Source organism: Pseudomonas sp. RtIB026 (assembly GCF_016861355.2).
Classification (GTDB): Bacteria; Pseudomonadota; Gammaproteobacteria; order Pseudomonadales; family Pseudomonadaceae; genus Aquipseudomonas; species Aquipseudomonas peradeniyensis.
In genome coordinates this window covers 2199430-2314435 of the sequence record NZ_AP023348.2, presented here as the reverse complement: position 1 = coordinate 2314435, position 115006 = coordinate 2199430, and the positions used below count along the sequence as shown (strand labels likewise).

103 protein-coding genes and 1 pseudogene (2 of these 104 running past the window's edge) are annotated in these 115006 nt (G+C 63.1%); 42 read left to right on the top strand and 62 right to left on the bottom strand.

Going from position 1 to position 115006, the window contains the following annotated elements:
* The 3 genes from PRtIB026_RS10450 to PRtIB026_RS10440 form a co-directional block, all read left to right on the top strand.
* Positions 1-506: the 3' portion of a Smr/MutS family protein gene (locus PRtIB026_RS10450; RefSeq protein ID WP_203647604.1), read on the top strand. It extends 55 nt beyond the left edge of the window; only the last 506 of its 561 coding nucleotides appear in the window; its start codon lies off the left edge, out of view; the stop codon is at positions 504-506.
* Positions 507-575: 69 nt separating this feature from the next.
* A complete protein-coding gene (gene folE, locus PRtIB026_RS10445; protein WP_110736603.1) occupies positions 576-1121 on the top strand; it encodes a GTP cyclohydrolase I FolE in 546 nt (181 codons plus the stop codon).
* Positions 1122-1178: 57 nt separating this feature from the next.
* Positions 1179-1550 carry a glutathione S-transferase N-terminal domain-containing protein gene (locus PRtIB026_RS10440; protein WP_203647605.1) on the top strand — a complete coding sequence of 124 codons (372 nt, stop codon included), beginning with the start codon at positions 1179-1181 and terminating at the stop codon, positions 1548-1550.
* 156 nt (positions 1551-1706) lie between these two features.
* Here PRtIB026_RS10440 and PRtIB026_RS10435 read toward each other — a convergent pair whose 3' ends face one another.
* Positions 1707-2309: a glutathione S-transferase family protein gene (locus PRtIB026_RS10435; RefSeq protein ID WP_110736600.1), complete on the bottom strand. Its 603-nt coding sequence runs from the start codon at positions 2307-2309 to the stop codon at positions 1707-1709.
* 144 nt (positions 2310-2453) lie between these two features.
* Between PRtIB026_RS10435 and PRtIB026_RS10430 the strand changes: the two genes are divergently transcribed.
* Positions 2454-3650 (top strand): benzoate/H(+) symporter BenE family transporter, encoded by a 1197-nt coding sequence (locus PRtIB026_RS10430; RefSeq protein ID WP_203647606.1) that lies wholly within the window; start codon positions 2454-2456, stop codon positions 3648-3650.
* A gap of 119 nt (positions 3651-3769) precedes the next feature.
* Here PRtIB026_RS10430 and PRtIB026_RS26630 read toward each other — a convergent pair whose 3' ends face one another.
* From PRtIB026_RS26630 to PRtIB026_RS10420, 3 genes and pseudogenes are all read right to left on the bottom strand, one after another.
* A complete protein-coding gene (locus PRtIB026_RS26630) occupies positions 3770-4474 on the bottom strand; it encodes a methyl-accepting chemotaxis protein (RefSeq protein WP_420713661.1) in 705 nt (234 codons plus the stop codon).
* Between the two features lie 201 nt (positions 4475-4675).
* Positions 4676-4855, bottom strand: a pseudogene (locus PRtIB026_RS26625) (hypothetical protein); the annotation flags it as partial.
* A 969-nt stretch (positions 4856-5824) separates the two neighbouring features.
* Complete coding sequence (locus tag PRtIB026_RS10420) at positions 5825-7222, bottom strand: PLP-dependent aminotransferase family protein (protein ID WP_203647608.1); 1398 nt, start codon at positions 7220-7222, stop codon at positions 5825-5827.
* A gap of 123 nt (positions 7223-7345) precedes the next feature.
* Here PRtIB026_RS10420 and PRtIB026_RS10415 point away from each other — a divergent pair, with 123 nt between their 5' ends.
* Positions 7346-8521: an MFS transporter gene (locus PRtIB026_RS10415; RefSeq protein ID WP_203647609.1), complete on the top strand. Its 1176-nt coding sequence runs from the start codon at positions 7346-7348 to the stop codon at positions 8519-8521.
* Between the two features lie 15 nt (positions 8522-8536).
* Here the strand turns inward: PRtIB026_RS10415 and PRtIB026_RS10410 are convergent, their stop codons facing one another.
* On the bottom strand, positions 8537-9298 hold the full coding sequence (locus PRtIB026_RS10410) for an SDR family oxidoreductase (protein WP_203647610.1): 762 nt from the start codon (positions 9296-9298) through the stop codon (positions 8537-8539).
* Between the two features lie 176 nt (positions 9299-9474).
* On the opposite strand from PRtIB026_RS10410, the gene PRtIB026_RS10405 reads away from it, so the two are divergent.
* Entirely contained in the window at positions 9475-10476 is a 1002-nt protein-coding gene (locus PRtIB026_RS10405) for an NADP-dependent oxidoreductase (RefSeq protein ID WP_203647611.1), read from the top strand.
* A 100-nt stretch (positions 10477-10576) separates the two neighbouring features.
* On the opposite strand, the gene pyrF is transcribed toward PRtIB026_RS10405, so the two are convergent.
* Entirely contained in the window at positions 10577-11278 is a 702-nt protein-coding gene (gene pyrF / locus PRtIB026_RS10400; RefSeq protein WP_203647612.1) for an orotidine-5'-phosphate decarboxylase, read from the bottom strand.
* Positions 11279-11460: 182 nt separating this feature from the next.
* Here pyrF and PRtIB026_RS10395 point away from each other — a divergent pair, with 182 nt between their 5' ends.
* Positions 11461-11628, top strand: coding sequence for a DUF2897 family protein (locus tag PRtIB026_RS10395; protein ID WP_082337674.1), 168 nt, complete (start codon positions 11461-11463; stop codon positions 11626-11628).
* 47 nt (positions 11629-11675) lie between these two features.
* Here the strand turns inward: PRtIB026_RS10395 and PRtIB026_RS10390 are convergent, their stop codons facing one another.
* The 24 genes from PRtIB026_RS10390 to mtnA all read right to left on the bottom strand — a co-directional run bounded on the left by PRtIB026_RS10390 (position 11676) and on the right by mtnA (position 42831).
* The gene (locus tag PRtIB026_RS10390) at positions 11676-12014 is read right to left on the bottom strand and encodes a ComEA family DNA-binding protein (protein WP_203652692.1); all 339 of its coding nucleotides are present in this window, start codon (positions 12012-12014) and stop codon (positions 11676-11678) included.
* A 426-nt stretch (positions 12015-12440) separates the two neighbouring features.
* Positions 12441-13511, bottom strand: a complete 1071-nt coding sequence (locus tag PRtIB026_RS10385) for an acyltransferase family protein (protein ID WP_203647613.1) — start codon at positions 13509-13511, stop codon at positions 12441-12443.
* A gap of 295 nt (positions 13512-13806) precedes the next feature.
* Entirely contained in the window at positions 13807-14892 is a 1086-nt protein-coding gene (locus tag PRtIB026_RS10380) for an acyltransferase family protein (protein ID WP_267813794.1), read from the bottom strand.
* A 172-nt stretch (positions 14893-15064) separates the two neighbouring features.
* A complete protein-coding gene (locus PRtIB026_RS10375) occupies positions 15065-17059 on the bottom strand; it encodes a nucleoside-diphosphate sugar epimerase/dehydratase (protein WP_203652693.1) in 1995 nt (664 codons plus the stop codon).
* Positions 17060-17156: 97 nt separating this feature from the next.
* Positions 17157-18188: an MraY family glycosyltransferase gene (locus tag PRtIB026_RS10370; protein WP_203647616.1), complete on the bottom strand. Its 1032-nt coding sequence runs from the start codon at positions 18186-18188 to the stop codon at positions 17157-17159.
* Positions 18185-19144, bottom strand: coding sequence for a UDP-glucose 4-epimerase family protein (locus tag PRtIB026_RS10365; RefSeq protein WP_203652694.1), 960 nt, complete (start codon positions 19142-19144; stop codon positions 18185-18187). The genes PRtIB026_RS10370 and PRtIB026_RS10365 overlap by 4 nt, the downstream gene beginning before the upstream one ends.
* 35 nt (positions 19145-19179) lie before the next feature.
* The gene (locus PRtIB026_RS10360; RefSeq protein ID WP_203647617.1) at positions 19180-20328 is read right to left on the bottom strand and encodes a glycosyltransferase; all 1149 of its coding nucleotides are present in this window, start codon (positions 20326-20328) and stop codon (positions 19180-19182) included.
* Positions 20329-20346: 18 nt separating this feature from the next.
* Positions 20347-21303, bottom strand: coding sequence for an NAD-dependent epimerase/dehydratase family protein (locus PRtIB026_RS10355; RefSeq protein ID WP_267813792.1), 957 nt, complete (start codon positions 21301-21303; stop codon positions 20347-20349).
* Positions 21300-22526, bottom strand: a complete 1227-nt coding sequence (locus PRtIB026_RS10350) for a hypothetical protein (protein WP_203647620.1) — start codon at positions 22524-22526, stop codon at positions 21300-21302. The genes PRtIB026_RS10355 and PRtIB026_RS10350 overlap by 4 nt, the downstream gene beginning before the upstream one ends.
* A 7-nt stretch (positions 22527-22533) precedes the next feature.
* Positions 22534-23445, bottom strand: a complete 912-nt coding sequence (locus tag PRtIB026_RS10345) for a glycosyltransferase family 2 protein (protein WP_203647621.1) — start codon at positions 23443-23445, stop codon at positions 22534-22536.
* A complete protein-coding gene (locus PRtIB026_RS10340) occupies positions 23442-24641 on the bottom strand; it encodes an O-antigen translocase (RefSeq protein ID WP_244670923.1) in 1200 nt (399 codons plus the stop codon). The genes PRtIB026_RS10345 and PRtIB026_RS10340 overlap by 4 nt, the downstream gene beginning before the upstream one ends.
* 55 nt (positions 24642-24696) lie before the next feature.
* Positions 24697-25809 (bottom strand): DegT/DnrJ/EryC1/StrS family aminotransferase, encoded by a 1113-nt coding sequence (locus PRtIB026_RS10335; protein ID WP_267813910.1) that lies wholly within the window; start codon positions 25807-25809, stop codon positions 24697-24699.
* Between the two features lie 244 nt (positions 25810-26053).
* On the bottom strand, positions 26054-27403 hold the full coding sequence (locus PRtIB026_RS10330; RefSeq protein WP_267813790.1) for a Wzz/FepE/Etk N-terminal domain-containing protein: 1350 nt from the start codon (positions 27401-27403) through the stop codon (positions 26054-26056).
* Between the two features lie 337 nt (positions 27404-27740).
* Positions 27741-28676 carry a WxcM-like domain-containing protein gene (locus PRtIB026_RS26470; RefSeq protein WP_203647624.1) on the bottom strand — a complete coding sequence of 312 codons (936 nt, stop codon included), beginning with the start codon at positions 28674-28676 and terminating at the stop codon, positions 27741-27743.
* A 234-nt stretch (positions 28677-28910) separates the two neighbouring features.
* Positions 28911-29972 carry a Wzz/FepE/Etk N-terminal domain-containing protein gene (locus tag PRtIB026_RS10315; RefSeq protein WP_267813789.1) on the bottom strand — a complete coding sequence of 354 codons (1062 nt, stop codon included), beginning with the start codon at positions 29970-29972 and terminating at the stop codon, positions 28911-28913.
* Positions 29973-30631: 659 nt separating this feature from the next.
* Complete coding sequence (locus PRtIB026_RS10310) at positions 30632-30877, bottom strand: lipopolysaccharide assembly protein LapA domain-containing protein (protein WP_203652695.1); 246 nt, start codon at positions 30875-30877, stop codon at positions 30632-30634.
* A gap of 16 nt (positions 30878-30893) precedes the next feature.
* Positions 30894-31190 carry an integration host factor subunit beta gene (gene ihfB, locus PRtIB026_RS10305; protein ID WP_203647627.1) on the bottom strand — a complete coding sequence of 99 codons (297 nt, stop codon included), beginning with the start codon at positions 31188-31190 and terminating at the stop codon, positions 30894-30896.
* 323 nt (positions 31191-31513) lie between these two features.
* Positions 31514-33190: a 30S ribosomal protein S1 gene (gene rpsA, locus PRtIB026_RS10300; RefSeq protein ID WP_046856619.1), complete on the bottom strand. Its 1677-nt coding sequence runs from the start codon at positions 33188-33190 to the stop codon at positions 31514-31516.
* A 123-nt stretch (positions 33191-33313) separates the two neighbouring features.
* Positions 33314-34000, bottom strand: coding sequence for a (d)CMP kinase (cmk, locus tag PRtIB026_RS10295; protein ID WP_203647628.1), 687 nt, complete (start codon positions 33998-34000; stop codon positions 33314-33316).
* Positions 33997-36204 (bottom strand): bifunctional prephenate dehydrogenase/3-phosphoshikimate 1-carboxyvinyltransferase, encoded by a 2208-nt coding sequence (locus PRtIB026_RS10290; RefSeq protein ID WP_232856451.1) that lies wholly within the window; start codon positions 36202-36204, stop codon positions 33997-33999. The genes cmk and PRtIB026_RS10290 overlap by 4 nt, the downstream gene beginning before the upstream one ends.
* Positions 36205-36332: 128 nt before the next feature.
* On the bottom strand, positions 36333-37427 hold the full coding sequence (gene pheA / locus PRtIB026_RS10285) for a prephenate dehydratase (RefSeq protein WP_028690825.1): 1095 nt from the start codon (positions 37425-37427) through the stop codon (positions 36333-36335).
* Positions 37427-38512 carry a 3-phosphoserine/phosphohydroxythreonine transaminase gene (serC, locus tag PRtIB026_RS10280; protein WP_203647630.1) on the bottom strand — a complete coding sequence of 362 codons (1086 nt, stop codon included), beginning with the start codon at positions 38510-38512 and terminating at the stop codon, positions 37427-37429. Before serC ends, pheA begins: the two co-directional genes overlap by 1 nt.
* 231 nt (positions 38513-38743) lie before the next feature.
* Positions 38744-41506, bottom strand: a complete 2763-nt coding sequence (gene gyrA / locus PRtIB026_RS10275) for a DNA gyrase subunit A (RefSeq protein WP_203647631.1) — start codon at positions 41504-41506, stop codon at positions 38744-38746.
* A 248-nt stretch (positions 41507-41754) separates the two neighbouring features.
* Entirely contained in the window at positions 41755-42831 is a 1077-nt protein-coding gene (mtnA, locus tag PRtIB026_RS10270; protein WP_203647632.1) for an S-methyl-5-thioribose-1-phosphate isomerase, read from the bottom strand.
* Positions 42832-42942: 111 nt separating this feature from the next.
* Between mtnA and PRtIB026_RS10265 the strand changes: the two genes are divergently transcribed.
* The 4 genes from PRtIB026_RS10265 (at position 42943) to PRtIB026_RS10250 (ending at position 46598) form a co-directional block, all read left to right on the top strand.
* Positions 42943-44268: a TRZ/ATZ family hydrolase gene (locus PRtIB026_RS10265; RefSeq protein ID WP_203647633.1), complete on the top strand. Its 1326-nt coding sequence runs from the start codon at positions 42943-42945 to the stop codon at positions 44266-44268.
* A gap of 63 nt (positions 44269-44331) precedes the next feature.
* Positions 44332-45030 (top strand): bifunctional 2-polyprenyl-6-hydroxyphenol methylase/3-demethylubiquinol 3-O-methyltransferase UbiG, encoded by a 699-nt coding sequence (ubiG, locus tag PRtIB026_RS10260; protein WP_050704607.1) that lies wholly within the window; start codon positions 44332-44334, stop codon positions 45028-45030.
* 2 nt (positions 45031-45032) lie between these two features.
* On the top strand, positions 45033-45704 hold the full coding sequence (gene mupP / locus PRtIB026_RS10255; protein ID WP_102684341.1) for an N-acetylmuramic acid 6-phosphate phosphatase MupP: 672 nt from the start codon (positions 45033-45035) through the stop codon (positions 45702-45704).
* Positions 45705-45857: 153 nt separating this feature from the next.
* On the top strand, positions 45858-46598 hold the full coding sequence (locus PRtIB026_RS10250) for a YciK family oxidoreductase (protein WP_203647634.1): 741 nt from the start codon (positions 45858-45860) through the stop codon (positions 46596-46598).
* A gap of 244 nt (positions 46599-46842) precedes the next feature.
* On the opposite strand, the gene PRtIB026_RS10245 is transcribed toward PRtIB026_RS10250, so the two are convergent.
* The 7 genes from PRtIB026_RS10245 to PRtIB026_RS10215 form a co-directional block, all read right to left on the bottom strand.
* The gene (locus PRtIB026_RS10245) at positions 46843-47628 is read right to left on the bottom strand and encodes a TenA family transcriptional regulator (RefSeq protein WP_203647635.1); all 786 of its coding nucleotides are present in this window, start codon (positions 47626-47628) and stop codon (positions 46843-46845) included.
* A gap of 38 nt (positions 47629-47666) precedes the next feature.
* Positions 47667-50123 (bottom strand): EAL domain-containing protein, encoded by a 2457-nt coding sequence (locus PRtIB026_RS10240; RefSeq protein ID WP_203647636.1) that lies wholly within the window; start codon positions 50121-50123, stop codon positions 47667-47669.
* Between the two features lie 228 nt (positions 50124-50351).
* The gene (locus PRtIB026_RS10235; RefSeq protein WP_203647637.1) at positions 50352-52184 is read right to left on the bottom strand and encodes an ABC transporter ATP-binding protein; all 1833 of its coding nucleotides are present in this window, start codon (positions 52182-52184) and stop codon (positions 50352-50354) included.
* On the bottom strand, positions 52177-52809 hold the full coding sequence (locus PRtIB026_RS10230; RefSeq protein WP_110736506.1) for a DsbA family protein: 633 nt from the start codon (positions 52807-52809) through the stop codon (positions 52177-52179). Before PRtIB026_RS10230 ends, PRtIB026_RS10235 begins: the two co-directional genes overlap by 8 nt.
* Positions 52810-52812: 3 nt before the next feature.
* The gene (locus tag PRtIB026_RS10225) at positions 52813-53745 is read right to left on the bottom strand and encodes a rhodanese-related sulfurtransferase (protein WP_110736504.1); all 933 of its coding nucleotides are present in this window, start codon (positions 53743-53745) and stop codon (positions 52813-52815) included.
* A 204-nt stretch (positions 53746-53949) separates the two neighbouring features.
* Entirely contained in the window at positions 53950-54246 is a 297-nt protein-coding gene (locus PRtIB026_RS10220; protein WP_203647638.1) for a BolA family protein, read from the bottom strand.
* 10 nt (positions 54247-54256) lie between these two features.
* Positions 54257-54781, bottom strand: a complete 525-nt coding sequence (locus PRtIB026_RS10215; protein ID WP_050704598.1) for a DUF2059 domain-containing protein — start codon at positions 54779-54781, stop codon at positions 54257-54259.
* Positions 54782-54934: 153 nt separating this feature from the next.
* Between PRtIB026_RS10215 and PRtIB026_RS10210 the strand changes: the two genes are divergently transcribed.
* On the top strand, positions 54935-56329 hold the full coding sequence (locus tag PRtIB026_RS10210) for a class II fumarate hydratase (RefSeq protein ID WP_232856440.1): 1395 nt from the start codon (positions 54935-54937) through the stop codon (positions 56327-56329).
* A gap of 139 nt (positions 56330-56468) precedes the next feature.
* Here PRtIB026_RS10210 and PRtIB026_RS10205 read toward each other — a convergent pair whose 3' ends face one another.
* On the bottom strand, positions 56469-57419 hold the full coding sequence (locus PRtIB026_RS10205) for a DMT family transporter (RefSeq protein WP_203647639.1): 951 nt from the start codon (positions 57417-57419) through the stop codon (positions 56469-56471).
* A 259-nt stretch (positions 57420-57678) separates the two neighbouring features.
* On the bottom strand, positions 57679-59166 hold the full coding sequence (pap, locus tag PRtIB026_RS10200) for a polyphosphate:AMP phosphotransferase (protein WP_203647640.1): 1488 nt from the start codon (positions 59164-59166) through the stop codon (positions 57679-57681).
* 124 nt (positions 59167-59290) lie between these two features.
* On the opposite strand from pap, the gene mnmC reads away from it, so the two are divergent.
* From mnmC to PRtIB026_RS10175, 5 genes are all read left to right on the top strand, one after another.
* Complete coding sequence (gene mnmC, locus PRtIB026_RS10195) at positions 59291-61261, top strand: bifunctional tRNA (5-methylaminomethyl-2-thiouridine)(34)-methyltransferase MnmD/FAD-dependent 5-carboxymethylaminomethyl-2-thiouridine(34) oxidoreductase MnmC (RefSeq protein WP_203647641.1); 1971 nt, start codon at positions 59291-59293, stop codon at positions 61259-61261.
* Between the two features lie 247 nt (positions 61262-61508).
* Positions 61509-63296 carry an N-acetylglutaminylglutamine amidotransferase gene (locus tag PRtIB026_RS10190; RefSeq protein ID WP_203647642.1) on the top strand — a complete coding sequence of 596 codons (1788 nt, stop codon included), beginning with the start codon at positions 61509-61511 and terminating at the stop codon, positions 63294-63296.
* 3 nt (positions 63297-63299) lie between these two features.
* Positions 63300-65045 (top strand): N-acetylglutaminylglutamine synthetase, encoded by a 1746-nt coding sequence (ngg, locus tag PRtIB026_RS10185; protein ID WP_203647643.1) that lies wholly within the window; start codon positions 63300-63302, stop codon positions 65043-65045.
* Between the two features lie 181 nt (positions 65046-65226).
* Positions 65227-66411 (top strand): osmoprotectant NAGGN system M42 family peptidase, encoded by a 1185-nt coding sequence (locus PRtIB026_RS10180; protein WP_203647644.1) that lies wholly within the window; start codon positions 65227-65229, stop codon positions 66409-66411.
* A 176-nt stretch (positions 66412-66587) separates the two neighbouring features.
* A complete protein-coding gene (locus PRtIB026_RS10175) occupies positions 66588-66815 on the top strand; it encodes a YheU family protein (protein WP_203647645.1) in 228 nt (75 codons plus the stop codon).
* Between the two features lie 7 nt (positions 66816-66822).
* Here PRtIB026_RS10175 and csrA read toward each other — a convergent pair whose 3' ends face one another.
* Both csrA and PRtIB026_RS10165 read right to left on the bottom strand, forming a co-directional pair.
* Complete coding sequence (csrA, locus tag PRtIB026_RS10170; RefSeq protein WP_203647646.1) at positions 66823-67008, bottom strand: carbon storage regulator CsrA; 186 nt, start codon at positions 67006-67008, stop codon at positions 66823-66825.
* A gap of 124 nt (positions 67009-67132) precedes the next feature.
* Positions 67133-67948 (bottom strand): SDR family oxidoreductase, encoded by an 816-nt coding sequence (locus PRtIB026_RS10165; RefSeq protein ID WP_203647647.1) that lies wholly within the window; start codon positions 67946-67948, stop codon positions 67133-67135.
* 202 nt (positions 67949-68150) lie between these two features.
* Here PRtIB026_RS10165 and PRtIB026_RS10160 point away from each other — a divergent pair, with 202 nt between their 5' ends.
* Positions 68151-68303, top strand: coding sequence for a DUF3309 family protein (locus PRtIB026_RS10160; RefSeq protein ID WP_082337667.1), 153 nt, complete (start codon positions 68151-68153; stop codon positions 68301-68303).
* A gap of 80 nt (positions 68304-68383) precedes the next feature.
* On the opposite strand, the gene PRtIB026_RS10155 is transcribed toward PRtIB026_RS10160, so the two are convergent.
* From PRtIB026_RS10155 to PRtIB026_RS10145, 3 genes are all read right to left on the bottom strand, one after another.
* Positions 68384-70048 (bottom strand): cation acetate symporter, encoded by a 1665-nt coding sequence (locus PRtIB026_RS10155; protein ID WP_203647648.1) that lies wholly within the window; start codon positions 70046-70048, stop codon positions 68384-68386.
* Positions 70045-70356 carry a DUF485 domain-containing protein gene (locus tag PRtIB026_RS10150; RefSeq protein WP_110736475.1) on the bottom strand — a complete coding sequence of 104 codons (312 nt, stop codon included), beginning with the start codon at positions 70354-70356 and terminating at the stop codon, positions 70045-70047. Before PRtIB026_RS10150 ends, PRtIB026_RS10155 begins: the two co-directional genes overlap by 4 nt.
* Positions 70357-70603: 247 nt before the next feature.
* A complete protein-coding gene (locus PRtIB026_RS10145; protein ID WP_203647649.1) occupies positions 70604-71464 on the bottom strand; it encodes a glycine betaine ABC transporter substrate-binding protein in 861 nt (286 codons plus the stop codon).
* Positions 71465-71681: 217 nt separating this feature from the next.
* Here PRtIB026_RS10145 and PRtIB026_RS10140 point away from each other — a divergent pair, with 217 nt between their 5' ends.
* Positions 71682-73235, top strand: a complete 1554-nt coding sequence (locus tag PRtIB026_RS10140; RefSeq protein WP_203647650.1) for a beta (1-6) glucans synthase — start codon at positions 71682-71684, stop codon at positions 73233-73235.
* Positions 73236-73326: 91 nt separating this feature from the next.
* Here PRtIB026_RS10140 and PRtIB026_RS10135 read toward each other — a convergent pair whose 3' ends face one another.
* A complete protein-coding gene (locus PRtIB026_RS10135; RefSeq protein ID WP_203647651.1) occupies positions 73327-73695 on the bottom strand; it encodes a hypothetical protein in 369 nt (122 codons plus the stop codon).
* A gap of 378 nt (positions 73696-74073) precedes the next feature.
* On the opposite strand from PRtIB026_RS10135, the gene PRtIB026_RS10130 reads away from it, so the two are divergent.
* Positions 74074-75372, top strand: coding sequence for a serine/threonine protein kinase (locus PRtIB026_RS10130; protein WP_203647652.1), 1299 nt, complete (start codon positions 74074-74076; stop codon positions 75370-75372).
* Entirely contained in the window at positions 75365-76180 is an 816-nt protein-coding gene (locus tag PRtIB026_RS10125) for a VacJ family lipoprotein (RefSeq protein WP_050704582.1), read from the top strand. The genes PRtIB026_RS10130 and PRtIB026_RS10125 overlap by 8 nt, the downstream gene beginning before the upstream one ends.
* 135 nt (positions 76181-76315) lie before the next feature.
* On the opposite strand, the gene PRtIB026_RS10120 is transcribed toward PRtIB026_RS10125, so the two are convergent.
* Together PRtIB026_RS10120 and PRtIB026_RS10115 are read right to left on the bottom strand one after the other, a co-directional pair.
* On the bottom strand, positions 76316-77464 hold the full coding sequence (locus PRtIB026_RS10120; RefSeq protein WP_203647653.1) for a patatin-like phospholipase family protein: 1149 nt from the start codon (positions 77462-77464) through the stop codon (positions 76316-76318).
* Positions 77465-77608: 144 nt separating this feature from the next.
* Positions 77609-78544, bottom strand: coding sequence for a lipid A biosynthesis lauroyl acyltransferase (locus PRtIB026_RS10115; protein ID WP_203647654.1), 936 nt, complete (start codon positions 78542-78544; stop codon positions 77609-77611).
* A gap of 100 nt (positions 78545-78644) precedes the next feature.
* Here PRtIB026_RS10115 and minC point away from each other — a divergent pair, with 100 nt between their 5' ends.
* From minC to PRtIB026_RS10080, 7 genes are all read left to right on the top strand, one after another.
* Positions 78645-79406: a septum site-determining protein MinC gene (gene minC / locus PRtIB026_RS10110; RefSeq protein WP_203647655.1), complete on the top strand. Its 762-nt coding sequence runs from the start codon at positions 78645-78647 to the stop codon at positions 79404-79406.
* A gap of 96 nt (positions 79407-79502) precedes the next feature.
* A complete protein-coding gene (minD, locus tag PRtIB026_RS10105) occupies positions 79503-80315 on the top strand; it encodes a septum site-determining protein MinD (RefSeq protein WP_203647656.1) in 813 nt (270 codons plus the stop codon).
* Positions 80316-80318: 3 nt separating this feature from the next.
* The gene (gene minE / locus PRtIB026_RS10100; RefSeq protein ID WP_023631120.1) at positions 80319-80573 is read left to right on the top strand and encodes a cell division topological specificity factor MinE; all 255 of its coding nucleotides are present in this window, start codon (positions 80319-80321) and stop codon (positions 80571-80573) included.
* A gap of 148 nt (positions 80574-80721) precedes the next feature.
* Positions 80722-81357 carry an RluA family pseudouridine synthase gene (locus PRtIB026_RS10095; protein ID WP_084941741.1) on the top strand — a complete coding sequence of 212 codons (636 nt, stop codon included), beginning with the start codon at positions 80722-80724 and terminating at the stop codon, positions 81355-81357.
* A gap of 162 nt (positions 81358-81519) precedes the next feature.
* Positions 81520-82809 (top strand): M18 family aminopeptidase, encoded by a 1290-nt coding sequence (locus PRtIB026_RS10090; protein ID WP_203647657.1) that lies wholly within the window; start codon positions 81520-81522, stop codon positions 82807-82809.
* A 136-nt stretch (positions 82810-82945) separates the two neighbouring features.
* Positions 82946-83116, top strand: coding sequence for a hypothetical protein (locus PRtIB026_RS10085; protein WP_167388396.1), 171 nt, complete (start codon positions 82946-82948; stop codon positions 83114-83116).
* 44 nt (positions 83117-83160) lie between these two features.
* On the top strand, positions 83161-85314 hold the full coding sequence (locus tag PRtIB026_RS10080; protein WP_110736457.1) for a mechanosensitive ion channel family protein: 2154 nt from the start codon (positions 83161-83163) through the stop codon (positions 85312-85314).
* Between the two features lie 99 nt (positions 85315-85413).
* Here PRtIB026_RS10080 and PRtIB026_RS10075 read toward each other — a convergent pair whose 3' ends face one another.
* Positions 85414-86127: a UTRA domain-containing protein gene (locus tag PRtIB026_RS10075; RefSeq protein WP_203647658.1), complete on the bottom strand. Its 714-nt coding sequence runs from the start codon at positions 86125-86127 to the stop codon at positions 85414-85416.
* Positions 86128-86454: 327 nt separating this feature from the next.
* On the opposite strand from PRtIB026_RS10075, the gene PRtIB026_RS10070 reads away from it, so the two are divergent.
* The 7 genes from PRtIB026_RS10070 to sugE all read left to right on the top strand — a co-directional run bounded on the left by PRtIB026_RS10070 (position 86455) and on the right by sugE (position 92241).
* On the top strand, positions 86455-87513 hold the full coding sequence (locus tag PRtIB026_RS10070; RefSeq protein ID WP_050704574.1) for an ABC transporter substrate-binding protein: 1059 nt from the start codon (positions 86455-86457) through the stop codon (positions 87511-87513).
* A 91-nt stretch (positions 87514-87604) separates the two neighbouring features.
* Positions 87605-88411 carry an alkaline phosphatase family protein gene (locus PRtIB026_RS10065; protein WP_203647659.1) on the top strand — a complete coding sequence of 269 codons (807 nt, stop codon included), beginning with the start codon at positions 87605-87607 and terminating at the stop codon, positions 88409-88411.
* A complete protein-coding gene (locus PRtIB026_RS10060) occupies positions 88408-89247 on the top strand; it encodes an ABC transporter permease (protein ID WP_011532723.1) in 840 nt (279 codons plus the stop codon). Before PRtIB026_RS10065 ends, PRtIB026_RS10060 begins: the two co-directional genes overlap by 4 nt.
* Positions 89237-90031 (top strand): ABC transporter permease, encoded by a 795-nt coding sequence (locus PRtIB026_RS10055; RefSeq protein WP_203647660.1) that lies wholly within the window; start codon positions 89237-89239, stop codon positions 90029-90031. The genes PRtIB026_RS10060 and PRtIB026_RS10055 overlap by 11 nt, the downstream gene beginning before the upstream one ends.
* Before the next feature lies 1 nt (position 90032).
* Positions 90033-91022, top strand: coding sequence for an ABC transporter ATP-binding protein (locus PRtIB026_RS10050; protein WP_203647661.1), 990 nt, complete (start codon positions 90033-90035; stop codon positions 91020-91022).
* A 13-nt stretch (positions 91023-91035) separates the two neighbouring features.
* Positions 91036-91689: an HAD family hydrolase gene (locus PRtIB026_RS10045; protein ID WP_203647662.1), complete on the top strand. Its 654-nt coding sequence runs from the start codon at positions 91036-91038 to the stop codon at positions 91687-91689.
* A 234-nt stretch (positions 91690-91923) separates the two neighbouring features.
* Positions 91924-92241: a quaternary ammonium compound efflux SMR transporter SugE gene (sugE, locus tag PRtIB026_RS10040; RefSeq protein ID WP_203647663.1), complete on the top strand. Its 318-nt coding sequence runs from the start codon at positions 91924-91926 to the stop codon at positions 92239-92241.
* A 16-nt stretch (positions 92242-92257) separates the two neighbouring features.
* Here sugE and PRtIB026_RS10035 read toward each other — a convergent pair whose 3' ends face one another.
* Positions 92258-94132 (bottom strand): MFS transporter, encoded by a 1875-nt coding sequence (locus PRtIB026_RS10035; protein ID WP_203647664.1) that lies wholly within the window; start codon positions 94130-94132, stop codon positions 92258-92260.
* A 235-nt stretch (positions 94133-94367) separates the two neighbouring features.
* Between PRtIB026_RS10035 and PRtIB026_RS10030 the strand changes: the two genes are divergently transcribed.
* Positions 94368-95468 carry a hypothetical protein gene (locus PRtIB026_RS10030; protein WP_203647665.1) on the top strand — a complete coding sequence of 367 codons (1101 nt, stop codon included), beginning with the start codon at positions 94368-94370 and terminating at the stop codon, positions 95466-95468.
* A gap of 2 nt (positions 95469-95470) precedes the next feature.
* Positions 95471-96040 (top strand): LemA family protein, encoded by a 570-nt coding sequence (locus PRtIB026_RS10025; protein WP_203647666.1) that lies wholly within the window; start codon positions 95471-95473, stop codon positions 96038-96040.
* 10 nt (positions 96041-96050) lie between these two features.
* Here PRtIB026_RS10025 and PRtIB026_RS10020 read toward each other — a convergent pair whose 3' ends face one another.
* Positions 96051-97190, bottom strand: coding sequence for a TDT family transporter (locus PRtIB026_RS10020; RefSeq protein ID WP_203647667.1), 1140 nt, complete (start codon positions 97188-97190; stop codon positions 96051-96053).
* A 172-nt stretch (positions 97191-97362) separates the two neighbouring features.
* Here PRtIB026_RS10020 and PRtIB026_RS10015 point away from each other — a divergent pair, with 172 nt between their 5' ends.
* Together PRtIB026_RS10015 and PRtIB026_RS10010 are read left to right on the top strand one after the other, a co-directional pair.
* On the top strand, positions 97363-98544 hold the full coding sequence (locus PRtIB026_RS10015) for an MFS transporter (protein ID WP_203647668.1): 1182 nt from the start codon (positions 97363-97365) through the stop codon (positions 98542-98544).
* Between the two features lie 214 nt (positions 98545-98758).
* A complete protein-coding gene (locus PRtIB026_RS10010; RefSeq protein ID WP_203647669.1) occupies positions 98759-102235 on the top strand; it encodes a PAS domain-containing hybrid sensor histidine kinase/response regulator in 3477 nt (1158 codons plus the stop codon).
* On the opposite strand, the gene rmuC is transcribed toward PRtIB026_RS10010, so the two are convergent.
* Both rmuC and PRtIB026_RS10000 read right to left on the bottom strand, forming a co-directional pair.
* Positions 102207-103565, bottom strand: a complete 1359-nt coding sequence (gene rmuC, locus PRtIB026_RS10005; RefSeq protein ID WP_203652696.1) for a DNA recombination protein RmuC — start codon at positions 103563-103565, stop codon at positions 102207-102209. The two genes, PRtIB026_RS10010 and rmuC, sit on opposite strands and share 29 nt — an antisense overlap.
* Positions 103566-103895: 330 nt before the next feature.
* Positions 103896-104315 carry a tetratricopeptide repeat protein gene (locus PRtIB026_RS10000; protein WP_203647670.1) on the bottom strand — a complete coding sequence of 140 codons (420 nt, stop codon included), beginning with the start codon at positions 104313-104315 and terminating at the stop codon, positions 103896-103898.
* Between the two features lie 940 nt (positions 104316-105255).
* On the opposite strand from PRtIB026_RS10000, the gene PRtIB026_RS09995 reads away from it, so the two are divergent.
* The 3 genes from PRtIB026_RS09995 (at position 105256) to PRtIB026_RS09985 (ending at position 107644) form a co-directional block, all read left to right on the top strand.
* Entirely contained in the window at positions 105256-105480 is a 225-nt protein-coding gene (locus PRtIB026_RS09995; RefSeq protein ID WP_050704563.1) for a hypothetical protein, read from the top strand.
* A gap of 258 nt (positions 105481-105738) precedes the next feature.
* Positions 105739-106221: a hypothetical protein gene (locus PRtIB026_RS09990; protein ID WP_203647671.1), complete on the top strand. Its 483-nt coding sequence runs from the start codon at positions 105739-105741 to the stop codon at positions 106219-106221.
* Positions 106222-106366: 145 nt separating this feature from the next.
* Positions 106367-107644, top strand: a complete 1278-nt coding sequence (locus tag PRtIB026_RS09985; RefSeq protein WP_203647672.1) for an OmpP1/FadL family transporter — start codon at positions 106367-106369, stop codon at positions 107642-107644.
* 127 nt (positions 107645-107771) lie between these two features.
* Here PRtIB026_RS09985 and PRtIB026_RS09980 read toward each other — a convergent pair whose 3' ends face one another.
* The 10 genes from PRtIB026_RS09980 to cobU all read right to left on the bottom strand — a co-directional run.
* The gene (locus PRtIB026_RS09980) at positions 107772-108590 is read right to left on the bottom strand and encodes an RHS repeat-associated core domain-containing protein (protein WP_203647673.1); all 819 of its coding nucleotides are present in this window, start codon (positions 108588-108590) and stop codon (positions 107772-107774) included.
* Positions 108591-108673: 83 nt separating this feature from the next.
* Positions 108674-109225 (bottom strand): glutathione peroxidase, encoded by a 552-nt coding sequence (locus PRtIB026_RS09975; protein ID WP_186712762.1) that lies wholly within the window; start codon positions 109223-109225, stop codon positions 108674-108676.
* A gap of 46 nt (positions 109226-109271) precedes the next feature.
* Positions 109272-109394, bottom strand: coding sequence for a hypothetical protein (locus tag PRtIB026_RS09970; RefSeq protein ID WP_267813785.1), 123 nt, complete (start codon positions 109392-109394; stop codon positions 109272-109274).
* A complete protein-coding gene (locus PRtIB026_RS09965) occupies positions 109391-110593 on the bottom strand; it encodes an MFS transporter (RefSeq protein WP_186712761.1) in 1203 nt (400 codons plus the stop codon). The genes PRtIB026_RS09970 and PRtIB026_RS09965 overlap by 4 nt, the downstream gene beginning before the upstream one ends.
* Positions 110594-110657: 64 nt before the next feature.
* Complete coding sequence (locus tag PRtIB026_RS09960; RefSeq protein WP_203647674.1) at positions 110658-111062, bottom strand: MarR family winged helix-turn-helix transcriptional regulator; 405 nt, start codon at positions 111060-111062, stop codon at positions 110658-110660.
* Positions 111063-111104: 42 nt separating this feature from the next.
* Positions 111105-112229, bottom strand: coding sequence for a glycoside hydrolase family 5 protein (locus PRtIB026_RS09955; RefSeq protein ID WP_420713660.1), 1125 nt, complete (start codon positions 112227-112229; stop codon positions 111105-111107).
* Between the two features lie 297 nt (positions 112230-112526).
* Complete coding sequence (locus PRtIB026_RS09950; RefSeq protein ID WP_203647675.1) at positions 112527-113261, bottom strand: adenosylcobinamide-GDP ribazoletransferase; 735 nt, start codon at positions 113259-113261, stop codon at positions 112527-112529.
* A 1-nt stretch (position 113262) separates the two neighbouring features.
* A complete protein-coding gene (gene cobC, locus PRtIB026_RS09945) occupies positions 113263-113832 on the bottom strand; it encodes an alpha-ribazole phosphatase family protein (protein ID WP_203647676.1) in 570 nt (189 codons plus the stop codon).
* Positions 113829-114884, bottom strand: coding sequence for a nicotinate-nucleotide--dimethylbenzimidazole phosphoribosyltransferase (gene cobT / locus PRtIB026_RS09940; protein ID WP_203647677.1), 1056 nt, complete (start codon positions 114882-114884; stop codon positions 113829-113831). The genes cobC and cobT overlap by 4 nt, the downstream gene beginning before the upstream one ends.
* Positions 114881-115006, bottom strand: the 3' end of a protein-coding gene (gene cobU / locus PRtIB026_RS09935) for a bifunctional adenosylcobinamide kinase/adenosylcobinamide-phosphate guanylyltransferase (RefSeq protein ID WP_203647678.1). 396 nt of this gene lie beyond the right edge of the window; the window shows 126 of its 522 coding nt (coding positions 397-522); its start codon lies off the right edge, out of view; it ends in the stop codon at positions 114881-114883. Before cobU ends, cobT begins: the two co-directional genes overlap by 4 nt.

Genomic DNA, 115006 nt, shown 5'->3' with positions numbered 1-115006 from the left:
TCAAGCACGACCGCGCCGAAGTCGGCAAACCCAAGGCCGACCGCAAGCAGCTGGCCGGCCTGCGCCAGGCGGCGACCATCCGCAGCGACCAGGCGTTGGTGATCGACGGCCTGTCCGACCAGTTCGTCATCGACGTCGGCGCCGAGGATGAACTGATGTGGCGCCGCGACGGCGTCCAGGAAACCCAGATCCGCAAGCTCAAGCTCGGCCAGATTGCCTTCGAGGGCAGCCTCGACCTGCACGGCATGAGCGTCGAGAAGGCCCGCGAGACGCTGTGGGCCTTCATCGCCGAGGCGATCAAGCTCGAAGTGCGCTGCGTGCGCGTCACCCACGGCAAGGCCGCGCGCCTGGACGGCAAGCGCCCGATGATCAAGAGCCACGTCAACACCTGGCTGCGCCAGCACCCGCAAGTGCTCGGTTTTGCCTCGTGCCAGGCCCGCCACGGCGGCACCGGCGCGGTGTACGTGATGCTCAAGCGAACCATGCTCGAAGGGCACGACGAGTGACATCGCGCTTGCAGCGCCGCCGTCGCCGCCGTACCCTTCGTCTTTGCGAAAAATCCCACAGGTAGATCCATGTCCCTGGAACAGAACTACACCGCGATTCTCAGCCAGATCGGCGAGGACGTCTCCCGCGAGGGCCTGCTCGACACGCCCAAGCGGGCCGCAAAGGCCATGAAGTACCTTTGCCGCGGTTATGAGCAAACCCTGGAAGAAGTCACCAACGGCGCGCTGTTCACCTCCGACAACAGCGAAATGGTGCTAGTCCGGGATATCGAGCTGTACTCGATGTGCGAACACCACATGCTGCCGTTCATCGGCAAGGCCCACGTGGCTTACCTGCCCAAGGGCAAGGTGCTGGGCCTGTCCAAGGTGGCGCGGATCGTCGACATGTACGCCCGTCGCCTGCAGATCCAGGAAAACCTCAGCCGCCAGATCGCCGAGGCCGTGCAGCAGGTAACTGGCGCCGCGGGCGTGGCGGTGGTCATCGAAGCCAAGCACATGTGCATGATGATGCGCGGTGTCGAAAAGCAGAACTCGACCATGCTCACCTCGGTGATGCTCGGCGAGTTCCGCGACAACGCCTCCACCCGCAGCGAGTTCCTCAGCCTGATCAAGTGATCGGCCTGTATCCCGAGCCGACCCCATGGGTCGGCTTTTTCATTTCAGGAGTTGCCCATGATCGTCAAAGCCCTGCGGGTCGGCCTCGGCCAGCTAATCGTGTTCGGCGACTGGATCAGCCGCCCGGCGAAAAAGCAGCGCGATGCCGCGGCCCAGGCCCAGGTCGAGCAGCAGGCCAAGGGTCTGGCGCTGTACCAGTTCCATGCCTGCCCGTTCTGCGTGAAGACCCGCCGCACCCTGCACCGCCTGAACGTGCCGGTGGCACTGCGCGATGCCAAGAACGACGCCCAGCACCGCCAGGCGCTGCTCGAAGGCGGCGGCCGGGTGAAAGTGCCGTGCCTGCGGATCGAGGAGGACGGCAAGGTGACCTGGATGTATGAATCCAAGGACATCATTGCCTATCTGGACAAACGCTTCACGGCGGTCTGACCCGCACGCACGCCCCACACTGTAGGAGCGGCCTTGTGCCGCGAAAGGGCCGCAAAGCGGCCCCGGCGATTGATGCGTCGACGCTGAGACCGAGGGGCTGCTGCGCAGCCCTTTCGCGGCACAAGGCCGCTCCTACAGGGGTGGGGCAGCAGCGAGTCAATCCACCATCGGCACATGCCGTGGATGGCTGGCCACCCGCGCCAGCCAGGCCTGCACGGCCGGGTAACCCGCCAGGTCGAAACCGCCCTGGTGCGCCACATGGGTATAGGCATACAACGCCACATCGGCAATCGAATATTGCTCACCGACCAGGTAGGGCGTCATTTCCAGCTGCTTGTTCATCACCTTTAGCGCCTTGTAGCCGCCCTTGTGCAGCCCCTTGTATTCCTCCAGCCGGTCCTGCGGCAGCCCCAGGTAGAACTGGATGAAACGCGCCACGGCAATGTACGGCTCGTGGCTGTACTGCTCGAAGAACTGCCATTGCAGCACCTGGGTACGCAGGCGTGGTTCGCTGGGCAGGAACTCGCTGCCATCGGCCAGGTAGTTGAGAATCGCGTTGGACTCCCACAGGCAGGTGCCGTCCTCGAGCTTGAGCACCGGCACCTTGCCGTTGGGGTTCATGGCCAGGAACTCGGGCGTTTCGGTTTCGCCCTTGAGAATATCCACCGGGTGCCACTCATACGGGCGGTCGAGCAGGCTCAGCATCAGCTTGACCTTGTAGCAGTTGCCCGACTGGTAATCCCCATACACCTTGTACATCGCCCCTCCCCTTTCACGCAGTTGCGCAGTAATACCCCATAGTTGGCGACTGTACGGCTAAATGCAATGCCTGCTGTATGGCAAGGATCACGCCATTGCACGGTAGCCTGAAAAAACTGCTTACACCTGTACAAGGAATTCCCCATGACCGATGCCACCTCCGCGCGCCTGCGGCCGCTGGCGGACAGCTCCCCGTCGGCAGTCGTCGCCGGCTTCATCGCCATGCTCACCGGCTATACCAGCTCGCTGGTGCTGATGTTCCAGGCCGGCCAGGCCGCCGGCCTGACCAGCGCGCAGATCTCGTCGTGGATCTGGGCCCTGTCGATCGGCATGGCGGTGTGCAGCATCGGCCTGTCGCTGCGCTACCGTACCCCGGTCACCGTGGCCTGGTCGACACCCGGCGCGGCGCTGCTGATCACCAGCCTCGGCGGCGTCAGTTACGGCGAGGCGATCGGTGCGTACATCACCTGCGCCGTGCTGGTACTGATATGCGGCCTGACCGGCAGCTTCGAGCGCCTGGTGCGACGCATCCCCGCCTCGCTCGCCTCGGCCCTGCTGGCCGGGATCCTGTTCAAGATCGGCAGCGAGATCTTCGTCGCCGCCCAGCACCGCACGGTGTTGGTGCTGGGGATGTTCTTCAGCTACCTGCTGGTCAAGCGCCTGTCACCGCGCTACTGCGTGCTGGCCGCGTTGCTGGTCGGCACGGCATTGTCCGGCGCCCTGGGGCTGCTGGACTTCAGCGGCTTCCAGCTGGAGATCGCCACCCCGGTGTGGACCACGCCGAGCTTCTCGCTGGCGGCGACCATCAGCATCGGCATCCCGCTGTTCGTGGTGGCCATGACTTCGCAGAACATGCCCGGCGTCGCCGTGCTGCGCGCCGACGGCTACCAGGTGCCGGCCTCGCCGCTGATCTCGGCCACAGGGTTCGCCTCGCTGCTGCTGGCGCCGTTCGGCTCCCACGGGATCAACCTGGCGGCGATCAGCGCGGCGATCTGCACCGGGCCGCATGCCCATGAAGACCCGGCCAAGCGCTACACGGCAGCGGTCTGGTGCGGGATCTTCTACGGTATCGCCGGCACCTTCGGCGCGACCCTGGCGGCGCTGTTCGGCGCCCTGCCCAAGGAGCTGGTGCTGTCGATCGCCGCTCTGGCGCTGTTCGGTTCGATCATGAACGGCCTGAGCGTGGCCATGGGCGAGGCACGCGAGCGCGAGGCGGCGCTGATCACCTTCATGGTCACGGCGTCGGGCTTCACCCTGTTCTCGATCGGCTCGGCGTTCTGGGGAATCGTGGCGGGGGTGCTGACCTTGCTGATCCTGAAGCCCAGCGCACGTCCGCTGTAGGAGCGGCCTTGTGCCGCGAAAGGGCCGTGCAACGGCCCCGGGGATTCATATTGACGCAAAGATCGCCGGGGCCGCTATGCGGCCCTTTCGCGGCACAAGGCCGCTCCTACAAGGGCCCCTCACAGCCTGAAGTGGCCAACCATGCTCTTGAGGTCGATCCCCAACTGCGCCAACTCGACGCTTGAGCGGGCATTGTCCTCCATCGCCAGCGCCGCCTGGTCGGCACTGCCACGGATCTGCGTGACGCTGCGGCTGATCTCCTCGGCGACCGAGCTTTGCTGCTCGGCTGCCGCGGCGATCTGCTGGTTCATCTGCTGGATCAACGACACCGCCGCAGCGATGCTGCCCAGGGCGCTCTCGGTCTTCAGCGTGTCGGCCACCGCCAGGCGCACCAGCTCGGTGCTGCCACGGATCTGCGTCACCGACTGCTGGGCGTTGCCGCGCAGGCTGGCGACCAGCCGTTCGATTTCCTCGGTGGACTGCCGGGTGCGCCGGGCCAAGGCGCGTACCTCGTCGGCCACCACGGCGAAGCCACGCCCCTGCTCGCCGGCGCGGGCCGCCTCGATCGCCGCGTTGAGCGCCAGCAGGTTGGTCTGTTCGGCCACGCTCTTGATCACCTCGAGCACGTCACCGATGGTATGGATCTCGGCGCTGAGGCTGTCGATACCGCTGCTGGCGGTCTCGGCTGCCAGCGCCAGCTGCTCGATGCGCTGCATGCTCTGGCGCACCACCTGCTGCCCCGACTCGACCTTGTCGTCGGCATCCTGTGCCGCCTGGGCCGCCTGCTCGGCGTTGCGCGCCACGTCATGGACGGTGGCGGTCATCTGCTGCATGGCAGTGGCCACCTGCTCGGTCTCATCCTTCTGGCTACCGACTTCGCGGTTGGTCTGCTCGGTGACCGCCGACAAGGCCTGGGCGCTGCCGGCCAGCTGATCGATGCCCTGCTGCAGGCCACTGACGATGCCGGACAGCCCCTCGGCCATCTGCTGCATGGCCTGCAGCAGCTGACCGACCTCGTCGGCACGCGGCGGCTCGGCCTCGATCCCCAGCTCGCCCGCGGCTATGCGCCGGGCACGGCTGATCACCCGCTTGAGCGGCGCGACCACGGCCCGGGTGATCAACCAGGCCGCCAGCACGCCCACCAGCAGTGCCAGGGCCGTGGCCGCGGCGATGGCCACGGTGTTGCGCGCAAGCTCCGCCTGCATGGCCTGCTCCTGGGCGAGGTAGGCCTGGTCGACCCGCGTGGTGACCTGCTCGGCCCGGGCCTGCAACTGATCCTTGATACCCCGCTCCTGGTCCAGCAGGTCGGTGTACTCGTTGAGCTTCTCGGAGAAACTGGCGATATGCCCGGCCACTTCGCCCAGCACGCTCTGGTAACCGGCATCGGTCACCGCCGACTTGAGCTGGTCCACCAGGCCGGCGGCCTCCACCGTCTGGGCGATGCGCCCCTCGGCAACAGCTTCGCCGCCCTTGCGGCTCTGCTCCAGGCGCACCCGGGCCTCGTCCATGGCCTGCAGCATCAGCCGCGACACCTGCGCCACCTGTCCGGCCTGCTCAAGGAACTCGCCGCCTTGCTGGCCCTGGGACTGCTTGAGGGTGTAGGTGCCGTCGTCGGCCAGGCCGGCCTGCAGCACATCGAGGTTGTTGGCCACGCTCGATACCGACCAGCTGGCCATGTCCAGCGCCAGCTCCTTGGCCTGCACCGCCTGGACGAACTGGTCGAAGGCCTGCCCGTAGGCACTGAGGTCGGCCTCGGCGGAAGTCAGCGCAGGCGCGGCGCGGGCCCGCTCCACCAGCCCTTGAAGGCCCATGCGTAGGGCATCGGCCTCCTTGATATCCGAACGCAGGGCGAAGGCCTGCTCATGTTGGCGCAGCTTCAACAGGTCGGTGTTGAACTGGGCCATCTGCCGCAGCCCCTCGAAGCGCTGGCCGACGTTGGCCAGGGCGTATACGCCGATGGCGGCCACCACCAGAGTGAGCAGCAACACCAGGGCAAAACCCAGGCCCAGCTTGCGCGCCATGCCCAGGTTGGCCAATACACCGTGCTTGGTCGCCGTCATCACCGCCCTCCTCGCTTTTTGGCCCTCCGCCGGCGACAAGAGTGACAATGGCGCCGACCTAGTCACAAGGGCCGCGTGCGCGAATGGTGTCATTTAGCTATGAGCGTGTCGCTTTCAGACCGCCAAAGGTCGCCCTGCATGCCGGAAGAACGCCTGGGCCCGGGAATCCTGCCCATAGGCGACATTGATCCGTAGCCAGTCACTGGCCCGCCCCTGCGGATCGAAAGCGCTGCCCGGGGTGAGCAACACCGCATGCTCCAGCGCCAATCGCTCCAGCTCGGCAAAGTCGCGTCCGGGCACCCGGGCCCAGACGAACATGCCGCCGACCGGCTCACAGAACACCTCCCAGCCACAGGCCTCCAGTTGCCCCAGCGTCCTGGCCCGGTGCTGCCCCAGGCGCAGCCGCAAGCGCTGCACGCTCTTGCGGTAGCCGCCATTGGCGAGCATCTGCCCGACCACCTGCTCGGCGAAGCGCGAAGTGCCAATGCCGGCCACCATCTTCAGTTCGGCCAGGCGGGCGATCAACGGTGGGTCGGCCACCAGATAGCCGACCCGCAACGAACTGCTGAGGGTCTTGGAGAAACTGCCCAGATAGATTACCCGCTGCTCGCTGTCGAGGGTCGCCAGGCGCGTGGCCGGGCCGTCCTGGAAGTCCGCGTACAGGTCATCCTCGACGATCCGCAGGTCATGCTCGCGGGCCAGCTCCAGCAGGCGGTAGGCGACCTTGGGCGTCAGGCAGGTACCGGTCGGGTTCTGGTACAGGCTGTTGATGAACAGGCAACGGGGCTGGTGCTCGGCCAGCAACTGCTCGAACACCACCAGGTCCGGGCCAATGGCGGTGCGCGGCACCTCGAGCATGTGTACACCGTGCACGCGCAACAAGTTGTACAGGTTGTAGTAGCCGGGGCGCTCCACCAGCACCGTGTCGCCCGGTTTCAGCAAGGTCCGCACCAGCAGGTCGAGGGCATGGCTGGCGCCCTGGGTGGTGAGGATCCGCCCCGGCTCGGCGGCAATATCCAGCCGCGCCAGCCCCTTGTGCAGTTGCAGGCGCAGGCTGGCCAGGCCCTGGGGCGGGCAGTAGTCGAACAGCGCCTCGGGCGCGCCGCGGCTGACCTGGCGGATGGCCTGGGCCAGCTCGGCTTCGGCGCGCCAGGCCACCGGTAGCCAGCCGCAGCCGAGCTTGAGCAATTGTTCATGCCCTTCGCGAAACTGCCGCCAACTGCCGTCGATTGCCTCGCCCCAGGGCTCGCCGGGGTCGGGCCGCAAGCCCGGCTTGCGCTCGGCGACGAAGAAGCCCGCGCCATGTCGCGCCTCCAGCCAGCCGTTGGCCGCCAGGCGGTCGTAGGCCTCGATCACGCACGAGGCGCTTACCGACTGCGCCTTGGCCAGCGCGCGGATCGACGGCAGGCGCGCGCCGGGGCGCAGGCGCTGCTGTTCGATCCAGGCCTGCAGGTGCTCGGTCAGCTGCTGGACCAAGGGGGTGGGAGGGTCACGATCAAGATGAAAATGCATGGCAAGTGTTCGCTGCTTTCAGGCAAACAGTTAAGCATAAATGCCCCGTGAGTGTGCCTTGGCGAGCACCTGTGCAAAGGCCGATGCTGCCAACCACAGCCACTGCCTTGCGGATCCGCCCCGATGCCCACTTGTCACGCCCCAGCCCTGCTGGCTTTCGCCCTGTGCCTGATCACCCTGGCGGTGAACCTGCAGGCCCCGCTATACATCACCTACGCCGACCTGTCCGGGCAAGGCGCAACGGCAACCGCCGTGGCCTTTTCCGGCTATGTGCTCGGCGTGCTGCCGGTGCTGCTGGCCCTTGGCGGCTTGGCCGACCGGGTGGGTCGTCGCCCGATGATCCTGGTCGCGCTGGCCCTGTCGATGGTCGCGACGCTGCTCATGCTGCTGGCGCCGAGCCTGCAGATGCTGGGCCTGGCGCGCCTGTTCCTGGGGCTGGGCACAGGCCTCGCCTCGGCCACCGCCACCGCCTACATGAGCGAGCTGATGGCCCCGGACGCCAGTGGCCGCGCCGCCACCTGGGTCACCGCAAGCACGTCGCTCGGCTTCGGCCTGGGCGCGGCGCTGACCAGCCTGTTCCTGCTGCGCGGGCCGACCCTCACCCCCGGCAGCTTCCACCTGCAACTGGCATTGGCCGCCGTCGCCCTGCTGCTGGTCTGGCGCCTGCCCGACCCTCGCCCGGCGCAGCGCCGCGCCATGCTGCGCCTGCCCTGCTACCCCGCCGGCAGCCTGGCTTATGGCCTGGCGATCCTGCTGGCCTGGGCCTGTGTCGGGCTGGTGATCGCCCTGCTGCCGGGGATCCTGCGTCAGCACGGGCTGAGCGCCTGGTCGGGGTTCTCGACCTTCTGCGTGATCAGCTGCGGCCTGCTGTTCCAGCCGCTGGCCCGGCGCCTGGCCAGTGCCCAGGCGACCTTGCTGGGGCTGCTGATCCTGCCGTGCAGCTACGCGCTGCTGGCCTGGGGGGCTGACAGCGGCAATCTGCTGGGTGTGCTGCTGGGCGCCGTGGCTGCGAGCAGCGCCTGCTATGGCTTTATCTACCTGGGCGGATTGGCGGCGGTGAACGAGCTGGCCGGGAGCGAGAAGATCCGGGCCAGTGCCGGGTTCTTCCTGCTCGCCTACCTGGGGTTCAGCCTGCCGGTGATCTTTACCGGATTGCTCAGCGATCGGCTGGGATCGCGCATGGCGCTGGAAGTGTTCGGCGGCGTCCTGCTGGTGGGCTGTGCCGCCGTGGCATTGGTTTTGAGGACGTCTTCGCGGGCCTCTTCGCGGGTGAACCCGCTCCCACAGGGGCCGAGTTGATACCTATAGGGCCGGTCAGATCGCCAGCGCGCCGCCATCGACGGTAAGGCTGTGCCCCGTCGTGAACGCCGCGCCATCGCTGCACAGGTACAGCACCGCGCTAGCGATCTCCTCGACCTTGCCGATGCGCCCGACCGGATGCATCGCCGCGGCAAACTCGGCCTTGCGCGGATCGGCCTCGTAGGCGCGGCGGAACATGTCGGTATCGATCACCGCCGGGCACACCGCGTTGACCCGAATGCCCTTCTTCGCATACTCGATGGCCGCCGACTTGGTCAGGCCGATCACCGCATGCTTGGATGCCGCATAGATGCTCATCTTCGGTGCCGCCGACAGGCCGGCCACCGAGGCCGTGTTGACGATGGCGCCGCCGCCCTGGGCCAGCAGCAAGGGCAGTTGGTACTTCATGCACAGCCACACACCCTTGACGTTGACCCCCATGATCGCATCGAACTCCGCCTCGCTGCCCTCCGCCAGCCGCCCCTTCTCGATCTCGATACCGGCGTTGTTGAAGGCGTAGTCGAGGCGGCCATAGGCCTTGATGACCTGCTCGTGCAGCTGGCGCACGTCACTGTCACGGGTGACGTCGCAGGCGACGAACAGCGCCTCGCCGCCAGCCTGGCGGATCAGCGCCACGGTGGCTTCGCCCCCGCTCGCGTCACGGTCGGCCACCACCACCTTGAGCCCCTCGGTGGCGAATGCCTGGGCCGTCGCCCGGCCGATACCCGCCGCGCCACCGGTGACCAGGGCAACCTGGCCGGAGAAAGTCATGCTCATCACTGGCTCCTGCAAAAGGATGGGAAGTCGTGGCTGAGTCTAGTCAGGGCACCGCCGGGCTGGGCAGCATCATCAAGGGCACGGTTGGACTACTATCGTTCGCGGTGATCTTGCGTGACGCGGCCCATTCAACCCGCCGATCATCAGCCCCTCACACTCGTTCAGGAGAACTCGCCATGCCCCACACCAACCGCCGCTTCCTGCTGACCCGCCGCCCGGTCGGCGCCGTGCGCCGTGACGACTTCACCTACGAGCAGGTGCCCGCCAGCGAGCCGGGGGAAGGCCAGGTGCTGGTGAAGAACCTCTACCTGTCGCTGGATCCGGCCATGCGCGGCTGGATGAACGAAGGCAAGTCGTATATCCCACCCGTGGGCCTGGGCCAGGTCATGCGCGCCCTCGGCGTCGGCGAGGTGGTCAGCTCCAATCACCCGGACTACAAGCCCGGCGACCATGTCAGCGGCGCCCTCGGCGTGCAGGACTACTTCACCGGCGAAACCCAGGGCCTGCACCGGATCGACCCGCGCCTGGCGACCCTGCCCCGCTACCTGTCCGCCCTGGGCATGACCGGCATGACCGCCTACTTCGCGCTGCTCGATGTCGGCCAGCCCAAGGCCGGTGACACCGTGGTGATCTCGGGCGCCGCCGGCGCGGTAGGCAGCATTGCCGGGCAGATCGCCAAGCTCAAGGGCTGCCGCGTGGTGGGCATCGCCGGTGGCGCGCAGAAGTGCCAGTACCTGCTGGATGAGCTGGGCTTCGACGGGGTCATCGACTACAAGGCCGAGGACGTGCTGGCCGGCCTCAAGCGTGAATGCGCCAATGGCGTGGATGTGTACTTCGACAACGTCGGCGGCGAGATCCTTGATGCCGTGCTTTCGCGCCTGAACTTCAAGGCCCGGGTGGTGATCTGTGGCGCCATCAGCCAGTACAACAACAAGGAAGCGGTCAAGGGCCCGGCCAACTACCTGTCGCTGCTGGTCAACCGTGCGCGCATGGAAGGCTTCGTGGTGATGGACTACGTCAAGGAGTACGACAAGGCCGCGCAGGAAATGGCCGGCTGGCTGGCCAGCGGCAAGGTGAAGAGCAAGGAGGATGTGGTGGAGGGCCTGGAGACCTTCCCCGAGACGCTGCTCAAGCTGTTCAGCGGGGAGAATTTCGGCAAGCTGGTGCTAAAGGTCTGAGATCAGCAGCCAGGCGCTTTGTGGGAGCGGGCTTGCCCCGCGATGGCGATTGCCTGGACTGGCGCCATCGCGGGGCAAGCCCGCTCCCACGATCCCTGATTCAACCGCGGATTTCAGCCACCACGGCAGCCAGCGCCTTGGCCGGATCTGCCGCCTGGCTGATCGGACGCCCGATCACCAGGTAATCGGAACCGGCGTCCAGTGCCTGACGCGGCGTCAGAATCCGGCGCTGGTCATCCTGGGCACTGCCCGCCGGGCGAATACCCGGGGTCACCAGTTGCAGCGTCGGGTGCGCCGCCTTCAGTGCCGGCGCTTCCAGTGCCGAGCACACCAGGCCGTCCATGCCGGCTTTTTGCGCCAGCGCCGCCAGGCGCAGCACCTGCTCCTGCGGATCGACATCCAGGCCGATGCCGGCCAGGTCCTCGCGCTCCATGCTGGTCAGCACGGTCACGCCGATCAGCAGCGGCTGCGGGCCGCTGCGCTTGTCCAGCTCCTCACGGCAGGCCGACATCATGCGCAGGCCACCGGAGCAGTGCACGTTGACCATCCACACACCCATCTCGGCCGCGGCCTTGACCGCCATGGCGGTGGTGTTGGGGATATCGTGGAACTTGAGGTCGAGGAACACTTCGAAGCCCTTGCCGCACAGGGTTTCGACTATCCCTGAGGCGCTGCTGGTAAACAGTTCCTTGCCCACCTTGACCCGGCACAGGGCGGGGTCGAGCTGGTCGGCCAGCTTCAGGGCGGCGTCACGGGTGGGGAAATCCAGGGCGACGATCAGGGGCGTCTGGCAGGCGGACATGGGCAGGGTCTCTTGGCAAGTCGTAAACGGCGCGCATTGTAAACGAAGTGGCGCGGGGTTTGGGGGCCGCGGGTCATGAGATTTGGCCCGGGCGGGGGCGGCTCCTATAATTGAACCAACGGCTGCGGCAATGGCTCGAATGCCATGTAAGCGGTGCCCTGTACGCTTTCAGGAGAATCTTGATGCCTTGGTATGCCTGGTTGATACTGCTTGTTGCTCTCGGGTCGATTGTCGGCGGGTTGATGCTGCTGCGGGATACGGCGAAGAAGTTGCCGCTGACCGAGGAGCAGTTGAAAAAGGTGCATGAGCGCAACGCCGAGGCGGATGCGAAGGATGCGGCAGACCGCTGACATGCGGTAGAAAGCCGACCGATACAGGATCGGCCGGCTAGCCGAGGTTAATCCACCCTCAGCTTTTCACGGTTGCGTTCCAGCAGCGCATTGCCGATACCCTTGATCTCCAATAGCTCGTCGACCGATTGGAAAGGGCCGTGCGCCTCGCGATAGGCCACGATAGCCTCGGCCTTTGCCTTGCCGATGCCACTCAATTGGCTCTGCAGGGTAGATGCATCGGCCTGGTTGAGGTCGACCGCCCCCGCTTGTTGCGATGACGCGACAGCTTGAAGCGCGACCTGCTCGGTGCCAGGGGGCAACGAAGCAGACGGCGCGGCCGAGAGCGAGAATGACAGAAAAGTAAAGAGCGGAAACAATAGATAATTAAGTACATTTCGCATGATGAAATACTCCTTGGTCATGGGTTTCAGAAGCAGCGTTCCGTGGCTGCCCCTGAACCCTAGACGCTCAAGTCGAAGATTCAACAGGCCAACATTCAGAAAATCATTACCAGATCATACCGAATGGAAAAACTTTAATCAAAGCGAGCAATTCAGCGAGACCATCTAAGCCCTGTAAAACAAATGACTTGTAACATGCTCGCAATAGAATCAAGCGGTGAAAAGCTAGGGTTTGTACGAAAAGTAGCCGAGCGTCGATCAGGCAAGGCGAAAACAGGCGAGGAAGCGAAGTTTACGGGTTGTAAATGAGCATTCCGAGCCTGTTTTCAACGCAGCATGATCGTCGCGCAGGCACTTTTCGTACAAAGCCTAGGGACATCCGCAATTCAAGATATCCCATGAGCTGCCCCGGTGACGATTATATTTATCTCACGCTGGCCGCAGGAAAGCCTTTGAATTTCTAATTCGCTCAATGAAAGATCGCCCCGCTGCCACCCCGTACTTTTCAACGGTTTTTGTAGCCACGTAACACAGGACGAAGAGCAATATGATCTGCTGCAGCTGATAGGGAATGGCAGTCAACCCGATCTTGACGACCAAAATCTCCAGGTAACCCCACGACCAAAGATGAAACAGATAAATGGCATAGGTCATCTCGGACAACGTCTTTATAATCGCGTTGCTAACGATCCGTCCTCTCAGAGCCCAACCCGCCAAGAAAAGCAAGGTTGCCATCACTACATAATTGCTTTCCTTAAGCGCTGGTTTCAGTAGCACAGTTTTCTCGATCGAAACCACTGCGATCAAAAAAATCAAGGCGAAACAGAGATAGGGATTTGCCAATTTCTTTTCAACAAGATAGACCATCACCCCCACAAACAAAAACGGTCCAAAAATGTTTAGGTAGCCATCAGTCCAAGCACCCGCGTGTGGGAACGCGCCACCAAAGAATAGTATCAGGGTCATGACACCAAGCACCAATGGCAGGAGCTTGGGGCGTTCAATGAGCCCAGTCGCTTTCAGAACAGCCATGAAGCCATAGAATAGAATTTCTATCCTCAGCGTCCATTCCACGCCACCCAGTGCATTGGGTGTATTGAAAAAATCCCCAACCAGTAGAAGCCTTGAAATCAACTCAGTCAAAGAAGGTAAAGGAACGCTCATAACTGTATGCGTTACTACAACCTCCGACAGAATTGCAACAATGTAAAGTGGATAAATCCTAAAAATTCGACGAATGACGAATTCGCCTGTACGCTCATGCTGCAAAACATGAGTAATGATATACCCCGATGTCATGAAGAACACAACGACGCCGGCGGCGCCTGCGAAACAGATATCATATATCAGCTGCGCGACCTGACGAACAGTGAGATGCAGGGAGGTATCCATTGCAATCTCAGCCAGATGCTTGTTGAACAGGTGACCTATGAGTACGCTGAGAAAGGCAAATACCCTCATGAAGTCGAGAAAGTCAATCCTGCTTTTATCTCTCAACATAACTACCCGCCAGTGACCGAGGAAAAATGGGGGTAGATTTTACATCAGACAGAAGCAAAAGCAAGCCTCAGGATTGCTAGGACCATCTGCATTTTTCACGCATGATACCGCTACCGCACTTGAGAATGTCAAATCCAATCAATATTCTGCAAGTCTTTAACTGCAAGTGAGCGCTGCTTCTGCCCTTATCGCCCAATTGAATCCACCCAAAAAATCAAGACTTTATTACTGCCACCTGGTCGTGATTCATTTTTCAAGTACCCTTGAAAAAAGCAAACTTGCGACAGTATCCATATCACACTGTCGCACCGCCCTCGCGCCTTCGACGCCACAAGGAAATCATCTTCATTCTAGCGGGAGTTTCATAATACTTGAAAAGAAAAATACTGAGCGCCAAGGAGATCGAAAAATAGACGACTGCAAAGCCTGCATCCGTCAAAACAGCATGATCGCTATTAAGTCTCAGCCTGACTTCCTGACCAACAATAATTACCAACTGATGCACGAGATAAAATGCGAAACTCGCCTCCCCCAACAAAACCAGTAGGCGTGAGCTTATCGCTTGCGCAAGAACCCCTTGCTGGTGCGCAAAGGAAAAAACAAGGCAAGCCATGGGCAGAAGGTAATAGATGTCGAACCTATGGGATTGTGGGATATATTGACCTAGAGAGAAGAAAGCCACCAGTACAAACAATGACAACGCCTGACAGAATGACGCCTGCCTGAACGTGTACACCGGCCCTCCCACATAAAGCCTGAACAGCAAGATTCCTACCAGGAAATCGGCAAGGCGCAGCGGAGGAAAAATGTAAAACAAAAAATGCTCCAACGCCCCGCCGACCAACAAAGCCAGAACAACCTTTAACAAAACAACAAAAACAACAACACTAACAAGTACGCGAGTGCTGAATGAAATTAAAAAAGGAAACAATAAATAGAAAAAAAACTCTACCGACAAACTCCACGAGGGGGCATTAAAAGAGAAATACACCGATGCCTTGGCGATCAAGGCTTGAAACAGACTGACATTCAACAATAGCGCCGATACGTATTTCGAAACACTGGATGACCCGCCGCCAACTGCCACCAACACAGGAATGGACAGCAGCAAAGTCAGTAGATGCAATGGATAGATCCGCGCCAGCCTGGAAAACAGATACTCGCTGTAACTAAATACTCTACCATGGTTAGCGTAAGCAAGAATAAAGCCCGAAAGCACAAAGAAAAAGGTAACACCAATGTAGCCTTCGTACAGGTAGCCGCTATAAAAATCCGACACCACCAAGGAATCGCTTTGCCTTAAAAAATTCAGGTGACTAACAAAAACCAAAAGCGCGCCAAAAAACCGCAGCGAAGTCAGAGCAGAAAGTTTTGACCCCATAAAAGCTTACCTTACCTTTGCCTGACTGAGGAGATGCAAGACTGATATCGGCCCATAGCCTGAGATTAGTAACTTTTAGAAGTTACGAGCACCGCTTACACCCGGCCTCACTCAGAACCAAACGAACGCGTGTATCACGCATAGGATTGCGTGATACACCGCGATCATTAAATCACGGATCCATTCTCCTCTGAAGATAGATCCAATCTACAATTTCGCTATCTGGAGAATAGCCGCTGACCATTTCCCGCAGCAATTGCCGAACAGAAACATAATCGTCCACCCGCACAGCATTCTGCAGTCGAACCAACTGTTCCTTGAGTGCGGACCACTCAAGGAAGTCCTCATCAGCGCTCATGATCATTGGGTGCTGAGTGGCGCCGACATTATCGCCAATCAACAACTCTTCGTAGAGTTTTTCTCCAGGCCGCAACCCGGTGAACTCAACGGCGATGTCACCATTCGGATTTCGCTCCGAGCGAACGCTGAGGCCAGAAAGGTGAATCATCTTCTCCGCCAGCTCGACGATCTTCACCGGCTTGCCCATGTCCAGCACGAACACATCCCCTCCCAGCCCCATGGACCCCGCCTGGATAACCAACTGCGCGGCCTCGGGAATGGTCATGAAATAACGGGTGATCTTCGGATGGGTTACGGTCAGCGGACCACCCGACTTGATCTGCTTGTGGAAAAGCGGAATCACCGAACCCGAGGAACCCAGTACATTGCCGAAACGGACCATGGTGAATCTTGTCCGATTGACATGGGATAGATTGCTGCTGCGACCAAACAGGACAGGAGCAGATTCACGGCTCAAGGCCTGCAGGATCATTTCCGCCAGACGCTTGGTACTGCCCATGACGTTGGTTGGACGTACCGCCTTGTCAGTGGAAATCAATACGAAGTTCGAAACGCCTGCCTGCAACGCAGCCTGTGCCGTGTTGAGCGTGCCGAATACGTTGTTCAACACACCTTCGGCGATATTGTGCTCGACCATGGGTACATGCTTGTAGGCAGCGGCATGGTAGACCGTATCGATATGCCAGGTACGCATGACATCAAGCAACTGGTCAGGATTGCGAATGGAGCCCAGGATCGGCAGTACCCTGACAGGCAGCGACTCACGAGCAACCCGTTGCTCCAGCTCGCTGAGGATGCTGTAGAGATTGAATTCGCTATGTTCGAACAACAGCAGATTCTTCGGACGAAGACTCAGTATCTGACGGCAGAGCTCGGACCCGATCGACCCACCGGCTCCGGTTACCAGAACGGACTGGCCGACAACACAGCGTTCCAGCAACTCGTCCTGGGCCGGCACCGGGTCACGTCCAAGCAGATCGGCAATGTCGACCTCCTGGATATCATCGACCTTGACCTGACCACGGGCCAGGTCCATGAAGCCAGGCACACTACGCACATGCAAAGGGAAACCTTCGAGGAAGCCAAGTATCTCACGGCGACGCGCACGGGTCGCCGAAGGAATGGCCAGCAGGATTTCCTCGGCGCCGGTCAGCTCCAGCATTCTCTGGATATGCTTGGGTTTGTAGACTTGCAGCCCGGCGATCACCCGGTCACTGATACTTACATCATCGTCAATGAAAGCCACCGGCCGCATCAACCGGCCCATGCGCAATGCCGCAACCAACTGGTTGCCGGCGGCGCCTGCCCCGTAAACCGCAACCTTCGGCAAACCGTCATCACGATTGGTGAAGGGCACATGCTTGGCCGCTGCGAACCAGTCGCCGAGGAAATATTGGCGCATCACAAGGCGCAGACCGCCCAGGAACACCAGGCTCAACCACCAGTAGTTGAAGATGATCGAACGCGGCACCACCGCTTGATGGTTGCTGTACCAGTAGACCACCAGGGCAAGGATCAACGACGAAAGGCTGACGGCCTTGGCAATGGCGATCAGCGCATCGTTACCGAAATATCGCATGACCGCACGGTACATGCCGAAGCGGATGAACAACGGAATCGCCACAATCGGGGCGGCGATAAAGAGCCACAGGTGCTCCTTGATCGGATTGGACAGCTCTTCGACCCCCAGGCGAACGAGAAATGCCAGCCACAAGCTCCCCCAGACCAGCACGACGTCAGTTGCCACCTGCAACAGCCTTTTGTATCGCCGAGGCAACCCTAGCAATGCGGACCGAAAACTATCCATAACCCCTTTCAAAATCATTCTCCTCTTACCTGAACCTGAGCCGCACTCGCAACTGTAGTGGCTGGCATGATCAATGCCGCCGGGGCCCTTTGGACACTCATGCTGGCGACTTGTCGACGATTTCCCTTTGCCCCGCCTTGAACTTGACCGCAAGCGCGAGGAGCGGTGCATAAGCCACGATCACGCCAACCAATGCATCCACATGCCCCAATGCCACGACGGCCGCCCAAGGCAGCAGCCAGAGCAGATTGATGGCCGTCACGGCCAGCGTGACGGGACGGTGCTTGCCAAATTGTCGCGAAGCATACTGGTAGGCATGGCTTCGGTGTGCTTCATAGACCTTGTCGCCACGCAACAGCCGACGAGCCAGGGTAAAGGTGGCATCGACAATGAAAACACCCATCAGGATGATCCACGACCAGAGCAGCACGGGGTCGCCGTTCGCGGCATGCAACGACAGCAGCGCCAACTGGATTCCCAGGAAACCACTGCCTGCGTCGCCCATGAAAATACGCGCCGGCGGGAAATTCCAGAACAGGAAACCAGCCACGGCCAATGCAAGCAAGGCCGGTGCCCACACCATTGATGAAGCGCCGCAAGCGAAATAGATGACGCATGCACCCAAACAGACCGTTATCGCCTGAAGGCTAGCCAAGCCATCGATACCGTCCATGAAATTATAGAGATTAAGCATCCACACAATGTAGAAAGCCGCCAGCACGTAGGTAACCAGGCTGATGTCCAGTGTCGCGCCCAGGACCACCAGCTTTGGGGCATTACCTAGCCAGAACAACACCCAGCAGGCTGCGGAAAAATGTCCCAGCAATCGCCACCGGGCCGCAATATGGCCATGGTCGTCGAGAAATCCGATTACCGCCACCAGGCCGCAGCCACCCAAAGAACCGATCAGCAGCCCCGTCGAGATGAGATCGAGGCCGTAGGCAACCGGCAATGCCGCGAGGAACGCCAGCACGATTGCCACACCACCACCGCGTGGCGTGGGAACGGAGTGAGAACTGCGGGCATTGGGAACATCGATGATGCTTCGGGCAATTGCATAACGGCGCAACGCCCCTGTCAGCAAGTAAGAAACCAGCAGAACAGCAATGGGAAGGATCCAGTAACTCATCGAATGGGGTTTTCCAGGAAATGTTTTGCAGTGACGCCGAGCGCTTCCTCCAGTGACACGGGCGGCTCCCAACCGAGCATCTGGCGTGTCTTGGAGATATCGACCTGAAGCGAGCCGCAGAGACGTTGTGACAGTGCCCGCTTACCCAGCAGATTGGCCCCGAGGGTCAGTAGCGAACTCGGAACCGGTATCAACCTGGCCGGCTTGCCCAGGGCGACCGACATCTTCTGCAGCAGCTCCGTGGTGGAAACGTCATGGCCGTCACTCACCAGAAACACTTGGTTGGCTGCCGCCGGGTGCGAGCAACACAACACGATCAGGTCGACGAGGTTGTCCAGGGCCACGAGGCTGCGCTTGTTATGTATGGCACCGAAAGGCAACGGAATCTGTTTGTCGAGCCAACGCATCATGTTGTGGAAGTTGGCCTTCACCCCAGGTCCGTAAACCAGCACAGGCCTGATGACGACGATCTCCATGCCCAGGTCACGTCCCAGCTTCATCAACTGCTCTTCCGCTTCCTGCTTGGACACCCCGTAAGGGTCCGAGGGCGAGGCATCATCATCTGCATGGTAGGGCCGCCCCAAAGGCGTTCCCTCGCCATTGACCTTGATCGAGCTGATAAAGACAAAGCGCTTTACCCCAGCCTGGGCGGCGCGCCGGGCAAAGGCGAGCGTTGCCTCGACATTGACCTTGCGAAATTCCGCCAGCGGGTCGGCGGCGACCTCGTTCATCACATGCACCCTGGAGGCACAATGAATCACTACATCAAATGGCCGCTCAGCCTGAGGCCAGGCAGATTCGCTTGCCAGGTCATCGAACAGGTGTGGCTCAACCCCGGCGGGCAATGGTGTTGATTGCCGGCGCACTGCCGCAACCACCTCTACCGGCATCGTCGCCAATCGCTTCAACACACCTTGACCAACAAATCCGGAACCGCCTGTTAACACTATGCGCATCGTACCATCGCCCCTTGTCCTTTCTACTTGCGGCGTCATTGGCGGTCCATGATCGCCTTGATGAACACCTGCATTTCCCCAACCACCAGATCCTGCGAGAAGTCCCGGCGAGCCCTCTGCAGACCAGACAGCGCGAGCCTATCACGAAGTACCGAGTCGCCATGAAGCCGGGTGAGAACCTCGCGGATCTGCGCAATGTCGCCTGCTTCATGGAACAGCCCGGTGACGTCTTCCTCGACGGCATCGGTCAATCCGTAGATTCGCGAGACCATGCTGGGCACCCCCACCGCTGCGGCCTCGATCACCGCCAGGCCAAAACCCTCCCGGTAGCTGGGCATGCAAAACACGTCGGCCATTGCCATGTAGTGCTCAGGTGTACGGGTGAAGCCCACACGGTGAAAACGGTCCTGGCAAGGTTGCAGGATGGCCGCCAGCGACTCATCGATACCCTCGTCGTCAGGTCCGACAACCAGCAGGTGGGCATCGGCATACCCTTCGCCAAGCGATGCAAAGGCTTGGGCAAGATCCAGAATCCCCTTGGCCGTATTGACCCGACCAAGAAACAGGAAAACCTTGGCGTTTTCGGCGATGTTCATCTCACTACGCATTTGCGCGGCACGCTGCGGATCCGGCTTGAAGCGCTCGATATCCACGCCACTGATGGAGCCTTTGCCAAGCACCCTGATCTTGTCTCTGGCGACGATCTTCGACTCAACCAGGAAATCTCTTTGCGAATGACTGTCCGTCAGCAGGTGCGTTGCGGCACCAGCCAGGAGACGGTCAAGGAACATCAGGAAACGACGTCCCAGCCCACGCCGGGTGAACCAGACCTGCCCGGTAAAGATGTGCACGCGGCACCGTGTCGCCGACAGCCACCCCGCCAACATGGCGACAAGCCCTGACTTGGGCATCAGGGAAAGCACGCAGTCATAACGACGCTGCATCAGGATTCGCCAAAGCCGGTACAGCGAGATCACGTCACGCTTGAGGGAGATCTTGCGTTCGATGGCATAGGGAATGAAGTCGACATGCGCCCCGAGTAGCTCTTCAACCTCGTGACGCGCACCGGGGACCACCAATGTCACGTCGTAGTTCGCAGAGAGGCGCTTGATATGCGCCCGCATGAACACATGCAAAACAACAGGGACAGTAGCCACTATGCAAATTTTTTTACGCGATTGCATACCAGTATCCAAAATGACTCACTGTTTTCTCAAAATAGAGACTAGCTGCTCGGGCATCGAGGCCGAAGGACTAAAGCCAAGTAGCGATTTCGCCAAGCTGGTATCGTAAGTTGTTCGCTTAACCAGGGCATCAATTCGCTCTTGAGTGAGCGGGGACAACCGTGGGGGCAGCAGCGCTACCATAGCCCTCAGAAACTTTTCTGGAAGGCGTAATCGTGGCGGGCGAACGCCTTGAATGGAGGCTATGGCCTCGACCAAGGCCACCTGCTCGCAATCATTGGAAATGATGAAAGTCTGATTTTTCGACTCGGACTTTTCAGCACAGAGCAGTAAAGCCCTCACCACATCATTCGCATGTATATATGTCGAAATCGCACCTGCAAGCCCGATATAGAAAAACAACCTACGATGCACTGCGCGGGCCAACTGGAAAAATGACTGGTTAGGCATTGCCGCGTGTAGCACTATCGACGGCCTCACGATTGTGTAATGCAAGCGTGGGGTTACAGACGCTACCGCCGCCAGTGCCTCATCTGCAATGGTTTTGGTGACCTCATAGTCTCCCACTGGCGCAGGGATACTCTGCTCGTTTACTACGCGCAGCGAATGAGCGGCACCACTTCCTGGTCCATATGCCCCCACACTACTCAACTGAATCCAATGAAGATCACGTTCAGAGCGCTGTATGGAGTGCACTGCGGCCCCCAACAATGCACGCGTACCATTCACATGCAAATCATGCATGAACTCGGTTCTTTTCAACTCTCCAGCGCAGTGAAATAAAACGTCCAATCCCTCGACAAATCCTGACAATGCCTGTTCGTCACTCGTCAGATCACCCAAGTGCACTTTTACACCGGGCATGTCGAAATCAGCGCGGCGGGTGAGCACCACGACTTCGTCTCCACGCGCCAACAACGCCTGGCAAAGCAGTTTTCCGATGAAACCACTAGCCCCTGTTACTCCAACCTTCACGTTTCGACCTCCTCTGATTTGCGTAAACCTGCTTGGCGGAGCGTATCGCGTTGCTGTTGCCCGGCGAACAGATACAAGGACACAGCGAAGATCGGCATGACCTGCAGTCCTTTGAAATTTATGATTACAAATATCAAAAGCAAGGCCAGCGCAAAAATCTTGATCTCACGACTCTTTTCATAACGCCCGGAAAAAAGAATCGGGAAAAGGTAAAAACTATTCAAAAGAACAAATAAAGCAATGGATCCCACACCCGAAAAATACAGAAGCCGCAGATAACCAACGTCCGTTCCCTTATAGAACCCTAATACGGATGTATCCTCAGAAAAATAGCGACCATCACCATACAAGTATGTAGACAGCTGGTCGGGCAATCGATACATAAATGACAGAGATTGAACACTATCACTGTGCAGCTCACCGGTTGTCGCAAAATTTCTGAAGATCTCGGTAGCCTGGTAGAAAGCACCCGATGTCACATAGAAACTCAGCACGACCATTCCAACCAGAGCCACGAGCATCAGAATTTTCAGGCCCAGACCACGACGACTGGCGCCGAGAATCGCGAAAGGAATTATCGCACTGCGCGCTATCGCCATCGCAATCGGAAAAATCAGAATAATCAAAAAACCCTTAAAATAACCAGGGCGAGTAATCAGCAAATAGTAGAAGGTCGTTATAACTAACGTAAGGGCGCCATCAACATGAAACAAGCCAAAACCGAGCGCGCGCAACCCGTAAATATGTTGAAACACCTCTGCCGATCGCGGTGATATAAAGCCCAACAGCGCAAGGTATACCTCGCGATCAATAACTGAAACTATGACCAAGACACTTTGCAAGGCAATCCAAGCCAGTAAAACCGAAGGCCTTTTACTCGAAACCCGATAGATAACGTAGCCAAAAAAAATATTAAGAAAAATCTTACTGGACACGACAAAATGGAAGAACAGATCGCCCGGCGCACCGGTGGTAGCGACAAGCGCACCACCGAGAAGCCAACTTCCAAACAACAACATGAAGGCAACCGCAAACCCGCCATTGGTAAAAAGCAACCGAAGAAACCCAAACAGATAAAATGGCATGAGCAACACCGCCATTGGGATTTCGGTACCGTAGATACGCGGAAAGCCAATTATTACCGTAAGTACAATGAGCGCCAACAGAAAAGAGCCTTTTTTCTCAGCCTGCTCATTACCCTGCACGCCTACAGCTATTGTCATCGGTTCTTTACCATTTGAACAGCAAGTTAAAAATTCCTTGCCACATGCGCACATCTCCTACTCGCCAACACACAGAAGGTAGCATCTTGACCGCTTGGAGTTTTGCCACCATGGCATGATCGCGAAACTTCATACAATGCAACATCGATTGATTGGCGGCATACAACGGATGAAGGCGATAGGTACTGGCAATTTTTGCCATCTCAGCCTGCATCAACGCATAGTTTTTCGATGTATTGCTGTCGTGCCTGCGGTAGAGCGAAACTACCTCACCGACAATCCTCAATCGCTCTCCAGCCTGCGTCATCCGAAGCCACAAGTCCCAGTCCTCGACCTTGACTTGCGGATTGAATCCCCCCATACGCCGGACCACTTCGGTGCGCAGCAGATTGGCAGGGGCCAGAAGCTTGACTTTAGCCAGGAAAATATCCGCAAAACAACAATCGCGAGCACCAGGGTTAACCTTTCCTACGATTGCTCCATCATCGTCCATCATCATGATGCCGCCAAAGGCTCCAGCGTACGTCGTGTCCGCCTCCAAGTGCGTCAACAGTTTCGTTGTCTTGTCCGGCAACATGGCGTCATCCGAAGCAATCACACAAAAGTATTCACCGCGACTCCATGCCAACCCTTCGTTAAGCGTGTTGGAAAGGCCCTTGTTTGGACGTCTACGGAATGCAAAGCGTTCGAATCGCGCCTCGCACTCGGAAACAAGTCGCTCAATTACTTGACTACTCGCATCAGGAGAGCCGTCATCGATTACGATCAACTCGATACGCGAATAATCTTGTTCCAAAATACTGCGTATGCACTGCTCGACGTAGCGCTGATGGTTATAAACAGGTATGCAGACACTGACCAGACCTTTCACAAGCTTCGCCGGATCGCCACCGCAAGGTAGTTCTAGCTCCAGACTCATTTGAACACCCCAAACCGCCTCAACGCCATATACATGAAAATAAAATATGCTGCATAATTCAACGCGTGCGCCATGGCCAAACCCGAAATACCTAGGGGCGGCAAGAGCAAACGAGTCAAAGCATAGAACAGAACGGCAAATAGAATTTCAGAAGCAATATAAATCCTAAACCGACCTTTCGCGATAAATACGTAAGCCAGCATCCAGCTACAAATACGCAGCACGTCGCCCACCATCTGCCAGGCAAACATTTCGCGAATAGGCAAAAAATCTTCAGTAAATAGCAGACCAATAATAAAGTCGCGCAGCACGTACATTACCAATGCACTGAGCACCGTGACAGGTACAATTATCTTGTAACCCGCAACTATTTCACGACGAATATCCGCCAGGTCTGCCAATTCCGAGAAACGCGGAAGAAAATAAACGCTGAGCGTGGTCGTTACAAGCATCAGATAAGCCGCACTAAGACGCCACATCGCCTCCCAATACCCGGCAACCTCCCATCCAGCGTGAGTACCAATGTACTCACGAATAGCTATCTGGCTGAGTGGCACACAAATGGCCGATGCCAAGGCCATGGAGGTAAACTTAAGCAGATTCAGCGCGATAGACTTGTCGAAACGACCAAAAAAATTAGCCAGCGTGAACCAAGAGGTTCTGAGAATGATGACCAACGTGACGAAAAAACTCAGAGACTGATACACCGCCAATGCAACCAAGGCACCATACAGCCCCCATCGAATAGCCAACACCGTAGTGACGACGAGAGAAAAAAGACTACCGGCAATATTCGCGACTACGTAAAGCGCGATCTCCTTTCTGCCATTGAGGATAGCAATCAACAATGCATTGAGAGTGAAAGGGAGAAGGAATGCGGCAAACCAGACAAACACACTGGCATAGGCTGAATCCTTCATAAGCAAAACAGCCAAATGATCACTGAGGGCAAAAATGAGCAGGCTCGATAGCACAGAGCCTGCTCCAGTGATAATCAAGGCCGTACGCCAGACTTCTCGCTGACGCTGCAGATCATCTCCATACTCGGCAGTATACTTGGTTACGCCAGTATTAATTGCACCACTAGCAAATGTGGTGATCATTTGAACTGCGTTTTGAAACTGCCCAAGCACGGCGTAGCCCGATGGACCGACATAGATTGCTAGAATCTTGTTCAGTCCGAGCAGGGTCAACATCCGGACGAGTACGGAAATACCATTGAGAAGACTGGTCTTTATAAGCGTCATCGACTTAGAGGACCATACCTTTGAAGGAGTTGCAGGCGGCGATAACCTTTTCGACGTCCGCTTCCATCATGGTCGGATCCATAGGCAGACTCAGCACCTCTTGATGCAGCTGCTCACTGACGGGATAGCTGTGCTCGTGCCACTCCGCATACGCTTGTTGTTGATGAGGTGGAATCGGGTAATGAATCAGGGTTTGTACCCCTTGCTCATTCAGATGCTGCTGCAATGCTTCCCTCTGAGCCGTACGCACAACGAAAAGATGCCAAACATGCTGCTCCTCTCGCTCAACGGCAGGAAGAGTGATCGCGGGATTATCAATACCAGCCATATAGCGACCCGCAATAATCCGACGTTGTCGCGTATGGACGTCAAGCACACGAAGCTTAACGGAAAGCATCGCCGCCTGAATTTCGTCCAGTCGGCTATTTACTCCCCTGTACAGATTCTCATACTTCTTGTGAGAGCCATAATTACGCAATGCTCGCAGCGTCGAGGCGAGCTCTTCATCATTGGTCGTGACAGCCCCGGCATCACCCAAAGCGCCAAGGTTCTTACCTGGATAGAAGCTGAACCCTGAAGCATCCCCCCAATTCCCACATCGCCGCCCATCAATACTGGCACCGTGTGACTGCGCGGAGTCCTCCAGAACAAGCAGCCCATGCTCCTTGGCCAATTGCATGATGGCAGGCATGTCAGCCAATTGTCCGTACAGGTGAACAGGTAATATCACCTTGGTTTTCGACGAAATGCAGCGCCTTATGCCATCCACGGAAATATTGAATGTGTCAGGATCAGGCTCAACCAAAACGGGCTGTAGCTGATTTTCCGAGATAGCGAGGATACTTGCAATATACGTATTAGCCGGGACAATTACCTCATCACCCGCATTAAGCTTACCCAACTCTTTCCAGGCACGAAGCGTCAACACCAAGGCATCTAGACCATTAGCGACACCAATACAATGTTTTGCACCACAGTACTTAGCCCAAGCATCCTCAAACTCAGAAAGTTCTTTGCCCGCAATATACCAACCTGATTCAATAACCCGCTTGCAGGCCTCCATCAGTTCATCTTGAAGCGTTTCGTTTATTTTTTTCAGATTGAGAAAGCTGACCATCATATTCCTCATGAAATCCTGGGCCCGGTTCGACTGTGCAAGCAGACCCGGGACAACCCTGTAACCACGACACATTGAAAGCCTGTGTCTTCATACGATCGCAACGCAACGCTGCAACCCTACGCAAGACATGAACGGTGCGCGGAATGCTTACTATCTCACATTAATGACACTCGCGTTACAAGGCAAAATGCCACCCCCCCCCTACGGAGTGATGACGCCGATAGCGCCAGTAAAGCAATTCTCAACGCAAGCGCCCCCCGCTGAGATCCTCACGCTGCAGGACGGCGCCCGTAGCCGCCACCCGATCAAGGGCAGCCCCCTTGAACTGCGAGCTATTACTCATGAACAGATGCCGCAGCAACACAAAACCCATCCCTAATAACAGCCCCAGTAGCATGCCGCTGATGCCTAGAAGCCATTTGTTCGGTGAGACCGGTGCCTGTGGGCTCACCGCACGCTGGTCAACACTCACAAGCTTGAGAATCGAGGCTTGCAACCTGAGCTGTTCCAACTCAAATCGCTCTGCCCTGATAGCGGCGATATCCTGTGCGTACAAATCAGTACGCTTGCGCTGTTCAAGCGCCTCAATTTCGCGATTGCGCTCGAGCATCTGCAGCTCTTTCGCGATCTGCGGGATTCGAGTGTCAACGAAATCGTCGGAGCGACGCTGGACCAATGCTGCGCGCTCAGCCTCCAGGGCATCGCTGCCAAGGAAGTAGAGAGGGTCGCGACTGACACCATCAGCCACGACTACGCTGGTGGCATTATTCGCCAGGTTATCGGCAATCGAGGCAGGTGTCGAAGGCCGCTTGATGCCCAAGCGTCGAGCGATGAGAAGCGCCTCATCCAACTGAGCAATACGATTGGCACGCAATGTTTTGAGCTCGGCACGCCGTGCACGCATCTCGTCAAGCAGCCGGGCTCGTGTTACCGAGTCTTTTTCATTCAACGAAACAATCTGGAGATCTTTGAGTGTCTCGTAGGTGAGCCGCGACTTCTCTAGCCTCAAATCCAATGTTTTCAGCTGATTATTAATAATAGCGCTTATATCACTACTAATTCTTTCACGTTCAACCATAGAAGCTTGTTCCAGCAAGCCTTCCATGATCGCGACACCCTCATCACCTGCGCGATAAGTAAGCTCAAGCACGACAGCATCACTACTTCCTTCCCCGGTTGAAGCACTGACGCGACGCACCTGCAAAGAATTGCGATTGAATAATTCGAAGCGTTGCTCAACACTTAAAGCGGGGTCATCGAATGACTTGAACTGCTCGGGATGGGCTCGAAAGTAAGCAAATCGGGTGTCGTAAGATTCCAGCGCTGCACCAACACGCTGCAACGCTTGCTCGGGCTCGAGCTTGTATACCCCTGACCGGTTCAGCGAGTCCAACTCGAATTGGGCTACTGGGCGCAGAACACTTGTTACCCTATAACTGGGTGTGGCAAGAAAGGCATAGGTCAATGCGGCCATGGTTGCCAGCGCAGTGGTTGCGAGAACCAGTCGCCTACCGCGCCACAGCGCGGCAATCGCACTGAAAAGGTTAAACTCAAGGATACCTACTGAGGGAAGCTTATTGATGCTAGTCACGACAGACCTGCCTTCGAGCCTGAAAAGTACCGCGGCAGGCCCCATCCCATGGCTTGGCTAAAGGCATATCCGTGCCACGACGTGGAATGCAGGCCGTACCTGCATGCAAGGAAAGGGTCGTATTATGGCAGCGGTAGCCATTTATACAAGCGTCAACGCTGACCTTTTGCTAGCACGCCTGACTGACAGCAGGGTGACACCCCCTTGACATTCTCGTGACCGTCGTCGAATGGGAATGGCCCGCAGCAGAAACGGCTACCCCGCCCCCGCGCAGGCATGCCAATGGCCCAAACGGCCACTCGACTCCCGCGAAGCCAGGGGAAGGGATAAAGGATCCTTACTTTACAAGCTCGACAAAATCTTCATAACTGTGGATGTAATCTTCTGCATCATAGTAATCGGAGGCGAACACCAGGAGCACGGCATCACTGGAGTATTGGTATTGAACCCCCCAAGTCAGAGGAGGCAGATAAATACCCATGTTTGGCTTATCGAGCACAAACTCATCCCGCACACGACCATCATCGACAATGACATTAACACTGCCCTTGACTACCACCAGGTATTGATGGCACTTCAAATGAGCATGCTCACCGCGAGTTTCACCAGCCGGGACACCATAGACGAGGAAATAACGCTTCGCCGTAAAAGGCACACTCCGCTCAAACTCGCCAACCGTCAGACAGCCCCGCGAATCACTTATTACTTTCTGGCAATGAAGCGTTACCCCACCAACTTGCGTGGCGGTCACACCAAGCTCACATGACGAATCAGCCACCAATGGAGAGGAACGCTCGCTGTCCACATGGCCGATAATTTTCGCAGGATTGCCTACGACGACTGCCCCAGGCGGGACCGAGCGCGTAACTACAGCCCCAGCGCCAACCATGGCCCGCTCCCCAATGGTCAAACCCGGCAATATAGTGCAGTTCGCACCGAGAGACGCACCTCGTCGGACAATCGTTCGCAGAAACTCTCCTGGATAGACTTTGCTTCGTGGGAACAGATCATTTGTAAAGGTAACATTAGGACCCACAAATACGTCATCCTCCAAAGTAATGCCATCCCAAACCTGGACACCACACTTGAGTGTTACCCGATCACCGATTACGACGTCGTTCTCGATAAAAACGTTATCACAAACATTACATTCCTTGCCCACTACAGCCCCTGGCAGGACATGAGCAAATGCCCATATCCGAGAGCCAGCACCAATCGAGAGAGATTCGCACAAAGCATGCTCATGCACAAAATAATCCAACTCAGTACCCATTTCTCGCTCCGAAATTCTTGCTTTAAAACGCTTTCAGCATGCCTTATCGCAGACACTATACATTACGCAAGCTTGAGCGCAGCCCCGCTGCCCTAGGCTATTTACGAAATGTATCTGCACTCGCCCATACTGCGTTGAAACGGGGCTCGGAATGCTCATGTACTCCAGTACACTACGCTTCCTCCCCCCGTTTCGCCTTGCCCGGCCTTCGCGCAGACACATTTCTTACAGCCCCTAGCTTGAAGACAACTCGGCAGCGCTGGAGCCTCGACGTCGTACACCTCGCCACACGAGCTGCGATAAAGCGGCGGCGACACCAAGAAGCAGGCCCGCCAGCACACCCAGCGATATGACCAGAGCACGATTCGGCTTGACCTGCTCATCAGGCTCCAGCACCTCGCCATCAGGGCGATACACCTCAAACTCCACTTCACCCACTTTCAATGCCTGATAAAAGGCGAGTTCTTCTTGATAGGCGCGCAACCCTGAGATAAAAGGATCGTTACTTTCCCGCTTGCCAAGCGCCTCTATCTCGGCCTTCAACGCCTTGGATCCGCGTAGATACATCATGTCGCGTACCCCTCCCGTTTCACCCACCGATGTATTAAGCACCTCAGTTGGCTTTTCCAGCCCGATTGTTTCTGCGATCACCAGCGCTTCCGATAACTGCACCACCTGATCTTCACGCCCTCTACGGGCATTGGCTCGAGCGACTTCAATCTTTTTTCCGAGACTGTCCGCTTTCAATGAAACTTCAACCTGCGCCCCTCGAATCAGAGCCGCCTTCGCCTCTTCACTGGCCATTTGCACATAACGCGAGAGCCAATTGGCAGCCACGGCTGGGGTCGTCTGTCGCATCACAACCGAGTAACGCTCAGGCACTGGGCTTTCCGTAATAACCAACAGCTTATTGAACCGCGCGTACAAATCGTCCTGAGAGTGTGATCGCTCCCCCTGCGAAAGATTTGGCATATAAAATTCGAGAAAAAATTTTCTGCGCAATGTTTCCGAATTCAAAGAATCCAGAAACACAGTATAAGCATCCTTGGACGAAATCAGTTTCAGACCACTATCCCCCCCCCTCCCTTGGTTGAGACGCGCGACATCATGAGCAAAGGGCGGCTGGACGTAAACCTTTGCCTCGAACAACGGTGAAGCGAAAAACGCATAGCCGATTGAAGCAAGCGTGACAACTAACGCCACACCGATCACCAGAATTTTCTCCTCCCACAACACCGCAATCAAGGTGAAAAGGTCCATATCCCCAAAATCAGCGCCACCACGTACGTTTTGCATCTATTCTAGTTTTCCTCAAGTCTTCGGATCGACTACGCCTCCAGGTGCTAGTGTCCTGTCTCGGAAATACGTTCTCTTTTGGCGAGTGGCCTGGGTGTCCGGCCAAGGCACCGCGACGAGTCATAGCAGGGCTATGGCGAGGAGTGGCAACGCCGGTCGGACGCTCAAGGTGCCGCCAAAAGTGAACAGATTATTTCCGAGACAGCACACTAGCAGAACATCCTGTCACATCCGCCAAGCATAGCTGGAATTACGCAACACCAAGCGCAGATTCACTCTCGCGCTTCAATCACATAATGAAAGCACTCCCTCGGATTAGTTCCATTGATTCGACAAATGGGGGAGAAACCAAGGTAGCCTTTCGCTGTCGCAATGTCTTTGCGCACTGCTTTTTCTTGAGTGGCCCTACAAGCAGCCGATCATTTCGTCAAGCCGCCTGGGATGCCAATGCCTCGCGTTCGGCGTGACAACACAACCAGAAATATCAGATGCCCTGCCGCGCGCACACCTCTCGAGCGGTACCTATAGACATAACTTAGCCCTGTACGAACTAGCCCGTACTGCGTTGAAACAGGGTTCCACGCGCAGGAATTGAAAGTACTAATGCAGACTATTTCCAACAGAAGCATGGTGGCACTTAGATATCGCGCATGCCATTTTTACAAGTTTCTGGATAGCATAACTTTGCGCCCCCTGCGCCACCATCCCAATACCCCCAGCAACGGCCCTATAGCCAAACCCACCACCAACGCCGCCAACACCAGCACTGCAATCGGCATGGAGGGTGCCGACCAGCCGAACAAAACCAGAGACACAGCTTGCTGATTCTCCAGCACAAAGAACAGCACCACAGCCGCCAATAGCAGCACGAACAGCACCACCAGGGCGCGCTTTAGATTACGCATCAGGCCGTTCCTCCATTCAAGGGTGCTCATGCTCATCTTCATTGACCCGATCACGCAGCTCCTTGCCGGGCTTGAAATGCGGCACATACTTGCCTTCGAGGCTGACCGACTGGCCGGTCTTCGGATTGCGCCCTACCCGCGGTGCGCGGTAGTGCAGGGAAAAACTGCCAAAGCCACGGATTTCGATACGATCCCCGGTCGCCAGGCACTGCGACATCTGCTCGAGCATGGTCTTGATGGCCAGCTCGACGTCCTTGGACGAGAGCAGCCCCTGATGGGTGACAATACGTTCGATCAGCTCCGACTTCGTCATATTTTTCCCTTCGTTATCAAGCAGCTAGATCATTGCTTAATCAGTTTGTAGCACGCCCCGGCGGATTTGAACAGGGTGGTTCTTGACTAAACAAAAAAATTCAAGATAAGCCGCAGCACAGGCGATCCCCACCCTACACGAACGCGAGCGCACTGCGGCGCGACTTTGCCGGCGAGCGGTAAAGCCTACTGCTCGTACACCGCTCACGAGCCCAGAAACATCTACAAACCCTGTAGGAACAATCTGCTTCTGCTCGACCAGGCAAATCGCAGGCACAAAAAAGGGCGACCCGAGGGTCGCCCTTTTTACCGATCAAACAGAACTCAGTTCTGCTTGGCCATTGCTTCGCGCAGCAGCGCAGCCATGGTGGTATCGGCAGCCGCTTCCGGAGCGTTTTTCAGGCTCTGGATGGCTTCGCGCTCTTCAGCGTCGTCCTTCGATTTGATGGACAGGCTGATAACGCGGGACTTGCGGTCGACGCTGATGATCTTGGCTTCGATCTCTTCGCCTTCCTTCAGCACGTTACGGGCGTCTTCAACGCGGTCACGGCTGATTTCGGAAGCTTTCAGAGTAGCTTCGATGTCGTCGGCCAGGGTCACGATAGCGCCCTTGGCGTCAACTTCCTTGACGATACCCTTGACGATAGCGCCCTTGTCGTTGACAGCAACGAAGTTGGAGAACGGATCGTCTTCCAGCTGCTTGATGCCCAGGGAGATGCGCTCGCGCTCTGGGTCAACCGACAGGATGACGGTTTCCAGCTCGTCGCCCTTCTTGAAGCGACGCACGGCTTCTTCGCCAGCTTCGTTCCAGGAGATGTCGGACAGGTGAACCAGACCGTCGATGCCGCCGTCCAGGCCGATGAAGATACCGAAGTCGGTGATCGACTTGATGGTACCGGTGATCTTGTCACCCTTGTTGAACTGGCCGGAGAAGTCTTCCCATGGGTTCGATTTGCACTGCTTGATACCCAGGGAGATACGACGACGCTCTTCGTCGATGTCCAGAACCATGACTTCCACTTCGTCGCCAACCTGAACGACTTTCGACGGGTGGATGTTCTTGTTGGTCCAGTCCATTTCGGAAACGTGCACCAGACCTTCAACGCCTTCTTCCAGCTCAGCGAAGCAGCCGTAGTCGGTCAGGTTGGTGACGCGAGCAGTCACGCGGGTGCTCTCTGGGTAACGGGCTTTGATAGCAACCCATGGGTCTTCGCCCAGTTGCTTCAGACCCAGCGAAACGCGGTTGCGCTCGCGATCGTACTTCAGGACCTTGACGTCGATCTCGTCACCAACGTTGACGATCTCCGACGGGTGCTTGATACGCTTCCAGGCCATGTCGGTGATGTGCAGCAGACCATCGACGCCGCCCAGGTCAACGAACGCACCGTAGTCGGTGAGGTTCTTGACGATACCTTTGACCTGCTGGCCTTCCTGCAGCGATTCCAGCAGAGCTTCGCGCTCGGCGCTGTTTTCGGCTTCCAGGACGCTGCGACGGGAAACGACAACGTTGTTGCGCTTCTGGTCCAGCTTGATGACCTTGAATTCCAGCTCTTTGCCTTCGAGGTGGGTGGTGTCGCGCACTGGGCGGACATCAACCAGGGAGCCCGGCAGGAACGCACGGATGCCGTTAACGTCGACAGTGAAGCCGCCTTTAACCTTACCGTTGATAACGCCCTTGACCACTTCTTCAGCAGCGAAAGCAGCTTCCAGAACAATCCAGCACTCGGCGCGCTTGGCTTTCTCACGGGACAGCTTGGTTTCGCCGAAGCCGTCTTCGACCGCGTCCAGCGCAACGTGAACTTCGTCACCGACCTTGATGGTCAGTTCGCCAGTTTCGTTGTAGAACTGCTCGAGCGGGATGACACCCTCGGACTTCAGGCCAGCGTGTACGGTAACCCAGTCGCCGTCGATGTCGACAACGATACCGGTGATGATTGCACCCGGCTGAAGATTGAGGGTTTTCAGGCTTTCTTCAAAGAGTTCTGCAAAGCTTTCGCTCATTTTAATTCCTGTAGATTCGGGCGAAAAAGACGCCCATAGCCACATTCCAGACAATGTGGGTTTCGTTAAGTTAAGAAGCGCTGACAGGACGTTGACTGGTGCCCCTGCCCGCTCTCCTCTCCATCAGGCCAGGTCGCGCAGGGCGAGCTCGCTTCTGATGCGTTGCAGCACCTGCTCGATGGACAACTCCGTGGAATCCAGCTGAATGGCATCGGCCGCCGGCTTGAGCGGGGCCACTGCGCGCTGGGTGTCACGCTCATCGCGCGCACGGATCTCATCTAGCAGACTTGACAGACTAACATCTTCACCCTTGCCCTTCAACTGCAGGTAGCGGCGACGGGCACGCTCCTCGGCACTGGCGGTGAGGAACACCTTGAGCGGCGCGTCGGGGAACACCACGGTACCCATGTCGCGACCGTCGGCGATCAACCCCGGAGCCTCGCGGAAGGCGCGCTGGCGCTGCAGCAGCGCTTCGCGCACGGCCGGCAGCGAGGCGACCATCGAGGCGCCGGCGCCGACGGTCTCGGTACGGATGACGTGGCTGACATCCTCGCCCTCGAGAATGATCTGCTGCAGCTTGCCCGGCTCGGCGGCGATGAACTGCACATCCAGATGGGCGGCCAGGGCCTTGAGCAGCTCTTCGTTGGTCAGGTCGACACCATGGTTGCTGGCGTTGAACGCCAGCAGGCGGTAAAGCGCGCCGGAGTCCAGCAGCTTCCAACCCAGCTCGCGGGCCAGCAGGCCCGCCACGGTACCCTTGCCCGAGCCGCTCGGCCCGTCGATGGTGATGACCGGTGCTTGGGAATTCACGACTTGCCCTCTTCGGCGACGCGGATGCCGACTTCCTTGCACAGCGCCAGGAAGTTGGGGAACGACGTGGCGACGTTGGCGCAGTCATGAATCACGATCGGCGCGCTGGCGCGCAGCGAGGCGATGCTGAAGGCCATGGCGATGCGGTGATCGCCGTGACCGTGCACTTCGCCGCCGCCGATCTGGCCGCCGTCGATGATGATGCCGTCCGGGGTCGGCTCGCACTTCACGCCCAGGGCGATCAGGCCGTCGGCCATCACCTGGATGCGGTCCGACTCCTTGACCCGCAGCTCTTCGGCGCCACGCAGCACGGTGCGCCCTTCGGCGCAGGCGGCGGCGACGAACAGCACCGGGAATTCGTCGATGGCCAGTGGCACCAGGTGCTCGGGAATATCAATGCCCTTGAGCTTGGCGCCGCGCACGCGCAGGTCGGCTACCGGCTCGCCGCCGACTTCACGCTGGTTCTCCAGGGTGATGTCGCCGCCCATCAGGCGCAGGATGTCGATCACGCCGGTGCGGGTCGGGTTGATGCCGACGTGCTCCAGAACCAGCTCGGAACCTTCGGCGATGGACGCCGCCACCAGGAAGAACGCTGAGGAGGAAATGTCCGCCGGCACTTCGATGCGGGTGGCGGTGAGCTTGCCGCCGGACTGCAGGGAGGCCACGGCACCGTTCGACTCGACCGCGTAGCCGAAGCCGCGCAGCATGCGCTCGGTGTGATCACGGGTCGGCGCCGGCTCGGTGACGGTGGTGGTGCCTTCGGCGTACAGGCCAGCCAGCAGCAGGCAGGACTTGACCTGGGCACTGGCCATCGGCAGAGCGTAGTTCAGCGCCTTGAGCTTGTGCCCGCCACGAATGGTCAGCGGCGGACGCCCTTCAGGGCCCGTCTCGACCACCGCGCCCATTTCGCGCAGCGGATTGGCCACGCGGTTCATCGGGCGCTTGGACAGCGAGGCGTCGCCGGTCATGGTGGTGTCGAACGACTGCGCCGCCAGCAGGCCGGACAGCAGGCGCATCGAGGTGCCGGAGTTGCCGACGTACAGCGGCCCGGGTGGCGGCTTGAGGCCGTGCAGGCCAACGCCATGGATGGTCACGCGGCCGTGGTGCGGGCCTTCGATGACCACACCCATGTCACGGAAGGCCTGCAAGGTGGCCAGGGCGTCCTCGCCCTCGAGGAAACCTTCCACCTCGGTGGTGCCTTCGGCCAGCGAGCCGAGCATGATCGAGCGGTGGGAAATCGACTTGTCGCCAGGTACGCGGATCCGTCCGGACACGCGGCCACCCGGTTGGGCCAGGAAAATCAGATCGTTGGCGTTCATAGCGTCCACATAGGCCCGGCGGGCCAGGATTTTACTGAAATGCTCGCGGGCAACCCGGGCGCGGGTGAACACGCCCAGCAATTGGTGCCCGTCCCCAGCATCGACCGCGTCGCGCAAGGCGTCGAGGTCGCTGCGAAATGTATCGAGAGTGCGCAGGACCGCCTCGCGGTTGGCGAGGAAGATGTCGTGCCACATGATCGGGTCGCTGCCGGCGATTCTCGTGAAATCGCGAAAGCCCCCCGCAGCGTACCGGAAGATCTCCAGGTTTTCATTGCGCTTGGCCAGCGAATCGACCAGGCCGAAGGCCAGCAGGTGCGGCAGGTGACTGGTGGCGGCCAGAACTTCGTCATGGCGCTCCACCGGCATGTGCTCGACATCGGCGTCCAGCGCGCGCCAGAGGCGATCGACCAGGTGCAGCGCTTGCGGATCGGTTTCCGCCAGCGGCGTGAGGATCACCTTGTGGCGACGGAACAACGCGGCATTGGAAGCCTCCACGCCACTTTGCTCGGAACCGGCGATCGGGTGTCCGGGCACGAAGCGCGGCAGGCGCTCGGCGAACGCTTCGCGAGCGGCGCGCACGACATTGCCCTTGGCACTGCCCACGTCAGTGATCACCGCGTCACCCAGGTCGAGCTGGGCGAGGCGGGCCAGGACTTTCTCCATGGCCAGGATCGGCACCGCCAGCTGGATGACGTCGGCGCCGACACAGGCGGCGGCGAGGTCTGCCTCGCAACGATCGACCACGCCCAGCACCACGGCCTGCTTGCGCGACTCGGCATCCAGATCGACGCCGACCACTTCGCGGCACAGGCCGCTTTCACGCAGCCCCTTGGCGAAGGAGCCGCCGATCAGGCCGAGACCGACCACGACCAGGCGACCGACAATCGGTGCGGATTTGTTTGTTACAGCATCAACCACGAGTGCGAACCCTGTTCAGAAATCAAGACAGCCTGTAAGCCCATCGCGGGACAAGCACGCTCCCACGAGGCCCGCGATGAACCTTGAAACATACGTCAGAGCACCGCCTTCGGATACGACCCCAGCACCTTCAGCGCCACAGCCTCCTGGCTGATCTGCTCCAGCACCGCCTTGATCAGCGGATCGCGGTGATGGCCGACGAAGTCGATGAAGAACACGTAGGTCCACTTGCCGCTGCGCGACGGACGGGTCTCGATGCGCGTCAGGTCGATGCCGTTCTCGTGGAACGGTACCAGCAGTTCATGCAGCGCGCCCGGCTTGTTGCTCATGGAAACGATGATCGAGGTCTTGTCGTCACCGGTCGGCGGCACTTCCTGGCTGCCGATCATGAGGAAGCGCGTGGAGTTGTCCGGGCGGTCCTCGATCTTCTCGGCCAGACGGGTCAGCCCGTACAGGTTGGCCGCCATGTCACCGGCGATCGCCGCCGAATTCCACTCGCCCTTGACCCGCTTGGCCGCCTCGGCGTTGCTGGAGACAGCCACGCGCTCGACGTTCGGGTAATGGGCATCCAGCCACTTGCGGCACTGGGCCAGCGACTGGGCATGGGAGTAGATGCGGGTGATGCTGTCGGTCTTGGTGTTCTCGCCCACCAGCAGGTGGTGGTGGATACGCAGCTCCACCTCGCCGCAGATGACCATGTCGTGCTCGAGGAAGCTGTCCAGCGTATGGCTGACCGCGCCCTCGGTGGAGTTTTCCACCGGCACCACGCCGAAGTTGACGGCACCGGCCGCCACTTCGCGGAACACCTCGTCGATGGCCGCCATCGGACGGCTGACCACGGCGTGACCGAAGTGCTTCATGGCCGCCGCCTGGGTGAAGGTGCCTTCCGGGCCGAGATAGGCGACTTTCAGCGGCTCTTCCAGGGCCAGGCACGAGGACATGATCTCGCGGAACAACCGCGCCATCTCTTCGTTGTCCAGCGGCCCCTTGTTGCGCTCCATGACGCGCTTGAGCACCGCGGCTTCACGCTCGGGGCGATAGAACACCGGCGCCTCGCCTTCGGCCAGCGACGCGGTCTTGACCTTGGCCACTTCCTGGGCGCAACGGGCGCGCTCGCTGATCAGCTCGAGGATCTTCTCGTCGAGGCTGTCGATGCGCACGCGCAGGGCCTTGAGTTCCTGGTCGGACATCAGCCGTGCTCCTTCTCGAATTCAGCCATGTACTGCACCAGCGCCTCGACGGCCTCCAGGCCCAGGGCGTTGTAGATCGACGCGCGCATGCCGCCGACCGAACGGTGCCCCTTGAGATTGAGCAGGCCACGGGCGTCGGCGCCGGCCAGGAAGGCCTTGTCCAGGCGCTCGTCGGCCAGGCGGAACGGCACGTTCATCCACGAACGGGCGTTGTGGCTGATCGGGTTGGTGTAGAACTCGCTGGCGTCGATGAAACCGTACAGGCGGTCCTTCTTGGCGCGGTTGCGCTGCTCCATGGCCTCGACGCCACCCTGCTCCTTGAGCCATTCGAACACCAGGCCCGAAAGGTACCAGGAATAGGTGGCCGGGGTGTTGTACATCGAACCGTTGTCGGCCGCGATCTTGTAGTCGAGCATGGTCGGGCAGCTGCTGCGGGCGTGGCCCAGCAGGTCTTCACGGACGATCACCACCACCAGGCCGCTGGGGCCGATGTTCTTCTGCGCGCCGGCGTAGATCATGCCGAACTGCGACACGTCGGTCGGACGCGAGAGGATGTCGGAGGACATGTCGACCACCAGCGGCACGTCGCCGGTCCCGGGCACCCAGTCGAACTGCAGGCCGCCGATGGTCTCGTTGGACGCATAGTGGACGTAGGCCGCGTTCTTGCTCAGCTGCCACTCGTTCTGGCCCGGGATGGCCAGGTAGTCGTAGGGCTTGGCGCTGGCGGCGACGTTGACGTTGCCGAAGCGACGCGCTTCCTCGATGGCCTTCTTCGACCAGATGCCGGTCTCGATGTAGTCGGCGGTGCCGTTCTCCGGCAGCAGGTTCAGCGGAATCTCGGCAAACTGCTGGCTGGCGCCGCCCTGCAGGAACAGCACCTTGTAGTTGGAGGGGACGGACAGCAGGTCGCGCAGGTCCTGCTCGGCCTTTTCGGCAATGGCCACGTAGTCGTCGCTGCGATGGCTCATTTCCATCACCGACAGGCCCTTGCCGTGCCAGTCCAGCATTTCGGCCTGGGCACGCTGCAGGACAGCATCGGGAAGCGCGGCGGGGCCGGCGCAGAAGTTAAAGGCTCGTTTGCTCACATCCACTCTCGCTCTGCCAAATAGAACAAATCGTAAATCTTCGATGCCAGCGGAAACCCTGTGGGAGCGGGTTTACCCGCGAACAAGGGCGAAGCCCTTGCCATGCACCGCGGTGTCTTCTTCGCGGGTAAACCCGCTCCCACAGGTTATGCGACCAACCTGCGGATCGGGCCAGGCCCTTATCAGTCAAACGGGGCGACCTTGGTCGCCCCGTTCGGGTTGTTGCTTCGGTTATTCCTGAGGCGCCTCTTCGGCACCGGCGTTGTCCTCGCCCGCCGCATCGAGCGGGGCGCCCTCCTCATCCGTCTCGACCAGATCGTCGAGCTCTTCCTCGGAAGGCTCCTGGACACGCTCCAGGCCTACCAGCGTTTCGTCGGTGGCCAGCTTGATCAGCGTCACACCCTGGGTGTTACGGCTCAGGCTGGACACTTCGCCGACCCGGGTACGCACCAGGGTGCCCTGGTCGGAAATCAGCATGATCTCCTCGCCTTCCTGCACCTGGATGGCGCCGATCAGCAAGCCGTTGCGCCCCTTGGTGCCCATGGCGATCACGCCCTGGCCGCCACGGCCGCGACGCGGGAACTTGGACAGCGGGGTGCGCTTGCCGAAGCCACGCTCGGAGGCGGTGAGGATCTGCGCGCCGGACTCGGGGATCAGCATGGAGATGATCTGCTGACCCTTGCCCAGTTTCATGCCGCGCACGCCACGGGCGGTACGGCCCATTTCGCGGACCACGCTCTCGGCGAAGCGGATCACCTTGCCGGCGTCGGAGAACATCATGACTTCCTTGGCGCCGTCGGTGATGGCCGCGGCGATCAGGGTGTCACCTTCCTTGAGCTTCAGGGCGATCAGGCCGTTGGAGCGCGGACGGGCGAACTGCACCAGCGGGGTCTTCTTCACGGTGCCGGAGGCGGTGGCCATGAAGATGTAGGCGCCGGTCGGTTCGGCGGCCCACTCAGGGGTGTCGCCGTCTTCCTCGTCGATCTCTTCGGCTTCCACCAGCTCGCCTTCGATCACGCTGTCGTCGCTGTCTTCCAGTTCCTCGTCGGGATCTGCGTGCTGCTGCAGCGCCTCCAGGTCGATCTGCAGCATGGCGGTGATGCGCTCACCTTCCTCCAGCGGCAGCAGGTTGACCAGCGGTCGACCGCGGGCGGCGCGAGAGGCCTCGGGGATTTCGTAGGTCTTCTTCCAGTACACCTTGCCCTTGCTGGAGAACAGCAGCAGGGTGGCGTGGCTGTTGGCGACCAGCAGGTGCTCGATGTAGTCCTCGTCCTTGACGCCGGTGGCCGACTTGCCCTTGCCGCCGCGGCGTTGGGCCTGGTACGCGGACAATGGCTGGGTCTTGGCGTAACCACCGTGGGAGATGGTCACCACGCGCTCTTCTTCCGGGATCATGTCGCCGTAGTTGAGGTCGTGGCTGGCGTTGAGGATCTCGGTGCGGCGGGCATCGCCGTACTCGGCACGGATCGCTTCGAGTTCTTCGCGGATCACTTCCATCAGGCGCTCGGCGCTGCTGAGGATGCGGATCAGCTCACCGATCTGCTCGAGGATCTCCTGGTACTCGGCCAGCAGCTTCTCGTGCTCCAGGCCGGTCAGGCGGTGCAGGCGCAGCTCAAGGATGGCCTGGGCCTGCTCCGGCGACAGGTAGTACTTGCCTTCACGCAGGCCGTACTGCTCCGGCAGGTCTTCCGGACGGCAGGACTCGGCACCGGCGCGCTCGACCATGACCTGCACCGCGCTGGATTCCCAGGCGGTGCTGATCAGCGCTTCCTTGGCTTCGGAAGGCGTCGGCGAGGCCTTGATCAGGGCGATGACCGGGTCGATGTTGGACAACGCGACCGCCTGACCTTCGAGGATATGGCCACGCTCGCGGGCCTTGCGCAGCTCGAACACGGTGCGGCGGGTGACCACTTCGCGACGGTGGCGAACGAACGCTTCGAGCAGGTCCTTGAGGTTCAGCAGGCGCGGGCGACCGTCGATCAGCGCGACGATGTTGATGCCGAACACGCTCTGCAGCTGGGTCTGCTGGTAGAGGTTGTTGAGCACCACCTCCGGCACCTCGCCGCGACGCAGCTCGATGACGATGCGCATGCCGTCCTTGTCGGACTCGTCGCGCAGCTCGGTGATGCCTTCGATCTTCTTCTCTTTGACCAGCTCGGCGATCTTCTCGATCAGCCGCGCCTTGTTCAGCTGGTACGGCAGCTCGGTGACGACGATCTGCTGGCGGCCACCGACCTTGTCGATGTCCTCGATCTCGGAGCGGGCGCGCATATAGATGCGGCCACGGCCGGTGCGGTAGGCCTCGATGATGCCCTGGCGACCGTTGATCTGGCCGGCGGTGGGGAAGTCCGGACCCGGGATGAACTGCATCAGCTCATCGACCGTGATGTCGGAGTTGTCGATCAGCGCCAGGCAGCCATCGATCACTTCGCCGAGGTTGTGCGGCGGGATGTTGGTGGCCATGCCCACGGCGATACCACTGGAACCGTTGACCAGCAGGTTGGGGATCCTGGTCGGCATGACCGCCGGGATCTGCTCGGTGCCGTCGTAGTTGGGCACCCAGTCGACGGTTTCCTTGTGCAGGTCGGCCAGCAGCTCGTGGGCCAGCTTGGACATGCGCACTTCGGTGTATCGCATGGCCGCGGCGTTGTCGCCGTCCACCGAACCGAAGTTGCCCTGGCCATCGACCAGCAGGTAGCGCAGCGAGAAGGGCTGGGCCATGCGCACGATGGTGTCGTACACGGCAGTGTCGCCGTGCGGGTGGTACTTACCGATCACGTCACCGACCACACGGGCGGATTTCTTGTACGGCTTGTTCCAGTCGTTGCCCAGTTCGCTCATCGCATACAGAACGCGGCGATGCACGGGCTTCAAGCCGTCACGCGCATCGGGCAGCGCTCGCCCGACAATAACGCTCATCGCGTAGTCGAGGTAAGACTGTCTCAGTTCGTCTTCGATATTGACCGGGAGGATTTCTTTGGCCAGTTCGCCCATGAGAAGCCTGATTCCTTTTTCTGGTGAAACTTCGCCTGATCCCTCGAAGGACGAACGAAGCTCGCCGCCGCAGCGCATATAGGGTGCGACGACTTACGACAAATCAATGAGTTGTGACATGGATCTGCGCAATGAAGGCCGCCGTAAAGAGCAGCCTTGGAAACTGCCGGATGGTATCACAAACACGGGACGCATGGGAGATGTGGCAGGTTGCCTTGCAGTGCCATCCAAACGGGTGAAAAAACGCCTCAATGGAGGCGCTTTCGACACATCAACTGGGCGATTTTCGCCGTATCCGGGCGCTCGACCACACCCTTCTCGGTAATGATCACGTCAATCAGGTCCGCCGGCGTGACATCGACCACCGGATTGTAGGCCTCGACATCGGCCGTCACCTGGATGCCCGCCACTTCCAGCAGCTCTTCCTCGCCACGGGTCTCCAGCGGAATGTCCTCGCCGGTGGCCAGGTTCAGGTCGATGCTGGTGCTCGGTGCCACCACCATGAAGCGCAGGCCATGGTGCATGGCGGTCACCGCCATCTGGTAGGTGCCGATCTTCGCCGCCACGTCGCCATTGGCGGCGATGCAGTCGGCACCGACCACCACCCAGGTGATGCCCTTGGTCTTCATCAGGTGGCCCATGGCCGCGTCGGCGACCACGGTCACCGGCACGCCGTCGGCGGCCAGCTCCCAGGCGGTCAGGCGCGAGCCCTGCAGCCAGGGCCGCGACTCGCAGGCGTAGACCTGTTCGACCATGCCCTCCAGGGTCGCGGCGCGGATCACCCCCAGGGCGGTGCCGAAGCCACCGGTGGCCAAGGCGCCGGCGTTGCCGTGGGTGAGCAGGGCCTGTTCGCTGCCCTGATGGCGGCGGATCTGCTCGACGCCGAACTGGGCCATGGTCAGGTTGGCCTCGCGATCGCTTTCGTGGATGGCCACCGCCTCGGCCTCCATCACCGCCAGCACGTCCTCGCCGGGACGCAGGCGCTGCAGGCGTTCGCGCATGCGATTGAGCGCCCAGAACAGGTTGGCCGGGGTCGGACGCGCCTCGCCCAGCAACATGAAGTCTTCCTCAAGGGATTCCTCCCAGCCTTCGCCCTCGGCCAGTCTCCGGCGCAACGCCAGCACCAGGCCGTAGGCGGCGCAGATGCCGATCGCCGGGGCACCGCGCACGGCCATGTCGCTGATCGCCTCGGCCACCTCGGCCGCCTCGGTGCAGGCCAGCCAGCACTGTTCCAGCGGCAGCAGGCGCTGGTCGAGCAGGTACAGCACGCCGTCGCGCCACTCGATGCCCGTCACCGTCTCCGCCGCCATCAGTTGCTCGCGCATCGCCTCTCCCCGTCGCCCTGGCATCAAAAGCCGGCGATTATAGCGACCCTCAGCCGCGGACGCTCGGGTATACTGCGCGTTTAGCCGAACCGACCCAGGTATATGCCGCGCATGCCCACCGCCACTCCCCTCCTCGACCTGCTGCTTGTGCCGGACTGGCTGGTCCCCGTGGAGCCGGCCGGCGTGGTGCTCGAAGGCCATGCGCTGGGCGTTCTGGACGGCCGGATCGCCTGGCTCGGCCCCCGCGAGCGGGCGCCCATGGCCCGGGAGGTACGCGAGCTGCCCGACTGCGTGCTGACGCCCGGACTGGTCAACGCCCACGGCCACGCCGCCATGGCCCTGTTCCGCGGCCTGGCCGACGACCTGCCGCTGATGACCTGGCTGCAGGAACACATCTGGCCGGCCGAGGGCCGCTGGGTGGATGAAGCCTTCGTGCGCGACGGCACCGACCTTGCCATTGCCGAGCAGCTCAAGGGCGGCATCACCTGCTTTGCCGACATGTACTTCTTCCCCCGCGAGGCCTGCGACCGCGTGCACCAGAGCGGCATCCGCGCGCAGATCGCCGTGCCGTTGCTGGACTTCCCGATCCCCGGCGCGCGCACCCCGGACGAGGGCCTGCACCTGGCCATCGAGCTGTTCGGCGACCTGCGGCACCACCCGCGCATCACCGTCGCCCTCGGCCCGCACGCGCCGTACACGGTCAGCGATGCGAACCTGGAGAAGATCCGGGTGATCGCCGACCAGCTCGACGCACCGCTGCACATGCATATCCACGAGACCGCCGGCGAAGTCGAGCAGGCGCTCAAGGACAACGGCGAGCGCCCGCTGGCCCGCCTCGCCCGCCTGGGCCTGCTGGGGCCAAACCTGCAGGCGGTGCACATGACCCAGGTCAGCGACGAGGATCTGGCCCTGCTGGTAGAAAGCAACACCAGCGTGGTCCACTGCCCCGAATCCAACCTCAAGCTGGCCAGCGGCTTCTGTCCGGTGGAGCGCCTGTGGCAGGCCGGAGTGAACGTGGCGGTGGGCACCGACGGCGCCGCCAGCAACAACGACCTCGACCTGCTCGGCGAAACCCGTACCGCCGCGCTGCTGGCCAAGGCCGTCGCCGGCTCGGCCACCGCCCTGGACGCCCACCGGGCGCTGCGCATGGCCACGCTCAACGGCGCCCGGGCGCTGGGTCTGGAGGCGACGACCGGCTCGCTGGAAGTGGGCAAGGCCGCCGACCTGGTGGCCTTCGACCTGTCGGGGCTGGCGCAGCAGCCGGTGCACGACCCGGTCTCGCAACTGATCTACGCCACCGGCCGCGATTGCGTGAAGGACGTCTGGGTCGCCGGCCACGCCCTGGTGCTGGACCGCCGCCTGACGCGAATGGACGAGCAAGCCCTGGCCGCCAATGCCCGCGCCTGGGGAGCCCGCATCGGCGGGCGCAACGAATAACCGGGCGCCAGCCATGGCTGGCGCCCCGTGACACTTTCATAGAAGCTTCAGAGGACTGTTCAGATGAGCAACGTCGACCACGCCGAAATCGCCAAGTTCGAAGCCCTGGCCCACCGCTGGTGGGACCGCGAGAGCGAGTTCAAGCCACTGCACGACATCAACCCGCTGCGGGTCAACTGGATCGACGAGCGCGTCGCCCTCGCCGGCAAGAAGGTGCTGGACGTCGGCTGCGGCGGCGGCATCCTCAGCGAGGCGATGGCCCAGCGCGGCGCCACCGTGACCGGCATCGACATGGGCGAGGCGCCGCTGGCGGTGGCCCAGCTGCACCAGCTGGAGTCCGGCGTGGCGGTGGAATACCGGCAGATCACCGCCGAGGCCCTGGCCGAGGAGATGCCTGAACAGTTCGACGTGGTCACCTGCCTGGAGATGCTCGAGCATGTGCCCGATCCTTCGTCGGTGATCCGCGCCTGCTACCGCATGGTCAAGCCGGGCGGCCAGGTGTTCTTCTCGACCATCAACCGCAACCCCAAGGCCTACCTGCTGGCGATCATCGGCGCCGAGTACATCCTCAAGATGCTGCCGCGCGGCACCCATGACTTCAAGAAGTTCATCCGCCCCTCCGAGCTGGGCGCCTGGAGCCGCGCCGCGGGCCTCGAGGTCAAGGACATCATCGGCCTGACCTACAACCCGCTGACCAAGCACTACAAGCTGAACAACGACGTCGACGTCAACTACATGATCCAGACCCTGCGCGAGGAATGAGCATGCGCCTGCGAGCAGTACTCTTCGACATGGACGGCACCCTGCTGGACACAGCGCCCGACTTCATCGCCATCTGCCAGGCGATGCTCGCCGACCGCGGCCTGCCGGCCATCGACGACGCGCGCATCCGCGAGGTGATCTCCGGCGGCGCCCGCGCCATGGTCGCCGCGACCTTCGCCATGGACCCCGAGGCCGACGGCTTCGAGGCCCTGCGCCTGGAATTCCTCGAGCGCTACCAGCGCGACTGCGCGGTGCACAGCAAGCTGTTCGACGGCATGCCGGAGCTGCTGGCCGACATCGAGAAAGGCAACCTGTTGTGGGGCGTGGTCACCAACAAGCCGGTGCGCTTCGCCGAGCCGATCATGCAGCGCCTGGGCCTGGCCGAGCGCTCGGCCCTGCTGATCTGCCCGGACCACGTGAAGAACAGCAAGCCCGATCCCGAGCCGCTGATCCTGGCGTGCAAGACCCTGGACCTGGACCCGGCCAGCGTGCTGTTCGTCGGCGACGACCTGCGCGACATCGAGTCCGGCCGCGACGCCGGCACCCGCACTGCGGCGGTGCGCTACGGCTATATTCATCCAGAGGACAACCCCAACAACTGGGGCGCCGACGTGGTGGTGGACCACCCGCTGGAACTGCGCAAGGTGATCGACAGCGCGCTGTGCGGCTGCTGAAACCTATCTGAACCACAGCACAGCCCTTGTGGGAGCGGGTTTACCCGCGAATGCGCCAGCCCGGACAACATCGCGGCCTGAGCGAACGAGTTCGCGGGTAAACCCGCTCCCACAGGGCCCAGTGTCGCGCCAACGAACTCGAAGGATAGAACCATGTTCGACTACACCGCCCGCCCCGACCTGCTCAAGGGCCGGATCATCCTGGTCACCGGCGCCGGCCGCGGCATCGGCGCCGCCGCCGCCAAGGCCTACGCCGGCCTGGGCGCCACCGTGCTGCTGCTGGGCAAGACCGAGGCCAACCTCAACGAGGTCTACGACCAGATCGAGGCCGCCGGCCATCCGCAACCAGTGGTGATCCCGTTCAACCTGGAAACCGCCCTGCCCCACCAGTACGACGAACTGGCGGTGATGATCGAGGAGCAGTTCGGTCGCCTCGACGGCCTGCTTAACAACGCCTCGATCATCGGCCCGCGCACGCCGCTGGAGCAGCTGTCGGGCGACAACTTCATGCGCGTGATGCACATCAACGTCGACGCCACCTTCATGCTCACCAGCACCCTGCTGCCGCTGCTCAAACTGTCGGAGGACGCCTCGGTGGTGTTCACCTCCAGCAGCGTCGGGCGCAAGGGCCGGGCCTACTGGGGTGCGTACGGGGTGTCGAAGTTCGCCACCGAGGGGCTGATGCAGACCCTGGCCGACGAACTGGAAGGCGTGGCGCCGGTGCGCTCGAACAGCATCAACCCGGGCGCCACACGCACGGCGATGCGCGCCCAGGCCTATCCGAGCGAGAATCCGCAGAACAACCCGTTGCCCGAGGACATCATGCCGGTGTACCTGTACCTGATGGGGCCGGACAGCAAGGATGTGAACGGGCAGGCGCTGAACGCGCAGTAAAACCCATCGCGGAGCAAGTCGCATCGGCGAACCGCCGCTCCCACATATGCTGCACGACAACTGTAGGAGCGGCCTTGTGCCGCGATAGGGCTGCGCAGCAGCCCCAGGATTTCAGCGTTGATGCAGTAAAGCTGGGGCTGCTGTGCAGCCCTATCGCGGCACAAGGCCGCTCCTACAGCGAACGTGCAAGTTCATTGAGTGTGCGGTTTGCCGGCGAATAGGCCTGCAAATCCAACGACTATCCTCAGCCCGCCGCCAATGCCGGGCGCAGACGCCCCTGCTGGCGCCCTTCGAGTTGCATGCAACGCTCCAGGAACAGGAACATGCAGTCGTAGCTCTTGCAGATCGCCCGACGCAGCTCGGTACGCAGCCCCAGCGTCGGGCTCTCGCCTGCCAGGGTGCAGATGATCTCCAGCGCCTCCCACGGGTGCGCGTCATCGTACTGCGCATGCATCTTCAGCCACTTCATCGCGCGCTTGCGGGTGTCCTCGGGGAAACCCTGGGCGTAGGTGTCCTCGGCGCAGACCACCGCCGACCACTCGCCGGTGGCACCTTCGATGGCGTAATTGGTGGCCGCCATGGCGATGGCCAGCGACTCCGTGGCGCACACCCGCCAGCACCAGTCGTTGAGGCCATTGAGCTCTGGCGGCACCTCCTGGGACTGCAGCTCATGCAGATGGACGCCGTGCGCCTGGCACCAGTGCACCCAGTAGTCGGCATGGTTGAGCTCGACCCGGATGTTGCGCATCAGCCAGCGACGCGCCATGTCTTCGCCGGGGTGTCGGGCGTAGCGGGTCTTGGTCAGGTTGTGGGCCATGTAGAGGGAGAACTGCTCGACCACCGGCCAGCCGCCGATCAGGTACTGGCGGATGGTCGACTGCTTGAGCTGGCCATCGCGCAGTCGCTGGTAGAACTCATGCTCCACCACCCGGCGCTTGCTTTCGCGGCAATCCTCTATCAGTTGTTGGGCCCACTGCGGATAACTGGCCGGATCCATCAATGGTCCGATCCTTACGAACGCGTCGATCACTGTCAGCTCCTTGATTCCCTGTGATTTCCGGGCGTTGTTCAGCGAAAGGTCCCCGGCGCCCGGTGCAGAAGGGGCCTCGCGGCAATCCGTTGGCGCTGCAGGCTGTCGCAGGTGAAGACCTGCGGGCGTTCGATGAGGTATCCCTGGGCGTAGTCCACGCCGATCTCCTGCAAAGCCTGCTCGATCAGCGGCGTCTCGACGAACTCGGCAATGGTCCGCTTGCCCATGACGTGACCGATGTGATTGATCACTTCGACCATCGCCCGGTTGATCGGGTCATCGAGCATGTCTTTGACGAAACTTCCGTCGATCTTCAGGAAGTCTACAGGCAAATGCTTCAAATAGGCGAATGACGACATTCCGGCGCAGAAGTCGTCGAGGGAGAATCTGCAGCCCAGTCCTTTCAATTCATTGATGAATCGGATCGCGCTGCCCAGATTGGCGATGGCGCTGGTTTCGGTAATTTCAAAACAGATCAGCCGTGGCGGGATGTCGAACTCGCTGAACAGCCGTTGCAGGTACTCGAGGAACTTGTCGTCGCCGATGCTCGAGCCCGATAAATTGATGGCGCACATCGCCAAGGGCCCCTCCCGACCTTCGTCCAGGCACTGGCGGATTACCTGGAACACGCTGCGCACCACCCAACGGTCGAGCGCGGTCATCAGGCCATAGCGCTCCGCTGCGGGGATGAAACTGTCGGGCAGGATGGTGCGCCCGCTTTCGTCGTGCAGGCGCAGGAGAATCTCGATATGCCCGGGGCTCTCGTGGGGGTGCAGGGGGGCGATCTCCTGGGCGTAGAGGCAGAAGCGGTTTTCCTCCAGCGCCACGTGCAATCGCTGGATCCAGGCCATCTCGCCAAAGCGCATGGACAATTCGCTGTCGTCGGCGTGATACACCTGGACCCGGTTGCGGCCCTTCTCCTTGGCCATGTAGCAGGCCATGTCCGCCGCACGCAACGACGCCTCCAGGGTGCTGGGCACCTGGGCGATGTGCACCAGGCCGAGGCTGACCGTGGTCACGAAGGGGCGCCCCTTCCACACGAAATGCAGGCTCTGCACGGCCTGGCGTAACTGCTCGGCAATCCGCTCGGCCTGCTCCGGCGGGCAGTTCTCCAGGAGCACGCCGAACTCGTCGCCGCCCAGGCGCGCCAGGGTGTCACCCTCGCGCAGGCCCGACTGCAGTACCGCGCAGATATGCCGCAGCAGCTCGTCGCCGGCGGCATGGCCGCAGGTATCGTTGACCAGCTTGAACTGGTCGAGGTCGAGGAACATCAGCGAATGGCGCCCGGCCTGGCGGGCCAGGCCGTTGAGCGCCTGCTCCAGGCGGTATTCGAACTCGCGGCGGTTGGCCAGCCCGGTCAGGGCGTCGTGAGTGGCCTGCCAGGACAGGTTGGCGATGTACTGGCGCTCCTGGGTCATGTCGTGCAGCACCACCACGATGCCACTGACCTGCCCCTCGGTAAGAATGGGCGAGCCCACCAGGTTGACCGACACCGTACTGCCGTCCAGGCGCTGGATCAGCCGGGCATGCTCGGCGCCGCCCTTGAGGCTGCCGCTGAGCACCTGCTCGACCAGCGTCAGGCTGTCGCCCTCGGCATTCTCGTCCAACAGACTGAACAGCGCCGCCAGCGGCAGGCCCTGGGCCTGCACCGCCTGCCAGTGGGTCAACTGCTCGGCGGCCGGGTTCATGTAGCTGATGCAACCATCGACATCGGCGGTGATCACCGCATCGCCGATCGACTCCAGGGTGATCTGCGCCCGCTCCTTCTCCTCCTGCAGCGCGCTGGCGAACGCCTGGCGCTGGGCCAGCAGCTTGCTTGAACGCCGCCAGGCCATGGCGATCAGGAACAGCGCGGTGGCCAGGTTGGTCAGCATCAGCACCTTGAGCAGCATCCGCGAGCCTTCGCCCAGGGCATCGCTGAAGGCCTTGGCGGCGGGGGTCACGCCGTCATTGATGGCGACGATGCGCGCCTTCCAGTTGGCCACCTGGTGCGGGTCGATCACGCCGCCGGCGAAGCCTTCGCGCATCTGCTGGGCCAGCACGTCGAGCTGGCGCAGGTAATCGTCACCGATGTCCCAGTAATCGATGGCGGTTTCCATATAGCTGATATGCCGGAAATTGCGATAGAACCAGATGATCCGGGCGACGTCCTCGGGATGGTTGCCACCCTGCAGCACACCCTGGCGCGCTGCCTCCAGGTCCGGTTCAGGTCGGTCCAGGGCCAGGCGCAGGTTGTGATCGCCCTGGGGTACCAGGATCGCCCGGCGGTAGCGGGCATAGGTCAGCGGATCGCGGTCGTCGGCGTAGAGGTTGAGGTAATAGATGGCGTCCTTCTGTGCCTTGGACCACAGGCTCTCGCCCGCCACGTAGGCGCGCACGGCGGACAATGCATAAAGGCTCAGACTGCCCAGCAGTACCTGGAAAACCACAACGGCGACGAAGGGCCAGATGATACCCAGCAGCCTTGGCGCTTCGAGAGTCCGATTTCCCTTCATGTAATCCCTGTCATGGCGGCAGATAAGGCACGAATCGACCTAGACAAGCACAGCGTAGGCCATTTGCCATGCCTGTGGCGTGGTTTTTGATGACGGGGAAAGGGGCGCAGCACCTGTAGGAGCGGCCTTGTGCCGCGAAAGGGCTGCGCAGCAGCCCCACAAGATCGCCGGGGGCCGCTCTGCGGCCCTTTCGCGGCACGAGGCCGCTCCTACATGGACGTAGGTGGCTCAGGTCTGCTGCAGGTGACCGTAAAGCTTGGCGTACAGGCCGCCCTCGGCGATCAGTTGCTGGTGGCCGCCGTCCTCGGCCACATGGCCGCCGTCGAACACCAGCACGCGGTCGGCCTGCTTCACCGCCGACAGGCGGTGGGCGATGATCAGCGTGGTGCGGCCGCTGAGGAAGCGCGCCAGGGCCAGGTGCAGGTTGTACTCGGTGGCGGCGTCCAGCGCCGAGGTGGCCTCGTCGAGGATGACCACCTTGGGCTCGGCCAACACCATGCGGGCGATCGCCAGGCGCTGACGCTGGCCGCCGGACAGGCGCACGCCGGAGCGCCCGACGATGCTGTCCAGGCCCTGGGGCAGCGCGGCGATGGTGGCGTCCAGCTGGGCAATGCGCAGTGCCTGCCAGCAGGCATCATCACTGCAATCGCGGCCCATGGTCAGGTTGGCGCGCACGCTGTCGTTGAACAGCGACGGGTGCTGCAGCACCACCGCGACATGCTCGCGCAGGGTCTCCAGGCCGATCTCCTGCAGGCTGGCGCCGCCGAAGCGAATGGTCCCGGCCTGGGCGCTGTACAACCCCAGCAACAGTTGCACAAGGGTGCTCTTGCCACCGCCACTGGCGCCGACGATGGCGACCTTCTCGCCCGGGGCGATGGACAGGTTCAGCTGATCCAGCACCGGCTCGTCGGCGTAGGCGAAGCGCAGGTCGCGCACCTCGATGCCGACCGTCTCGCGCCCGGCGAACGGGTCGCTGCCCGCGGGGTACTGCGGCTCGTCGGCCCGCGCCAGTAGCTCGTTCAAGCGGCTCAGCGCGCCTCCGGCGGCGTAGTAGGCATATTGCAGGTTCAGCAACTGCTCCACCGGGCCGATCATGAACCACAGGTAGCTGAACACCGCCAGCATCTGGCCGATCGACAAGTCGGAGAACAACACGGTGAGCATCGCCGCGGCACGGAAGATGTCGATGCCGAACTGGAACAACAGGCCACTGGCCCGGCCACTGGCATCGCTCTTCCACTGCGAGGCCACCGCGTAGTCGCGCACCTCGCGGGCACGCAGGCCAAGGCGACCGAGGAAATAGCCCTGGCGGTTGCCGGCACGGATTTCCTGGATCGCATCGAGGGTCTCGGTCAGCGCCTGGGTGAAGCGCGCGGTGCTGTCGTTCTCGAGTTTCTTCAGGTGCTTGACGCGCTTGCCCAACTGCACGGTGAAGAAGATCACCAGCGGGTTGAACAGCAGGATCAGCAGCGCCAGCTGCCAGTGCATCCAGATCAGGATGGCGGCGGTGCCGGTCAGCGTCAGCACCGCCACCAGGAAGCGGCTGAGGGTTTCGCCGACGAACTTGTCGAGGGTGTCCAGGTCGGTGACCAGGTGGGTGGTCACCGTACCGCTGCCCAGGCTTTCATATTCCTTGAGCGAAATGCGCTTGAGCCGCTCGATCAGGCGGATACGCAGGCGGTAGACGATGTCCTTGGCCAGGCCGGCGAACAGCTTGGCCTGGACCACGTTGAACGCCAGCGCCGCCAGGCGCAGGCCCAAGGTGGCGCAGAGCATCAGGCCGATATAGCCCGCGGCCACCTGCCAGCCAGCGGGCAGGAAGTTGTTCATCCACTTAAGCGCGGCGTCACCATGGCCCAGCAGCACTTCGTCCACCAGCAGCGGCAGCAGCAACGGGATCGGCACACTGCACAGGGCGGCGAGCACGGCTACCAGGTTGGCAGTCCACAAAGCCTTCTTGTGGTGCAGGGCCAGGCGGCGGATTTCCGCCCAGCTCAGGCGATCAGGCACAGCGGGGGACTTCCCTGGCACAGGGTCTGGCGACCCTGGCAGGTCAAGCACAGGCGGCCTGCTGCAGCCAGCGGCCGAGCAGCGGCTGCAGGCTGTCCAGCGACTGGTAGCCGTTGGTCAGCAGGGCCAGCTGACCATTGCGCTCGGCCAGCAGCGTGGGGAAACCGGCGATGCCCAGGTCCTGTACCCAGCCGAAGTCGGCGCTGGTGGCGGCGCGGGTATCGGCATTGGTGAAGCACTGCGAGAACGACTCGCGGTCGAAACCGGCCTGTTCGGCCAGCTCCACCAGCTGCGGGGCGCGGGTGACATCGAGCCCCTGCTCGTAGAACGAGCGCTGGATCAGCTTGAGCAGCGTCCAGGCCCGCTTGTCGTCCAGCTCACGCGCCGCGACCAATGCGCGGCACGCAGGCTCGGTGTCGTAAACAAAGCCGTCGGGCATCGCGCCGTCGAAGCGGAACGGCTGCCCGGTGGCGTCATGCACCGCCTGCCAGTGCTCGAGGATGTACTTGCGGGTCGAGGCATCCAGGGCGCTGCCGCCGCTGCGCAGGCCACCGGGCACCAGGCGGGTGACGACACCCGCCTCACGCGCCTGGGCGATCAGCGCCTCGGCCACCGGGGCGAAACCCCAGCACCAGGAACACATCGGGTCCATCACATAGAGCAGGCGTGCGGACATGCATCAGGCCTCGGCTTTGTAGTTGTAGCCGATCGGGTGTGGCTGGTTGCGCGCCTTGGCCAGTTCGATCTGCTTCTGGCGGTCGATGGCGCTGCGCCGGGTCTTCTCGCTCAGGCTGTCCCAGCAATGCGGGCAGCTCACGCCTGGCGAATAGTGTTCCGACTCCCGGTCCTTCACGTCGATCGGGTGGCGGCAGGCATGGCATTGGTCGTACTCGCCCTCGCTCAGGTCGTGACGCACGGTGACCCGGTTGTCGAAGACGAAGCAGTCGCCGTCCCAGAGGCTTTCTTCCTGGGCTACTTCCTCGAAGTATTTCAGGATGCCGCCCTTAAGATGATAGACGGCTTCATAGCCCTCACCGAGCATGTAGCTGGAGGCCTTCTCGCAGCGGATGCCACCGGTGCAGAACATGGCGACCTTCTTGTGCTTGCTCGGGTCGAAGTTGGCCTTGATGTAGTCGGGGAACTCGCGGAAGGTCTCGGTCTTCGGGTCGATGGCGCCCTTGAAGGTGCCGATGGCCACTTCGTAGTCGTTGCGGGTGTCGATCAGCAGCACTTCCGGGTCGCTGATCAATGCGTTCCAGTCTTTCGGATCGACGTAGGTGCCGACCGCCTTGTTCGGGTCCACGCCCGGCACGCCGAGGGTGACGATCTCTTTCTTGAGCTTGACCTTGGTGCGGTAGAACGGCTGCTCGTCGCAATACGACTCTTTGTGGTCGACATCCACCAGGCGTGGGTCGCTGCGCAGCCAGGCCAGCAGCGCGTCGATGCCTTCACGGGTGGCCGAGACCGTGCCGTTGATGCCTTCGTTAGCCAGCAGCAGGGTGCCTTTGACGCCGTTGTCGGCCATGGCCTTGAGCAGCGGCTCGCGCAGTTCGACGTAGTCTTCCAGGGTGACGAACTTGTACAGCGCCGCCACGACGATCGGTTGGGTCATGAATCTGAAACTCCTGGTGGTTGCCCTCGTAAGGGGCGGACCGGGTTTGACATAAAAAGCATGGGGGCGCTTTGCGCCCCTTTCGCGGCACAAGGCCGCTCCTACAGGGAACTGCATACTCCTGTAGGAGCGGCCTTGTGCCGCGAAAGGGCTGCAAAGCAGCCCCCGGATTTTGCGAGATTGTACCAGAACGACGGAAAGGATTCAGTGCCCGCCGCCGGCGCACACCGGCGAGGCTGGTGCCGCGCCGACTGCCGCCCATTCCTCGGGCGTGTAGGTGTGGATCGCCAGGGCGTGGATCTCGCCCATCAGCTCACCCATGGTGGCGTAGACCTTCTGGTGGCGCTTGACGCTGTTCAGCCCGGCGAACTGCTCGCTGACCAGCACCGCCTTGTAGTGCGTTTCCTGGCCACGGCTGTGCATGTGGCTTTCGTTGCGCACTTCGAGGTGGTCGGTGCCCAGCGGCGCCAGCTGCTGTTCGATGCGTTGCTGCATGTTCATCGCGTCAGGCTCACTTCTTCGCCGGAGCGGCTGCCTTGCCGGCGCTCGGGTCGAGTTCCTTGGTCATGTCGTCGAGCAGCTTGTTGACCACCGGCACCGCCGGTTCCAGGCTCTGCTGGGTCAGCTGGGCCGACTGCTGGGTGACCTTGGGCATCTCGCGCAGGACTTTCTTGCCCAGCGGCGACTCGTAGAACTTGACCAGGTCGTTCAGCTCGGCCTCGGTGAAGGTCGCGGTGTACAGGTCGACCATCTTCGGCTTGAGCTTCTTCCAGCCGATGGCGTTGTCCAGGGCGGCGTTGGCCTTGGCCTGGTAGCTGTCGAGCACGGTTTTCTTGGCAGCCGGCGCCTTGGTCTGTTCGAAACGCTGGGCGAACATCTGCTGGACCTGCATGTACACCGGGGTGCCCAGCTTGTCGGCATTGGCCAGGGTCAGGAATTTCTCGGCGGCGGCATTGTGGCTCGCGGTGGCGGCGAGTACCTGGCCGCTGGCGCAGGCCAGGGCAACGGCGGCAAAGAGGACACGAAGACGGGTCATTGCATTTCCTTCAAGAAAGGGAGGCGAGTACCTCAGGGTAGAGCATTCTGCGCCGTGATGGCGAAGTGCTCAAGTGGCACGACGAGCGACTGAACCGCTGTGTCGAATCAGGGCCTAAACTGCGATTTCTGACTACAAAGGAGTGAGCGCAGCATGAGCCGTATCGAGACAGACAGCCTGGGCCCGGTCGAAGTTCCAGAGGACGCCTACTGGGGTGCGCAGACCCAGCGTTCGCTGATCAACTTCGCCATCGGCAAGGAGCGCATGCCGCTGGCGGTGCTGCACGCCCTGGCGCTGGTCAAGAAAGCCGCTGCCCGGGTCAACGACCGCAACGGCGACCTGCCCGCCGACATCGCCCGGCTGATCGAGCAGGCCGCCGACGAAGTGCTTGCCGGCGACCACGACGAGCAGTTCCCGCTGGTGGTGTGGCAGACCGGCAGCGGCACCCAGAGCAACATGAACGTCAACGAGGTGATCGCCGGACGCGCCAACGAACTGGCCGGCAAGGGTCGCGGCGGCAAGCTGCCAGTGCACCCCAACGATCACGTCAACCGCTCACAGAGCTCCAACGACTGCTTCCCCACCGCCATGCACATCGCCGCCGTCCAGGCCGTGCATGAACGACTGCTGCCGGCGATCACCGAGCTGTCGGGGGGGCTGGCCGAACTGTCGGCGCGCCACACGCACCTGGTCAAGACCGGGCGCACGCACATGATGGACGCGACGCCGATCACCTTCGGCCAGGAGGTCTCGGCCTTCGTCGCCCAGCTCGACTACGCCCAGCGCGCCATCCGCGCGACGCTGCCGGCGGTCTGCGAGCTGGCCCAGGGCGGCACCGCCGTGGGTACCGGCCTCAACGCCCCGCACGGTTTCGCCGAAGCCATCGCCGCGGAGCTGGCGGCGCTGTCCGGCCTGCCGTTCGTCACCGCGCCGAACAAGTTCGCCGCCCTCGCCGGACACGAGCCGCTGACCAGCCTGGCCGGCGCGCTGAAGACCCTGGCCGTGGCCCTGATGAAGATCGCCAACGACCTGCGCCTGCTGGGCTCCGGCCCGCGCGCGGGGCTTGCCGAGGTGCGCCTGCCGGCCAACGAGCCGGGCAGCTCGATCATGCCCGGCAAGGTCAACCCGACCCAGTGCGAGGCACTGTCGATGCTGGCCTGCCAGGTGCTGGGCAACGACGCGGCGATCGGCTTTGCCGCAAGCCAGGGCCATCTGCAGCTGAACGTGTTCAAGCCGGTGATCATCCACAACCTGCTGCAGTCGATCGAGCTGCTGGCCGATGGCTGTCGCAACTTCCAGCAGCACTGTGTGGCCGGTATCGAGCCGGATGCCGGGCAGATGGCCGCGCACCTGGAGCGCGGGCTGATGCTGGTGACGGCGCTGAATCCGCATATCGGTTACGACAAGGCGGCGGAAATCGCCAAGAAGGCCTACAGCGAGGGCAAGACCCTGCGCGAGGCGGCGCTGGAGCTGAAGTACCTGACCAACGAGCAGTTCGACCAGTGGGTAAGGCCGGAGAACATGCTGGCGCCTGGCGGGAAAGGCTGACTCATCACCTGTAGGAGCGGCCTTGTGCCGCGAAAGGGCTGCGCAGCAGCCCCAGGATTCGGCATTTAATACAAAGATCGCCGGGGCTGCTGCGCAGCCCTTTCGCGGCACAAGGCCGCTCCTACAGGTACCGCGAGGGTTATTGAGCCTGGCTCTTCGCTCTCCACCCCGCGATCAGCGACGGCCCCAACGCCACTAATGCCGACCCCAGCACCACCGTCACCGCCCCGACATAGCCCAGGCCATTGATCTGCTCGGCATGCACGTAATCCGGCCACAGCCAGGCCGCCAGCGCCACCGCGACGAACGTCACCAGCGGCGTCAGTGCCAGGGTCGCGCTGACCCGCGAGGCCTCCCAATGTGCCAGCGCCTCGGCGAACGCGCCATAGGCCACCAGCGTGTTCAGGCAGCAGGCCAGCAGCAACCAGCCCTGCAACGGGCTGAGCTGCAACACCTCCAGCGGATGCACCCAGGGCGTGAGCAGCAGTGCGCAGCACAGGTAGATCACCATCATCACCTGCTGCGAGTTCCACACCGTCAGCAGTTGCTTCTGGCTCAAGGCATAGAACACCCAGATGCTGGTCGCCAGGATAATGGTCAGCACGCCGGTGGTGTAGGTGCCAAGTGATGTGAGCAGCTCTTCCAGGCGCTGGTTGAAGAACAGCCCGAATCCCGCCAGCAGCACCAGCAGGCCCAGGCCCTGCCCCAGGCTGAAACGCTCCTTGAACACGAACACGCTGGCCACCAGCAACAGCACCGGCCCCAGCTGCACGACCAGTTGCGCGGTGCCGGGGCTGAGCAGGTTGAGGCCGACCAGGTACAGCACATAGTTGCCGACCAGGCCGGCCACCGCGACGGCCACCAGGCCCTTGCCCTTCATTCCAAGACGACTGAACGACGGCAGCCGCCGATTGGCCGCCAGCCAGGCGAACAACAGGCCGCCGGAAACGCTCAGGCGGTACCAGGTGACGGTTACCGGGTCCATCACCTGCAGCACCTGCTTGAGCTTGATCGGCAGGATGCCCCAGAGCAACGCGGTCAACAGCGCCAGCAGAAGGCCCTGGACCCAGCGTCCGGAAGAAATGTGCATGGTGTCCTCGAGTCGAGCCTTGGTGGGGGAAGGTGCAGTCTACGGGCTTGGCGGGGAACGTGTGGCGGGAAAAGATTTCATCAGGTCATTCCCTGGATGCATGTCTGATTACCCCAGCAGGGCTGACACCGTCACTGTAGGAGCGGCCTTGTGCCGCGAATGGGGCGCGTAGCGGCCCCGGCAATCCATGGGTAAACGCCGATCCTGGGGCCGCCTTGCGGCCCTTTCCGGCCGGTCCGACGCCTCGGCAAGGCCGCTCCTACCTCTTGGCGAACGCCGCCTCCAGTGCCTGGTTGATCGTGCGCAGCACCTTCACCCGCGCCCAGCGCTTGTCGTTGGCCTCCACCAGGGTCCACGGCGCGATCTCGGTGCTGGTGCGGTCGACCATGTCGCCCACCGCCTCGGAATAGACGTCCCACTTGTCGCGGTTGCGCCAGTCCTCCTCGGTGATCTTGTAGCGCTTGAACGGGATCTGCTCACGCTCCTCGAAGCGCTCCAGCTGGGTCTGCTGGTCGATGGCCAGCCAGAACTTGACCACCACCACCCCGGCGTTGCTCAACTGCTCCTCGAAGTCATTGATCTCGCCATAGGCGCGCATCCAGTCCGCCGGGCTGCAGAAGCCCTCGACCCGCTCCACCAGCACCCGGCCATACCAGGAGCGGTCGAAGATGGTGAACTTGCCCCGCGCCGGAATGTGTCGCCAGAACCGCCACAGGTATGGCTGGGCACGCTCTTCCTCGGTGGGCGCGGCGATTGGCACAATGCGGTACTGGCGCGGATCCAGCGCCGCCGCCACGCGGCGGATCGCCCCGCCCTTGCCGGCCGCGTCGTTGCCTTCGAACACCGCCACCAGGGCGTGGCGGCGCATGCGCTTGTCGCGCAGCAGACCGGCCAGGCGCGCCTGTTCGGTGACCAGCTGTTCCTGGTAGTCGTGCTTGTCCAGGCGCAGGGTCATGTCCAGGGCGCCGAGCAGGCTCTTCTGGTCGATGCTGCGCCCCAGCGGCGTGACGTTACCCTGATGCTTGCCCTTGGGGTTGTTGGCCAGGGCGGCCTGCAGGCCCTCCAGCAGGATGCGCCCGACTGCCAGGCTGCGGTAGTGCGGGTCGACGCCCTCGATCACATGCCAGGGCGCGTAGTCGCGGCTGGTGCGGCGCAGCACACGCTCGCCGAAACGCACGAAACGGTCGTAGGTTTCCGACTGCTGCCAGTCCAGCGGGCTGATGCGCCAGTTGTGCAGCGGATCTTCCTTGAGCGCCTTGAGTCGCGCCTTCATCTGCTTCTTGGACAGGTGGAACCAGAACTTGATGATCAGCGCGCCTTCGTCGCAGAGCATCTGCTCCAGGCGCTCGGCGCCGGCGATGGCCTGGTCGAGCACGGCATCCTTGAACTGGCCGTGCACGCGGCCTTCGAGCATCTGGCTGTACCAGTTGCCGAAAAACACGCCCATCCGCCCTTTCGGCGGCAACGCCCGCCAGTAGCGCCAGGCCGGTGGCCGAGCCAGTTCCTCGTCGGTCTGCTGGTCGAAGGTGCGCACTTCGATCAGTCGCGGGTCCATCCACTCGTTGAGCAGCTTGACCGTCTCGCCCTTGCCGGCGCCCTCGATGCCGTTGATCAGCACGATCACCGGGAAGCGCGCCTGCTGCTTGAGTTCGTACTGGGCTTCGAGCAGCGCCTCGCGCAGGGCGGGGACTTCTGCTTCGTAGGTGTCCTTGTCGATGCTGTGACCGATTTCGGCGGATTCGAACATGGAGGGCTCCTTCAATGGATCTGCTACAAGCTACAAGCTTCAAGCTGCAAGAAATAGCAGGTCGTGCCACTATTCGCTTTTTTCTTGCAGCTCAAAGCTTGCAACTTGCGGCTTGAATATGACCATGTCCGACACCACCCTCCCCCTGCACGCCCAGATCGACTGGGACGACCAGGGCCGCCCCCACTCCCGGCAATACGACGATGTCTATTTCGCCGTCAACGAAGGCATCGACGAGACCCTGCACGTGTTCATCGAGCAGAACCACCTGCGCCAGCGCTTCGCCGAGCTGGCGCCGCGGGACTGCCTGGTGATCGGGGAAACGGGCTTCGGCACCGGCATGAATTTCTTCTGCGCCTGGCAGCTGTTCGCCGAGCTGGCCCACGCCGAGGCGCGCCTGCATTTCGTCAGCGTGGAAAAGTACCCCCTGAGCCGCGACGACCTGGAGCGCGCCATGCAACTGTGGCCGGCGCTGGCGGCCTTCACCCGGCCCCTGCTCGATCAGTACGTGGCGATCCATCCGGGTTTCCAGCAACTGAGCCTCGATGACGGCCGCGTCACCCTCACGCTGATGATCGGCGATGCGCTGGCGCAACTGCCGCAACTGGACGCGCGCATCGACGCCTGGTTTCTCGACGGCTTCGCCCCGGCGAAGAACCCCGACATGTGGACGCCGGAGCTGTTCGCCCAGTTGGCGCGGCTATCGCACCCCGGCACCACCCTCGGCACCTTCACCACCACCGGCTGGGTCCGCCGCTCGCTGATCGAGGCCGGCTTCACCATGAAGAAGGTGCCCGGTATCGGCAAGAAGTGGGAGGTGATGCATGGCGTCTACAGCGGCGCGCCAGCCGCCCCCGCGGCGCCCTGGTACGCACGCCCGGCGCCCTTGCCGGGGCCACGCGAGGCGCTGGTGATCGGTGCCGGCCTGGCGGGCAGCGCCACGGCGCGCAGCCTGGCGGCCCGGGGTTGGCAGGTCAGCGTGCTGGAGCGTCACGACGGGCCGGCCCAGGAGGCCTCGGGCAATCCCCAGGGCGTGCTGTATCTCAAACTGTCCGCCCATGGCACCGCCCTGTCGCAGATGATCCTTTCCGGCTTCGGTTACACCCGTCGCTGGCTCGAGCACCTGCAACGTGGCCAGGACTGGGATGCCTGCGGTGTGCTGCAACTGGCCTTCGACAACAAGGAAGGCGAACGCCAGGCCAAGCTGGCGACCGCCTTCGACAACAGCCTGCTGCGCCAGCTCGACCGCGAACAGGCCGAAGCCGTGGCAGGCGTGGCGCTGGCCAGCGGCGGCCTGTTCTACCCCGAGGGTGGCTGGGTGCACCCGCCGGCGCTGTGCCAGGCGCAGCTGGACCATCCGCGCATCCGCCTGCTCGGCCATGCCAACGTCATCGCGCTGCGCAAGGCCGACGGTCTGTGGCAGGCCTGGGACGGCGAGCGCCTGCTGGCCAGTGCGCCGCTGGTGGTGCTGGCCGGGGCTGCCGATGTCCGTGACTTCCCGGCTTGCGCCGGGTTGCCGCTCAAGCGCATTCGCGGGCAGATCACCCGCCTGCCGGCCACCGTGGCCAGCCAGGAACTACGCACGGTGGTCTGCGCCGACGGCTACGTCGCGCCACCTCGCGGCGATGAGCACACCCTGGGCGCCAGCTTCGACTTCCACAGCGAGGACCTGGCGCCGACCGTGGCCGAGCACCAGGGCAACCTGGCGCTACTGGATGATATTTCCGCAGACCTGGCCACCCGCCTGCGCACCGCCGAGCTGGATCCGGCGCAACTACAGGGTCGGGCAGCGTTCCGTTGCACCAGCCCGGACTACCTGCCCATCGTCGGGCCGCTGGCCGATGTCGAGGCGTTCAACCAGGCCTACGCCATGTTGGCCAAGGATGCGCGACAGGTGCCCGATGTGGCCTGTCAGTGGCTGGAGGGGCTGTATGTGAACAGTGGGCATGGGTCGCGGGGATTGATTACTGCACCGCTGTCCGGGGAGCTGATTGCGGCGTGGGTCAGTGGTGAACCATTGCCGGTGCCCCGAGCCGTGGCCGAGGCCTGCCACCCGAACAGGTTCGCGTTGCGCCGGTTGATTCGCGGTAAATAGCGGGATTGCCGGGGGCGCTGTGCGCCCCTTTCCGGCCGGTCCGACGCCTCGGCAAGGCCGCTCCTACACAGGCGACCGCGATCTCCTGTAGGAGCGGCCTCGTGCCGCGAAAGGACCGCACAGCGGTCCCAGTCCCCGACAACCACATATAACAGATTGATCTAAAACTCTCACAAGCTACCCCGGTCCCTACCTAAGTGCCCACCTTCGCGGCACACCTCCCCAACGGCAAAACCGGTAAGGACTTATGTGCGGATTAGCAGGAGAGTTACGTTTCACCCCCATCGACCAAGCCCCACGCCCGGCGGACCTCGCCGCGGTGGAGCGCATCACCCACCACCTGGCGCCCCGCGGCCCCGACGCCTGGGGCTTCCATAGCCAGGGCGCGATTGCCCTCGGCCATCGGCGCCTGAAGATCATGGACCTGTCCGACGGCTCGGCCCAGCCCATGGTCGACAGCACCCTGGGCCTGGCCCTGGCCTTCAACGGCGCCATCTACAACTTCCCCGAACTGCGCGAGGAACTGCAGGCCCTGGGCTACAGCTTCTGGTCCGACGGCGACACCGAAGTGCTGCTCAAGGGCTACCACGCCTGGGGCGCGGCGCTGCTGCCCAAGCTCAACGGCATGTTCGCCCTGGCCATCTGGGAGCGCGACAACCAGCGCCTGTTCCTGGCCCGCGACCGTCTGGGCGTCAAGCCTCTGTACCTGTCGCGCAACGGCGAGCGCCTGCGCTTCGCCTCGACCCTGCCGGCACTGCTCAAGGGCGGCGATATCGACCCGGTGATCGACCCGGTGGCACTGAACCACTACCTGAACTTCCACGCCGTGGTACCGGCGCCACGCACCCTGCTGGCCAATGTGCAGAAGCTCGAGCCCGGCACCTGGATGCGCATCGACCGCCATGGCGAGGTCGAACGCCAGACCTGGTGGCAACTGCACTACGGCCCGAACCCGGACGAGCGCGAGCTCGACCTGGAGGGCTGGACCAGCCGCGTGCTCGACGCCACCCGCGACGCCGTGGCGATCCGCCAGCGCGCCGCGGTGGACGTCGGCGTGCTGCTCTCCGGCGGCGTCGACTCCAGCCTGCTGGTCGGCCTGCTGCGCGAGGCCGGGGTGGACGACCTGTCGACCTTCTCCATCGGTTTCGAGGACGCTGGCGGCGAGCGCGGCGACGAGTTCCAGTACTCCGACCTGATCGCCAGGCACTACCACACCCGCCACCACAAGCTGCGCATTGCCGAGCACGAGATCATCGAGCAGTTGCCGGCGGCCTTCCGTGCCATGAGCGAGCCGATGGTCAGCCACGACTGCATCGCCTTCTACCTGCTCTCGCGGGAGGTGGCCAAGCACTGCAAGGGCGTGCAGAGCGGCCAGGGCGCCGACGAGCTGTTCGCCGGCTACCACTGGTACCCGCAGGTGGACGGTGCCGAGGATGCCTTTGGCGCCTATCGCGAGGCGTTCTTCGACCGCAGCCACGCCGAATACCGCGCCACCGTGCAGGCGCCGTGGCGCCTGGACAACGACGCGGCCGGCGACTTCGTCCGCGAACACTTCGCCCGCCCCGGCGCGCCGGACGCGGTGGACAAGGCCCTGCGCCTGGACAGCACGGTGATGTTGGTGGACGACCCGGTCAAGCGGGTGGACAACATGACCATGGCCTGGGGCCTGGAGGCGCGCACGCCGTTCCTCGACTACCGCCTGGTGGAGCTGTCGGCGCGCATTCCGGCACGCTTCAAGCTGCCCGACGGCGGCAAGCAGGTGCTCAAGCAGGCGGCGCGCCGGGTCATCCCCCATGAGGTGATCGACCGCAAGAAGGGCTACTTCCCGGTTCCCGGCCTCAAGCACCTGCAAGGCGCCACCCTGGACTGGGTGCGCGAGCTGCTGACCGACCCCAGCCAGGATCGCGGGCTGTTCGACCCGGCCATGCTCGACCGCCTGCTGAGCAACCCCCACGGCCAGCTAACCCCGCTGCGCGGCTCCAAGCTGTGGCAGTTGGCGGCCCTGAACCTGTGGCTCAGCGAACAAGGAATCTGACCGATGAAAGCCCACGAGATCGCCTATGGCCAGCGCCTGCTGCGCGGCCAGGCGCCGTCCTACGAGCGCTTGCAGGCACGCCTAGCCGGCGACGGCAGCGACCCCCACGACCAGCCGCGAGCCGTGCATTGCGGCTGGGGGCGGCTGCTGATCGGGCATACCTACCCCGATCCGCTCAGCCTGGCCGAAGCGCTGCTGCAAGAGCAGGCCGGCGAGCGCGACATCGCCCTGTACGTCGCCGCCCCGCAGCAGGTACTGGCCCAGGCGCCGCAACAGCTGTTCCTTGACCCGTCGGATACCCTGCGCCTGTGGTTCACCGACTACCGGCCGGCGCGGCGCGTGTTTCGCGGCTTTCGCATTCGGCGGGCGCAAGGACCGGCGGACTGGCAGGCGATCAATGCGCTGTACCAGGCCCGCGGCATGCTGCCGGTCGACCCCGAACTGCTCACCCCACGCCACCTCGGCGGGCCGGTGTACTGGCTGGCCGAGGACGAAGACAGCCACGCGGTGATCGGCAGCGTCATGGGCCTGGACCACAGCAAGGCCTTCGACGACCCCGAGCACGGCTGTAGCCTTTGGTGCCTGGCGGTGGACCCGCACTGTACCCGCCCTGGCGTCGGCGAGGTGCTGGTGCGCCACCTGATCGAGCACTTCATGAGCCGCGGCCTGGCCTGCCTCGACCTGTCGGTGCTGCACGACAACCGCCAGGCCAAGCGGCTGTACAAGAAGCTTGGTTTGCGCACCCTGCCGACCTTCGCCATCAAGCGCAAGAACGGCATCAACCAGCCGCTGTTCCTCGGCCCCGGTCCCGAGGCCGGGCTCAACCCCTATGCACGGATCATTGTCGACGAGGCGCTGCGCCGGGGCATCGAGGTGCAGGTGGAGGACGCGGGTGTAGGGCTGTTCACCCTGACCCTGGGCGGACGGCGCATCCGCTGTCGGGAATCGTTGAGCGACCTGACCAGCGCCGTGACCATGACCCTCTGCCAGGACAAGCGTCTGACCCGCCAAGCCCTGTACAACGCGGGTCTGCAGGTACCGGCGCAGCAACTGGCGGGTAATGCCGATGACAACCAGGCATTCCTCGACGAGCACGACACGGTGGTGGTCAAGCCGGTGGATGGAGAGCAGGGCCAGGGGGTGGCGGTCAATATCACCACGCTTGAAGCGCTGAGCCATGCCGTGGAACAGGCCCGCGTCTTCGACAGCCGCGTGCTGCTGGAGAGTTTCCATGCAGGCGTCGACCTGCGCATCGTGGTGATCGGCTACGAGGTGGTGGCGGCTGCAATCCGCCATCCGGCCCAGGTGATCGGCGACGGCAAGCACAGCCTCCGTGCGCTGATCGAAGCCCAGAGCCGGCGCCGCCAGGTGGCCACCGGCGGCGAGAGCCGCATTCCACTGGACGAAGAGACCGAGCGCACGCTCAAGGACGCGGGGCTGGGCTACGACGACATCCTGCCCGCCGGGCAACGCCTGGCCGTGCGCCGCACCGCCAACCTGCACACCGGCGGTACCCTGGAGGATGTCACCGCGCGCCTGCACCCGGTACTGGCCGATGCCGCCGTGCGTGCTGCCCGCGCCCTGGAAATCCCGGTGGTGGGCCTGGATTTGATGGTCCGCGATGCCGAACATCCGGACTACGTGATCATCGAGGCCAACGAGCGTGCGGGATTGGCCAATCATGAACCGCAGCCTACGGCCGAGCGCTTTGTCGATTTGTTGTTCCCACATAGCCGACCTGTGGCCTGACAACCCCTCGTTATTTGTAGGAGCGGCCTTGTGCCGCGAAAGGGGTGCGAAGCGCCCCCAGGATTTCAGCTTCGCTGCATCTATCGCCGGGCCCGCTTTGCGGGCCTTTCGCGGCACAAGGCCGCTCCTACAAAGGCCTTGCCCGCAGTTTGGAAATTTCACCCCGACCGGAGACCTGGACATGTCCGAACGACTCCCCGAACCCGATCTCGACTACCTCAAACGTGTGCTGCTGGAGATGCTCGCCATCCCCAGCCCCACCGGCTTCACCGACACCATCGTGCGCTATGTCGCCGAGCGCCTGGACGAACTGGGCATCCCCTTCGAGCTGACCCGTCGCGGCACCATACGCGCCACGCTGAAGGGCCGCCAGAACTCGCCCGACCGCGCCGTCTCGGCGCACCTGGACACCATCGGCGCCAGCGTGCGCCAGTTGCAGGACAACGGTCGCCTGGCCCTGGCACCGGTGGGTTGCTGGTCGAGCCGCTTCGCCGAGGGCAGCCGGGTCAGTGTGTTCACCGATACCGGCGTGTACCGCGGCAGCGTGTTGCCACTGATGGCCAGCGGGCACGCCTTCAACACCGCCATCGACCAGATGCCGATCAGCTGGGAACACGTTGAAGTGCGCCTGGACGCCTACTGCGCCACCCGCGCCGATTGCGAGGCGCTGGGGATCGCCATCGGTGACTGCGTTGCCTTCGATCCGCTGCCGGAGTTCACCGAAAGCGGCCATATCAGCGCCCGCCACCTGGACGACAAGGCCGGCGTGGCGGCCTTGCTGGCGGCGCTCAAGGCCGTGGTGCAAAGCGGCCGTCAGCCACTGATCGACTGCCACCCCTTGTTTACCATCACCGAGGAGACCGGCTCGGGCGCCGCGGCCGCCCTGCCCTGGGACGTCAGCGAATTCGTCGGCATCGACATCGCCCCGGTGGCGCCGGGGCAGGCGTCCAGCGAGCACGCGGTGAGCGTGGCCATGCAGGATTCGTCCGGTCCCTACGACTATCACCTGTCGCGCCACTTGCTGAAGCTGGCCGGCGATGCTGATTTGCCGGTACGCCGCGACCTGTTCCGCTACTACTTCAGCGACGCCCACTCGGCGGTGACCGCCGGGCACGATATCCGCACCGCCCTGGTGGCCTTCGGCTGTGATGCCACCCATGGCTACGAGCGCACCCATATCGACAGCCTGGCGGCGCTCAGCCGGCTGCTCGGCGCCTACCTGCTCAGCCCGCCGGTGTTCGCCAGCGACTCGCAGCCGGCCAATGCCTCACTGGAGCGCTTCAGCCACCAGCTGGAACACGACGCGCAGATGGAAAGCGATACCCGGGTGCCGGCGGTGGACAGCCTGGTGGGCAACAAAGGCTAAGCTCAAACGCCTATCCCTGTAGGAGCGGCCTTGCGCCGCGAACGGGTCGCGTAGCGGCCCCTGGATCAAAGATCGCCGGGGCCGCTTTGCGGCCCGTTCGCGGCACAAGGCCGCTCCTACAAGGGAATTGCAAATTCACGTAGCATGCCCCCATTCCCACAACCACTGCCCAGACCATGCTGATCCCCTACGACCAACTCGAAGCCGAAACCCTGACCCGCCTGATCGAGGACTTCGTCACCCGCGACGGCACCGACAACGGCGACGACACCCCACTGGAAACCCGCGTGCTGCGGGTACGCCAGGCCCTGGCCAAGGGGCAGGCGTTCATCCTGTTCGACATGGACAGCCAGCAGTGCCAGTTGCTGGCCAAGCATGACGTGCCGCGGGAGCTCTTCGAGTAGCCGGCCTTCAGGCCTGCTGCTTCTCCAACTCCAGTGCCTTGATGCGTTTGTACACCTCGACCCGGTGCACCTCCACTTCGCGCGGCGCGCAAATGCCGAAACGGACTTGGCCGTTCTCCACGGACATTACCTGGATCCTGATGTTGTCGGAAATGACGATGACCTCGCCCACTTCTCGTCCGATTACCAGCATGCTCCGATCCTCCCGCTCAATGGAAAATCGGAGACTGCCCCGCCAGCTTTGGCCTACTCAATCCTTCTTCGGATAAATAGACATGCCCTACTGGCGAGGGTAAAAAAACCTACAGAAACTTCCCTCAATGTGCGGCTTTGCGTGCCTTCGCCCGCATTTTCACCGCCATGTCCGCCATTTCATCGTACAGCCGCTGGGGCGACTGGCATTTGAGCTGCCAGGCCTGACGCCCGGCTTCGTGGGGCAGGATCAGGAACTCGCCAGCCGCAACCCGCTGATGGATATACTCGGCGATATCGGCGGCATTGATCGGCGAGCCTTCCAGCAGTTTGCCCACCTGCGCCTTCATCGCCGGATCCGGCCCGCGGAACGAGTCGAGCAGGTTGGTCTGGAAGAACGACGGGCACACCACATGCACCGCCACCTCGACCTGGCGCAGCTCCACCAGCAGGCTCTCGGACAAGGCCAGCACCCCGGCCTTGGCCACGTTGTAGTTGCTCATGCCCGGCCCCTGCATCAGGGCGGCCATGGAGGCAATATTGATGATCCGCCCACGGCTGCGCTCGAGCAGCGGCAGGAACGCCTTGCAGCCCTTGACCACGCCCATCAGGTTGACCGCGATCTGCCAGTCCCAGTCCTCCAGGGACAAATCGGCGAAGAACCCGCCCGACGCCACCCCGGCATTGTTGACGATCACGTCGATGCCGCCGAGCTTCTCCTCGCAGGCCTGGGCCAGGGCGGTGAGCTGGCTGTAGTCGCGCACGTCGCAGCGCTGGATGAAGCCGTCACCACCGGCGCCACGCACCAGCTCCAAGGTCTCGCGCAGGCCCGCTTCATTGACATCGGCCAAGGCCAGGCGCCAGCCATCGCGGGCCCAGCGCAGGGCGATCTCGCGACCAAGGCCGGAGCCGGCGCCAGTGATCATCATTCGGTTGTGCATGGTCAGCTGCCTTGAACAGTGGGATTGGCCTGGAGTCTAGCCAGAACGCGGGCCACAGCGGTGCAGCATCAGAATGCTGAATGAGGATTCATCCACCCGGGGCCTGCACAACCGATGGAATCTTTGCCCACCGCCAACGGTCGGAACAGTAAGCGCCCAGCATTCCGAGGCCCTTGACCCTCAACCACGCAAGGACTCCATCATGACCACGATCCTCATCATCATCCTGATCCTGCTGCTGGTCGGTGGCTTACCGGTCTTCCCGCACTCGCGCAGTTGGGGCTACGGTCCTTCCGGCATCATCGGCGTGGTGCTGGTGGTGTTGTTGATCCTGTTGCTGCTCGGTCGGATCTGAGCCAGCCATTGCAGCTGGCTCCCTGTTGAACGAAAACGCCCCGGCAAGCCGGGGCGTTTTCGTTCAGGCAACAACCAGGATCAGTGGGAAACCGCCCCGCTGGCCCCAAGGCCGGTCTGCGAACGGACGAACTGCGGGAAGAACAGCGCGCGCTCGTTCTCGGCAGCCTTGGACTTGTCGGTGACCGAGAAGAACCAGATGCCGGCGAAGGCAATGATCATCGAGAACAAAGCCGGGTACTCGTACGGGTAGATGGCTTTCTCGTGACCGAGGATCTGCACCCAGATGGTCGGGCCCAGGACCATCAGGCCCACCGCGCTGACCAGGCCCATCCAGCCGCCGATCATGGCGCCGCGGGTGGTCAGTTTCTTCCAGTACATCGAGAGCAGCAGCACCGGGAAGTTGCAGCTGGCGGCGATGGAGAAGGCCAGGCCGACCATGAAGGCGATGTTCTGCTTCTCGAACAGGATACCCAGGCCGATCGCCAGCACGCCCAGGGCGATGGTGGTGATCTTCGACACGCGGATCTCGTCCTTGTCGTTGGCCTTGCCCTTGCGCCAGACGCTGGCATACAGGTCATGGGACACCGCCGAGGCACCGGCCAGGGTCAGGCCGGCGACCACCGCCAGGATGGTGGCGAAGGCCACCGCCGAGATGAAGCCGAGGAACACGCTGCCGCCCACGGCATCGGCCAGGTGCACCGCCGCCATGTTGTTGCCGCCGATCAGGGCGCCGGCGGCGTCCTTGAAGTCGGGGTTGGTGCTGACCAGCAGGATCGCGCCGAAGCCGATGATGAAGGTCAGGATGTAGAAGTAGCCGATGAAGCCGGTGGCGTACAGCACGCTCTTGCGCGCTTCCTTGGCGTCGCTGACGGTGAAGAAGCGCATCAGGATGTGCGGCAGACCGGCGGTGCCGAACATCAGCGCCAGGCCCAGCGAGAACGCCGAGATCGGGTCCTTGACCAGGCCGCCCGGGCTCATGATCGCCTCGCCCTTGGCATGCACCTTGGTCGCCTCGGAGAACAGGGTGTTGAAGTCAAAGCCCACGTGCTTCATCACCATCAGCGCCATGAAGCTGGCACCGGACAGCAGCAGCACCGCCTTGATGATCTGCACCCAGGTGGTGGCGAGCATGCCGCCGAACAGCACGTACAGGCACATCAGGATGCCCACCAGGATCACCGCCACGTGGTAGTCCAGGCCGAACAGCAGCTCGATGAGCTTGCCGGCACCGACCATCTGCGCGATCAGGTAGAACGCCACCACCACCAGCGAACCGGAGGCCGACAGGGTGCGGATCTCCTTCTGCCCGAGGCGGTACGAGGCCACGTCGGCGAAGGTGTACTTGCCCAGGTTGCGCAGGCGCTCGGCGATCAGGAACAGGATGATCGGCCAGCCGACCAGGAAGCCGATGGAGTAGATCAGGCCGTCGTAGCCCGAGGTGAACACCAGTGCGGAAATACCCAGGAACGAGGCCGCCGACATGTAGTCACCGGCAATCGCCAGGCCGTTCTGGAAGCCGGTGATCTTACCGCCGGCGGCGTAGTAGTCGGCCGCCGACTTGTTGCGTTTGGAGGCCCAGTAGGTAATGCCCAGGGTGAAGGCGACGAAGGCCACGAACATGGCAATCGCCGAGACGTTCAGCGGCTGTTTCTGCACCTCGCCGGTCAGGGCATCGGCGGCCCACACGGCGGGTGCGAAAGCGCCGCAGGCCAGGACGGCCAGGGTTTTGGCGTGACGGATCATTGCTTGGCCTCCTCGAGAATGGCCTTGTTCAGTTCATCGAACTCGCCGTTGGCGCGACGCACGTAGAGCGCGGTGAGCACGAAGGCCGAGAGGATCAGGCCGACGCCCAGGGGAATGCCCCAGGTGATCGACGACTCGGGGCTGAGCTTGGCGCCCAGCACGTGCGGGCCATAGGCGATGAGGAGGATGAAGGCGCAGTAAAGGCCGAGCATGATCGCCGAGAGAATCCAGGCGAAGCGCTCGCGCTTGGTAACCAGTTCCTTGAAGCGCGGACTGTTCTGTATCGATTGGTAAATGCTGTCGTTCATTGTTTTTGTCCTAGCAGCACAGAGTAGGGATAACCCGACTCCAACTTTATGCTGCCGCTGGACGCCAACCAGACGACCTTAGTCTTAGATGCAACGGTGTTTTACAGTTTTCGCAACAACCAAAACCCGAGTAGGGGCATTCGCGGGTAAACCCGCTCCCACAGGTAAGCCACAATGTTCAAGTTTGTGGTGATCCTGTGGGAGCGGGTTTACCCGCGAAATGGTCGCACTGGCCTCTACGGCGAGGTTACTTGCCGGTCCACTCCTTGACCCGCTCCGGATGCTTGGCCACCCAGTCCTTGGCAGCGGCCTCGGGCTTGGCGCCTTCCTGGATCGCCAGCATCACCTCGCCGATCTCATCCTTGGACTGCCACTGGAACTTCTTCAGGAACTCGGCCACTTCCGGCGCCTTGCTCGCCAGTTCCTTGCTGCCGATGCTGTTGACGGTTTCGGCGGCGCCATACACGCCTTTCGGATCCTCGAGGAACTTGAGCTTCCACTTGGCGAACATCCAGTGCGGCACCCAGCCGGTCACGGCGATGGACTCGTTCTTCTTGTAGGAGCGGCCCAGCTCGGCGGTCATCGCCGCGCCGGAGCTGGCGGTCAGTTTGTAGCCGGTCAGGTCGTAGTCCTTGATGGCTTGCTCGGTCTTGAGCATGACCCCGGAGCCGGCATCAATGCCGACGATCTTGTTCTTGAAGCTGGTATCAGTCTTGAGGTCGGTGATGCTGCTGGCCTTGACGTACTCGGGGACGATCAGGCCGATCTTGGCATCCTTGAAGTTCGGCCCGTAGTCGACGACGTTGTCCTTGTTCTTGGCCCAGTACTCGCCATGGGTCACCGGCAGCCAGGCCGAGAGCATGGCGTCGAGCTTGCCGGTGGCCACGCCCTGCCACATGATCCCGGTGGCCACGGCCTGCAGCTTCACGTCATAGCCGAGTTTCTGCCTGATCACCTCGGCGGCCACGTTGGTGGTGGCCACGCTGTCCGACCAGCCGTCCACGTAACCGATGCTCACTTCCTTGGCCATGGCCTGCGCAGTGCTCATGGTCAATACCAGGGCGGCGCCCACACTCAGGAAACGTCGTACTCTTGTAAAAGTCGCCATCAAAGCATCCCCTCGTCAGGTCTTGGAGAGAGCATCATCGACCTGCCCCCGCGCACGACCTGCTCTGTCAGCGACCTCCAGCGAACGATCAGCGACAGCACTGTGCCATTAGCGCCATGCCAGCCGAGCGGCCTGCGCGATCCTTGCATGCCAAAGGCTTGGCGCCGGTCATTTGCGGCTATCATCTAGCCCTTTGTGCTTGCCGACGGACCGCCCGATGCCCAGTAACACCCGACTGCTCCTGCCTGCTTACCTGCTCGCCTGCCTGCTCGCCCTCATCGGGCTGTGGGCGCTCTGGTACGGCCTCGGCAAGCCGGTGCACCTGCCCGATGCGGCGAGCCCGACGCACAAATTGCAGTGCGCGTCCTACACCCCGTTCGACAAGGACCAGTCGCCGTTCGACCAGCCGTTTCGCCTGCGCCCGGCGCGCATGGACGCCGACCTGGCGTTGCTGAGCGAGCGATTCCAGTGCATCCGCACCTATTCGATGACCGGCCTGGAGGCGATCCCGGCGCTGGCCCGCAAGCATGGCCTGAAGGTGATGCTCGGTGCCTGGGTCAACTCAAGCCCCGTGGACACCGACAAGGAAATCGAATTGCTGATCGCCGCGGCCAACGCCAACCCCGACGTGGTCAGCGCGGTGATCGTCGGCAACGAGGCGCTGCTGCGCAAGGAAATCACCGGCGAGCGCCTGGCCGGGCTGATCGAGAAAGTGAAAAGCCAGGTGAAGGTGCCGGTGACCTACGCCGATGTCTGGGAGTTCTGGCTGCAACACCCGCAGATCGCACCGGCGGTGGACTTCCTCACCATCCACCTGTTGCCCTACTGGGAAGACGATCCACGTGGCATCGATGCGGCGCTGGCCCATGTGGCCGAAGTGCGCCAGGTATTCGGCAACCGCTTCGCGCCCAAGGACATCCTGATCGGCGAGACCGGCTGGCCCAGCGAAGGACGCCAGCGTGAGACGGCGGAGCCGAGTCGGATCAACGAGGCGCGTTTCATCCGCGGCTTCGTCGCCCTGGCCGAGGCTAACGGCTGGCGCTACAACCTGATCGAGGCGTTCGACCAGCCCTGGAAGCGTGCCAGCGAAGGCGCCGTGGGCGGCTACTGGGGGCTGTACGATGCCGACCGCCAGGACAAGGGCGTGCTTGAAGGGCCGGTGAGCAACCTGGCGCTGTGGCCGCAGTGGTTATTGGCCAGTGTGATACTGATGCTGACGACCCTGGCTCTGGCCGGGCGTCCGGCAAGCCGCCGCGCCGCCCTGCTGCTGCCGTTGCTGGCGGCCTTGGGCGCCGGCAGCCTCGGGCTGTGGGGGGAACTGATGCGCACCAATGCCCGCTTTGCCGGGGAATGGCTGTGGGCGGTGGCCCTGGCCGGTTTGAACCTGTTGGTGCTGGCCCATGGCGCGCTGGCCCTGGCTCGCAGAGACGGCTGGCGCCAGCGGTTGTTCGCCTGGCTGGAAAAGCATGCCGGCACATGGCTGCTGGCGGCCGGATTCGCCGCGGCGGTGAGCATGCTGGCGATGGTGTTCGACCCGCGCTATCGCAGCTTCCCCAGTGCGGCGCTGCTGCTGCCGGCAGTGGTCTATCTGCTGCGGCCGGTGTCGGCGCGGCGGGCGGAGGTGGCGTTGCTGGCCTTTATCGTGGGCGCTGGAGTGGCGCCGCAGTTGTTCCAGGAAGGGTTGGCGAATCGACAGGCCTGGGGTTGGGCGGTGGTCAGCGTGTTGATGACCACCGCCTTGTGGCGCAGCCTGCGTTTGCGCAAGGCCTGAATAATGCGTTGCTTTCTTCGCGGGTAAACCCGCTCCCACAGAGGGTACTCCGCTACCCTGTGGGAGCGGGTTTACCCGCGAATAGGCCCTGTCAGGCAACCAGTGATCGGCGCACCAGCCGCAACCCCGCCAGCACCACGGCAAACACCGCGATGCTCGCGGTATACAGCACCAGCGCCGGAGTCCCGAACAGCAGCGCCAGCGCCGCCAGCCACCATCCGCCTCGGCCAGGCACCAGTTGGCAGAGCAACGCCAACCCCAATGCCCCCCAGGCAATTATCTGGAAATGTATCCCCAACCCCAGCAGCGATCGCACCTGGCATTGCCAGACCTCCCCCGGCACGCTGCACAGCCCGACCCACCGGGCATCCTCCATCAGCCCATAGCGCACGCCATAACTGGCCGCGAGCCACAGCGGCAGGAACAGCAACAGGGCAACGACCGGCCACCAACGCGCCATGCGGATCTCCAATAGCGGTAATCGAAACGTTGCATGATCGCCCAGGGGCCGCGACAAGGCAAAATCATGGCCCTGCAGCTATGTTGCACAAGACAAACGTTGTCCGGCGCGGCAACATCTTGTGCGACGAACGACAGGGCAACGGGCAACTTTGTCCGACATGCCGTGGTCTTAGTGTCCTGTCTCGGAAATAAGCTGTTCACTTTTGACGGCGTCTTGGGCGCCCGGCCGGCGTTGCCACTCCTCGCCATAGCCCTGCTATGACTCGTCGCGGCGCCTTGGCCGAACACCCAAGCCACTCGTCAAAAGAGAACGTATTTCCGAGACAGGACACTAGCCTGCGTACTGCACGACCTTGCGTTTTCCTTGGGGGACTACATGCTTCGATCTTTGCGCCTCGCCGCCCTGCTGGGTGGCCTGCTCATGGCTGCGGCCGCTTCGGCGCGGGATATCGACGCGGCGAGCTACGGCTATCCGTTGACCAACCCGTTCGAGGCGACCATCGCCACCACGCCGCCGGAACAGCGCCCGACGCTGCCCAGCGACGACGACATCGACCAGGCCGACTACAGCCTCACCCTGCGCCCGGAGCGCGAGTTCACCCTGCCCGATAACTTCTGGTCGGTGAAAAAACTGCGCTATCGCCTGGCCAGGCAGGACCACGAAGCGCCATTGATCTTCCTGATCGCCGGTACCGGCGCGCCCTATTCCAGCAGCATCAACGAGTACCTGAAGAAGCTGTTCTACCAGGCCGGCTACCACGTGGTGCAGCTGTCGTCGCCGACCAGCTGGGACTTCATGAGCGCCGCCTCGCGCTTCGCTACCCCCGGGGTGACCAGCGAGGATGCCAAGGACCTGTACCGGGTCATGCAGGCGGTGCGCGCCCAGCAGGCACACCTGCCGGTCAGCGAGTACTACCTCACCGGCTACAGCCTCGGGGCGCTGGACGCGGCGTTCGTCAGCAAGCTCGACGAGACCCGCCAGAGCTTCAACTTCAAGCGCGTACTGCTGCTCAACCCACCGGTCAACCTGTACACCTCGATCAGCAACCTGGACAAGCTGGTGCAGACCCGGGTCAAGGGCATCGATCGCAGCACCACGTTCTACGAGTTGATGCTGGAGAAACTCACCCGATATTTCCAGGACAAGGGCTACATCGACCTCAACGAAGCGCTGCTGTACGACTTCCAGAAGTCGCGCCAGCACCTGTCCAATGAACAGATGGCCATGCTCATCGGCACCTCGTTCCGCTTCTCGGCCGCCGACATCGCCTTCACCTCCGACCTGATCAACCGCCGCGGCCTGATCATCCCGCCGAAATTCCCGATCACCGAGGGCAGCAGCCTGGAGCCGTTCTTCAAACGGGCCCTGCAATGCGACTTCGACTGCTACCTGACCGAGCAGGTAATCCCCATGTGGCGAGCGCGCACCGACGGCAACAGCCTGCTGCAACTGGTCGACCAGGTGAGCCTGTACGCACTGGAGGACTACCTGCGCGCCAGCCCCAAGATCGCCGTGATGCACAATGCCGACGATGTGATCCTCGGCCCCGGCGACATCGGTTTCCTGCGCCGGGTGTTCGGCGAACGCCTGACGCTCTACCCCCATGGCGGCCATTGCGGCAACCTCAACTACCGCGTCAACAGCGACGCCATGCTGGAGTTCTTCCGTGGTTAACAGACTGCTGCTCGTCACCGCCCTGCTCGCCAGCGGCTGCGCCCTGGCCGAGGAAGTCGCGCCGCGTGCCAGCGTGGTCGAGGCCGACAAGACCGAAACCCTCACCGTGGAGGCCGACGGTTTCGTCGATCCGCTGCGTGAGCTCAAGTTCAACCCCGGTCTGGACCAGCGCGAGTTCGAACGCTCGACCCTCGCCGCGCTGAACATCTACGACCCGCTGGAGTCGCTGAACCGGCGCATCTACCACTTCAACTACCGCTTCGACCAGTGGGTGTTCCTGCCGGTGGTCGATGGCTACCGCTACGTCACCCCCGGTTTCGTGCGTACCGGGGTGAGCAACTTCTTCAACAACCTGGGCGATGTGCCCAACCTGTTCAACAGCGTGCTGCAGCTCAAGCCCAAGCGTTCAGCGGAAATCACCGCGCGGCTGATGTTCAACACCATCATCGGTGTCGGCGGCCTGTGGGACCCGGCGACCAAGATGGGCCTGCCCCGCCAGAGCGAGGACTTCGGCCAGACCCTGGGCTTCTACGGGGTGCCGGACGGGCCATACCTGATGCTGCCGATCCTCGGGCCGTCGAACCTGCGCGACACCACCGGGCTGGTGGTCGATTATGTGGGAGAGAAGGAGATCAACTACCTGAACGTGCCCGACACCGCCAGCGACCACCCGGAACTCACTGTGCTGCGGGCGGTGGACAAGCGCTACACCACCAACTTCCGCTACGGGCAGACCAACTCGCCGTTCGAGTACGAGAAGCTGCGTTACGTGTATACCCAGGCGCGCAAGTTGCAGATTGCTGAATAACGGCAACCCCGATCCCCTGTAGGAGCGGCCTTGCGCCGCGAAAGGGCCGCAAAGCGGCCCCGGCAATCTTGAGATGGGCACACATCCTGGGGCTGTTCTGCAGCTCTTTCGCGGCGCAAGGCCGCTCCTACAGGGTCAGGCGGGCAATCCCAGGAACTGACACAACTCCCGCTTCTTGGCCAATGCATCCTTGCGCCCCAGTTCGATCAGCTCGCTGCAATAGCTCGCCTCGAACAGCAGGTAGCTCAGCACCCCCGCGCCGCTGGTCTTGGTAGCGCCAGGCCCACGCAGGAACAGCCTCAGCGCCGCCGGCAGCTCGCGCCGATGACGGGCGGCGATCTCGTCCAGCGGCTGGCTGGGCGCTACCACCAGCACCTCGATCGGCGCCAGCCCCAGGCGCCGGGCGTCCAGGTGCGCCGGCATCAGGTGGCTCAGATGGTTGAGCCGCTGCAGCAGCTCGATATCGTCCTCGAGGCTGTCGATGAAGGTGCTGTTGAGCATGTGCCCGCCGATCTGCGCCAGGCTTGGCTGCTGGCCGCTGAACACGCGCTGGGTCGGCAAGGGCGGCGCCGGGCGCTGGGGGTTGCCACTGACGCCGACCACCAGCACGCGGCTGGCGCCCAGGTGCAGCGCCGGGCTGATCGGCGCCGACTGGCGCACCGCGCCGTCGCCGAAGAACTCATCGCCCAGGCGCACTGGCGCGAACAGCAGCGGGATCGCCGAGCTGGCCAGCAGGTGGTCGATGGTCAGCGGCGTGGGCATGCCGATGCGCCGGTGGCGCAGCCAGGGTTCGATGGTGTCGCGGCCCTGGTAGAAGGTCACCGCCTGGCCGGACTCGTAGCCGAACGCGGTCACGGCGATGGCGCGCAGCTGATTGGCCGCCAGGGAGTGGGCGATGCCATCCAGGTCCAGGTGCTCATGCAGCAGACGGCGCAGCGGGCGGCTGTCGAGCAGCGCCACCGGCACCTGGCCGCCGAGCCCCAGCAGGCTGTGGCCGACGAAACGGCTGGCCTGGCGGATCACCCCGGGCCAGTCGCTGCGCAGCACCAGGTGGCTGCGAAAGTTCTGCCAGAAGGCGGTCAGGTGCTGCACCGAATCGGCGAAGCGGGTGGCGCCGCTGGCCAGCTTGACGGCGTTGATGGCGCCGGCGGAGGTGCCGACGATCACCGGAAAGGGGTTCGCCGCCCCAGGGGGCAGCAGCTCGGCGATGCCGGCCAGCACGCCGACCTGGTAGGCGGCGCGGGCGCCGCCGCCGGAGAGGATCAGGCCGGTGGTTGGGGACATGCTTCCTTCCTGGATCATGGTTGACAGGTCTGGCCTCTTCGCGGGTAAACCCGCTCCCACAGGTACAGTGCCGGCCTTAGCATATACATACCCCCTGTCGGAGCGGGTTTACCCGCGAAGAGGCCGGCCCTGCTATAGCAACAGTCAGCGTTTCTTCTTGTCGTACAGCCGTGGCTCGCCCTCGGGCCGCGACTTGAAGCGCCGGTGCGCCCACAGGTACTGCTCGGGACACGCGCGCAGCACGCCCTCGACCCACTGGTTGATACGCAGGCAGTCGGCTTCCTCGGTTTCGCCGGGGAAGTCCTCGAGCGGCGGGTGCACCACCAGACGATAGCCGCTGCCGTCCTCAAGCCGTCGCTGGGTAAACGGAATCACCCGGGCCTTGCCCAGCCGGGCGAACTTGGTGGTGGCCGTGACCGTGGCTGCGGGGATGCCGAACAGCGGCACGAAGATGCTCTGCTTGGCGCCATAGTCCTGGTCCGGCGCGTACCAGATCGCCCGGCCCTTGCGCAGCAGCTTGAGCATGCCGCGCACGTCATCACGCTCCACGGCCAGCGAATCGAGGTTGTGGCGCTCGCGGCCACGGCGCTGGATGAAGTCGAACACCGGGTTGCCATGCTCGCGGTACATGCCGTCGATGGTGTGGGCCTGGCCCAGCAGCGCGGCGCCGATCTCCAGGGTGGTGAAGTGCACGGCCATGAGGATGGCGCCCTCGCCTTCGCGCTGGGCAGCCTGCAGGTGCTCGATGCCCTCGATGTGGGCCAGGCGTGCAAGACGGGCCTTTGGCCACCACCAGCTCATGGCCATCTCGAAGAAGGCGATGCCGGTGGAGGCGAAGTTTTCCTTGAGCAGGCGTTGCCGTTCGTCGCCGGACAGTTCGGGGAAACACAGTTCGAGATTGCGCGCGGCAATGCGCCGGCGCTCGCCGGCCACCCGGTACATCACCGCGCCCAGGGCGCGACCCAGCCCCAGCAGGGCGCGGTACGGCAGCTGGGCGACCAGCCACAGCAGGCCCAGGCCCAGCCACAGGCCCCAGAATCGCGGGTGGAGGAAAGAGGATCGAAAACGCGGGCGTTCCATTGAAGCTTCCGGCAAGACATGAGCCCGGCATTCTACATCGGTTGCGGGCAATCGGTCTTATCGCTATAAGTCAGGGCACTTTTTTCGCAACAAGCCGTCTATGCAGACCATGAGCCCCAACCAGACACCCGACAACGCCCCCGTGTTCCAGCTCAAGGGCAGCATGCTTGCCATCACCGTGCTGGAACTGGCGCGCAACGACCTCGAATCCCTCGACCGCCAGCTGGCGGCGAAGGTGGCGCAGGCGCCGAATTTCTTCAGCAACACCCCGCTGGTGCTGGCCCTGGACAAGCTGCCCCATGACTCGGGCGCCATCGACCTGCCCGGGCTGATGCGCATCTGCCGTCATCATGGCCTGCGCACCCTGGCGATCCGTGCCAGCCGCATCGAGGACATCGCCGCGGCGATCGCCATCGACCTGCCGGTGCTGCCGCCGTCCGGGGCCCGCGAACGCCCGCTGGAACCCGAGCCGGAAGTGAAGACGCCCGAGCCTGCACCCGCTCCACCAGCGGCACCGGCCGAACCCGAGGTACGCCCGACGCGGATCATCACCTCGACCGTGCGCGGCGGCCAGCAGATCTACGCCCAGGGCGGCGACCTCGTGGTCACGGGCTCCGTCAGCCCCGGCGCGGAACTTCTCGCCGATGGCAACATCCATGTGTACGGCGCCATGCGCGGCCGTGCCTTGGCCGGTATCAAGGGCAATACCAAGGCGCGCATCTTCTGCCTGCAGATGACCGCGGAAATGGTCTCGATCGCCGGCCAGTACAAAGTCTGCGAAGACCTGCGCCGCGACCCGCTGTGGGGATCGGGCGTGCAGGTCAGCCTGTCCGGCGACGTGTTGAACATCACCCGTCTTTAACGGATACTTGCCGGCATTTTTAGCGCAACTTTTTTCCAGTTGCCGTTTTTTGTATTTGCAGGGACGCCTGTCCCGATTATTTAGGGGTGAAACACCTTGGCCAAGATTCTCGTGGTTACTTCCGGCAAGGGGGGTGTGGGCAAGACCACCACCAGCGCCGCTATCGGTACCGGCCTCGCGCTGCGCGGGCACAAGACTGTCATCGTCGACTTCGACGTCGGCCTGCGTAACCTCGACCTGATCATGGGCTGCGAACGCCGCGTGGTGTACGACTTCGTCAACGTGGTCAATGGCGAAGCCAACCTGCAACAGGCCCTGATCAAGGACAAGCGCCTCGAGAACCTGTTCGTCCTGGCCGCCAGCCAGACCCGCGACAAGGACGCCCTGACCAAGGAAGGCGTCGAAAAGGTCCTGATGGAGCTCAAGGAGCAGTTCGAGTTCGTGGTCTGCGACTCGCCGGCCGGTATCGAAAAAGGTGCTCACCTGGCGATGTACTTCGCCGACGAAGCCATTGTCGTGACCAACCCGGAAGTCTCGTCGGTGCGTGACTCCGACCGCATGATCGGCCTGCTGTCCAGCAAGTCGCGCCGTGCCGAGCAAGGTGACGACCCGATCAAGGAACACCTGCTGATCACCCGCTATCACCCGGAGCGCGTCGAGAAAGGCGAAATGCTTGGCGTCGAAGACGTCAAGGAAATCCTCTCGGTCGAATTGCTGGGTGTGATTCCCGAATCCCAAGCCGTACTCAAGGCCTCCAACCAGGGCATCCCGGTCATCCTTGACGACCAGAGCGATGCCGGCCAGGCCTACAGCGACACCGTCGACCGCCTGCTGGGCAAGCCAAAGCCGCTGCGGTTCATCGAAGTGCCGAAGCAAGGATTCTTCGCGCGCCTGTTTGGAGGCAAATAAACCATGAACCTTTTTGACTTCTTTCGTGGCAGACAGAAACAGAGCAGCGCGTCGGTAGCGAAAGAGCGTCTACAGATCATCGTGGCGCACGAGCGTGGCCAGCGCAGCACCCCGGACTACCTGCCAGCCTTGCAGAAGGAGCTGGTCGAGGTGATCCGCAAGTACGTCAATATCGGCAACGATGACGTGCAGATCGAGCTGGAAAATCAGGGCAGTTGCTCGATTCTGGAACTGAACATCACTTTGCCTGATCGCTGATTCAAGCACTTCCGGCTGATCCTGGGGCTGCCTTGCAGCCCTTTCGCGGCACAAGGCCGCTCCTACACAGGCCCTGCCCCCCTGTAGGAGCGGCCTTGTGCCGCGAAAGGGCCGCAAAGCGGCCCCGATTGTCTATAGAGAACCTGCAATGCCGCTGTCGAACATCCAGATCCTTCACGAAGACGCCGCCATCCTGGTGATCAACAAGCCGACCCTGCTGTTGTCGGTGCCGGGCCGCGCCGAGGACAACAAGGACTGCCTGATCACCCGCCTGCAGGAAAACGGCTACCCGGATGCCCTGATCGTCCACCGCCTGGACTGGGAAACCTCGGGGATCATCCTGCTCGCCCGCGACGCCGACAGCCACCGCGAGCTGTCGCGCCAGTTCCACGACCGCGAGACGGAAAAGGCCTATACCGCGCTGTGCTGGGGCCAACCGACCCTGGACAGCGGCAGCATCGACCTGCCGCTGCGCTACGACCCGCCGACCAAGCCGCGTCATGTGGTCGACCATGAACAGGGCAAGCACGCCCTGACCTTCTGGCGCATCGTCGAGCGCTGTGGCGATCATTGCCGGGTCGAGCTGACACCGATCACCGGACGCTCGCACCAGTTGCGCGTGCACATGCTGTCGATCGGCCACCCGCTGCTGGGCGACCGGCTGTACGCCAACCCCGAGGCGCTGGCGGCCCATGAGCGGCTGTGCCTGCATGCGTCGATGCTGAGCTTTACCCATCCGGTTTCGGGTGAGCGGTTGAAGTTCGAGTGTCCGGCACCGTTCTGATCCATCGGCGCTGGATTCTTCGCGGGTAAACCCGCTCCCACAGGAGAGTGCCTAACTTGAAATCTGCGCGGCAGCTGTGGGAGCGGGTTTACCCGCGAAGAGGCCGACACAAATTTTCGAGTATTTACGCTAAACTCGCGCCACTGCTGTCTGGAGTGACTTATGCGCGATGCCCTGAACGCCGGCCTGATCGAATTCCTCAAGGCCTCCCCGACGCCCTTCCATGCCACCGCCAGCCTCGCGCAGCGCCTCGAGGCCGCCGGTTACCAGCGCCTGGACGAACGCGACAGCTGGGCCACCGTGCCCGGTGGTCGCTACTACGTGACCCGCAACGATTCCTCGATCATCGCCATCAAGCTCGGCAAGCTCTCGCCGCTGCTGGGCGGCATCCGCATGGTCGGCGCCCACACCGACAGCCCGTGCCTGCGGGTCAAGCCGCAGCCCGAGCTGCAACGCCAGGGCTTCCTGCAACTGGGCGTGGAAGTGTACGGCGGCGCCCTGCTCGCGCCCTGGTTCGACCGCGACCTGTCGCTGGCAGGGCGGGTCACCTTCCGCCGTGACGGCAAGGTCGAGAGCCAGCTGATCGACTTCAAGCTGCCGATCGCGGTGATCCCGAACCTGGCGATCCACCTCAACCGCACCGCCAACGAAGGCTGGCAGATCAACCCGCAGACCGAGCTGCCGCCGATCCTGGCCCAGGTGGCCGGCGACGAGCGCATCGACTTCCGCGCCCTGCTCACCGAGCAGCTGGCCCGCGAGCACGACCTCAATGCCGACGTGGTGCTGGACTACGAGCTGAGCTTCTACGACACCCAGGACGCCGCGCTGATCGGCCTGAACGGCGATTTCATCGCCGCCGCCCGCCTGGACAACCTGCTGTCATGCTATGCCGGCCTGCAGGCCTTGCTGGGTGCCGACAGCGACGAGACCTGCGTGCTGGTGTGCAACGACCACGAGGAAGTCGGCTCGTGCTCGGCCTGCGGCGCCGACGGCCCGATGCTCGAGCAGACCCTGCAGCGCCTGCTGCCCGAGGGCGACGAATACGTGCGCACCATCCAGCGCTCGCTGATGGTCTCGGCCGACAACGCCCACGGCGTGCACCCCAACTACGCCGACAAGCACGACGGCAACCACGGTCCCAAGCTCAACGCCGGCCCCGTGATCAAGGTCAACAACAACCAGCGCTACGCCACCAACAGCGAAACCGCCGGTTTCTTCCGCCACCTGTGCATGGCCGAGGAAGTACCGGTGCAGAGCTTCGTGGTGCGCAGCGACATGGGCTGCGGCTCGACCATAGGCCCGATCACCGCCAGCCACCTGGGCGTGCGCACGGTCGACATCGGCCTGCCGACCTTCGCCATGCACTCGATCCGCGAGCTGTGCGGCAGCCATGACCTGGCACACCTGGTGAAGGTGCTCAGCGCGTTCTACCGCAGTCGCGAACTGCCCTGACGGCCAGCCCGCTCCCAAACGGACCTGTGGGAGCGGGCTTGCCCCGCGATTCGGTAGTCACCTGCCCCCGATCAATCCGCTGCGCTTGCAAAGCGCTATGCTTGATACATGGCCCCAAAACAGAAGGATGCTGTCCATGTCATCGCCGTTCCTGTCCCTGTTCGTGCCGGTGTTCCTGTTCCTGATGCTGCTGACCATCGGCTTCAGCCTGCGTGAGCGCAATGTCGGCGTGCTGATGATGTGGATCGGCACCCTCGGCATCTTCGGCCTCACCTGCTGGAAGATCCTCGAGAAACTGCCGTCGTAAACCACTACACTCGGGCAAACGTTTGACCTGAGGTAGAGTTTCCGGTGCCAGCCCTCCTGCGTTGCATCACGCTGCTGTTCCTGCTGTTCGTCACCCCGGTGCACGCCGCCGGCCTGCCGGGCCTGCTCGGCTCCAGCACACCCGCCCAGCCCGAAGCCAGCGAACCGCTGGGCAAGTCGCTGGACGAGGTGATCAAGAACCTGGAGAACGACCAGCAACGGGCCAAGCTGCTGGCCGACCTGAAGAAGCTGCGCGACGCCACCAAACAATCGCAACCCACCGTCGAGCAGGGCGTGCTCGGGCTGATCGGCGGCGCCCTGCACGATTTCGAGCAGCAGTTCAGCGGCGATGCCAGCCCGTTCAAGCGCTGGTCGCTGGAAATCGACCAGGCGCAGGACGAGCTGGCCGCGCTGGTGGTGCCGGTGCACCAGTGGCCGGCGATCCTGTTCGGCTTTGCCGGGGTGATCCTGGTCTGGAGCCTGTTGGCCTACACCTTCAACTGGATCGGCCACCGCGTGCGCCTGCGCTTCGGCCTGACCGAAGAATTGCCCCAGCACCCGCGTACCTGGGACCTGGTGCGCTTCGCCCTGCGCAAGCTGGGACCGTGGCTGGTGGCGCTGGTGTTCACCGTGTACCTGAGCTTCGCCCTGCCCTCCTCGCTGGGCAAGTCGATGGCCATGGTGCTGGCCTACGCGCTGGTGGTCGGCACGCTGTTCTCGGCGATCTGCGTGATCGCCTTCTCGCTGCTCGACGGCCCGCATCGCCACCGCGCCCTGCACATCCTGCGCCACCAGGCATTCCGCCCGCTGTGGCTGATCGGCAGCTTCGCCGCGTTCGGCGAGGCGATGAGCGACCCGCGCCTGACCACCGCGCTGGGCAGCCACCTGGCCCACGCCCTGGCCACCCTGGCCAATGTCGTCGCCGCGCTGTGCACCGGGCTGTTCATCCTGCGCTTTCGCCGCCCGATCGCCCACCTGATCCGCAACCAGCCCCTGTCCCGACGACTGACCCGGCGCACCCTGAGCGACACCATCGAGCTGCTCGGCAGTTTCTGGTACGTCCCGGCGCTGATCCTGGTGGCGATCTCGCTGTTCGCCACCTTCGTCTCCGCCGGCGACACCAGCACCGCCCTGCGCCAATCGCTGATGTGCACGGTGCTGGTGGTGGTGTGCATGGTGCTCAACGGCCTGGTCCGACGCCACGCCGCCAAGCCCAGGCGCGCCAACAAGCGCCAGGCGGTCTACACCGAACGCCTGCGCAACTTCGGCTACGTGCTGGTGCACCTGTTCATCTGGCTGGTGTTCATCGAACTGGGCCTGCGTGTGTGGGGTCGCTCGATGATCAGCTTCGCCGAAGGCGACGGCCATGAGGTCAGCCTGCGCCTGCTGGGCCTGGCCGGCACGCTGATCGTCGCCTGGCTGGTGTGGATCCTCGCCGACACCGCCGTGCACCATGCCCTGGTGCGCTCGCGCCGGGGCATGGCCAACGCCCGGGCGCAGACCATGATGCCGCTGATCCGCAACGTGATGTTCGTGGTGATCTTCATCATCGCGGTGATCGTCGCCCTGGCCAACATGGGCATGAACGTCACCCCGCTGCTGGCCGGTGCCGGCGTCATCGGCCTGGCCATCGGTTTCGGCGCCCAGTCGCTGGTGGCCGACCTGATCACCGGGCTGTTCATCATCATCGAGGACTCGCTGGCGATCGACGACTACGTCGACGTCGGCGGCCACCTGGGCACGGTCGAGGGCCTGACCATCCGCACCGTGCGCCTGCGGGACATCGACGGCATCGTGCACACCATCCCGTTCAGCGAGATCAAGAGCATCAAGAACTACTCGCGGGAGTTCGGCTATGCGATCTTCCGCGTGGCCATTCCGCACAGCATGAACATCGACCAGGCCATCACGCTGATCCGCGAAGTGGGGCAGAAGTTGCGCAACGACCCGCTGATGCGCCGCAACATCTGGTCGCCGCTGGAGCTGCAGGGGGTGGAGAGTTTCGAGTCGGGTTCGGCGATCCTGCGGGCGCGGTTCAAGACTGCGCCGATCAAGCAGTGGGAGGTGTCGCGGGCGTTCAACCTGGCGTTGAAGCGGCAGCTGGACGAGGCGGGGCTGGACCTGGCGACGCCGCGGTTGTCGGTGCAGGTGGTGACGGCCGGAGGGGGCCAGATGGCGGAAACCGGGTCCTCCAGTTAGGGCCCTTTCGCGGGTAAACCCGCTCCCACAGGATTGCCACACATTCGAAAATTGTGGGGTCCCTGTGGGAGCGGGTTTACCCGCGAAGAATCCAACACCTTATCCCGCCTGGGCACGGATGCGGATCGCATCGTGGCGCCAATATTCCAGGTCACAGTCGATCAGATGCCCATGCTGGTCGCTGTTGACCCGGGTGATATGCAAGCCCGGACTGCCCGCCGAAACCTTCAACGCCCCCGCCGCCGCCACCGGCAACGCGGTCGGCAGGATCTCGAAGCACACCTGCCCATAGTGAATGGCGTACTCCCGCGCATAGATCTCGGTCAGCGACCGGGCCAGGTCCAGCTCAAGAATCTTCGGGAAGTAGCGCGGGTTGAGGTAGTGCTCGGCATACAGCACCGCCCTGCCGTCAATGCGCCGCAGACGGCAGATCCGCACCACGCTGGACAACGCCGGCAGGCGCAGGCGCGCGCAGATCGACGCCGAGGCCGGCTGCAGGCGCGCCGACAACAACTCGGTGCTCGGTACCCGCCCCTGGTCGCGGACCATCGCATGGAAATGGCTGCGCTCGATCAGGTCGTAGGTCAGCCGCTCGGGCGCGACGAACCAGCCACGGCGCTCCTCGCGGTAGATCAGCCCCTGGGCCTCCAGCTGCACCAGCGCCTCGCGCAGGGTGATGCGCGTGGTGTCGAACACTTCGCTGAGCCTGCGCTCGGCCGGCAGCTTGCCGCCGGGGGCCAGCAGGCCGTGTTCGATCTGCTCCTGCAGGGCATGGCAGATGGCTGTTACCGCGCGCGGTGGCGTCGCTTGCATCAAAGGTTACCTATCTGGACTAGTCCAGCCCCATAACAGGGCATGTGGCGATGGCTACAAGCCTAGGCATGGCTGATGAACATCCTGTGACAAAGCCTCGCCCAGGGACTTGCCAGATCCGGGCCAGGCCACGCGATTCAAGGCTTTCGATGTGGTCTACGCTGTATTCCCAGAGCCATCGGCCTGCCACCCGCGCCCTCTCCTTACATCAAACTGTCACGCAACAGGCCTACCTTGGCTCAAGGTTTGCTGACCTAGACCAAGGGTTCGCAAGCACCGCTTCTGTTCATAACAACGAATGCAAGGCACCCACCAAAGGAGCTTCGGATGAAAAAGTTGTTCATGGCGTCACTGCTCGGTTCGGCCATCGCTTTTTGCACCTCGGCCATGGCCCAGGACCTCAAGGCCCTTGAAGACGCCGCCCGCAAGGAAGGCACCGTCAACAGCGTGGGCATGCCCGATGCCTGGGCCAACTGGAAAGGCACCTGGGAAGACCTGGCCAAGAAGTACGGCCTCAAGCACAGCGACACCGACATGAGCTCGGCCCAGGAGATCGCCAAGTTCGACGCCGAGAAGGACAACGCCAGCGCCGATATCGGCGACGTCGGCGCCGCCTTCGGCCCGATCGCGGTCGCCAAGGGCGTTACCCAGGCCTACAAACCGAGCACCTGGGACCAGGTGCCGGCGTGGGCCAAGGACCAGGACGGCCACTGGGCGCTGGCCTACACCGGCACCATCGCCTTCATCATCAACAAGGACCTGGTCAAGGAAGGCGAACGCCCGACCACCTGGCACGACCTGGAAAAGGGCAAGTACAAGGTCGCCATCGGTGACGTCGGTACCGCCGCCCAGGCCGCCAACGGCGTGCTTGCCGCCGCCATCGCCTACAAGGGTGACGAGAGCAACATCGAGCCGGGCCTGCAGCTGTTCACCAAGCTGGCCCAGCAGAAGCGCCTGTCGCTGGCCAACCCGACCATCCAGACCCTCGAGAAGGGCGAGGTGGAAGTGGGCGTGGTGTGGGACTTCAACGGCCTGAGCTACCGCGACCAGATCGACCCGAAACGCTTCGAGGTGCTGATTCCGTCGGACGGCTCGATCACCTCCGGCTACACCACCATCATCAACAAGTACGCCAAGCACCCGAACGCGGCCAAGCTTGCCCGTGAGTACATCTTCAGCGATGCCGGACAGACCAACCTGGCCATCGGCCACGCCCGGCCGATCCGCGCCGAGCACCTGAAGCTGCCTGCGGACGTGCAGGCCAAGCTGCTGCCCAACGAGCAGTACAAGGCCGCCCAGCCGATCAAGAACGCCGAAGCCTGGGAAGCGACCTCCAAGGCCCTGCCGCAGAAGTGGCAGGAGCAGGTGATCATCGAGATGGAATAAGCGCCATCATCCTCGTGGGAGCGGGCTTGCCCCGCGATCGCCATCGCGGGGCAAGCCCGCTCCCACGAAGCCCCGTTTCCCTGGAGCCAACATGCAACACAACGTCATCCTGGTCCTGCTCGACGGCCTCAACCACCAGGTCGCGCACCATGCCATGGGCCACCTGCACGCCTACGTCGAGGCCGACCGCGCCGCGCTGTACCGGGTGGAATGCGAGCTGCCGTCACTGTCGCGACCGCTGTACGAATGCATCCTCACCGGCGTGCCGCCGATCGACAGCGGCATCGTGCACAACAACGTCAACCGCCTGTCCAACCAGCGCAGCGTGTTCCACTACGCCCGCGAGGCTGGCCTGGGCACTGCCGCCGCGGCCTATCACTGGATGAGCGAGCTGTACAACCGCTCGCCCTTCGACCCGCTGCGCGACCGCCATACCCACGCGCCGAAGCTGCCGATCCAGCACGGCCTGTTCTACTACGCCGACCATTACCCCGATTCGCACCTGCTGGCCGACGCCGAGTACCTGCGCCGCCGCCACGCCCCGAACTTCCTGCTGGTGCACCCGATGAACATCGACGACGCCGGCCACCGCCACGGCCTGGACAGCAGCCAATACCGCAATGCCGCGCGCAGCGCCGACATCCTCCTGGCCGACTACCTGCCACGCTGGCTCGAGGAGGGCTACCAGGTGCTGGTCACCGCCGACCACGGCATGAACAACGACCGCTCGCACAACGGCCTGCTGGCCGAGGAGCGCGAAGTGCCGCTGTTCGTGTTCGGCGAGGCGTTCAGCCTCGATCCCGCGGCCAAGCCGTTGCAGACCGAACTGTGCGGCACGATCTGCGAACTGCTTGGCGCCGCCCACGACAAACCGGTCTGCCGGGAGCTGCTCAAGTGAATGCAAGCCATCGCGGCCGCTACCTGGCCCTGCTCTGCCTGCTGCCGTTCGCCGTGTTCTTCATCATCTTCCAGGTCGCGCCGCTGGCCTGGGTCGCCCTCAACAGCCTGCAGAGCGAGAGCGGCTGGGGCCTGGCCAATTTCAGCAAGATCTTCGCCTCGAAGTTCTACCTGCAGGCGCTGCAACGCAGCCTGGAGATCAGCTTCTGGTCGAGCCTGTTCGGCATCGTCATCGCCACCCTGGGCGCCTATTCGCTGCGCCGGGTCGACTCGAAGCTGCGCGACTTCGTCAGCGCCTTCGCCAACATGACCAGCAACTTCGCCGGCGTGCCCCTGGCGTTCGCCTTCATCATCCTGCTCGGCTTTAACGGTGCACTGACGCTGCTGCTCAAGCAGATGGGCCTGCTCGGCGACTTCAGCATCTACTCCAAGACCGGCCTGATCCTGGTGTACACCTACTTCCAGATCCCCCTGGGCGTGTTGCTGCTCTACCCGGCCTTCGACGCCCTGCGCGAGGACTGGCGCGAATCCGCCGCACTGCTCGGCGCCAGCCACTGGCAGTTCTGGCGGCATATCGGCCTGCCGGTGCTGACCCCGGCGCTGCTCGGCACCTTCGTCATCCTGCTGGCCAACGCCCTGGGCGCCTACGCCACCGTCTACGCCCTGACCACCGGCAACTTCAACGTGCTGCCGATCCGCATCGCCGGGCTGGTGGCCGGCGACATCAGCCTCGACCCGAACCTGGCCAGCGCCCTGGCGATGGTGCTGGTGGGCCTGATGACGGTGGTCACGGTGGTCCATCAATGGCTGCTCAAGAGGAGCTACCATGCGCGCTGAGAACAACGCCGGCGGACTCTACCACCGCGTGGTGGTGTATCTGCTGTTCCTCATCCTGCTACTGCCGCTGGCCGGCACCCTGCTCTACTCGCTGGCCACCAGCTGGTCGGCGACCCTGCTGCCCAGCGGGCTGACCTTCAAGTGGTACCTGGCGCTGTGGAGCGAGCCGCGCTTTCTCGCCGCCTTCGGCCAGTCATTGCTGGTGTGCGTGGGTGCGCTGGTGCTTTCGGTGGTGCTGATCCTGCCGCTCCTGTTCGTGGTGCACTACCACTTCCCGAAACTCGACGCGCTGATGAACGTGCTGATCCTGCTGCCCTTCGCGGTGCCGCCGGTGGTGTCGGCGGTGGGCCTGCTGCAGCTGTATGGCAGCGGGCCGCTGGCCATGGTCGGCACGCCGTGGATCCTGATCGGCTGCTACTTCACCATCGCCCTGCCGTTCATGTACCGGGCGATCACCAACAACCTGCAAGCCATCAACCTGCGCGACCTGATGGACGCCGCCCAGTTGCTTGGCGCCAGCCCTCTGAAGGCGGCGCTGCTGGTGGTGCTGCCGAACCTGCGCAAGGGCCTGATGGTGGCGCTGCTGCTGTCGTTCTCGTTCCTGTTCGGCGAGTTCGTGTTCGCCAACCTGCTGGTGGGCACCCGCTACGAGACCCTGCAGGTGTACCTGAACAACATGCGCAACAGCAGCGGCCACTTCAACAGCGCGCTGGTCATCTCCTACTTCGCCTTCGTGCTGGTGCTGACCTGGGTCGCCAACCGCCTGAACAAGGACAAGACCTGACATGAGCTTCGTCAGCGTACAGAAACTGCAAAAGAGCTACGCCGGCAGCCCGGTGTTCGAGAACATCGACTGCCAGATCGAGCGCGGCGAGTTCGTCACCCTGCTCGGCCCTTCGGGCTGCGGCAAGTCCACGCTGCTGCGCTGCATCGCCGGCCTGACCCCGGTGGACAGCGGGCGAATCCTCCTCGACAGCCAGGACATCGTGCCAGTGAGCCCGCAGAAGCGCGGCATCGGCATGGTGTTCCAGAGCTACGCGCTGTTCCCCAACATGACCGTGGAACAGAACGTCGCCTTCGGCCTGCGCATGCAGAAGGTCAAGGCCGACGAAAGCCAGGCGCGGGTGCGCGAAGTACTCGATCTGGTCGAACTCGGCAGCTTCGCCGGGCGCTACCCGCACCAGCTGTCCGGTGGCCAGTGCCAGCGTGTGGCCCTGGCCCGCTCGCTGGTCACCCGCCCGCGCCTGCTGCTGCTCGACGAACCGCTGTCGGCGCTGGATGCGCGCATCCGCAAGCACCTGCGCGAACAGATTCGCGCCATCCAGCGCGAGCTGGGGCTGACCACCATCTTCGTCACCCACGATCAGGAAGAGGCGCTGACCATGTCGGACCGCATCGTCCTGATGAACCAGGGCCGCATCGTCCAGAGCGGCGATGCCGAGACCCTCTACACCGCGCCCGTGGACCTGTTCGCCGCAGGCTTCATCGGCAATTACAATCTGCTCGACGCCGACAGCGCCAGCCGCCTGCTGCAACGCCCGGTCAACGGTCGCCTGGCGATCCGCCCGGAGTCCATCACCCTGGGCCTGAACGGCGAACTGGACGGCGAGATCCGCAGCCACAGCCTGCTGGGCAACGTCATCCGCTACCGGGTACGGGTGCGCGACGTCGAGCTGGTGGTGGACGTGCTCAACCGCTGCGCGGCCGACCTGCACGCGGACGGGCAGCGGGTATCCTTGTCGATCGACCCCACGGCGCTACGGGAAGTGGCCTAAGGAGAAGCAACGCATGGCACTGGCAATCTTCGATCTGGACGAAACCCTGATCTACGGCGACTGCGCGTCACTGTGGAGCGAGCAGATGGCCCGGCTGGGCTGGGTCGACGGCAAGGCTTTCCTCAAGCGCGACCATGAGCTGATGGAAGCCTACGGCAAGGGCCACCTGGCCATGGAGGACTACATGGCCTTCAGCCTGGAGCCCATCGCCGGGCGTACCCTGGAAGAGGTCGAGCACCTGGTCGAGCCCTGGGTGGAGGACGTGATCGAGCCGATCATCTACGGCGACGCCTGCCGCTGCATCGCCGAACACCGCAAGCGTGGTGACCGGATCCTGATCATCTCGGCCAGCGGCACCCACCTGGTCGGGCCGATCGCGGCGCGCCTGGGCGTCGACGAGTACCTGGCCATCGAGCTGGAGGCGGTCAATGGCGTGTTCACCGGCAAGACCCACGGCGTGCTCACCTACCGCGAGGGCAAGATCACCCGTTTGCTGGAGTGGCTGGACCAGGAGCAGGAGAACCTGGAGGGCGCGAGTTTCTACTCGGATTCACGCAACGACCTGCCGCTGCTGCTGAAGGTCGATCACCCGCACGTGGTGAACCCGGACCCGGTGCTGCGCGAGCATGCGCAGACCAATCGCTGGCCCATTCTGAGCTGGTCCTGAACGGGCCTTTCGCGGGTAAACCCGCTCCCACAGGTATTGCGTAGCATCAAGCCTGTGGTGATCCTGTGGGAGCGGGTTTACCCGCGAAGAGGCCGGCACAGGCACCATTGATCCGTCACACTTGCCACTCCCGCCACAAATGTGCAGTATAGTGCGCACTGTGAGGACGGCCTCACGACGCTGTGCGTGAACATACCGGGGACGGCCCCATCATTGAATCGATGGAGACTCACCATGTCCTGGATCATCCTGTTGTTCGCCGGCCTGTTCGAAGTTGGCTGGGCTGTCGGCCTCAAGTACACCGACGGCTTCACCCGCCCCATGCCCACCATCCTCACCGTCGGTGCCATGGTCATCAGCCTTGGCCTGTTGGGCCTGGCCATGAAGGAGCTGCCGCTGGGCACCGCCTATGCCATCTGGACCGGCGTCGGCGCGGTCGGCACGGTGATCGCCGGGATCATCCTGTTCGGCGAATCCATGGCGCTGATCCGCCTGGCCAGTGTCGCCCTGATCATCACCGGCCTGGTCGGCCTGAAGGTCAGCGCCAGCTGACCTCCCTCCGTTTCCCTTAACGCAAGTCGCCGCGCAGCAGGCTCACCTGCTCGCGCAGCGCCTCGGGCTGCGCCGCCTCCACCGGGATGGCGGCGCCGGCCACCAGGGTCACCCGCGACCACAGGCGCTTGAAGAAGCCCTTGTTCGGGTCACGACTGAAGAAACTGCCCCACAGCCCCTGCAGCGCCAGCGGAATCACCGGCACCGGCGTCTCCTGCAGGATGCGGTTCACCCCGCCCTTGAACACATCGATCTCACCGTCCGCGCTCAGCTTGCCTTCGGGGAAGATGCACACCAACTCGCCGTCGGCCAGGTACTGGGCGATACGGGCGAAGGCACGCTCGTAGGTGGCCTCGTCCTCGCCGCGCCCGGCGATGGGAATGGCGCCGGCGGTACGGAACACGAAGTTGAGCACCGGCAGGTTGTAGATCTTGTAGTACATGACGAAACGGATCGGCCGGCGGATCGCCCCACCGATCAGCAGCGCATCGACGAACGACACATGGTTGCACACCAGCAGCGCCGCGCCTTCATCGGGAATACGCTGCAGCTCGCGGTGCTCAACCCGGTACATCGAGTGGCTGAGCAGCCAGATCAGGAAGCGCATGGTGAATTCCGGCACGATGCGGAAGATGTAGGCGTTGACGGCGATATTGAGCAGCGACACCACCAGGAACAGCTGCGGGATGCTCAGCTTGGCCAGGCTCAACAGGGCGATGGTGATGATCGCCGACACCACCATGAACAGCGCGTTGAGGATGTTGTTCGCGGCGATTACCCGGGCCCGCTGGTCTTCCGGGGTGCGCGCCTGGATCAGCGCGTACAGCGGCACGATGTAGAAACCACCGAAGATGCCCAGGCCGACGATCGACAGCATGATCCACCAGGCCTGGCTCATGCCCAGCAACGCCAGCCAGTCATGGGGCACGACGCCGACCGGCACATCGCCCGAATGCCACCACCAGAGCAGGCCGAACAACGTCAGGCCGAACGAGCCGAACGGCACCAGGCCGATCTCCACCTTGCGCCCGCTCAGGCGCTCGCACAGCAGCGAGCCGACGGCGATGCCCACCGAGAACAGGGTCAGCACCAGGGTGACCACGGTCTCGTCGCCGTGCAGCCAGTCCTTGGCATAGGCCGGAATCTGCGTGAGGTAGATGGCGCCGACGAACCAGAACCACGAGTTGCCGACGATCGAGCGCGACACCGCCGGGGTCTGGCCCAGGCCCAGGCGCAGGGTCAGCCACGACTGCTTGAAGATGTTCCAGTCCAGTTTCATTTGCGGCGCGGCGGCGGCGGCGCGGGGGATCCAGCGGCTGGCCAGGTAGCCCAGCACGGCGGTGGCCACCACCCCGGCGGCAGCCAGCACCGCGTACTGGCTGGAGGACATCAGCATCCCGGCGCCGATGGTCCCGGCCAGGATCGCCAGGAAGGTACCCATCTCCACCAGGCCGTTGCCGCCTACAAGCTCCTCCTCACGCAGGGCCTGGGGCAGGATCGAGTACTTCACCGGGCCGAACAGCGCCGAGTGGGTGCCCATGGCGAACAGCGCCACCAGCATCAGTTCCAGGTGATGGGTGACGAAACCGGTCGCGCCGATGGCCATGATGACGATCTCGGCCAGCTTGATCGCGCGGATCAGCCGGTCCTTGGCGAACTTCTCGCCGAACTGCCCGGCCAGCGCCGAGAACAGGAAGAACGGCAGGATGAACAGCAAGGCGCAGAGGTTGACCCAGATCGAGCGGTCGCCTTCCAGGCTCAGCTTGTAGAGGATCGCCAGGATCAGCGACTGCTTGAACAGGTTGTCGTTGAAGGCGCCCAGCGACTGGGTAATGAAGAACGGCAGGAAGCGCCGCTTGCCGAGCAGGGTGAATTGCGAGGGGTGACTCATCGTCCTTGTACCTGGTTGGGCTTTGTCATTGGAGGCACGTACAGCGTGATAAGCCACAAATCTGCACGGGAATGCCTGGTCATGGCAACCTTGCCGGCACGCTGGAAAGACAGCCAGGGCGATGGCAGACTGCCAGGCACCGAAAAAAGCCGCCCCATCCAGGGCGCATGAACGAGGCTAGATGCACCGAGAGCCTCTCTGCAGGACGCCCCCAGGAAATGGACATCGAAATACCATGAATGAAGACAAGCGGTTGGCGGCGATGATCGACGCCGCCACCGAAGCCACGAAATCGGCGAAAAACACCGCCGATCTCCTTGCTATCGTGGGCAAATTCGTTGACTACAAGGGCAAGCTGCGGTTCGAGTACAAAGCCGACTGGCAAGCGATCCAAGTCTTCACGGTCCTGGCGATCGTCGCCCTGGCGGCCAACTACCTGGGGCCCTGGGCAATCCTGACCTGGTTGGCCGAGGCCTGGGGTTTCACACCGTCGACCTGCGCCTGGATCATCGCGGGGCCAAGCATCCTTTTCGTCACCGGCACGCTTTCCTACATCGCTCGCGGCCGCCACCTGCTGCCCGAACTGTCCAGGGCACTGGCGCTGCGCTCGAGCAGGTTCGCCAACGGCCTCGGGGAAATCGGCACGTCCCCCGAACAATTGCTGGTCCGGTTGCAGCAATCCTTCCGTGATTACGCGCGAGGCAATCACCGTCGCCAGATACAACTCGCGTTGAAAGGCACGTTCAAAGGCCCTCTGCACACCCTCACTTACCACTATGTCGACCTGGAATACGTCGACAGGCATACACAGACCTATACCGAGACAAACAGCAAGGGTGAAACCGTGACACGGTCCCGAAACGTCTACGACCAGTATCGGCGCTACAGCCTGGTGGTGGATTTCCCGTGGGTGCAAGGTATCGCCGTGCGCAGCGACAAACAGACCAAGATCGACCTCGACCACACCTACGAAACCACCTCAAGCGCCTTCAACAGCACACTCACCCTCAGCGGCACAAGTGCGATGGCCTGCGCCCGGTTCGCCAAGCCCGTCACGGTACTGCACCTGCTGAGCATGACCGCGCGCCTGCGCAACCCCAATCTGGAATTCGCCGCCGACGGCGCCGGGCTCTGCCTCAGCTTCGACGACAACAACCTCATCGACTTCGAGATGCCGGGTGACTTGAGCAACCCAGGGGCCTTTTACAAGGCCATCGAAGCGGGCATCGACTTGCCCGCGCTGACTACCTTGCTGGAAGCGATCCACGTGCTCGCCGAGCAGCATGACGACAATTTCGAATCACCCACCCCAACCGCCATTCAGAGGGAAAACTGACAATGGATCTACCCGTCATCATCGGCATTAGCGTCGCCGTTCTGGGCCTGCTGGCCGTGATCAGCTACTACAACGCGATCATCGGCGGCCACAACCGTGCGCAACGGGCCTGGGCCGACGTGCTGACCTACGAGCGGCAGAAGAGCAAGGTACTCGACGGCTTGCAGCCGCATGTCAGCCACTATCAGGACTACGAACACAACCTGATGAGCGAGATCACGCGCCTGCGCAGCGCCATTGCCGAGCTGCCGAGCGCGGCCAACGGCACTTCGTTGGTCGCCGCCGAGAGCGCCACCCGCTCGCTGCTCAATGGCCTGCGCGTTGCCGTCGAAGCTTATCCTGACCTCAAGGCGTCCGAGGTGCTCGGCAACTTCATGCGGGAAATCACCGAACAACAGGAAAACGTCGGTGCGGCGATCGTCATCTTCAACGGCGAAGTGGAGCGCTTCAACAACAGCATCCAGATGTTACCGGGCTCGATGGTCAATGACATGCTGAACCGCAAGGCACCGATCGCCCCGTTCACCGACGCAGAGGCCTCAGGCAGCTTCAACTACACGCCCAATCTCTGAATCCCCGCCGTTACTGCCGGGCAATGCAGGGCGAGACGAACAGCTCGCCACGCCACGCCCCACGCAGGGTACGGCTGGCCACCAGCAGCCAGAGCAGCGCCAGCGCTACCACCAGTGCCTGGCCAAACACACTGAAGAAACCCAGCTCAAGCCAGGCCGCCAGCTTCAGGGTGGCCAGGCAATACACACCCAGCGGGAAGGTGAACCCCCACCAGCCCAGGTTGAACGGCATGCCCTGGCGCATGTAGCGCAAGGTGATCAGCACCGCCGTCAGCAACCACCACAGCCCCGCGCCCCACAGCACGATACCGGCCACCAGCCCCAGCCCGCGGGCCACCTCGCCGAGGCCGCCCAGGCCATTGGCGGCGAACACCGCAGGGGCATCGCCGCCGAGCACCAGCATGCCCAGCGCGCCGGTACCGATCGGGCCCAGGGCCAGCCAGCTGGAGGCGGCCATGTTGGCCGGCGGCAGTTTATGCAGGGCCATGCGCAGCATGAGGATGGTGAGGATGCTGAAAGCCACCGGCAACGACACCGCCCACATCACATAGCTGGTGATCACCACCAGGAACTGCCGGTGCGCATCCACCAGGTGCGGCGCCAGCAATCCGCCACTGGCGGCGGCGACCTCCGCCGCCACCACCGGCAGCAGCCACACCGCGGTCATCTGGTCGATGCTGTGCTCCTGGCGAGTGAACATCAGGTAGGGAATGGCCACGCCGCACAGCAGCGCCAGGCCCACGTCCAGCCACCAAAGCATTTCCACCCACGGCACCACCGCCTCGCCCCAGCGCGCCAGGCCGAATACCAGGGCGCCGTTGAGGATGGTGGCCAGGCCCATGGGGATGGTGCCGAAGAACATCGACACGGTGGAGTGGGCAAAAATCCGCCGCGCCTCGTCGAAGAACATCACCCAGCGGGCGCCGTACAAGACGCAGAACAGGGTGAACAGGCCAATGGTCAGCCACCACAGGCCCTCGGCAAGCGCGTCCAGCAGTGGCACCTGCACCTGGTGCAACGCCAGGGCCAGCACGCCGGTGCCCATGGTCGCGGCGAACCAGTTGGGGGTGAACTGGCGGATCACTTCGCGGGGATGGGCCAGATGGCTCAACGGGCGCCACGACGGGGCGCGGGTCTGGGTGCATGGCATGGGATGTCTCCTGGCCTTGTGTAAGGTGGATTCATCTTATGCCTTCGAAGAATATCTATATAACGGGTAATTTCTCTATCTGTTATCTGTTTTGTAGATATAGCTAAAACCCCAGGCCCTGGAATATGCTTGGCGCGGTTTTCCTGATGACAATAATGACAAGGACCTGTCGATGCTCACCGCCCTCAAGCGCTACCCCAACCCGGTACGCCTGCTCTTACTCACCACCTTCACCCTGACCATGGCCCGGGCGATCACCCTGCCCTACCTGGTGGTCTACCTGGCCGACAACTTCCAGCTTTCGGTCGGCCGTATCGGCCTGGTGATCGGCGGCGCGCTGATCGTCGCCTCGCTGCTGAGCCTGTATGGCGGGCACCTGGTCGACACCGTGCGCAACCACACCCTGGTGATCGCCAGCCTGCTGGTGTTCGCCCTGGCCTTCGTCGGCGCCATCGCCAGTCGCTCGGCCGCCCTGTTCTTTCTCTGCCTGGTGGTGATCAACCTGGCCCTGGCGCTGGTCGACATCGCCGCCAAGGCCGCCTTCTGCGCCCTGTTGCCGGTGGAGCAGCGCGCCGAGGTGTTCGCCATCAAGTACACCCTGAGCAACATCGCCTATGCCGTGGGGCCGATGCTCGGCGTGGCCCTGATCGAGGTGGACGGCCACCTGCCCTTTGTGGTCTCGGCACTCATTGGGCTTGCCATGTGCCTGGCTTACCAGCGCCTGGGCGTTCGCGACCTGCAGCCCCAGGACCGGCCGCAGCCCGGCGCCGGCTTCGGCCAGGTGGCGCTGGGCCTGCTGCGCGACCGGCGGCTGGTATGCTTCACCCTGGGCGGCGTGCTCAGCGCGGTGGTGTTCGGCCAGTTCACCGCCTACCTGTCGCAGTACCTGGTGGTGACCCGCAACCCCGCCGAGGCGGCGCGGCTGGTCGGCTACCTGGTGACCACCAACGCGGTGACGGTAATCGCCTTGCAGTACCTGATCGGCAAGCGCATCGACCGGCGCCGGCTGATGCCCTGGCTGATGGCCGGCATGGGCCTGTTCGTCGCCGGGCTGCTGGGTTTTTCCCTGGCCGGCACGGCGCTGGCCTGGTGCCTGGCGATGCTGGTGTTCACCCTGGGCGAGATCATCGTGATTCCGGCCGAGTACATGTTCATCGACCTCATCGCCCCGGAGCACCTGCGCGGCATCTATTACGGCGCACAGAACCTGGGCAACCTGGGCGCGGCACTGGGGCCGGTGCTGGTGGGCGTCGCGCTCGGGCACCTGGTGCCGGTGGCGGTGTTCTATCTGCTGATCGGGTCGGTGATACTGGCCGGTGTGTTCTACTGGCTGGGGACGCGCCGAGCTGAGTGATGCCATCGCGGGGCAAGTCGCATCGGCGCACCGCCGCTCCCACGCCCAAGGGCAGCTCGACATTCGTGGGAGCGGCGGTGCGCCGATGCGACTTGCCCCGCGATGGTCCCTGCGACGTCCTGCCACTGCGACCATGGTCGGCGCTGACGAACCGCGCCCTGCGTGCCAGACTGATTGATCGTGACCGCGTTTCATTTTTTGCTCCGGAGTTTGCATGTCGTTGTCCAGCGGGCTGATCGCCGTGGTCGCCCTGGCCTACATGGCCATCATGTTCGCCATCGCCTTCTATGGCGACCGCCGCAGCACGCCGTTGCCGCCGCGCCTGCGCGCCTGGGTGTACAGCCTGTCGCTGGCGGTGTACTGCACCAGCTGGACCTTCTTCGGCGCGGTCGGCCAGGCCGCCGAACAATTGTGGGCGTTCCTGCCCATCTACCTGGGCCCGGTGCTGCTGCTGATCTTCGCGCCCTGGGTGCTGCAGAAGATGGTGCTGATCAGCAAGCAGCAGAACATCACCTCGATCGCCGACTTCATCGCCGCCCGCTACGGCAAGTCGCAGACCCTGGCGGTGGTGGTGGCGCTGATCTGCCTGGTCGGCGTGCTGCCTTACATCGCCCTGCAGCTCAAGGGCATCGTGCTGGGGGTGAACCTGTTGATCGGCGCCAACGCCGATGCCACCGGCAGCCGGGTGCAGGACACCGCGCTGGTGGTGTCGCTGGTGCTGGCGCTGTTCGCCATCGTCTTCGGCACCCGCAGCCTGGACGTCACCGAGCACCACCGCGGCATGGTCCTGGCGATCGCCTTCGAGTCGCTGGTCAAGCTGCTGGCCTTCCTCGCCGTGGGCGCCTTCGTGGTGTTCAACCTGTATGACGGCTTCGACGACCTGTTCACCCAGGCCCGGCAGTCGGTGCACCTGAACGATTATTGGGAAGAAACCATCAACTGGCCGTCGATGGTGGTGCAGACCGCCGTGGCGATGATGGCGATCATCTGCCTGCCGCGGCAGTTCCACGTCACCGTGGTGGAGAACATCGAGCCCCAGGACATGCGCCTGGCGCGCTGGGTGTTCCCGCTGTACCTGGCCCTGGCCGCGCTGTTCGTGGTGCCCATCGCCCTGGCCGGGCAGATGCTGCTGCCGGGCACGGTGATCTCCGACTCGTTCGTGATCAGCCTGCCACTGGCCGAGGCCCACCCGAGCCTGGCCCTGCTGGCGTTCATCGGCGGCGCCTCGGCGGCCACAGGCATGGTCATCGTCGAGGCCGTGGCGCTGTCGACCATGGTCTCCAACGACATGCTGCTGCCCTGGCTGCTGCGACGCAACAACGCCGAGCGGCCTTTCGAGGTGTTCCGCCACTGGATGCTCTCGGTGCGCCGGGTGACCATCGTGGTCATCCTGCTGCTGGCCTACGTCAGCTACCGCCTGCTCGGCTCCACCGCGAGCCTGGCGACCATCGGCCAGATCGCCTTCGCCGCGGTGACCCAGCTGACCCCGGCGATGCTCGGCGCGCTGTACTGGAAACAGGCCAACCGCCGCGGCGTGTTCGCCGGCCTGGCCGCCGGCATCTTCCTGTGGTTCTACACCCTGGTGCTGCCGATCGCCGCCCACAGCCTGGGCTGGTCGCTGCAGTTGTTCCCGGGGCTGGCCTGGTTGCACGGCAACCCGCTCAACCTGCCGATCACCCCGCTCACCCAGGGCGTGGTGCTGTCGCTGGCGGGCAACTTCACCCTGTTCGCCTGGGTCTCGATCCTCTCCCGTACACGGGTTTCCGAGCACTGGCAGGCCGGGCGCTTCATTGGCCAGCAGACCAGCGCCCGACCTTCCAGCAAACCCCTGCTGGCGGTGCAGATCGACGACCTGCTCAAGCTTGCCGCGCGCTTCGTCGGCGAGGAGCGCGCCCGGCAAAGCTTCATCCGCTTCGCCTACCGCCAGGGCAAGGGTTTCAACCCCAACCAGAACGCCGACGGCGACTGGATCGAGCACACCGAGCGGCTGCTGGCCGGCGTGCTCGGCACCTCCTCGACCCGCGCCGTGGTCAAGGCTGCCATCGAAGGCCGCGACATGCAGCTCGAGGACGTGGTGCGCATCGCCGACGAAGCCAGCGAGGTGCTGCAGTTCAACCGCGCGCTGCTGCAGGGCGCCATCGAGAACATCAACCAGGGCATCAGCGTGGTCGACCAGAACCTGCGCCTGGTGGCCTGGAACCGGCGTTACCTGGAGCTGTTCAACTACCCCGACGGGCTGATCAGCGTCGGCCGGCCGATTGCCGACATCATCCGCTACAACGCCGAGCGCGGCCTGTGCGGCCCGGGCGAGGCCCAGGTGCATGTGGCGCGGCGCCTGCACTGGATGCGCCAGGGCCGGGCCCACTCCTCCGAACGGCTGTTCCCCAATGGCCGGGTGATCGAGCTGATCGGCAACCCGATGCCCGGCGGCGGCTTCGTCATGAGCTTCACCGACATCACCCCGTTCCGCGAGGCCGAGCAAGCCCTGCGCGACTCCAACGAGGGCCTGGAGCAGCGCGTCGCCGAACGTACCCACGAACTGTCGCAGCTCAACCAGGCGCTGACCGAGGCCAAGAGCCGCGCCGAGGCGGTCAGCCAGTCCAAGACCCGCTTCCTCGCCGCCGTCAGCCACGACCTGATGCAACCGCTCAACGCCGCCCGGCTGTTCTCCGCCGCCTTGTCGCAACAGGCCGAGGCCATGAACGACGAGGCCCGGCAGCTGGTGCAGCACATGGACAGCTCGCTGCGCTCGGCCGAGGAGCTGATCAGCGACCTGCTCGACATCTCGCGCCTGGAGAACGGCAAGGTCACCCCCGACATCAAACCCTTCGCCCTCAACGAGCTGTTCGATACCCTCGGCGCCGAGTTCAAGGTACTGGCCGCCGAAAAAGGCCTGGAGTTCCGCCTGCGCGGCAGCCGCCTGCGGGTGGACAGCGACATCAAGCTGCTGCGCCGGGTGCTGCAAAACTTCCTCACCAACGCCCTGCGCTACGGCAAGAGCCCGCTGCTGCTGGGCGCACGGCGCCAGGGCGAACGCCTGTGGCTGGAGGTGTGGGACCGCGGCCCGGGCATCGCCGACGACAAGCTGCAGGTGATCTTCCAGGAGTTCAAGCGCCTGGACAGCCACCAGACCCGCGCCGAGAAAGGCCTGGGCCTGGGCCTGGCGATCGCCGACGGCCTGTGCCGGGTGCTCGGGCATTCGCTGGAGGTGCGCTCCTGGCCGGGCAAGGGCAGCGTGTTCCGCGTCAGCGTGCCCATCGCCCACAGCCCCGCGCCCGCGACGCCCGCCCCCGTGGAGCAGGCCGGGCAGCCGCTGGCCGGGCTGCAGGTGCTGTGCGTGGACAACGAGGACAGCATCCTGATCGGCATGAACAGCCTGCTCAGCCGTTGGGGTTGCCAGGTGTGGACGGCGCGTAACCAGGCCGAATGCGAGGCCCTGCTCGGCAAGGGTCTGCGCCCGCACCTGGCGCTGGTGGACTACCACCTGGATGACGGCGAGACCGGCACCGGGCTGATGGGCTGGCTACGGACGCGCCTGGGCGAGCCGGTGCCCGGGGTGGTGATCAGCGCTGACGGACGCAACGAGACCATCGCCCTGGTGCATGCCGCGGGCCTGGACTACCTGGCCAAGCCGGTCAAGCCGGCGGCCCTGCGCGCCCTGCTCAATCGGCATCTGAGCCTGGTTCAGTAAGCGCTTCGTCGGCCAGGGCGCGCTCGATCAGCTCGGCGGGCAGGCTCTTGCTGGCCCGGGCACCGAGCAGCTTGAGCTGCTCGCTGCGGCTGACCAGGTTGCCGCGCCCCTCGCACAACTTATTGCGCGCCGCGGCGTAGGCCTTGTCCACCTGGGCCAGGCGCGCGCCGAGCTCGTCCAGGTCCTGGATGAACAGCACGAACTTGTCGTACAGCCAGCCGGCGCGCTCGGCGATCTCCCGGGCGTTCTGCCCCTGGCGTTCCTGCTTCCACAGGCTGTCGATCACCCGCAGGGTAGCGAGCAGGGTGGTCGGGCTGACGATCACGATCTGCCGGTCGAAGGCCTCCTGGAACAGGTTGGGCTCGGCCTGCAGCGCCGCCGAGAAGGCCGCCTCGATGGGCACGAACAGCAGCACGAAGTCGAGGCTGTGCAAGCCCTCGAGGCGGTTGTAGTCCTTGCTCGACAAGCCCTTGACGTGGTTGCGCAACGACTGCACATGCTGCTTGAGCGCGGCTTCGTCGTTGTTGCCGACGAACTGCTGGTAGGCCGTCAGGCTGACCTTGGCGTCCACCACCACCTGCTTGTCGCCCGGCAGCATGATCAGTACATCGGGCTGGAAGCGCTCGCCGTCGGCGCTGCGCAGGCTGACCTGGGTCTGGTACTCGCGGCCCTTCTCCAGGCCCGCGTGCTCCAGCACCCGCTCCAGGATCAGCTCGCCCCAGTTGCCCTGGGTCTTCTGGCCCTTGAGCGCCTGGGTGAGGTTGGTGGCCTCGTCGGACAGGCGCAGGTTGAGCTGCTGCAGGCGCTCGAGCTCCTTGCCCAGGGAGAAGCGTTCGCGGGCCTCCTGCTGGTAGCTTTCCTCGACGCGCTTCTCGAACGCCTGGATACGCTCCTTGAGCGGATCGAGCAATTGCCCCAGGTGCTGCTGGCTGGTCTGGGCGAAGCGTTGTTCGCGCTCGTCGAAGATCTTGGTGGCCAGGTCGGCGAACTGCGCGCGCAGGGTGTCGCGGGCCTCCTGCAGGTCCTCGAGGCGTTGCTGGTGGCTCTCCTGCTGTTCACGCAGCTCGGCCTCCAGGCGTGCGGTTTGGGCCTCGAGGCGACGCAGCTCGGCCTCGCGGTTGGCGCGCTCGAGGTGCCAGGCATGGGCGGAGTCACGGGCGTTGTCGCGGTCGATCTGCAGCAGTTCCAGTTCACGGCCCTGGGCGGCCAGTTGGGTCTGCTTGACGGTGTTGGCCTCGCTGAGGTCGCTGACCTCGTCGCGGCTGGCCTCCAACTGCGCCTGCAGGCCGGCCTGGGTCAACTGGGCGGCATTCAGGCGCTCCTCGAGCAAAGCCTGCTCGGCCTTGCGCGCGCCCTGGCCGCGCTGCACCTGCATGACCCAGCCCAGGCAGGGCACGGCGCCCGCCACCAAGCCCAGCAGAATGCTGGTCAGATCCACTGTCATGCTTACCCCGATCGAACATTGACGAATGCTGCGCAGCTTATCAGCCTGGTGGCAGGGCTGCCTGGTCAGTGCCCCCTGTAGGAGCGGCCTTGTGCCGCGAAAGGGCCGTGCAACGGCCCCGGGGATTCGGTGTTGACGCAAAGATCGCCGGGGCCGCTGTGCGGCCCTTTCGCGGCACAAGGCCGCTCCTACAGGGGGACGCGAGGATCGATACCCCTAACCACCGAACCACTGGCGCAACAACCGCCGCGCCTCCTGCGAGCCCTGCCCCGCCGCCAGCTCCAACCAGTAGCGGGCCTGCTCCGGCTCCTGGGACTGGCACAACCGGCCATATTCCAACTGGGCCCGCCGATCACCGGCACGGGCCGCCTGGCGCAGCAATTCATGGCCGATGCGCCGGTCGCGGGCATTGCCGCAATCGCGGCAGAGCATCTGCCCCAGGCGACTCTGGGCCACCACCACGCCCTGGCGCGCCGGCTGCTTGAGCATGCGCCCGGCCAGGTGCTTGACGCTGGGCTTGTCGCCCAGGCGTGGGCTGTCGAGCAGCCACAGGGCCACTTTCAGGGAAAAGCGCTTGGGGGAAGGCAGCGATGGCGAGGCATCAGGACTGGCGAGGTGTTTACCGCGAAGCTTCATGACCAACAGCAAGGGTGACTCGAGAGGCGCGCCACTCTACTCCATTTTTCGTGGTCTGGCCCGGGCGACCTTCGGCTGATCGACATTTTTTTCCATGATTTTTTCTTGACGTTTTCCCAGGGAAAATGCCCATGCCACCTCAATCCACCGATTGTCGGACAATCGATGAAACAGCTGGCACGCCCGTCCTAGAGCAAGCGCCCGGGACAATCCACAGAACCTGTGGATAACTCGGTGGACAACCCCTTGAGGCAGCCCGCAAACCCCTGTGAAATGGGGCTTTCGCTCAAACTGTCGATTTTTTCACCAGCAAAAATTAGTGTTTTTTTTCATTGACTTAAGCCCCCAGTCAAGTCATTGGCGAGCCGTCCACAGGATGTTGCAGGAGGGTTACAACTGTTCAGCCGAGTGTGTACAAGTGCACCAACAAACGGCAGCACGGTGCACGAAAACGGTACAGCCGGGCGATTGCCGGGGCATTTCCCCCTCTTCACAGCAGGCGCGATTGACGACATAATGATCGGCTTCCCGCCAGAATGCCAAAAGCTTGCCAACCCCGAAATGTTCGTGTAGGGTTGCGCCCTGTTAGTACCCAGCTGAAGTCATTCTGGCCACTCAGTCCCCGCAGCCCACCGCTCGACAACGAGCAGGCACTGCCCCATCGGGACCGGCCCATTCGATGATTCACTCGGCAGACCTTGCCCAGCACGAATCACGTTTCAGATTGATCAGGATCTTCCCCGACGCCCAGAACCCTGGTGTCGGTGTGCTGCCTGCCTTCTGTCGTACCTACCAGTCAGCCCAGCGCCCACCTATTGCATGCGCCCCTCTGGCTGCCCTGTTCCAGTCAGGTTCTGCGTCTCCTTAATAAAGACGTCACTGGAACGTTTCTATTGTGCACGGATCAAACACCGTGTCTTACGCAGGAACATCCAACAATATGAGTAACCATCAACAGATCCAGGCTGCCTTTGGCACCCTTTCCCAGGCCTTCGCCCCACTGAAGTGCCTTATCGTTGCCCCACGCAAGGGCAGCTTCAGCTTCACCCTGGTCGACGAGCATGGCATCGCCTGCCACAGCGAGCGGCTCTACCCGGAACAATACAACCGGGCCGAACCGCTGCAGGCAGTGATCGAGCGCACCCGCCAGTCGCTGACCGCATGAACGAATGGCGGGTGATTCACGCCATGAATACGCCATGCAAAACCCAGCCTGAAGGCAATTGGCCTAATCGCCAGCGGGCATATGCCCCGCGCCTTCGGGCTGCAATCGATTTAAAAACAGCCCTTTACACCACAGTTATCACACTACACTTCAACTCGAGCGGCTCCTGCCGCTTCCGGCGGGCCTGACCACTCACCAGCTGCCAAGCTCCAGCGCCCGTCGGCCCTTTCCAGCAGAGGGCATCCAGCAGAGGGCATCATGGGCATCGCTGCGAACGAGTTGAGTCGATATGTGATCCGGCCGACCCTGGTCTACCTGGGTCGTCACTGCGACAGCGCAGAAGCTTTGTTACTGGGCGTTGCCGCAAGCCAGTCTGCGCTGGGGGCCGCCCTGCATGACCGACGCGGCCATGGGCTCTACAGGATCGGTGGGAATCGTCACCGCTGCCTGTGGGACGAATACCTGGCCCGCGACCCCGAACTGGCCAGCCTGGTACGTGGCCTGGCCAGCCAGCACGCCTTCCTGGGCGGCCCGCACCTCGAGCTGACCGTCAACCTGCGCTACGCCACTGCCATCGCCTGGATGCTCATCGAAGAGCAGGCCATGCCGTTGCCGGCGGCCGACGATCTGCTGGGCCTGGCGCGGATCTGGCGGCAGACCTTCCAGCCCCAGGGGCGCCTGCGGGATTTCACTCAGGCCTGGCAACACTGTATCGAGCCAATGCTCGCCCCAGCCTCCTGAGCCAACACGTCCTACAACCGAAATAAACGGAATTTTGGTCGGATTGTCCTACAAAACCGCTCTATCTCCTGTGTTTCAGCCTATGGCGCAGCGCGGCATTTGTTGGTAGCTTTTCGCCCCGGAGATCCCAAGGAGTTTTCTAATAATGAAAAAAGTTATGCTCAAAACCTCTCTCGGCATTGCCGTTGCCCTCGCTTCCAGCCAATTGCTCGCCAGCGGCTTTGCCCTGAACGAACAGAGCGTCAGCGGCATGGGGACAGGTTTCGCGGGTCGTTCTTCTTCTGCCGAAGATGCCAGCACCGTGTATGGCAACCCGGCGGGCATGGCCCGCCTGAAGCGCGACCAGATGACCGTCGGTGGTGCCGCGGTCATCGCCAAGTCCGATATTTCCGGACGCGGCAGTAACAAAGGGGGGGAAATGGACGGTGACATGGTGCCCGTGGTCGGCGTGCCGATGGGTTACTACGTCAAGTCCATCGATGACCACTGGAGCGTCGGTTTCGGCGTCTACGTGCCGTTCGGCCTGGTCACCGACTACGGTAGCGACGATGCCGCGCGCTACTGGGGCAAGAAGAGCCATGTCGAGGTCGTGACCTTCCAGCCGACCGTGAGCTATGCGTTCAACGACAAGGTCTCGATCGGCTTCGGCCCGACCATCAACCGCATCAAGGGCGAGCTGGGTTCGAACCTGGCCAGTATCTCGCCGCTGCGTCCGGCTGATGGCGAGGTGAAGATCAAGGGCGACGACACCGCCGTCGGCTACAACATCGGTGTCCTGGTGCAGGCCACCGACCGCACCCGCGTCGGCTTGACCTACCACTCGATGGTCGACTACAAGCTCGAAGGCAAGACCAAGGTCAGCTACCCGCTGCTCGGCCTGGACGGCAACAAGTTCGATGCCACCCTGAAGATCAAGACCCCCGAGTCGGTGGACTTCTCGGTCACCCACGAACTGGACGACCAGTGGACCCTGTACGCAGGCAGCACCTGGACCCGCTGGAGCCGCCTGGAAAACATCACGGTCAACAACGAAGTGCCGGCAGGCCCTGCCGGGCAGTTCAAGACCATCAACGAGGAACAGAACTGGCACGACACCTGGGCTCACGCCATCGGCGCCTCCTACAAGGTGAACAAGGAGTGGGTCCTGCGCACCGGTTTCTCGGTTGACCAGTCGCCGACCAACAACACCAACCGCTCCCCGCGCATCCCTACTGGTGATCGCAAGATCTTCAGCATCGGTGCCGGCTGGAGCCCGACCGACGACATGACCATCGACGTGGCCTACTCCTACCTGTGGGAAGAAGACACCAAGGTCAACAACCAGCCGCACAGCGCGACGGAAGCTGGCCTCAAGGGCAGCTACCAGGCCAAGTACGAAAACAGCGCCCACGGCGTTGGTGCTTCGCTGACCTACCGCTTCTGAGTGGCACCCGCAGCATGAAAAAACCGCCCTCGTGGCGGTTTTTTCATGCCTATATTCGGCACTGCTCGCCCAAGCATTACTGCAGGAACTGTCTTCTATAACAAATAAAACTCATACTGAAACTAATTCAAGTTTCTTGAAGCGGCATGCTCTCAGGGAGAGCCCCCGCCTCATTCTGCCCCCTCCTGTTAAACCGCACCCGCATGTTAGCCGCAAACATATCAACACCCACAGATAACAATTTAAGACCAAAATCAACGACTACATAAGGTATATCCTCATACTCAACCACCGGACCAACACCAGTAAAATTATACAAATTACTATCAGGCATCTTACCCACTTCCACGCCAGCATTTATAATATTAAGTGATGCCGCGACCACATTAGAGCCCACCTCTAAAGGTGTAGCTCTACCGCTATTATACATCCTCCTAGCGGACGCCACGTTATAAGTGGCTGACCCAATTTCATAACCTACATATACGTTTCGAGCCATATCTTTTTGGGCCGTGACTGCCGCCTGCCTACTTCGCTCCGGAGAATAAGCAACCTTTAGACTCTCTGTCGGATGAAGGTTACCTTGGCTGTTTATGATATCTCTCTGCACAGTAATTCTATGCTTCCACCCCGTTCTGTCCCTACCATTACGGTCTGCGTAATTGATCGGGTCTCCACCACAATACATATATGCATTGATCCCACCCGTTCCAAACGGACTCAGCCGATCAGGAGAGTGGAATCGTTTCAATAAAGGATCATAAGTCCGGTGCCCATTCCCCGGAGAATAGTTACCCGTCAGCACCTCACAAGGCATCCCACAATAGGCCAATCGGGGGCCGGCAACCTGCGGCAACGCGCCATAGGGTGTATAGCGCCTGCCCACCTGGCCATCACCAAGCACCGATTGCTGCCAGTCACACATTGCAAGATAGGTAGTCGACATGTCAGACCCAACCGAGCGGTAGATGCCGACAACCTAACATCTGCTCGACCAGCGAATAACTGGCAAAAATGCCAGGTACCCCCTCAAGGCTGCGAAGCAATCGCCTTGTCGATCGCCGCCCTGAACGCCGGATCATCCGGCTTGGTCAGGCTGGAGAAGTTGCCGATCACCTTGCCCTTGCGGTCCACCACATACTTGTAGAAATTCCACTTCGGCGCGCTGCTCTGCCGGGCCAGCTCGACGAACAGCGGGATCGCGTCCTTGCCGCGCACCGGCTGGGCCTTGGTCATGGTGAAGGTCACGCCGTAGTTGGCGTAACAGACCTTGGCGGTCTTGTCGCTGTCGGCGTCTTCCTGCTTGAAGTCGTTAGACGGCACGCCGAGCATTTCCAGGCCCTGTTCGTGGTAGTCCTTGTAGGTCGCCTCGAGTCCTTCGAACTGCGGGGCGAAGCCACAGTAGCTGGCGGTGTTGATCACCACCAGCGGCTTGCCGGCGAAGCGCTGGCACAGGTCGATCTGCTCCTTGCCACGCAGCTCCGGCAGGCTGCCCTGGAGCAGTGCCGGGCAGTCGGCTGCCCAGCTCGAAGTGGCGGCGGCCAGGGCCAGCAGGGGGAGGGTCAGCCAGCGGGCATGCATGATAGCGGTCTCCTGCACATGATTCCTTGAATGTGCAGGGTAGCGCTTAACACAGGCTCATGCCCAACTGCATCAACGCCAGCCCGCCCTTGTGCCAGCCCCACCACACCAACGCCAGCACCAGCACGGCGGCGACCAGCATCAGGCCACGCCCGAGCAGGCGGTTCATGCGGCCTGGGCCTGCAGACGGGCGACCGGGCGTTCACGCACTGGCCAGTTGAGGGCCGCGGCCAGCAGGCTGAGCAGGATCGAGATCTGCCATACCAGGTCGTAGCTGCCGGTCTGGTCATAGACCACCCCGCCCAGCCAGCCACCCAGGAACGCGCCCAACTGGTGGAACAGGAACACAATGCCGCCGAGCATCGACAGGTTGCGCACGCCAAACAGCGTGGCCACGGTGCCATTGGTCAGCGGCACCGTGGACAGCCACAGCAGGCCCATGGCAATGCCGAACAGGTAGGCGCTGAACTGGGTCACCGGCGCCCAGAGGAACAGCACGATGACCACGGCGCGCAGCAGGTACAGGCCGGTCAGCAGGCGCGGCTTGGACATGCGCCCGCCGAGCCAGCCGGCGGTATAGGTGCCGACGATATTGAACAGGCCGACCAGCGCCAGCACGGTGGTGCCGGTGATCGCCGGCAGGTGCTGGTCGACCAGGTAGGCCGGCAGGTGCACGCCGATGAACACCACCTGGAAGCCGCAGACGAAAAAGCCCAGCGCCAACAGCCAGAAGCCGGAGTGCGAACAGGCCTCGCGCAGCGCCTGGCCGAGGCTCTGCTCGGCGCCATGGCTGGGCAGCGGTCGATCACGCAGCATACCTACGAACGGCACGATCAGCGCCACCATCAGGCCCAGCACCAGCAAGGCCGCCGACCAGCCCAGCCACTGGATCAGGCCGAGGGTGCCGGGGAGCATGGCGAACTGGCCGAAGGAGCCGGCGGCGCTGGCGATGCCCATGGCCATGCTGCGTTTCTCCGGCGGCACGGCGCGCCCGACCACGCCAAGGATCACCGAGAACGAAGTGCCGGACAGGCCGATGCCGATCAGCAGGCCGGCACTCAGCGACAGCGACCAGGCCGAGTCGGCCATGCCCATCATCACCAGTCCGGCGGTGTAGAGGATGCCGCCGATCACCACCACCTTGGCCGCGCCCAGACGGTCGGCCAGGGCGCCGGTGAACGGCTGGGCCAGGCCCCAGATCAGGTTCTGCAGGGCGATGGCGAAGGCGAACACCTCACGACCCCAGCCGAATTCGGCACTCATCGGCGCCAGGAACAGGCCGAAACCATGTCGCACCCCCAGCGACAGCGCCAGGATCAGCGCCGCCCCCACAAGTACCCAACCGCTGCTCCGCCAAAGGGAAGTCATTGTCGTTGTCTCCAGCCCATCGCAAGGTTTATACGGGTATATACCCGCTTTCTATCGTGGTCGTTCAGGCAAGCTGCTCCAGCAAGCGCACCAACTCGTCACGCTGGCTTTCACCCAGTCGCTCCACCAACTGCCTCTGAGCCTGCTGCCAGGCCGGGTAGGCGGCGTCCAGGCGCGCCCTGCCCGCTTCGCTCAGCAGCACCACGCGGTTACGCTGGTCGTCGCCGTCGGCAAGACGCACCAGGCCATCGGCCTCGAGCACCTTGAGGTTGCGGCCCAGGGTGCTACGCTCCAGGCCCATGGCCTCGGCCAGGCAGGTGATGCTGGGGCGATCGAGGCGCTGCACATGGCGCAGCAGGGAAAACTGGGCGACATTGATGCCGAAGCCGGCAAGCGCCTCGTCGTAATGCCGGCTCACCCCACGGGCGGCGCGACGCAGATGGGTGCAGATGCATTCACTGGTCAGCATGGTTACGTGTATATACCCGCATTATGGATGTTGCAAGAAATTTCACGGTATCGGTTTAGGTAGCAGGCGCTGGCGGATCGGCTCGAACTCGGCCGTGGCCTTGCGCGGCAAAGGGTCCGGCGCGGCGTTTTCGATGGCTTGCCAATAACGCCACGGCACCTTGGCCGATCCCAGTTCGTAGTCCATGCCATCCCAACTGTCCTCGCGGAAGCTGTAGAAGGCCCAATGCAATTGCTGGCGATCCAGCACCGCGAGCACATCCTCCAGGTATTGTCGGCACCCGGGCAACCGACGCATGCAGCCAAACTCCCCCACCACAAGGCGCGAACTCGGCAACTTGATCGAATCGGCCCAATCCACCGGCTGTTGCAGATAGCGGGCGACCTGCTCGGCATCCCACTGCCGGGTCTGCCCGGCAAACGGCACAGGCCCCGGATAGGCGAAAGGTTGCTCGCGAGCAAGATTAGGCGCACTGGTGGCGGCATAGGGTTCGTACATGTGCACGCTGTACAGCACACGCTCATCCGCCAACGCCTTGGGCCAGTAGCCGAAGGCATCGGCGGCGGCGTACCAGCCGGCATCGACCATGACCGGCGTCTTGCCGTCGACCTTGCGGATCGCCGCCAGCAACTGCCGATAGAGCGCCGGCAGGTCACGCGCCCCGCCCTGCTCGCGGGCGTACCACTGCTTCATCCGATCGAGGTCGGCGTGCTCGGCCAGGTTTCCCTGTTTCTCTGGAGCGGGCTCGTTGATGAGGTTGTACGCGGCAACAGCCGGGTGGTCCTTGAGGGCCTGGGCAACGTCTCGCCAGAAACGGGCGGACTGGGTCCAGTAACGCTTGTCCTGCCAAAGCCTGTCGTCAAAGCGGTTCTGGTTGTTCTGCGCCCAGCGCATGCCGGGGAGCGACAACGGCGTGATGACCACCTTGAGGCCGGCGGCGTGGGCGCGGTCCAGCACCGCGATGAGCTGCTTCAGGTCGGCGTCGGCCAGGCCCTGGTAATCGTCGGCGTTGCCCAGCAGGAAGTCGCGTTCGGCCGGGTGCCATTTATCGTAGGAGAGGCGTACCCAGCTGGCGCCGTAGCCTTTCAGCGCATCGAAGTAGGCCTGGTCCGGGGGCAGGCGGTTGAAGCTGTTGCCGCCGTGGCGGGGGGTGTTCCAGAAATCGATCAGGTCGGCGGCGGTGGCGGGTATGGCGGCAAGGGCCAGCAGGCTGGCGAGTATCCAGGGGTGCATGGCGGGGTTCCTGATACTTAGAGGAGCGAACGAGGATAGCCGCAATGCTCGGGGATATTTTCCGAGATCCATGCAGGACACGTCCGCTTTCTGTAGGAGCGGCCTTGTGCCGCGAAAGGGCCGCAAAGCGGCCCCGGCGATCATTGCATTAACGCTGAAATCCTGGGGCCGCTAGGCGGCCCTTTCGCGGCACAAGGCCGCTCCTACGCAGGGGAACGTGTCGGCCTGAAGCTATGCGCGTAGTGCCAGGGTAATTACCACCGTCAATTCCAGTAGTTCCAACAGCGCCCCGGCCGTGTCCCCTGTGGTTCCACCCAAGCGACGGCACATCAGCTTACGCAGCCACACGAATACCACCAACGCCGCCAGCAGTGGCCACAGCACCGCCCAGCCTCCCAGCGCCAGTCCGGCCAGCGCAGAAACCAACAATACCCAGATCGCGCCGCGCCGGGGCAGGTGTTCGGCCAGGGCCGCACCCAACCCACCCGCACGCACGTAAGGCGTGCCGAGAAACAGCCCAAGCATCGCCGCCCTTCCCACCACCGGCGCCAGTACCAGCAGGCCGCCAGCGCCCCGCTCGACCAGCACCCACAGCGCGCAGAACTTCAGCAGCAATACCAGCACCAGCGTGACCACGGCAATCGGCCCGCTGCGCGGGTCCTTCATGATCTGCAAGGTGCGCTCGCGATCACCGAAGCCCCCCAGCCATGCGTCGGCGCTGTCAGCCAGGCCGTCCAGGTGCAGCGCGCCGCTGAGCAGCACCCACAGCGCCAGCAGCAAGGCCGCGTGCAAGGGCGCCGCGGTGCCTTGCAGCAGATGGCTGGCCAGCCACAACAACAGGCCGAACAGCAGCCCCACCAGCGGATAGCACAGCAGCGAACGCCCCATCTCGCGAGGCTCCGGCATGCCCGGCAAGCGTACCGGCAAGCTACTGAGGAACTGCAGGGCGATCCAGAACGGCAGCATCTCAACCCACCTCGCGCATCTGGCCGTCGTTCTCCAGCATCAGACGAGCCAGCGTGCCATGCCCGACCTCGACCTGAAGCAATTGCTCACGTGGCAAGCCACGTGCCCGCGCCAGAAGAAGACGCATCACCCCGCCATGGGTGACCATCAGCACGCGCTTGCCTGCGTACGCACGGCGCATGCCCTCGACCGCCGCCAGCACCCGTTCGGCAAAGGCCAGCACCGGCTCGCCGCCCGGCGGGGTGAACGCATACGGGTCATTCCAGAACTGCCCCAGGGCATCGGCGTCAACCTGCATGATCTGCGCGGCGCTTTGCCCTTCCCACTCGCCGAAGTGCAGCTCGCGCACACCGGCCTCGCGCAGCACCGGCAAGTTCAGGCGCGCACCCAGCTCATCGGCGAACGCCGCACAGCGCTGCAACGGCGAACTGACCAGCACATCCCAAGGGCCGGCCTCGGCGACAGCCTGGCGCATCTGCGCCCAGCCAGTCTCGGTCAGGGCGTCGTCGAGGCTGCCGCGCAAGCCGCCACCCAGTTCCGTCTCGCCATGGCGCAGCAGTTCGAGGATCATGCCGGGCGATCCGCCACCGCCGCCTCGGCGAAGGTCGCCATCTGTCCGTGCAGGGCGCAGGCCAGGCGGATCAGCGGCACCGCCAGCGCCGCGCCGCTGCCCTCGCCCAGGCGCAGCCCCAGGACCAGCAGCGGCTCGGCCTCCAGGGCCGCCAGCAGGGCCTTGTGCCCCGGCTCGGCGCCCTGGTGGGCGAACAGCAACCACGGCAGGCACTGTGGATTGAGGCGTACCGCCACCAGGGCGGCGACACTGCAGATGAAGCCATCGACCAGCACTGCCACGCCATGCTGGGCGCACGCCAGGTAGGCACCGGCCAGGGCGGCGATCTCGAAGCCGCCGACACAGGCCAGCGCCTGCAGCGGCTGGTCGGCACGCAGGCCGTGCAGCACCAGGGCACGCTCGATCACCTCGGCCTTGTGCCGCACGCCGGCGCTGTCCAGGCCGGTGCCCGGGCCGCTCAGTTCACGCGCCGGGCAGCCCAGCAACGTACTGGCCAGCGCCGCCGCTGCGGTGGTGTTGCCGATGCCCATTTCGCCGCCGATAAACAGCTGGGCGCCGTTATCGAGTGCGCGCAAGGCGCTGTCGCGACCGGCCTGCAACGCCGCCGCCAATTGCGCGTCGGTCATCGCCGGCTGACGGGCGAAGTTGGCGGTGCCGGGCCCGAGGTTCAGGTGATGGACACCGGGCAGTTGCAGGGTCGGGTCGATGGTACCGAGGTCGACCACCTCCAGTTGAGCATCCAGTTGCCGCGCCAGCACGCTGATCGCCGCGCCACCGCCGACGAAGTTGCGCAGCATCTGCCCGGTCACCGCCTGTGGATAGGCGGAGATGCCCTCCTCCACCACGCCATGGTCACCGGCAAAGACCGTGATGGCGATGCGTTCCAGGCTGGGGCGCTCGCGCCCTTGCAGGCCGGCCAGGTGGATCGCCAGGTCTTCGAGCTGGCCGAGGGAGCCGGCCGGTTTGGTCAGTTGCTGCTGACGGGCGCGGGCCTGGTCCATGGCGGCGGTGTCGAGGGGTTGGCAGGCATCACGCCACCACATCTGGGTCATAGGGCAGGTCCTTTGAGCATGAGAGGGAGGCCGGCCACGGTCAACACCACGCGCTGGCAGCGTTCGGCCACAGCCTGGTGCAGCGTGCCCGCCAGGTCGACGTAGCGACGGGTCAGTTCACC

Excerpts from the sequence above, each read along its gene's own strand:
- pap (WP_203647640.1), bottom strand. The coding sequence starts at position 59,166 with ATGTTCGAATCCGCCGAAATCGGTCACAGCATCGACAAGGACACCTAC.
- PRtIB026_RS09965 (WP_186712761.1), bottom strand. The coding sequence starts at position 110,593 with ATGACTTCCCTTTGGCGGAGCAGCGGTTGGGTACTTGTGGGGGCGGCG.
- PRtIB026_RS10415 (WP_203647609.1), top strand. The coding sequence starts at position 7,346 with ATGCCCACTTGTCACGCCCCAGCCCTGCTGGCTTTCGCCCTGTGCCTG.
- PRtIB026_RS10335 (WP_267813910.1), bottom strand. The coding sequence starts at position 25,809 with ATGGTCAGCTTTCTCAATCTGAAAAAAATAAACGAAACGCTTCAAGAT.
- PRtIB026_RS10215 (WP_050704598.1), bottom strand. The coding sequence starts at position 54,781 with ATGACCCGTCTTCGTGTCCTCTTTGCCGCCGTTGCCCTGGCCTGCGCC.
- PRtIB026_RS10430 (WP_203647606.1), top strand. The coding sequence starts at position 2,454 with ATGACCGATGCCACCTCCGCGCGCCTGCGGCCGCTGGCGGACAGCTCC.
- PRtIB026_RS10070 (WP_050704574.1), top strand. The coding sequence starts at position 86,455 with ATGAAAAAGTTGTTCATGGCGTCACTGCTCGGTTCGGCCATCGCTTTT.
- PRtIB026_RS10385 (WP_203647613.1), bottom strand. The coding sequence starts at position 13,511 with ATGTTGAGAGATAAAAGCAGGATTGACTTTCTCGACTTCATGAGGGTA.
- PRtIB026_RS10440 (WP_203647605.1), top strand. The coding sequence starts at position 1,179 with ATGATCGTCAAAGCCCTGCGGGTCGGCCTCGGCCAGCTAATCGTGTTC.
- PRtIB026_RS10095 (WP_084941741.1), top strand. The coding sequence starts at position 80,722 with ATGCCGCTGTCGAACATCCAGATCCTTCACGAAGACGCCGCCATCCTG.
- PRtIB026_RS10155 (WP_203647648.1), bottom strand. The coding sequence starts at position 70,048 with ATGATCCGTCACGCCAAAACCCTGGCCGTCCTGGCCTGCGGCGCTTTC.
- cobT (WP_203647677.1), bottom strand. The coding sequence starts at position 114,884 with ATGACCCAGATGTGGTGGCGTGATGCCTGCCAACCCCTCGACACCGCC.
- PRtIB026_RS10435 (WP_110736600.1), bottom strand. The coding sequence starts at position 2,309 with ATGTACAAGGTGTATGGGGATTACCAGTCGGGCAACTGCTACAAGGTC.
- PRtIB026_RS10420 (WP_203647608.1), bottom strand. The coding sequence starts at position 7,222 with ATGCATTTTCATCTTGATCGTGACCCTCCCACCCCCTTGGTCCAGCAG.
- PRtIB026_RS10085 (WP_167388396.1), top strand. The coding sequence starts at position 82,946 with ATGTCATCGCCGTTCCTGTCCCTGTTCGTGCCGGTGTTCCTGTTCCTG.
- PRtIB026_RS09975 (WP_186712762.1), bottom strand. The coding sequence starts at position 109,225 with ATGCATGCCCGCTGGCTGACCCTCCCCCTGCTGGCCCTGGCCGCCGCC.
- PRtIB026_RS10220 (WP_203647638.1), bottom strand. The coding sequence starts at position 54,246 with ATGAACATGCAGCAACGCATCGAACAGCAGCTGGCGCCGCTGGGCACC.
- PRtIB026_RS10250 (WP_203647634.1), top strand. The coding sequence starts at position 45,858 with ATGTTCGACTACACCGCCCGCCCCGACCTGCTCAAGGGCCGGATCATC.
- PRtIB026_RS10405 (WP_203647611.1), top strand. The coding sequence starts at position 9,475 with ATGCCCCACACCAACCGCCGCTTCCTGCTGACCCGCCGCCCGGTCGGC.
- PRtIB026_RS10115 (WP_203647654.1), bottom strand. The coding sequence starts at position 78,544 with ATGGAACGCCCGCGTTTTCGATCCTCTTTCCTCCACCCGCGATTCTGG.
- PRtIB026_RS10175 (WP_203647645.1), top strand. The coding sequence starts at position 66,588 with ATGCTGATCCCCTACGACCAACTCGAAGCCGAAACCCTGACCCGCCTG.
- folE (WP_110736603.1), top strand. The coding sequence starts at position 576 with ATGTCCCTGGAACAGAACTACACCGCGATTCTCAGCCAGATCGGCGAG.
- PRtIB026_RS10000 (WP_203647670.1), bottom strand. The coding sequence starts at position 104,315 with ATGAAGCTTCGCGGTAAACACCTCGCCAGTCCTGATGCCTCGCCATCG.
- minC (WP_203647655.1), top strand. The coding sequence starts at position 78,645 with ATGCAGACCATGAGCCCCAACCAGACACCCGACAACGCCCCCGTGTTC.
- PRtIB026_RS10380 (WP_267813794.1), bottom strand. The coding sequence starts at position 14,892 with ATGGGGTCAAAACTTTCTGCTCTGACTTCGCTGCGGTTTTTTGGCGCG.
- PRtIB026_RS10240 (WP_203647636.1), bottom strand. The coding sequence starts at position 50,123 with ATGAAGGGAAATCGGACTCTCGAAGCGCCAAGGCTGCTGGGTATCATC.
- PRtIB026_RS10230 (WP_110736506.1), bottom strand. The coding sequence starts at position 52,809 with ATGTCCGCACGCCTGCTCTATGTGATGGACCCGATGTGTTCCTGGTGC.
- ngg (WP_203647643.1), top strand. The coding sequence starts at position 63,300 with ATGAAAGCCCACGAGATCGCCTATGGCCAGCGCCTGCTGCGCGGCCAG.
- ubiG (WP_050704607.1), top strand. The coding sequence starts at position 44,332 with ATGAGCAACGTCGACCACGCCGAAATCGCCAAGTTCGAAGCCCTGGCC.
- mtnA (WP_203647632.1), bottom strand. The coding sequence starts at position 42,831 with ATGCGCGAGCAACTGATGGCGGCGGAGACGGTGACGGGCATCGAGTGG.
- PRtIB026_RS10035 (WP_203647664.1), bottom strand. The coding sequence starts at position 94,132 with ATGAGTCACCCCTCGCAATTCACCCTGCTCGGCAAGCGGCGCTTCCTG.
- PRtIB026_RS09995 (WP_050704563.1), top strand. The coding sequence starts at position 105,256 with ATGAGTAACCATCAACAGATCCAGGCTGCCTTTGGCACCCTTTCCCAG.
- rpsA (WP_046856619.1), bottom strand. The coding sequence starts at position 33,190 with ATGAGCGAAAGCTTTGCAGAACTCTTTGAAGAAAGCCTGAAAACCCTC.
- PRtIB026_RS10075 (WP_203647658.1), bottom strand. The coding sequence starts at position 86,127 with ATGCAAGCGACGCCACCGCGCGCGGTAACAGCCATCTGCCATGCCCTG.
- PRtIB026_RS10165 (WP_203647647.1), bottom strand. The coding sequence starts at position 67,948 with ATGCACAACCGAATGATGATCACTGGCGCCGGCTCCGGCCTTGGTCGC.
- PRtIB026_RS09970 (WP_267813785.1), bottom strand. The coding sequence starts at position 109,394 with ATGAACCGCCTGCTCGGGCGTGGCCTGATGCTGGTCGCCGCCGTGCTG.
- pyrF (WP_203647612.1), bottom strand. The coding sequence starts at position 11,278 with ATGTCCGCCTGCCAGACGCCCCTGATCGTCGCCCTGGATTTCCCCACC.
- PRtIB026_RS09960 (WP_203647674.1), bottom strand. The coding sequence starts at position 111,062 with ATGCTGACCAGTGAATGCATCTGCACCCATCTGCGTCGCGCCGCCCGT.
- PRtIB026_RS26470 (WP_203647624.1), bottom strand. The coding sequence starts at position 28,676 with ATGGGTACTGAGTTGGATTATTTTGTGCATGAGCATGCTTTGTGCGAA.
- mupP (WP_102684341.1), top strand. The coding sequence starts at position 45,033 with ATGCGCCTGCGAGCAGTACTCTTCGACATGGACGGCACCCTGCTGGAC.
- csrA (WP_203647646.1), bottom strand. The coding sequence starts at position 67,008 with ATGCTGGTAATCGGACGAGAAGTGGGCGAGGTCATCGTCATTTCCGAC.
- PRtIB026_RS10410 (WP_203647610.1), bottom strand. The coding sequence starts at position 9,298 with ATGAGCATGACTTTCTCCGGCCAGGTTGCCCTGGTCACCGGTGGCGCG.
- PRtIB026_RS10370 (WP_203647616.1), bottom strand. The coding sequence starts at position 18,188 with ATGAGTTACTGGATCCTTCCCATTGCTGTTCTGCTGGTTTCTTACTTG.
- PRtIB026_RS10160 (WP_082337667.1), top strand. The coding sequence starts at position 68,151 with ATGACCACGATCCTCATCATCATCCTGATCCTGCTGCTGGTCGGTGGC.
- PRtIB026_RS10375 (WP_203652693.1), bottom strand. The coding sequence starts at position 17,059 with ATGGATAGTTTTCGGTCCGCATTGCTAGGGTTGCCTCGGCGATACAAA.
- PRtIB026_RS10395 (WP_082337674.1), top strand. The coding sequence starts at position 11,461 with ATGCCTTGGTATGCCTGGTTGATACTGCTTGTTGCTCTCGGGTCGATT.
- PRtIB026_RS10010 (WP_203647669.1), top strand. The coding sequence starts at position 98,759 with ATGTCGTTGTCCAGCGGGCTGATCGCCGTGGTCGCCCTGGCCTACATG.
- ihfB (WP_203647627.1), bottom strand. The coding sequence starts at position 31,190 with ATGACGAAGTCGGAGCTGATCGAACGTATTGTCACCCATCAGGGGCTG.
- PRtIB026_RS10225 (WP_110736504.1), bottom strand. The coding sequence starts at position 53,745 with ATGACCCAACCGATCGTCGTGGCGGCGCTGTACAAGTTCGTCACCCTG.
- cobC (WP_203647676.1), bottom strand. The coding sequence starts at position 113,832 with ATGATCCTCGAACTGCTGCGCCATGGCGAGACGGAACTGGGTGGCGGC.
- PRtIB026_RS10190 (WP_203647642.1), top strand. The coding sequence starts at position 61,509 with ATGTGCGGATTAGCAGGAGAGTTACGTTTCACCCCCATCGACCAAGCC.
- PRtIB026_RS10350 (WP_203647620.1), bottom strand. The coding sequence starts at position 22,526 with ATGACAATAGCTGTAGGCGTGCAGGGTAATGAGCAGGCTGAGAAAAAA.
- minE (WP_023631120.1), top strand. The coding sequence starts at position 80,319 with ATGAACCTTTTTGACTTCTTTCGTGGCAGACAGAAACAGAGCAGCGCG.
- mnmC (WP_203647641.1), top strand. The coding sequence starts at position 59,291 with ATGTCCGACACCACCCTCCCCCTGCACGCCCAGATCGACTGGGACGAC.
- PRtIB026_RS10135 (WP_203647651.1), bottom strand. The coding sequence starts at position 73,695 with ATGGCGCGTTGGTGGCCGGTCGTTGCCCTGTTGCTGTTCCTGCCGCTG.
- PRtIB026_RS10145 (WP_203647649.1), bottom strand. The coding sequence starts at position 71,464 with ATGGCGACTTTTACAAGAGTACGACGTTTCCTGAGTGTGGGCGCCGCC.
- PRtIB026_RS10130 (WP_203647652.1), top strand. The coding sequence starts at position 74,074 with ATGCTTCGATCTTTGCGCCTCGCCGCCCTGCTGGGTGGCCTGCTCATG.
- gyrA (WP_203647631.1), bottom strand. The coding sequence starts at position 41,506 with ATGGGCGAACTGGCCAAAGAAATCCTCCCGGTCAATATCGAAGACGAA.
- PRtIB026_RS10345 (WP_203647621.1), bottom strand. The coding sequence starts at position 23,445 with ATGAGTCTGGAGCTAGAACTACCTTGCGGTGGCGATCCGGCGAAGCTT.
- PRtIB026_RS09985 (WP_203647672.1), top strand. The coding sequence starts at position 106,367 with ATGAAAAAAGTTATGCTCAAAACCTCTCTCGGCATTGCCGTTGCCCTC.
- PRtIB026_RS10140 (WP_203647650.1), top strand. The coding sequence starts at position 71,682 with ATGCCCAGTAACACCCGACTGCTCCTGCCTGCTTACCTGCTCGCCTGC.
- PRtIB026_RS10360 (WP_203647617.1), bottom strand. The coding sequence starts at position 20,328 with ATGCAATCGCGTAAAAAAATTTGCATAGTGGCTACTGTCCCTGTTGTT.
- PRtIB026_RS10120 (WP_203647653.1), bottom strand. The coding sequence starts at position 77,464 with ATGTCCCCAACCACCGGCCTGATCCTCTCCGGCGGCGGCGCCCGCGCC.
- pheA (WP_028690825.1), bottom strand. The coding sequence starts at position 37,427 with ATGTCCGACCAGGAACTCAAGGCCCTGCGCGTGCGCATCGACAGCCTC.
- PRtIB026_RS10365 (WP_203652694.1), bottom strand. The coding sequence starts at position 19,144 with ATGCGCATAGTGTTAACAGGCGGTTCCGGATTTGTTGGTCAAGGTGTG.
- PRtIB026_RS09990 (WP_203647671.1), top strand. The coding sequence starts at position 105,739 with ATGGGCATCGCTGCGAACGAGTTGAGTCGATATGTGATCCGGCCGACC.
- PRtIB026_RS10055 (WP_203647660.1), top strand. The coding sequence starts at position 89,237 with ATGCGCGCTGAGAACAACGCCGGCGGACTCTACCACCGCGTGGTGGTG.
- PRtIB026_RS10045 (WP_203647662.1), top strand. The coding sequence starts at position 91,036 with ATGGCACTGGCAATCTTCGATCTGGACGAAACCCTGATCTACGGCGAC.
- PRtIB026_RS10025 (WP_203647666.1), top strand. The coding sequence starts at position 95,471 with ATGGATCTACCCGTCATCATCGGCATTAGCGTCGCCGTTCTGGGCCTG.
- PRtIB026_RS10315 (WP_267813789.1), bottom strand. The coding sequence starts at position 29,972 with ATGCAAAACGTACGTGGTGGCGCTGATTTTGGGGATATGGACCTTTTC.
- PRtIB026_RS10265 (WP_203647633.1), top strand. The coding sequence starts at position 42,943 with ATGCCCACCGCCACTCCCCTCCTCGACCTGCTGCTTGTGCCGGACTGG.
- sugE (WP_203647663.1), top strand. The coding sequence starts at position 91,924 with ATGTCCTGGATCATCCTGTTGTTCGCCGGCCTGTTCGAAGTTGGCTGG.
- PRtIB026_RS10030 (WP_203647665.1), top strand. The coding sequence starts at position 94,368 with ATGAATGAAGACAAGCGGTTGGCGGCGATGATCGACGCCGCCACCGAA.
- PRtIB026_RS10340 (WP_244670923.1), bottom strand. The coding sequence starts at position 24,641 with ATGTTGACCCTGCTCGGACTGAACAAGATTCTAGCAATCTATGTCGGT.
- PRtIB026_RS09980 (WP_203647673.1), bottom strand. The coding sequence starts at position 108,590 with ATGTCGACTACCTATCTTGCAATGTGTGACTGGCAGCAATCGGTGCTT.
- PRtIB026_RS10020 (WP_203647667.1), bottom strand. The coding sequence starts at position 97,190 with ATGCCATGCACCCAGACCCGCGCCCCGTCGTGGCGCCCGTTGAGCCAT.
- PRtIB026_RS09950 (WP_203647675.1), bottom strand. The coding sequence starts at position 113,261 with ATGCTGCCGTTCTGGATCGCCCTGCAGTTCCTCAGTAGCTTGCCGGTA.
- PRtIB026_RS10050 (WP_203647661.1), top strand. The coding sequence starts at position 90,033 with ATGAGCTTCGTCAGCGTACAGAAACTGCAAAAGAGCTACGCCGGCAGC.
- PRtIB026_RS10150 (WP_110736475.1), bottom strand. The coding sequence starts at position 70,356 with ATGAACGACAGCATTTACCAATCGATACAGAACAGTCCGCGCTTCAAG.
- PRtIB026_RS10310 (WP_203652695.1), bottom strand. The coding sequence starts at position 30,877 with ATGCGTAATCTAAAGCGCGCCCTGGTGGTGCTGTTCGTGCTGCTATTG.
- PRtIB026_RS10210 (WP_232856440.1), top strand. The coding sequence starts at position 54,935 with ATGAGCCGTATCGAGACAGACAGCCTGGGCCCGGTCGAAGTTCCAGAG.
- PRtIB026_RS26630 (WP_420713661.1), bottom strand. The coding sequence starts at position 4,474 with ATGACCGCCACCGTCCATGACGTGGCGCGCAACGCCGAGCAGGCGGCC.
- PRtIB026_RS10065 (WP_203647659.1), top strand. The coding sequence starts at position 87,605 with ATGCAACACAACGTCATCCTGGTCCTGCTCGACGGCCTCAACCACCAG.
- PRtIB026_RS10180 (WP_203647644.1), top strand. The coding sequence starts at position 65,227 with ATGTCCGAACGACTCCCCGAACCCGATCTCGACTACCTCAAACGTGTG.
- PRtIB026_RS10015 (WP_203647668.1), top strand. The coding sequence starts at position 97,363 with ATGCTCACCGCCCTCAAGCGCTACCCCAACCCGGTACGCCTGCTCTTA.
- PRtIB026_RS10205 (WP_203647639.1), bottom strand. The coding sequence starts at position 57,419 with ATGCACATTTCTTCCGGACGCTGGGTCCAGGGCCTTCTGCTGGCGCTG.
- PRtIB026_RS10090 (WP_203647657.1), top strand. The coding sequence starts at position 81,520 with ATGCGCGATGCCCTGAACGCCGGCCTGATCGAATTCCTCAAGGCCTCC.